The sequence below is a fragment of the Oceanobacillus sp. FSL W7-1293 genome (assembly GCF_037969815.1).
GTDB lineage: Bacteria > Bacillota > Bacilli > Bacillales > Amphibacillaceae > Oceanobacillus > Oceanobacillus oncorhynchi.
This window is the reverse complement of record NZ_CP150212.1, coordinates 3,852,701-3,968,043: the sequence shown is the minus strand read 5'-3', so window position 1 is coordinate 3,968,043 and position 115,343 is coordinate 3,852,701. Positions and strand designations below refer to the sequence as shown.

General features: G+C 40.4%; 99 protein-coding genes and 1 pseudogene (1 of these 100 cut by a window edge). 77 read left to right on the top strand and 23 right to left on the bottom strand.

Going from position 1 to position 115,343, the window contains the following annotated elements; all coding sequences use genetic code 11:
• Positions 1 to 543: the 5' end (the start) of an alanine/glycine:cation symporter family protein gene (locus tag MKY65_RS19365; protein ID WP_339179727.1), read on the bottom strand. It extends 873 nt beyond the left edge of the window; the window shows 543 of its 1,416 coding nt (coding positions 1-543); its start codon is at positions 541 to 543; its stop codon lies off the left edge, out of view.
• 262 nt (positions 544 to 805) lie between these two features.
• Positions 806 to 2,206, bottom strand: coding sequence for a PLP-dependent aminotransferase family protein (locus MKY65_RS19360; RefSeq protein WP_339179725.1), 1,401 nt, complete (start codon positions 2,204 to 2,206; stop codon positions 806 to 808).
• Between the two features lie 116 nt (positions 2,207 to 2,322).
• On the opposite strand from MKY65_RS19360, the gene pdxS reads away from it, so the two are divergent.
• Together pdxS and pdxT are read left to right on the top strand one after the other, a co-directional pair.
• The gene (gene pdxS, locus MKY65_RS19355) at positions 2,323 to 3,213 is read left to right on the top strand and encodes a pyridoxal 5'-phosphate synthase lyase subunit PdxS (protein WP_339179724.1); all 891 of its coding nucleotides are present in this window, start codon (positions 2,323 to 2,325) and stop codon (positions 3,211 to 3,213) included.
• A gap of 24 nt (positions 3,214 to 3,237) precedes the next feature.
• The gene (gene pdxT / locus MKY65_RS19350; RefSeq protein WP_339179721.1) at positions 3,238 to 3,840 is read left to right on the top strand and encodes a pyridoxal 5'-phosphate synthase glutaminase subunit PdxT; all 603 of its coding nucleotides are present in this window, start codon (positions 3,238 to 3,240) and stop codon (positions 3,838 to 3,840) included.
• A 146-nt stretch (positions 3,841 to 3,986) separates the two neighbouring features.
• On the opposite strand, the gene MKY65_RS19345 is transcribed toward pdxT, so the two are convergent.
• Genes MKY65_RS19345 through coaW form a run of 3 tightly spaced genes read right to left on the bottom strand, consistent with a single transcriptional unit; the run spans position 3,987 to position 6,229 of the window.
• Positions 3,987 to 4,253, bottom strand: a complete 267-nt coding sequence (locus tag MKY65_RS19345; protein WP_339179718.1) for a DUF3006 domain-containing protein — start codon at positions 4,251 to 4,253, stop codon at positions 3,987 to 3,989.
• 14 nt (positions 4,254 to 4,267) lie between these two features.
• On the bottom strand, positions 4,268 to 5,407 hold the full coding sequence (locus MKY65_RS19340) for an MBL fold metallo-hydrolase (protein ID WP_339179716.1): 1,140 nt from the start codon (positions 5,405 to 5,407) through the stop codon (positions 4,268 to 4,270).
• 30 nt (positions 5,408 to 5,437) lie between these two features.
• Positions 5,438 to 6,229 (bottom strand): type II pantothenate kinase, encoded by a 792-nt coding sequence (gene coaW, locus MKY65_RS19335; protein ID WP_339179714.1) that lies wholly within the window; start codon positions 6,227 to 6,229, stop codon positions 5,438 to 5,440.
• A 307-nt stretch (positions 6,230 to 6,536) separates the two neighbouring features.
• Between coaW and MKY65_RS19330 the strand changes: the two genes are divergently transcribed.
• From MKY65_RS19330 to MKY65_RS19260, 15 genes are all read left to right on the top strand, one after another.
• Positions 6,537 to 7,160, top strand: a complete 624-nt coding sequence (locus MKY65_RS19330) for a 5-bromo-4-chloroindolyl phosphate hydrolysis family protein (protein ID WP_193065495.1) — start codon at positions 6,537 to 6,539, stop codon at positions 7,158 to 7,160.
• Between the two features lie 12 nt (positions 7,161 to 7,172).
• Positions 7,173 to 8,336: a toxic anion resistance protein gene (locus MKY65_RS19325; protein ID WP_339179713.1), complete on the top strand. Its 1,164-nt coding sequence runs from the start codon at positions 7,173 to 7,175 to the stop codon at positions 8,334 to 8,336.
• A gap of 295 nt (positions 8,337 to 8,631) precedes the next feature.
• Entirely contained in the window at positions 8,632 to 9,450 is an 819-nt protein-coding gene (locus MKY65_RS19320; RefSeq protein ID WP_339179712.1) for a purine-nucleoside phosphorylase, read from the top strand.
• Between the two features lie 1,312 nt (positions 9,451 to 10,762).
• Positions 10,763 to 11,614, top strand: a complete 852-nt coding sequence (locus tag MKY65_RS19315) for a histidine phosphatase family protein (protein ID WP_339179710.1) — start codon at positions 10,763 to 10,765, stop codon at positions 11,612 to 11,614.
• A gap of 24 nt (positions 11,615 to 11,638) precedes the next feature.
• Positions 11,639 to 13,081 carry a 6-phospho-beta-glucosidase gene (locus MKY65_RS19310; RefSeq protein WP_339179708.1) on the top strand — a complete coding sequence of 481 codons (1,443 nt, stop codon included), beginning with the start codon at positions 11,639 to 11,641 and terminating at the stop codon, positions 13,079 to 13,081.
• Positions 13,082 to 13,804: 723 nt separating this feature from the next.
• Positions 13,805 to 14,536 carry a 5-oxoprolinase subunit PxpB gene (gene pxpB / locus MKY65_RS19305; RefSeq protein WP_339179707.1) on the top strand — a complete coding sequence of 244 codons (732 nt, stop codon included), beginning with the start codon at positions 13,805 to 13,807 and terminating at the stop codon, positions 14,534 to 14,536.
• Positions 14,533 to 14,682: a hypothetical protein gene (locus tag MKY65_RS19300; protein WP_175297004.1), complete on the top strand. Its 150-nt coding sequence runs from the start codon at positions 14,533 to 14,535 to the stop codon at positions 14,680 to 14,682. Before pxpB ends, MKY65_RS19300 begins: the two co-directional genes overlap by 4 nt.
• Entirely contained in the window at positions 14,679 to 15,638 is a 960-nt protein-coding gene (locus tag MKY65_RS19295; protein ID WP_339179706.1) for a biotin-dependent carboxyltransferase family protein, read from the top strand. The genes MKY65_RS19300 and MKY65_RS19295 overlap by 4 nt, the downstream gene beginning before the upstream one ends.
• A gap of 82 nt (positions 15,639 to 15,720) precedes the next feature.
• Positions 15,721 to 17,139 carry a hypothetical protein gene (locus MKY65_RS19290; RefSeq protein ID WP_339179704.1) on the top strand — a complete coding sequence of 473 codons (1,419 nt, stop codon included), beginning with the start codon at positions 15,721 to 15,723 and terminating at the stop codon, positions 17,137 to 17,139.
• 243 nt (positions 17,140 to 17,382) lie between these two features.
• Positions 17,383 to 18,540: a thiolase family protein gene (locus MKY65_RS19285; RefSeq protein WP_339179702.1), complete on the top strand. Its 1,158-nt coding sequence runs from the start codon at positions 17,383 to 17,385 to the stop codon at positions 18,538 to 18,540.
• 14 nt (positions 18,541 to 18,554) lie between these two features.
• Complete coding sequence (locus MKY65_RS19280) at positions 18,555 to 20,177, top strand: long-chain fatty acid--CoA ligase (RefSeq protein ID WP_339179700.1); 1,623 nt, start codon at positions 18,555 to 18,557, stop codon at positions 20,175 to 20,177.
• A 69-nt stretch (positions 20,178 to 20,246) separates the two neighbouring features.
• Positions 20,247 to 21,203, top strand: coding sequence for a nitronate monooxygenase (locus MKY65_RS19275; RefSeq protein WP_339179698.1), 957 nt, complete (start codon positions 20,247 to 20,249; stop codon positions 21,201 to 21,203).
• 21 nt (positions 21,204 to 21,224) lie between these two features.
• Positions 21,225 to 22,001 (top strand): enoyl-CoA hydratase/isomerase family protein, encoded by a 777-nt coding sequence (locus MKY65_RS19270; RefSeq protein WP_339179696.1) that lies wholly within the window; start codon positions 21,225 to 21,227, stop codon positions 21,999 to 22,001.
• A 30-nt stretch (positions 22,002 to 22,031) separates the two neighbouring features.
• A complete protein-coding gene (locus MKY65_RS19265) occupies positions 22,032 to 22,976 on the top strand; it encodes an MBL fold metallo-hydrolase (protein ID WP_339179693.1) in 945 nt (314 codons plus the stop codon).
• Positions 22,977 to 23,092: 116 nt separating this feature from the next.
• Positions 23,093 to 23,923, top strand: a complete 831-nt coding sequence (locus tag MKY65_RS19260; RefSeq protein ID WP_339179692.1) for an aldo/keto reductase — start codon at positions 23,093 to 23,095, stop codon at positions 23,921 to 23,923.
• Between the two features lie 74 nt (positions 23,924 to 23,997).
• On the opposite strand, the gene MKY65_RS19255 is transcribed toward MKY65_RS19260, so the two are convergent.
• Both MKY65_RS19255 and MKY65_RS19250 read right to left on the bottom strand, forming a co-directional pair.
• Positions 23,998 to 26,031 (bottom strand): catalase, encoded by a 2,034-nt coding sequence (locus MKY65_RS19255; RefSeq protein WP_339185319.1) that lies wholly within the window; start codon positions 26,029 to 26,031, stop codon positions 23,998 to 24,000.
• A gap of 442 nt (positions 26,032 to 26,473) precedes the next feature.
• The gene (locus MKY65_RS19250; RefSeq protein WP_339179690.1) at positions 26,474 to 27,274 is read right to left on the bottom strand and encodes a Cof-type HAD-IIB family hydrolase; all 801 of its coding nucleotides are present in this window, start codon (positions 27,272 to 27,274) and stop codon (positions 26,474 to 26,476) included.
• Positions 27,275 to 27,443: 169 nt separating this feature from the next.
• Here MKY65_RS19250 and MKY65_RS19245 point away from each other — a divergent pair, with 169 nt between their 5' ends.
• The 4 genes from MKY65_RS19245 (at position 27,444) to MKY65_RS19230 (ending at position 32,866) form a co-directional block, all read left to right on the top strand.
• The gene (locus MKY65_RS19245; RefSeq protein ID WP_339179688.1) at positions 27,444 to 27,884 is read left to right on the top strand and encodes a hypothetical protein; all 441 of its coding nucleotides are present in this window, start codon (positions 27,444 to 27,446) and stop codon (positions 27,882 to 27,884) included.
• Between the two features lie 154 nt (positions 27,885 to 28,038).
• Positions 28,039 to 29,934, top strand: coding sequence for a PrkA family serine protein kinase (locus MKY65_RS19240; protein ID WP_339179686.1), 1,896 nt, complete (start codon positions 28,039 to 28,041; stop codon positions 29,932 to 29,934).
• A 236-nt stretch (positions 29,935 to 30,170) separates the two neighbouring features.
• Positions 30,171 to 31,337 carry a sporulation protein YhbH gene (gene yhbH, locus MKY65_RS19235; RefSeq protein ID WP_339179685.1) on the top strand — a complete coding sequence of 389 codons (1,167 nt, stop codon included), beginning with the start codon at positions 30,171 to 30,173 and terminating at the stop codon, positions 31,335 to 31,337.
• Between the two features lie 110 nt (positions 31,338 to 31,447).
• On the top strand, positions 31,448 to 32,866 hold the full coding sequence (locus tag MKY65_RS19230) for a SpoVR family protein (protein ID WP_339185318.1): 1,419 nt from the start codon (positions 31,448 to 31,450) through the stop codon (positions 32,864 to 32,866).
• Positions 32,867 to 33,015: 149 nt separating this feature from the next.
• Here the strand turns inward: MKY65_RS19230 and MKY65_RS19225 are convergent, their stop codons facing one another.
• Genes MKY65_RS19225 through MKY65_RS19215 form a run of 3 tightly spaced genes read right to left on the bottom strand, consistent with a single transcriptional unit; the run spans position 33,016 to position 35,998 of the window.
• The gene (locus tag MKY65_RS19225; protein ID WP_339179682.1) at positions 33,016 to 33,465 is read right to left on the bottom strand and encodes a tripartite tricarboxylate transporter TctB family protein; all 450 of its coding nucleotides are present in this window, start codon (positions 33,463 to 33,465) and stop codon (positions 33,016 to 33,018) included.
• A gap of 36 nt (positions 33,466 to 33,501) precedes the next feature.
• Positions 33,502 to 35,007 (bottom strand): tripartite tricarboxylate transporter permease, encoded by a 1,506-nt coding sequence (locus MKY65_RS19220; RefSeq protein WP_339179679.1) that lies wholly within the window; start codon positions 35,005 to 35,007, stop codon positions 33,502 to 33,504.
• A 16-nt stretch (positions 35,008 to 35,023) separates the two neighbouring features.
• Entirely contained in the window at positions 35,024 to 35,998 is a 975-nt protein-coding gene (locus MKY65_RS19215; RefSeq protein WP_339179678.1) for a tripartite tricarboxylate transporter substrate binding protein, read from the bottom strand.
• 269 nt (positions 35,999 to 36,267) lie between these two features.
• Between MKY65_RS19215 and MKY65_RS19210 the strand changes: the two genes are divergently transcribed.
• From MKY65_RS19210 to MKY65_RS19155, 12 genes are all read left to right on the top strand, one after another.
• Positions 36,268 to 36,969, top strand: a complete 702-nt coding sequence (locus tag MKY65_RS19210; protein ID WP_339179675.1) for a FadR/GntR family transcriptional regulator — start codon at positions 36,268 to 36,270, stop codon at positions 36,967 to 36,969.
• A gap of 188 nt (positions 36,970 to 37,157) precedes the next feature.
• Positions 37,158 to 37,826, top strand: coding sequence for a PAS domain-containing protein (locus MKY65_RS19205; protein WP_339179674.1), 669 nt, complete (start codon positions 37,158 to 37,160; stop codon positions 37,824 to 37,826).
• A gap of 258 nt (positions 37,827 to 38,084) precedes the next feature.
• Complete coding sequence (locus MKY65_RS19200; RefSeq protein ID WP_339179671.1) at positions 38,085 to 38,465, top strand: RidA family protein; 381 nt, start codon at positions 38,085 to 38,087, stop codon at positions 38,463 to 38,465.
• A 267-nt stretch (positions 38,466 to 38,732) separates the two neighbouring features.
• Positions 38,733 to 39,737: a LacI family DNA-binding transcriptional regulator gene (locus tag MKY65_RS19195; RefSeq protein WP_339179669.1), complete on the top strand. Its 1,005-nt coding sequence runs from the start codon at positions 38,733 to 38,735 to the stop codon at positions 39,735 to 39,737.
• Positions 39,738 to 39,949: 212 nt separating this feature from the next.
• Positions 39,950 to 41,260, top strand: a complete 1,311-nt coding sequence (locus tag MKY65_RS19190) for an MFS transporter (RefSeq protein WP_339179666.1) — start codon at positions 39,950 to 39,952, stop codon at positions 41,258 to 41,260.
• 126 nt (positions 41,261 to 41,386) lie between these two features.
• The gene (locus MKY65_RS19185) at positions 41,387 to 42,811 is read left to right on the top strand and encodes an NAD-dependent succinate-semialdehyde dehydrogenase (RefSeq protein ID WP_339185316.1); all 1,425 of its coding nucleotides are present in this window, start codon (positions 41,387 to 41,389) and stop codon (positions 42,809 to 42,811) included.
• A gap of 203 nt (positions 42,812 to 43,014) precedes the next feature.
• Positions 43,015 to 43,863, top strand: a complete 849-nt coding sequence (locus MKY65_RS19180; protein ID WP_339179664.1) for an NAD(P)-dependent oxidoreductase — start codon at positions 43,015 to 43,017, stop codon at positions 43,861 to 43,863.
• A 92-nt stretch (positions 43,864 to 43,955) separates the two neighbouring features.
• Positions 43,956 to 44,906, top strand: coding sequence for a hydroxyacid dehydrogenase (locus MKY65_RS19175; RefSeq protein ID WP_339179662.1), 951 nt, complete (start codon positions 43,956 to 43,958; stop codon positions 44,904 to 44,906).
• A 58-nt stretch (positions 44,907 to 44,964) separates the two neighbouring features.
• Positions 44,965 to 46,206, top strand: a complete 1,242-nt coding sequence (locus MKY65_RS19170; protein WP_339179659.1) for a threonine synthase — start codon at positions 44,965 to 44,967, stop codon at positions 46,204 to 46,206.
• Between the two features lie 55 nt (positions 46,207 to 46,261).
• Positions 46,262 to 47,401, top strand: a complete 1,140-nt coding sequence (locus MKY65_RS19165; RefSeq protein ID WP_339179657.1) for a putative sulfate exporter family transporter — start codon at positions 46,262 to 46,264, stop codon at positions 47,399 to 47,401.
• A gap of 34 nt (positions 47,402 to 47,435) precedes the next feature.
• On the top strand, positions 47,436 to 48,620 hold the full coding sequence (locus MKY65_RS19160; RefSeq protein WP_339179655.1) for a pyridoxal phosphate-dependent aminotransferase: 1,185 nt from the start codon (positions 47,436 to 47,438) through the stop codon (positions 48,618 to 48,620).
• Positions 48,621 to 48,830: 210 nt separating this feature from the next.
• Positions 48,831 to 49,397, top strand: coding sequence for a GNAT family protein (locus tag MKY65_RS19155; protein ID WP_339179653.1), 567 nt, complete (start codon positions 48,831 to 48,833; stop codon positions 49,395 to 49,397).
• Between the two features lie 42 nt (positions 49,398 to 49,439).
• Here the strand turns inward: MKY65_RS19155 and MKY65_RS19150 are convergent, their stop codons facing one another.
• Together MKY65_RS19150 and MKY65_RS19145 are read right to left on the bottom strand one after the other, a co-directional pair.
• On the bottom strand, positions 49,440 to 49,640 hold the full coding sequence (locus MKY65_RS19150; protein ID WP_339179649.1) for a hypothetical protein: 201 nt from the start codon (positions 49,638 to 49,640) through the stop codon (positions 49,440 to 49,442).
• A 76-nt stretch (positions 49,641 to 49,716) separates the two neighbouring features.
• Positions 49,717 to 50,721: a GTPase gene (locus MKY65_RS19145; RefSeq protein WP_339179647.1), complete on the bottom strand. Its 1,005-nt coding sequence runs from the start codon at positions 50,719 to 50,721 to the stop codon at positions 49,717 to 49,719.
• A 211-nt stretch (positions 50,722 to 50,932) separates the two neighbouring features.
• On the opposite strand from MKY65_RS19145, the gene MKY65_RS19140 reads away from it, so the two are divergent.
• Together MKY65_RS19140 and MKY65_RS19135 are read left to right on the top strand one after the other, a co-directional pair.
• Positions 50,933 to 52,513 (top strand): acyl--CoA ligase, encoded by a 1,581-nt coding sequence (locus tag MKY65_RS19140; RefSeq protein ID WP_339179646.1) that lies wholly within the window; start codon positions 50,933 to 50,935, stop codon positions 52,511 to 52,513.
• A gap of 10 nt (positions 52,514 to 52,523) precedes the next feature.
• Positions 52,524 to 53,465, top strand: coding sequence for a dipeptidase (locus tag MKY65_RS19135; RefSeq protein WP_339179645.1), 942 nt, complete (start codon positions 52,524 to 52,526; stop codon positions 53,463 to 53,465).
• A gap of 71 nt (positions 53,466 to 53,536) precedes the next feature.
• Here MKY65_RS19135 and MKY65_RS19130 read toward each other — a convergent pair whose 3' ends face one another.
• The gene (locus MKY65_RS19130; RefSeq protein WP_339179643.1) at positions 53,537 to 54,403 is read right to left on the bottom strand and encodes a YitT family protein; all 867 of its coding nucleotides are present in this window, start codon (positions 54,401 to 54,403) and stop codon (positions 53,537 to 53,539) included.
• A gap of 81 nt (positions 54,404 to 54,484) precedes the next feature.
• Entirely contained in the window at positions 54,485 to 54,946 is a 462-nt protein-coding gene (locus MKY65_RS19125; RefSeq protein ID WP_042530003.1) for an SRPBCC family protein, read from the bottom strand.
• A 170-nt stretch (positions 54,947 to 55,116) separates the two neighbouring features.
• On the opposite strand from MKY65_RS19125, the gene MKY65_RS19120 reads away from it, so the two are divergent.
• Positions 55,117 to 55,317, top strand: coding sequence for an alpha/beta-type small acid-soluble spore protein (locus MKY65_RS19120; protein ID WP_042530005.1), 201 nt, complete (start codon positions 55,117 to 55,119; stop codon positions 55,315 to 55,317).
• A gap of 184 nt (positions 55,318 to 55,501) precedes the next feature.
• The gene (locus MKY65_RS19115; RefSeq protein ID WP_339179640.1) at positions 55,502 to 56,419 is read left to right on the top strand and encodes an aldo/keto reductase; all 918 of its coding nucleotides are present in this window, start codon (positions 55,502 to 55,504) and stop codon (positions 56,417 to 56,419) included.
• A 251-nt stretch (positions 56,420 to 56,670) separates the two neighbouring features.
• Here the strand turns inward: MKY65_RS19115 and MKY65_RS19110 are convergent, their stop codons facing one another.
• On the bottom strand, positions 56,671 to 57,765 hold the full coding sequence (locus MKY65_RS19110) for a branched-chain amino acid aminotransferase (protein ID WP_042530013.1): 1,095 nt from the start codon (positions 57,763 to 57,765) through the stop codon (positions 56,671 to 56,673).
• Positions 57,766 to 57,904: 139 nt separating this feature from the next.
• Between MKY65_RS19110 and MKY65_RS19105 the strand changes: the two genes are divergently transcribed.
• The gene (locus MKY65_RS19105) at positions 57,905 to 58,687 is read left to right on the top strand and encodes an HAD family hydrolase (RefSeq protein WP_339179637.1); all 783 of its coding nucleotides are present in this window, start codon (positions 57,905 to 57,907) and stop codon (positions 58,685 to 58,687) included.
• A 98-nt stretch (positions 58,688 to 58,785) separates the two neighbouring features.
• Here the strand turns inward: MKY65_RS19105 and serA are convergent, their stop codons facing one another.
• Together serA and MKY65_RS19095 are read right to left on the bottom strand one after the other, a co-directional pair.
• Positions 58,786 to 60,372 (bottom strand): phosphoglycerate dehydrogenase, encoded by a 1,587-nt coding sequence (serA, locus tag MKY65_RS19100; RefSeq protein WP_339179635.1) that lies wholly within the window; start codon positions 60,370 to 60,372, stop codon positions 58,786 to 58,788.
• A 3-nt stretch (positions 60,373 to 60,375) separates the two neighbouring features.
• On the bottom strand, positions 60,376 to 61,533 hold the full coding sequence (locus MKY65_RS19095; RefSeq protein ID WP_339179633.1) for an alanine--glyoxylate aminotransferase family protein: 1,158 nt from the start codon (positions 61,531 to 61,533) through the stop codon (positions 60,376 to 60,378).
• Positions 61,534 to 62,034: 501 nt separating this feature from the next.
• Between MKY65_RS19095 and ilvD the strand changes: the two genes are divergently transcribed.
• From ilvD to MKY65_RS19020, 15 genes and pseudogenes are all read left to right on the top strand, one after another.
• Entirely contained in the window at positions 62,035 to 63,720 is a 1,686-nt protein-coding gene (gene ilvD / locus MKY65_RS19090) for a dihydroxy-acid dehydratase (protein WP_339179631.1), read from the top strand.
• 1,363 nt (positions 63,721 to 65,083) lie between these two features.
• Positions 65,084 to 66,805: a biosynthetic-type acetolactate synthase large subunit gene (gene ilvB, locus MKY65_RS19085; RefSeq protein WP_339179628.1), complete on the top strand. Its 1,722-nt coding sequence runs from the start codon at positions 65,084 to 65,086 to the stop codon at positions 66,803 to 66,805.
• 1 nt (position 66,806) lies between these two features.
• Positions 66,807 to 67,334, top strand: a complete 528-nt coding sequence (ilvN, locus tag MKY65_RS19080; RefSeq protein WP_339179626.1) for an acetolactate synthase small subunit — start codon at positions 66,807 to 66,809, stop codon at positions 67,332 to 67,334.
• On the top strand, positions 67,334 to 68,416 hold the full coding sequence (gene ilvC / locus MKY65_RS19075) for a ketol-acid reductoisomerase (protein ID WP_339185315.1): 1,083 nt from the start codon (positions 67,334 to 67,336) through the stop codon (positions 68,414 to 68,416). The genes ilvN and ilvC overlap by 1 nt, the downstream gene beginning before the upstream one ends.
• Positions 68,391 to 68,474, top strand: a pseudogene (locus MKY65_RS19070) (hypothetical protein); the annotation flags it as partial. The gene ilvC and the pseudogene MKY65_RS19070, both read left to right, overlap by 26 nt.
• A 343-nt stretch (positions 68,475 to 68,817) precedes the next feature.
• Positions 68,818 to 69,924: a 3-isopropylmalate dehydrogenase gene (leuB, locus tag MKY65_RS19065; protein WP_339179623.1), complete on the top strand. Its 1,107-nt coding sequence runs from the start codon at positions 68,818 to 68,820 to the stop codon at positions 69,922 to 69,924.
• A gap of 51 nt (positions 69,925 to 69,975) precedes the next feature.
• The gene (gene leuC, locus MKY65_RS19060) at positions 69,976 to 71,382 is read left to right on the top strand and encodes a 3-isopropylmalate dehydratase large subunit (protein WP_339179620.1); all 1,407 of its coding nucleotides are present in this window, start codon (positions 69,976 to 69,978) and stop codon (positions 71,380 to 71,382) included.
• 12 nt (positions 71,383 to 71,394) lie between these two features.
• Positions 71,395 to 71,976, top strand: coding sequence for a 3-isopropylmalate dehydratase small subunit (gene leuD, locus MKY65_RS19055; RefSeq protein WP_339185313.1), 582 nt, complete (start codon positions 71,395 to 71,397; stop codon positions 71,974 to 71,976).
• A 77-nt stretch (positions 71,977 to 72,053) separates the two neighbouring features.
• Positions 72,054 to 73,070 (top strand): threonine ammonia-lyase, encoded by a 1,017-nt coding sequence (gene ilvA, locus MKY65_RS19050; RefSeq protein WP_339179617.1) that lies wholly within the window; start codon positions 72,054 to 72,056, stop codon positions 73,068 to 73,070.
• A 993-nt stretch (positions 73,071 to 74,063) separates the two neighbouring features.
• Positions 74,064 to 75,071 carry an ABC transporter ATP-binding protein gene (locus MKY65_RS19045; RefSeq protein ID WP_339179615.1) on the top strand — a complete coding sequence of 336 codons (1,008 nt, stop codon included), beginning with the start codon at positions 74,064 to 74,066 and terminating at the stop codon, positions 75,069 to 75,071.
• Positions 75,058 to 75,990: an ATP-binding cassette domain-containing protein gene (locus tag MKY65_RS19040; protein ID WP_193065373.1), complete on the top strand. Its 933-nt coding sequence runs from the start codon at positions 75,058 to 75,060 to the stop codon at positions 75,988 to 75,990. The genes MKY65_RS19045 and MKY65_RS19040 overlap by 14 nt, the downstream gene beginning before the upstream one ends.
• Positions 75,991 to 75,997: 7 nt before the next feature.
• Positions 75,998 to 76,960, top strand: coding sequence for an oligopeptide ABC transporter permease (opp4B, locus tag MKY65_RS19035; RefSeq protein WP_042530042.1), 963 nt, complete (start codon positions 75,998 to 76,000; stop codon positions 76,958 to 76,960).
• Between the two features lie 30 nt (positions 76,961 to 76,990).
• Positions 76,991 to 77,884, top strand: coding sequence for an ABC transporter permease (locus MKY65_RS19030; RefSeq protein ID WP_339179611.1), 894 nt, complete (start codon positions 76,991 to 76,993; stop codon positions 77,882 to 77,884).
• A 113-nt stretch (positions 77,885 to 77,997) separates the two neighbouring features.
• Positions 77,998 to 79,845: an oligopeptide ABC transporter substrate-binding protein gene (opp4A, locus tag MKY65_RS19025; RefSeq protein WP_339179609.1), complete on the top strand. Its 1,848-nt coding sequence runs from the start codon at positions 77,998 to 78,000 to the stop codon at positions 79,843 to 79,845.
• A 379-nt stretch (positions 79,846 to 80,224) separates the two neighbouring features.
• Positions 80,225 to 81,664 carry a transposase gene (locus MKY65_RS19020; protein ID WP_339179606.1) on the top strand — a complete coding sequence of 480 codons (1,440 nt, stop codon included), beginning with the start codon at positions 80,225 to 80,227 and terminating at the stop codon, positions 81,662 to 81,664.
• A gap of 207 nt (positions 81,665 to 81,871) precedes the next feature.
• On the opposite strand, the gene MKY65_RS19015 is transcribed toward MKY65_RS19020, so the two are convergent.
• On the bottom strand, positions 81,872 to 82,117 hold the full coding sequence (locus tag MKY65_RS19015) for a hypothetical protein (protein ID WP_339179604.1): 246 nt from the start codon (positions 82,115 to 82,117) through the stop codon (positions 81,872 to 81,874).
• A 138-nt stretch (positions 82,118 to 82,255) separates the two neighbouring features.
• Here MKY65_RS19015 and rpiA point away from each other — a divergent pair, with 138 nt between their 5' ends.
• The 12 genes from rpiA (at position 82,256) to MKY65_RS18955 (ending at position 96,653) form a co-directional block, all read left to right on the top strand.
• Positions 82,256 to 82,936 carry a ribose-5-phosphate isomerase RpiA gene (rpiA, locus tag MKY65_RS19010; protein WP_339185311.1) on the top strand — a complete coding sequence of 227 codons (681 nt, stop codon included), beginning with the start codon at positions 82,256 to 82,258 and terminating at the stop codon, positions 82,934 to 82,936.
• 569 nt (positions 82,937 to 83,505) lie between these two features.
• Positions 83,506 to 85,350, top strand: coding sequence for an asparagine synthase (glutamine-hydrolyzing) (gene asnB / locus MKY65_RS19005; protein WP_339179602.1), 1,845 nt, complete (start codon positions 83,506 to 83,508; stop codon positions 85,348 to 85,350).
• A gap of 217 nt (positions 85,351 to 85,567) precedes the next feature.
• Positions 85,568 to 86,836: a M20/M25/M40 family metallo-hydrolase gene (locus tag MKY65_RS19000; protein ID WP_339179600.1), complete on the top strand. Its 1,269-nt coding sequence runs from the start codon at positions 85,568 to 85,570 to the stop codon at positions 86,834 to 86,836.
• A gap of 77 nt (positions 86,837 to 86,913) precedes the next feature.
• Positions 86,914 to 87,705, top strand: coding sequence for a DUF3100 domain-containing protein (locus MKY65_RS18995; RefSeq protein ID WP_339179597.1), 792 nt, complete (start codon positions 86,914 to 86,916; stop codon positions 87,703 to 87,705).
• On the top strand, positions 87,702 to 88,187 hold the full coding sequence (locus tag MKY65_RS18990) for a hypothetical protein (RefSeq protein ID WP_339179594.1): 486 nt from the start codon (positions 87,702 to 87,704) through the stop codon (positions 88,185 to 88,187). The genes MKY65_RS18995 and MKY65_RS18990 overlap by 4 nt, the downstream gene beginning before the upstream one ends.
• Before the next feature lie 206 nt (positions 88,188 to 88,393).
• Positions 88,394 to 90,004 (top strand): gamma-glutamyltransferase family protein, encoded by a 1,611-nt coding sequence (locus MKY65_RS18985; protein WP_339179591.1) that lies wholly within the window; start codon positions 88,394 to 88,396, stop codon positions 90,002 to 90,004.
• Positions 90,005 to 90,044: 40 nt separating this feature from the next.
• Entirely contained in the window at positions 90,045 to 90,608 is a 564-nt protein-coding gene (locus tag MKY65_RS18980; protein ID WP_339179590.1) for a chromate transporter, read from the top strand.
• On the top strand, positions 90,605 to 91,132 hold the full coding sequence (locus MKY65_RS18975; RefSeq protein WP_193065510.1) for a chromate transporter: 528 nt from the start codon (positions 90,605 to 90,607) through the stop codon (positions 91,130 to 91,132). Before MKY65_RS18980 ends, MKY65_RS18975 begins: the two co-directional genes overlap by 4 nt.
• A 279-nt stretch (positions 91,133 to 91,411) precedes the next feature.
• Positions 91,412 to 92,842: a PTS mannitol transporter subunit IICB gene (locus MKY65_RS18970; RefSeq protein ID WP_339179589.1), complete on the top strand. Its 1,431-nt coding sequence runs from the start codon at positions 91,412 to 91,414 to the stop codon at positions 92,840 to 92,842.
• Positions 92,843 to 92,920: 78 nt separating this feature from the next.
• A complete protein-coding gene (locus tag MKY65_RS18965) occupies positions 92,921 to 95,014 on the top strand; it encodes a BglG family transcription antiterminator (RefSeq protein WP_339179588.1) in 2,094 nt (697 codons plus the stop codon).
• 50 nt (positions 95,015 to 95,064) lie between these two features.
• Positions 95,065 to 95,505, top strand: a complete 441-nt coding sequence (locus MKY65_RS18960) for a PTS sugar transporter subunit IIA (RefSeq protein ID WP_339179586.1) — start codon at positions 95,065 to 95,067, stop codon at positions 95,503 to 95,505.
• Positions 95,505 to 96,653, top strand: coding sequence for a mannitol-1-phosphate 5-dehydrogenase (locus MKY65_RS18955; protein ID WP_339179584.1), 1,149 nt, complete (start codon positions 95,505 to 95,507; stop codon positions 96,651 to 96,653). The genes MKY65_RS18960 and MKY65_RS18955 overlap by 1 nt, the downstream gene beginning before the upstream one ends.
• A gap of 62 nt (positions 96,654 to 96,715) precedes the next feature.
• On the opposite strand, the gene MKY65_RS18950 is transcribed toward MKY65_RS18955, so the two are convergent.
• The 3 genes from MKY65_RS18950 to MKY65_RS18940 all read right to left on the bottom strand — a co-directional run bounded on the left by MKY65_RS18950 (position 96,716) and on the right by MKY65_RS18940 (position 99,844).
• Positions 96,716 to 97,501 carry an HAD family hydrolase gene (locus tag MKY65_RS18950; protein ID WP_339179581.1) on the bottom strand — a complete coding sequence of 262 codons (786 nt, stop codon included), beginning with the start codon at positions 97,499 to 97,501 and terminating at the stop codon, positions 96,716 to 96,718.
• A 112-nt stretch (positions 97,502 to 97,613) separates the two neighbouring features.
• The gene (locus MKY65_RS18945; RefSeq protein ID WP_339179579.1) at positions 97,614 to 99,311 is read right to left on the bottom strand and encodes a M3 family oligoendopeptidase; all 1,698 of its coding nucleotides are present in this window, start codon (positions 99,309 to 99,311) and stop codon (positions 97,614 to 97,616) included.
• A gap of 305 nt (positions 99,312 to 99,616) precedes the next feature.
• Positions 99,617 to 99,844: a hypothetical protein gene (locus MKY65_RS18940; RefSeq protein ID WP_339179577.1), complete on the bottom strand. Its 228-nt coding sequence runs from the start codon at positions 99,842 to 99,844 to the stop codon at positions 99,617 to 99,619.
• Between the two features lie 158 nt (positions 99,845 to 100,002).
• Between MKY65_RS18940 and argJ the strand changes: the two genes are divergently transcribed.
• Together argJ and MKY65_RS18930 are read left to right on the top strand one after the other, a co-directional pair.
• Positions 100,003 to 101,193, top strand: coding sequence for a bifunctional glutamate N-acetyltransferase/amino-acid acetyltransferase ArgJ (gene argJ / locus MKY65_RS18935; RefSeq protein WP_339179574.1), 1,191 nt, complete (start codon positions 100,003 to 100,005; stop codon positions 101,191 to 101,193).
• A gap of 105 nt (positions 101,194 to 101,298) precedes the next feature.
• Positions 101,299 to 101,583, top strand: a complete 285-nt coding sequence (locus MKY65_RS18930) for a hypothetical protein (protein ID WP_289584424.1) — start codon at positions 101,299 to 101,301, stop codon at positions 101,581 to 101,583.
• Positions 101,584 to 101,640: 57 nt separating this feature from the next.
• Here the strand turns inward: MKY65_RS18930 and MKY65_RS18925 are convergent, their stop codons facing one another.
• Positions 101,641 to 102,501: a S1-like domain-containing RNA-binding protein gene (locus tag MKY65_RS18925; RefSeq protein WP_289584423.1), complete on the bottom strand. Its 861-nt coding sequence runs from the start codon at positions 102,499 to 102,501 to the stop codon at positions 101,641 to 101,643.
• Positions 102,502 to 103,034: 533 nt separating this feature from the next.
• Between MKY65_RS18925 and MKY65_RS18920 the strand changes: the two genes are divergently transcribed.
• From MKY65_RS18920 to MKY65_RS18885, 8 genes are all read left to right on the top strand, one after another.
• Positions 103,035 to 103,931, top strand: a complete 897-nt coding sequence (locus tag MKY65_RS18920; RefSeq protein WP_339179567.1) for an AEC family transporter — start codon at positions 103,035 to 103,037, stop codon at positions 103,929 to 103,931.
• Between the two features lie 359 nt (positions 103,932 to 104,290).
• The gene (locus MKY65_RS18915; RefSeq protein ID WP_339179565.1) at positions 104,291 to 105,175 is read left to right on the top strand and encodes a MurR/RpiR family transcriptional regulator; all 885 of its coding nucleotides are present in this window, start codon (positions 104,291 to 104,293) and stop codon (positions 105,173 to 105,175) included.
• 43 nt (positions 105,176 to 105,218) lie between these two features.
• Entirely contained in the window at positions 105,219 to 105,776 is a 558-nt protein-coding gene (locus MKY65_RS18910; protein ID WP_339179564.1) for a GNAT family N-acetyltransferase, read from the top strand.
• A 12-nt stretch (positions 105,777 to 105,788) separates the two neighbouring features.
• Complete coding sequence (locus MKY65_RS18905; RefSeq protein ID WP_339179561.1) at positions 105,789 to 106,445, top strand: HAD-IA family hydrolase; 657 nt, start codon at positions 105,789 to 105,791, stop codon at positions 106,443 to 106,445.
• 48 nt (positions 106,446 to 106,493) lie between these two features.
• On the top strand, positions 106,494 to 107,162 hold the full coding sequence (locus MKY65_RS18900; RefSeq protein ID WP_339179559.1) for an N-acetylmannosamine-6-phosphate 2-epimerase: 669 nt from the start codon (positions 106,494 to 106,496) through the stop codon (positions 107,160 to 107,162).
• The gene (locus MKY65_RS18895) at positions 107,159 to 108,043 is read left to right on the top strand and encodes an ROK family protein (protein ID WP_339179556.1); all 885 of its coding nucleotides are present in this window, start codon (positions 107,159 to 107,161) and stop codon (positions 108,041 to 108,043) included. The genes MKY65_RS18900 and MKY65_RS18895 overlap by 4 nt, the downstream gene beginning before the upstream one ends.
• Positions 108,044 to 108,077: 34 nt before the next feature.
• Entirely contained in the window at positions 108,078 to 109,082 is a 1,005-nt protein-coding gene (locus MKY65_RS18890; RefSeq protein ID WP_256705006.1) for a Gfo/Idh/MocA family oxidoreductase, read from the top strand.
• Between the two features lie 33 nt (positions 109,083 to 109,115).
• Positions 109,116 to 110,996: a PTS mannitol transporter subunit IICBA gene (locus MKY65_RS18885; protein WP_339179553.1), complete on the top strand. Its 1,881-nt coding sequence runs from the start codon at positions 109,116 to 109,118 to the stop codon at positions 110,994 to 110,996.
• 153 nt (positions 110,997 to 111,149) lie between these two features.
• Here the strand turns inward: MKY65_RS18885 and ytaF are convergent, their stop codons facing one another.
• Positions 111,150 to 111,782: a sporulation membrane protein YtaF gene (ytaF, locus tag MKY65_RS18880; RefSeq protein WP_339179551.1), complete on the bottom strand. Its 633-nt coding sequence runs from the start codon at positions 111,780 to 111,782 to the stop codon at positions 111,150 to 111,152.
• Positions 111,783 to 112,042: 260 nt separating this feature from the next.
• Here ytaF and MKY65_RS18875 point away from each other — a divergent pair, with 260 nt between their 5' ends.
• Entirely contained in the window at positions 112,043 to 114,208 is a 2,166-nt protein-coding gene (locus tag MKY65_RS18875) for a DNA topoisomerase III (protein ID WP_339179549.1), read from the top strand.
• Between the two features lie 209 nt (positions 114,209 to 114,417).
• Complete coding sequence (locus MKY65_RS18870) at positions 114,418 to 115,278, top strand: transcription antiterminator (RefSeq protein WP_339179546.1); 861 nt, start codon at positions 114,418 to 114,420, stop codon at positions 115,276 to 115,278.
• The last annotated feature ends 65 nt before the right edge of the window (positions 115,279 to 115,343 follow it).

Here is a 115,343-nt window from a genome sequence, read left to right as displayed (position 1 = left end):
GACGTTAAATTGTGAATCAAATGCGATACTGATTGTATTTGACTGTACAGAACTAAATACAAATCCATACGTAAATGTAATCATAACTGCAAAGGTGATGCCCAGCCAGCGCTTATTCATTCCCTTTTCCATATAATAAGCGGGACCGCCGCGGAATTGGTTATTATCTTTTTCTTTGTATAATTGCGCTAACGTACTTTCGACAAAACCGGATGCTGCACCAATAAGGGCGATAATCCACATCCAAAATAAAGCGCCAGGCCCTCCTAAAGCTACAGCTGTAGCAACACCTGCCATATTACCAGTCCCTACCCGGGAAGCAGCACTGATTGCAAATGCTTGGAAAGAGCTGGTCCCTTTCGTTCCAGATGCATCATAGGAACGTTTATCAAATACAGTCCGAAACATTTCCGGCAGTAAACGAAATTGGACAAATTTAGTTCTGAAAGTGAAATAAAGACCTAATCCGATTAATGCAAAAATCAGGATATATGTCCATATAAAATCATTAAAATGATTTAACATCGTATATATGAAATCCATTAATATCTTCCTTTCTTATTGAGAAATGCTTCTTTACGCTGTGTGGTGACATTTCAAAATTGGGTGTAAAATAACAAGGAATGAAAATATATGCCGATAGGATTAGAAGAAGATAATATATTATAGCATAGATTTATTATAATTCCATTAATTTTTAAAAAGGGCAGGAAATGTATGCGTTACAGAGAGACTTTCTAAGAAATTGAAAATAACAGCTGCATACCCATAGCAGTTAAAATGTCTATGGATAAGCAGCATCATTTTATCCAGACTGAAAAATAGCGATAAGATGTTGCACGGCTCTTTCGATGTCACCTTCTTTTAGTCCTGCAAAGCCAATAACAAATTGTGGATGAGAGACAACAGCATTTTTAGAGGCGTAATAAGAAATAGGATATAGTTTGATTCTTTGCTGTCTGGCTCTTCTCATTATCTCCTCTTCTGTCAGTCCGTTTCGTACTTCGCAAACAATGTGCAATCCAGACTGTTCGCCCAGCAGTTGAATAGCAGGCTTATAAGCTTCAAAAAGCTGATGGACCAGTTCAAATTTCTTTCTATATATTTTCCGCATTCGATTCAAATGCTTTTCAAAATAACCCTCCTGAATAAAATGCGCCAGTACATGCTGATCCATTCGCGAAACGGTAGAATGGTGAAAAGTAAGCCTGTTCCGATACTGCTCCAGTAATGCTTTTGGTAGAATCATATAGCTAATCCGCAGGGAAGGAATCAATGATTTGGAAAACGAACCAAGGTAGATAACCCGGTCATTGAAATCCATTTTTTTCATAGGAGGTATCGTTTTCCCTGTATAACGAAACTCACTGTCATAATCATCTTCTATAATATACCGGTCCGCTGTTTCATTTGCCCACTGTAACAGCTGATTGCGCCGGTTGATGGAGGTCACTGTTCCATATGGAAAATGGTTGGACGGAGTGACATAGATGTAATCAGGCTCTAAGAGACGGACGGCTTCAATGGACACGCCTTCTTCATTCATATCTAAGGCTCGTCCTAAAAAGCCGAAATGGGTAATCAATTTCATCATCAACTGATAACCTGGGTCCTCCACGCCGAATATAGTCGTTCCGGCAAGCAGGGAAAGCAGCTGCTGCATTAAAACTTCAATACCTGCTCCGACGACAATTGTGTCCGGATCACAGTCGATTCCCCGTGCGTGATATACATAGTGGGCAATAGCTTCGCGCAGCTCTTTATCGCCTTGGGCATCACCAAGCAGCAGTAAATCATGATGGGATTCATCAATGACGTGCCGGTTTAGCTTTCTCCATGCCGAAAAGGGAAATGCCTCCGTATCAATTTTATTGGGAGAAAAATCAAATAAAACGGATGGTTCTTTCTCCGCATCAGAAATCTCCTTTTTATCTGAATGCTCTACAAATTCTAAATCGCCATGTGCCAGTACATAGAATCCCTTTCTGGGCTGTGATGCGATATAACCTTCCGCAACAAGCTGTTCAAAAGCAGTTTCCACTGTATTCTGGCTTACTTCCAAATGATTAGCGAGCTTTCGTTTAGAAGGCAGTTTTTGACCATAGGGAAGCCGCTCCTGTACAATTTCCTGTTTAATAAACTCGTAAAGCTGTTCGTATAAAGGGGTATTGTTTGTTTTTTCTAAATGAACAGATAATAAATCCATTTTCTCTCTCCTTTGAAAAACTGACCTCATTAAATGATGCAAAATTGGCACTTTCATTCATATCATATTATTTTTATAATAATAAAAAATCAATCAAAAATCTAGGAGGAAATAAAATGGCAGATCGAGTAACAGGTACAGAGCGTGTAAAAAGAGGAATGGCGCAAATGCAAAAAGGCGGCGTCATTATGGATGTTGTTAATAAAGAACAGGCAAAAATAGCGGAAGAAGCGGGCGCTGTTGCTGTCATGGCCTTGGAGAAAGTCCCGTCTGATATTCGTGCTGCCGGCGGGGTAGCGAGAATGGCAGATGTCAGTATTGTAGAAGAAGTGATGGAAGCCGTATCCATTCCAGTTATGGCAAAGGTGCGTATCGGTCATATTGTTGAAGCACGTGTTTTAGAATCCCTTGGTGTGGATTATATTGATGAGAGTGAAGTACTGACACCAGCGGATGATTTATTCCATTTGGATAAAAAGCCGTTCACTGTCCCATTTGTATGCGGATGCCGTGATCTAGGAGAAGCAGCCCGCCGGATTGGAGAAGGTGCGTCGATGCTTCGTACAAAAGGAGAGCCTGGAACAGGAAATATTGTGGAAGCTGTACGCCATTTACGCGAAGTGCAATCACAGGTAAGAAGAATTGTACATATGAACGAAGATGAGCTGATGACAGAAGCTAAAAATCTTGGAGCACCGTTTGAAGTGCTGCTGCAGGTGAAGGAAACAAGCAGACTGCCAGTGGTAAACTTTGCTGCAGGCGGAGTGGCAACTCCGGCAGATGCTGCATTGATGATGGAGCTTGGAGCAGACGGGGTCTTTGTCGGATCTGGCATTTTTAAATCAAAAAATCCGGAAAAATTCGCACGTTCTATTGTCGAAGCAACAACGTATTATCAAGACTATCAAAAAATTGGCGAGCTTTCTAAAGACTTGGGAGAAGCAATGAAGGGTATCGATATGAAAACGTTAAGAGCAGAGGATCGAATGCAGGATCGCAGTTTCTAAGTCGCTGAAAGGGGAGCGGGTACGATGAGTGAACAAACATATCGAATCGGAATCCTTGGCATGCAGGGAGCGACAGAAGAGCATGCGAGTCATCTGCAACAAGCAGGACATGAGCCGATTCTGATCAAAAATAAAGAGCTGCTTGAAACGGTGGATGCTTTAATTATTCCGGGAGGGGAAAGCACAGCCATTTGGCGCTTGATGAAGAAAAATAATCTTGTAGAAGCTGTACAGCAATTTGCCCAATCCAAGAAGCCGGTTTTTGGAACCTGTGCCGGCCTCGTTTTGCTTGGTAAGGGTCAGGTAGATGCAGAGCAGAGTCTGCATTTAGGTCTGATGGATGTGCAGGTCAAACGGAATGGTTTTGGAAGACAGCGGGACAGCTTTGAAGCAAATCTGGATGTGAACGGAATAAAGGAGCCGTATCCAGCTGTATTTATACGTGCCCCATATATTGAATCGGCAGGAGAGAATGTGGAAGTTTTAGCTGCCTATGATGATAAAATTGTGGCTGCAAGAGAAGAAAATTTAATTGTAGCGGCTTTTCATCCGGAGCTGACTGATGATAATCGATTCCTGGAATTATTCCTTTCGATGGTGGGGCAGCAGCCGGTATTAACGGTATAATAAAAAGTTTTGCATGTTTTTATGATAAATCATAGAAAAAGAGCTGATACGTGAACCAGCTCTTTTTCGCGTTTCAAAGAGAATGATGCAGCAAGTTTTTCTTACCATTAATAAAGTCTCTTGGATGGAAAGAAAAAGGAGGTAAACTATTTCTTTTTTTTCAGTTTACTATTCTTTTTTCGATTTAATAGAGCTTCCCGCAGGTCACTGGACACTTGTTTTTTCTTCTGATCAGTTTCCGGATCGAGTTGGATTATTGGATTATGCTTTCCTGCGGATTCTTCTACAATTACCGCTGATTTCACTTTACAGTCACTCGGAAGCTCCTTCTTTGGAACAAGTAATTCCCGATTCTCCGCTTCCACTAAAATAACGGCCGATTCGCCTTCAAACCGATCGATAATTCCTTTCATGCTATTTCCCTCCTTTAAAAGTCACAAATCAGACCCTCGGCTTCCATATCTGCGATTCTGCTCGGACCGATTCCGTCAATTTCCTCCAGCTCCTCGAATGTATCGAACGGGCGTTTATCCATTATTTGATTGGCACGTTCGTCACCGATATGAATAATCCCGGTTAATTCCTCTTGAGATGCGTTATTGATATTAATACAGCTGCTATCCTTGTTTTCCTCGTTTGAGGCAGAAGTATCTTCGGAAGCATCCTGATTCTCCTCCTCGGCTGCATCCGGTTTGGAAACAGTAATATCCTCGCCCATCTCGGTTTCAATCGAATAGGATGATCCATCTGTCGTGACAACAATGCTTCCATCTACATCCGTTCCGTACCACTCAATGTTTTCCTCATCTAATAAATCAATAACCTTTGTACTCGGATGACCGTATGAATTGTCTTCTCCAGCGCTATAAATGGCAGCCTGCGGATCGACAGCATCTAAAAAGGCGGGATCAGTGGATGTATTGGAGCCATGGTGCCCTAAATGTAAGAAGGTGCTGTTAAGCGAAGAAGCTTCTATCATTTCCTTTTCTTCCTTCACTCCGGCATCTCCAGTCAAAACAAAGGAAACCTGATCATAGGCTAAACGAATACTGACCGACTCTTCATTCGCTTTTCCGGAAATGTCCTCAGGGTACAGCACTTCCAAGTCAATCGGGCCAAGTTCATACTCCTCGCCGGTCCGCGGTTCATGATAATTGATATCCTGAGATAGGATTTTTTCCATCGCAGTCTGGTATGTATTGGAGGTGCTTTCATTTCCGGACATCCAAACTTCATCGACAGCAAAATGATCCAGGACTTTGGAAAGCTGACCGATATGATCTGCATCCGGATGGCTGATAATGACAAGATCAATTGCTGTGATTCCCTGTGCCTCTAAGTAAGGAACCACTTCATTACCCTGCCAGTCCCCCGTATCAAACAGGATTGCCGTTTCCTCCTCTCCGTCGTCGAAAGTGAATAAGGTGGAATCGCCTTGCCCGACATCGATAAAATGTGCTTGAAAATCTCCGTCCACGCTATTTGATTGTGCAGCTGTATCTGTGTCTGCGTTACAGCCTGCCAATGCAAAGATAATTATAAAGCTGAAATAAATAATGTTTTTCAAAATGAATTCTCCTTGTTCCTGTTATTCTTTTTATTCATCGTAATATAATGCACCGACAGCACCGGCATGGCCTCCTTTTTCTAAAAAGGTTAAATTGTAATCAAACATACTTTCAAAAGAGCCTATCACTTGCTTTAAAAGCGGGTTTCCGGTCAATGCACCGCCGATCATGACGATTTCTTTTGTAGCTAATGAGTTTGACGTTAAGCTGGAAAGCAGTACAATCGTCTCGCCAATAAGCTGGGTTAATGCGGCCAGCTGGTCCTCAGCTGAAACGGATTGATCCAGCTGATCTTTTCCAAAATTAGCAGCGGTCAAAGAAGCCTCGACAGGCGAATAGCTGGATTGATAAATATCTGAGACCATCAAATCACTGCTGGTCCTGTCTCCTTTAGAGGCCAGATCTACCAGCGAATGATAATCAGAAGTACCCGCAATAATTGCTCCGAGGCCTGTAAACAACCCGCCGCCGACTCCTGTTCCTGATAAGCGTTTCTGTTTGTGGAAAAAAGAAGTTCCTGTGCCGATATTCACTAAAAGATAATCCGTATCCGGAAGCTTTTTTTCTTCCGATAATAAGTACTTTGTTCCCTCTATTACACATGTGAATTCCTTAAAAATAGAAATAGATTGGTTGTCGGCTTTAATCTGTTCAGCTCTTCCGCCTGTTACCTGAAGCGCTGCTTCCGGTGCAGTCATCTTCAACCAGGAAATGACCTCATGGGTTTGCTTGGCAGGAAAAGTTTTTAATCGAAGCCTGCCTCCCTCTTCATAGGCAATTTTTATTAAAGATCCGCCTGCATCAATACCAATTCGTTTCATTAAAAATCCCTCCATGAATGTAAGTCTGCTAATTTCGGTTCGGCAAATATAAGAACATTCATTCTTATATTATCATATTTTTTAATATAAAGATAAATTAAACAGGGGTCTCTTTAAGAGGAAGAAGAGAAAGCTGCTGTTAAAGATTTCTTACTGCAGGTGAGATATGAGAAAATAATTTATGTAACGGGTTTTAAATAAAAAGAAATTGAAACTTTTAAAAGCCTCGTTCGTAATAGTATAATAAGAGTAAGAGTATAGACGATTATACTTAGGATAGAATGATTAATCACGTAGGAGTGAGCATATGCGGGCAATTATGCAATTTTTAATGCAGAGCTTTGTTGGTGCTGTCAGCCTGACAGCTATATGGCTTGTTAGCTTTTTTATATATGGACAGACTGTCCTGTTGACCAGTCTTTTTGCTGCAATTGGGGGCGTATTGACCTATGCAGCCACAAAACAGATTATGGATTATCGATTTGTTAAAAGTCAGGGATTGACTAAAAAAGAATATAAATTTATTGATGCCAATTTAAAAGAGGCAAGAGGAAAAATCACACGTATGCAGAAAGCTTTATTCAAAGTAAGGTCTTTCCAGCATGCGCGGGAGAATTTAACGATTGTAAGAACGGCTCAAAAAATATATAACAACGCAAGAAAAGAACCGGTACGATTCTATCAGGCAGAGCGTTTCTTCTATAATCATTTAGACTCGCTTGTCGAATTATCAGAGCGTTATGCGTATCTTTCCAGCCAGCCTTCTCCATCTATCGAGATGCAAAAATCATTAAAGGAAACCAGGCAGACGCTTACCGCCTTTAGCCCCACGATTAAAAAGGATCTGCAAGTGATGCTGAGGGATGATCTAGAAACATTGGATTTTGAGCTGGATGTAGCCAAGAAGACGCTGCGCCGATCTAAAAAATAAGGAGGATTCTACATGACTGCAAAAGACCAAACTAATGATTCTATAAATGATTTATTAAATGACCCGTTTGGAGAAAGAACAGAGGTTTCAACGAATATTTCCGAACAAAATATGGAAAGCTCGGAGGCGCCAAGACTGGTTGACAGACTTCCCGGCGAGCATCGTAAAAAAGCAGAGCAGTTAAAGCAGCAAATCGATACAACCAACCAACAGTCTTTAGTGAAATATGGTGTAGAGGCACAAGCAAAATTACATCAATTTTCACATGAGATGCTGGAGCATGTTCAAAAGCAGGATGTTAGCCAAATTGGTTCGATTCTAAATGAGCTGATGAAAAAGCTGGAGGATATTGACCCTTCTGAACTGCAGGAGGAGAAAACAGGCTTCTTATCACGTTTGTTTGGAAAACTGTCGAAATCTGTGAATGAGGTATTATCCCGTTATCAAAAGACAAGCTCCCAGATTGATCGTATCAGTGTGCGTCTGGACCGAAATAAAGATTTACTCTTGTCGGACAATGAAATGCTTGATAAATTATTTTCTACCAACCGGGATTATTACGATGCTTTAAATATTTATATTGCTGCCGGCGAATTAAAGGTGGAGGAAATCAATAATGAGATTATCCCGCAGCTTCGCCAAAAAGCAGAAACAAGCGGAAGTCAGATGGATGTTCAGGAAGTAAATGATATGCTTCAATTTGTGGACCGGCTGGAAAAACGGACGCATGATCTCCGGTTAAGCCGTCAAATTACAATGCAAAGTGCTCCGCAGATCCGTCTTATCCAAAATACGAATCAGGCACTTGTCGAAAAAATACAATCCTCTGTTTTAACTGCGATTCCACTATGGAAAAATCAGGTGGCCATTGCCTTGACCCTATTAAGACAGCGTCATGCGATGGAAGCACAGAAACAGGTATCGCAAACAACAAACGATTTATTATTAAAAAATGCGGATATGCTGAAAGAGAATACGGTGGAGACAGCCAAGGAAAATGAACGAGGCCTTGTCGATATTGATACATTGAAGCAGACGCAGGAAAAATTAATGTCTACCATCGAAGAAACACTGCAAATTCAATCAGATGGACGTAAAAAGCGTAATGAGGCAGAAAAAGAATTAATCGGCATGGAAGAGGAATTAAAAAATAAAATGCTGGAATTTAAAGAATAAAGACAGAAAACCAGGTGAAACGCCTGGTTTTTTTATTTGGATGGCAGAAAAGGATTATGTATGATGGCGGTATTTTTGTTAAGTTGACGCAGTCCACGTCTTGTACCAAGCGCTTTTGGTTTCCAATTGACACCTTATTTTTAATCGCTTAATATAGATTACTGCACTGACAAATTGATTTTATATCGAACTGTAAGATAAGATAGAAGTGTACATCGTTTAAAAACACTGGCGCTTTTTATAGACAGCCATTGAGAAGCTAAAAAATAAAGCTACTTTAAGGAGGAAATCATAAATGCATCAGACACAGCAAATAAAAGAAGCAAGAGAGTTTATTCAAAGTAAAACAGATATGACCCCGGAAATCGGTATTATTCTTGGTTCTGGACTAGGCGGCTTGGCAGATGAATTAGAAGACGCAGTTGTCGTTCCGTATGAAGAAATCCCGCATTTTACTAAATCCGCAGCTGTTGGACATGCCAATCAGCTTGTTATCGGTACATTGCATGGCAAGCGTATTGTAGCGATGAAAGGGCGTTACCATTATTATGAAGGCTATTCCTTGGATGAAGTGACTTTTCCAGTACGTGTTATACAGGCGCTTGGTGCGGATAAGCTGATTGTTACCAACGCAAGCGGAGCAGTAAATAAAGATTTTAACCCTGGCGATTTAATGCTGATTACAGATCATATTAACTTAGTTGGAACGAATCCATTAATTGGCCCAAATAATGATGACCTGGGAACTCGTTTTCCAGATTCTTCGCAAATATATAATCGTGAACTTCGCGATTTGGCTAAAAATATTGCCAAAGAAAATCAGATTAATTTGCAGGAGGGTGTATATACCTGGTGGAGCGGACCGGCTTATGAAACACCGGCAGAAATTCGCATGATTCGCGTGCTTGGAGGAGATGCAGCCGGCATGTCCACCGTTCCTGAAGCACTTGTTGCCGTCCATGGCGGAATGAAGGTATTAGGTATTTCCTGCTTAACTAATATGGCAAGCGGTATTTTAGACCAGCCGCTGAGTCATGATGAAGTGATTGAGGTTGCTGCACAATCGCGCAGTAAATTTGTGAAACTCGTGAAAGAAGTCATTCATCAGATATAAGCACAGCAGTCATATGGTATAACGGAGACTTCATTCAGCACCAAGGTGCAGGATGAAGTTTCTTTTTAAAGAATAAGAAAGTATATAAAAAATGTTGAATATAGCCGCTACAATGAGTTTCATTAAGGGAGTAATCTTCAATGTTGTCAGGTTAATGCGACCGCTGCGACGGGTTATGGTGGGGTGAGTAATCGCAACCCCAGAAAAACACTACGCTTTCCATGGGCCCCGAGCTCATCTCCTTTAAAGAAGACTTGCTGATTGGCAAGCCGTCAGGCGCAGACAGAAGCAAAGTCGCACTTATGCCCCGAGGGTAGAAAAATAGAAGTTCGCTATTTTTCTGCGGGGTCTTCACCCTGGGACTGGGACTGCGATTACTCGTCCCATCGAAGAGCTTTTGCGATTATTCGCCCCACCGAAGACCATTGCGCTTTCCCATAGGAGTCTACGTGTTTTTTCTCCGCTAAATAGGTTTTATTACTATCTGTATAAAATTAATAAAATTCATTAACCTGTCAACATTATTGCGATTACTCGCCCCATCAAACCCGTCGCTAGAATTTGCGTTATTTCCTTGTGAAAAAGCAAATAAAACATAATTCTTCTTAGATGGGAGCGGAGGGAAGTCGACTCCTGCGGGAAAAGCAACAGGTAGACCTGAGCAGGAAGCGGTTTTCTTCCGAGGAGACTGAAGCGTTGCCCGCGGAAAGCGACTTCCTGGGTGCGATTACTCGCCCCATCGAAAACCGTCGCAGCGGACATCTCTTCGGCGAGAACACTGATGTTTTAAAGACCAAGCGGTATTCTTGATTTTTCTTAGTCATTGATTTTGAAAGCGTTCTTATATATAATGAAGGTGATAAAGGATTGTTACTGTGAGGCAGGCAAAACCTGAATGAGTTAAACGGCATAGAGTGCGCTCTATCTGTTTAACTCATTCAGGTTTTCTTTTTTGAAAGAAGAATAAGCATAGCTGACATTTGAAAAATACCGGCTGCATGACATTTCTTTTGGTATAGAGGGCCGTCATAAATAGGGAAATGGAACCGTTGACATATTTTATTTTTTATTCTAACCTAAATATAGATTGAATATTGGCAAAATGGAATGTTACCTTATTGGGCATAACCTGGATTGTTTTGAATGCACGTGAAGTGTGTTCAAAATAATTCAGGTTTTTTATTTCGAAAAAGGCTGAGGAGGTGGAAGGGAAATGTAGCAGGAGCATGGCGTATAACAGTATCAATATTACAGTTGGGCAAAAAGTGACTTATAGAATAAAAAAATAAATCTATTTTGGAGGAAAAGAGACATGAAAAAGATATGGGGAATCATGGCAGCACTATGTTTTGTATTCGTATTGGCAGCTTGCAGCAGTTCCCAAGCAGAGGAAAATAATGATGGAGATGCAGAGGGAAATGAAGAGGAAGTCGTAGAAGCAGAATCAAATGATGAATTAACCATTTACATTGTCCGTCACGGGAAAACGATGTTAAATACAACGGATCGTGTGCAGGGATGGTCAGATGCGGTGTTAACACCAGCAGGTGAAGAAATTGTTACGCAAGCAGGAATTGGTTTAAAAGATATCGATTTCCAAAGTGCTTACAGCAGTGACAGTGGAAGGGCTATTCAAACAGCAGAAATCATCATGGAAGAAAATGAAACATCTTCGGAGCTCGATTTGCATACAGATGAACGTTTTCGTGAATTTAATTTTGGAACATATGAAGGCGATTTAAATGAAACCATGTGGCAGGATATTGCAGATTTACAAGGAATTACACTGGAGGAATTTTTAGAAAATCTCGAACCAGAAATGTTTTCAAACAGTGTAGCGGAGCTAGATGAAGGAAGAGATGAAGAGGGGCTTAATTGGCCGGCGGAGGATTATGATGCCATTACAGCACGGCTGACAGAAGGCCTGGATGAGTTAGTAGAAGCAGAACAAGGACATGAGGGATCTGGAAATGTTTTACTTGTCTCTCACGGATTAAGTATATCTGCTTTGCTGGATACGTATTTTGATGATTATGAGGTGCCAGAAGGCGGTCTTGATAATGCAAGTGTATCTGTTATAACGTATCAGAACGGAGAGTTTCAGCTAGATTCTGTCAATGATATGAGTTATGTTGAAGAAGGACAAAAGCAAGAGGAAGAATAATAATGACTCAAGGAGGAGAGTAACATGACAAAAGCTTTTCCAGAAGGATTTTTATGGGGCGGCGCAACAGCAGCCAATCAATTAGAGGGTGGATTTCACGAAGGAAATAAAGGATTAAATATAGCCGATGTGCTGCCTGGCGGAAAAGAAAGATTACAGGTGTTGCGTAATCCGGGATTTCAGTTTGAAATAGAAGAGGGAAAAAGCTATCCGAATCATGAAGCAATTGATTTCTATCATCGTTACAAAGAGGATATTGCGTTATTTGCAGAGATGGGCTTTAAAGCATTCCGTTTATCCATTGCCTGGTCACGGATTTTCCCGAATGGCGATGAATTGGAGCCGAATGAGGAAGGGTTGGCTTTCTATGATAAGGTCATTGATGAACTGTTAAAATATGATATCGAGCCGGTCGTCACCATTTCGCATTATGAAATGCCTCTGCATTTAGTGAAGGAATATGGGGGCTGGAGAAATCGGGAGGCTATTACTTTCTTTGAACGATATACGGAAGCTATTTTCACCCGTTATCAGGGAAAGGTGAAGTACTGGATGACCTTTAATGAAATCAACAGTGGATTAATGATGCCAATCATGGGGTTAGGGTTTGCGATTAAAAAAGAGGAAGATCGTTATCAACCGACATTCCAGGCATTCCATCATCAATTTGTTGCGAGCGCGAAAGCAGTGAAACGATGCCATGAAATCATGCCGGAAGCCCAGATTGGATGTATGATTATTTACGCTCCATTCTATGTCTATGACAGCAATCCGGAAAATGTCATGGATGCATTGGAGAAGGATGAACGCTTTAATTATTTTTGTACAGATGTACAAGTAAGAGGAGAATATCCAGCTTATATCCAGCGCTATTTCCGGGAGCATAACATTGAATTGGAGATAGAGGATGGCGACTTGGATATTATCAAAGAAGGAACGGTTGATTACATCAGCTTCAGCTATTACATGTCTAAAACGGAAAAGAAAGCAGATGGGAATGGCGAGGAAGCAGATGGAAATATTCTGCTTGGCGGTGTTAAAAATCCATTTTTAAAAGCTAGTGATTGGGGCTGGGAAATTGACCCGATCGGTTTACGCATCTCCCTCAACCGGCTGTACAGCAGATACCAGATGCCATTATTTATTGTAGAAAATGGATTGGGCGCCTATGACAAAGTGGAAGAGGACGGTTCGATTCAAGATGATTATCGTATCGACTACCTGCGGGAGCATATGAAACAAATGCTGGAAGCTGTAGAAGATGGTGTGGATTTAATGGGATATACGAGCTGGGGATGCATTGACCTAGTAAGTGCCTCCACCGGGGAGATGTCGAAACGCTATGGTTTTATCTATGTGGACAAGCATGATGACGGAAGCGGCACACTGGAACGAAAACGCAAAAAATCATTTTATTGGTATAAGGATACCATCGCTGCTAATGGTGCAAACTTAGCCAGCGAGTAAAAGAAATTATTTTAAAAAAACATAGGAAAAGCGGCTTTACTTTCATTGTTTGAATGTAGAGCCGCTTTTTTTCTGCGGGTCTTCACACTGGGACTGGGATTACCAATGTTGTCAGGTTAACGCGACCGCTACGGAAAAACACTACGCTTTCCATGGGCTTGCGCTCAGCCTCCTCGAAAAAAGAAGACCACTTTTTTCTGCGGGGTCTTCACACTGGGACTGCGATTACTCGCCCCACCGAAGACCATTGCGCTTTCCCATAGGAGTCTACGTGTTTTTCCTCCGCTAGATAGGTTTTATTACTATCTGTATCAAAATTAATAAAATTCATTAACCTGACAACATTGAGACCTGCGATTACTCGGTCTATTAAAACCGTTGCTGCGGTTACTCGCCCCACCGAAAACCATTGCGATTACTCGTCCCATCAAAAACCGTCGCTAGAATCAGCTTCATTTCTTTGTAAGAAAGCAAATAAAACATAATTCTTCTTAGATGGGACCGGAGGGAAGTCGACTCCTGCGGGAAAAGCAACAGGTGAAGACTCCGCAGAAAGCGACTTCCCATAGCGGACATCTCCTTGGCAAGAACACAATGTTTTAAAGAACAAGCGGTATTTTTGCTTTTTTGGATTTTGCGTGTTCAAATCATTCGTTTCTGCTAAAAAATAGGTGTACAATATGAATACAGAAAGTTCAGAACAAAAAAGGCAGGTGATAAATCATGTATCCTATTCAACTATACGGAGACCGCGGTGTACGAATTCCCTTTGGCAATGCCATTGACAGACAAGTAAATAACGCAGTGCATCGCTTTGGCGCTCTCTTAGAAAAATATCCAATACAGGGAGTATCGGAATGGATTCTTGCATATACTGCCATCACGATTTATTATAACCCGAGTGAAATCACTTATAGAGAGCTTGAAAAAAAGCTTATCCATTTACAAAAAATAATGGAGGAAACAGCTCCTCCTGCAGCCAGAAAGATTACGATTCCAGTATGCTATGACAAGGAGGTTGCCTTAGATATGGAAGATGTTGCTGCCCGCTCTAAACTTTCCATTCAAGAAGTGATTCGTCTGCATACGGAGCCGCTTTATTATGTGTATATGATGGGCTTTATGCCCGGCTTTCCTTATTTAGGCGGTTTATCTGAAAAGCTTGCCGTACCAAGGCTGGATAATCCAAGAAAAATGGTGGAGCAGGGGGCAGTAGGTATTGCGGATAAACAGACAGGGATTTACCCGCTGGAATCCCCTGGAGGCTGGAGAATTATCGGCAAAACTCCTGTACGTCTTTATGATGCGAAGGGGGAGAAAAAAATCCTTATCCAATCCGGAGATCTGCTCCAGTTTGAAGCAATTGATCTGCAAACCTATTATAAAATAGAAGAAGCAGTAGAAAACGGAAGCTACCAGCCTCAGATAAACCAAGAAAAGGAGGAGCAATCATGAATTTGCATATCGTTTTGAATGGGAACCCAAAAAAGAGCTTTGGCGCAATGAATGAATTTGCGGCACGCTGCAGGAGTCAGTGCAGACATGTGAAATCGCATGGTGCTCTGTATTCGAAGGTAGTTACGGCAGGTGATTCACGTTGAAAGAAATCTTGGAAGTCATGAAACCTGGATTATCGACCAGTATCCAGGACACTGGAAGGATTGGCTATCAAAAATACGGTATTCCGACGGCAGGAGCAATGGACACCTTTGCCCATCGCATTGCAAATCTGCTCGTCGGCAATCCGGAGGAAGCAGCAACGTTGGAAATCATGTTGATGGGCCCCCGATTGAAGTTTTTACAGGATGCGGTCATTGCTGTCGGCGGCGCAGATTTGTCAGCAGCTGTTGACGGAGAGCCTGTCTGTCCATGGAAATCCTTCCGCGTTTATACAGGGCAGATTCTGTCATTTGGCAAGCCGGTTCATGGAACCTATGCTTATCTGGCAGTAAGCGGCGGATTTTATGCCGAAACAGTAATGGGGAGCAAGTCTACCTATGCGCAAGCCAATCTTGGCGGGATAGAGGGAAGAATCTTGCAAAAAGGAGACCGCCTATCTGCAGAGGATAGAAAACTGAAATCTGTCCGGGCAGGAAGGTATTTAAAAAAGATAGATATACCAAATTATGAACAGCACCGTCCAATCCGAGTCATTGCCGGACCGGATATAACTGCTTTTTCAGACGCAACCTATCAGCAATTTTTTCAGGAAAGCTACCGTATTACCGAACAGTCCAATCGTATGGGCTATCGTTTAGAAGGGAAGGCTTTGTCTCATGTGGATAAAGCGGACATTCTCTCGGATGCTGTGCTTCCAGGGACGATTCAGGTGCCGGCAAATGGTCAGCCAATCGTGCTTTTAGCGGACCGGCAGACAACAGGAGGATACGCACGTATTGCTACGGTCATCACCGCAGATATTCCTCAGCTGGTGCAAAAAAAGATTGGGACAGAGGTCCGGTTTTTATCAGTTCCTTTAGAAAGAGCCCAGGCAGATTATCTGGCACAGCAGCGTTATTTTAAAATACTTCGGGAAGCTGTCCGGTCAGGGGAGTGATTGCTGATTTGGAGGGAGCTTTAATACAAGGTGATTCCATGGTAAAGTAAAGAGAACACGAACGTATAGGAGCTAGTCAATAATGAGTAAACAATTCGTCAGTCCGGCGTTAGTCATTTGTATCATTGGTTTTACGATGGTCCATTTTATCACGTATTTTTTTCAGGTTAATCTGCTGTTAACGCTGTTAGTATGGTTTGGGTTTGGAATTATTTTCTTTGGAACATTATTTTACGGGCCGCTGCATTTGAAAATGCCATTAGGCTTGTTCTTAACAGGAGTAATTATCTTTCTATCTGTAGACACCTCTTTTCTTTCGGGAATGCGGGAAGGGCTTTTGCAGATGCGGAATATGGTCGGATTATTAGTTATCATCCCTATGGTCAGCTGGGTATTGCGGGAAGAAGCATTTTTAGAATCTGCCATCAGCTATGCGCATGATTTTGTGGATACGAGTAAGAAATTTTATTTTGGGATGGTTTCCTTTACACAAGTTATCGCTTATTTCCTCTTATTTGGTGCAATTCCTATGCTGTATCAATTTGTATCGATGATCTTAAAGGATGAAAAGGGCGAGGCGTGGGAGCGATATAAAGGGACAGCGATTCTGCGCGGGTTTGCGTTATCGGTACTGTGGGTGGTCAGTATTCCGAGCTTTGCCTATGTGGTGGAAGCAATGGAGGCTTCTTTATGGAAATCAATTCTGCAAGGGCTGGGAGTAGCTGCATTAGGAACCATCGTTGCGATTTTGTTCTTCCCGCTGGAGAATAAAAAGTATCATGTTAACTTTACAAGAGGCCTCCAGCATGAAATTGATGAGATTATGCAGCATACGAGAAATAAACGGGAGACAAAGCGGATCGTCCGTGAATTTATGATTCTCTTTCTCTCTCTTTTCGGTTCCATCTTTATCCTGAGCGCTTGGGTGAACATGGAATTGCTTGTCCTGATCCCTTTAACCATCCTCGTATGGATACTTAGCTATTATCTAGTGAAGAAGCGTTTATATAAATTAACACATATTGCAGCACTTTATGTAAAAGAAGAGATGGCGGGCAAGTCGTATCAGCTATGCGTGATGGTTGGGGCAGGAATGCTGATTGCAGGATTGACTAAAACAGGCTTTGCCGGCTGGGTTGTCGACAGTCTCTATGCCTTAGAAGCAGTCGCTCCATTTATCAATCTATTATACCTGCTGCCGTTTATGGTAATTATCTTAGGCTTTGCCGGTCTCGGTCCGTTGACAGTAATGGTATTGGTAGCTGGTATTTTGCAGACTATCCACCTGCCGTATCCTCCAGAGCTGATTGTGCTTTCAGTGACGCTGGGAAGCTCAATATCAATTTTATTATCACCGGTGATTATGCCAATCATTGTCTTAAGCGGCTCCAATGGTTTGAGCGGCTTTAAAAATGGTTTTCAGTTTAACGGTGTGTTTGCTGTGGTGCTATATGCTTTGGTGATGACATATATTCAATTAATGGCATATATGGCCGGATAATGTTTATACAGCAGGGAATGATTGGGGAAATGGGCTCAGGAGGCAATCCCCTGCTTGCTTCCCTCTTGACATTCATTTTTGAACAACATAAAATGAATGTTGAAAGCGTTTACTTTATTTGGGTGATTTCCATTTTTATTGAATCACTGATAAGGAATATTGATAGGGGTCACCGGAAATCGATTTGCTGTGGATGATAATAATAGATTCATATCCTTTCCAAATGAAAAAGGAGGAGTATCGATGCGGGATGCGGTGATTGTAGAGGCAGTACGTACACCTATTGGTAAACGAAATGGTTTTTTGAGTGAGATAAGGGCAGAAGAATTAGCCGCAGCGCCTTTAAAGGAATTAGTTAAACGAACTAATCTGGATACAGCGGCCATTGACGATGTTATTATGGGATGCGTCACGCAGACAGGAGAACAGGCAGTGGATGTGGCAAGGCAGGCTGCGCTTATTGCCGGCTATCCGGTCAGTGTTCCTGGAACAACGATTGACCGTCAATGCGGATCGAGTCAGCAGGCCATTCATTTTGCTGCACAGGCCATCTTGAGCGGGGATATGGATATTGTGGTAGCAGCCGGGGTGGAAAGTATGTCCCGTGTGCCAATGGGGACCAACCAGCAGGGGGTAAAGTGGAATCGTGCTTTACTAGATAAGTATGAGATGGTGCATCAAGGTGCAGCCGCTGCCCATATTGCTGAAAAATGGGGTATTTCCAGACAAAAAATGAATGATTATTCATTCAAAAGTCATCAGCGTGCGATAAAAGCCCAGGAAAAAGGCTTTTTTCGACAACAAATGCTGCCCATTTCCGTCAAGCGTGCGGATGGAACCACAGCTCAATTTTATCAAGATGAAGGGCCGAGAAAAGACACCTCGATGGAGAAACTGAATGCATTGCCTGATTTATTTGTAAAAGAGAGCGGAATTACAGCGGGAAATGCCAGTCAGATGAGTGACGGGGCAGCAGCACTTTTAATCATGTCTGCTGATAAAGCCAAAGAGCTTGGCTTCACTCCGCGTTTTCGTATTCTCGCCCGCAGTGTGATTGGTTCGGATCCGACAGAGATGCTGTCAGGTCCAATCGAAGCTACTAAAAAGGTTCTTAAAAAAGCTGGTTTATCGATGGAAGATATCGATGTTTTTGAAGTGAATGAAGCCTTTGCATCCATTCCTTTAATGTGGATGAAGGAATTAGGGGCAGATGAAGAAAAAGTCAATATCGACGGGGGAGCTATTGCCTTAGGGCATCCTTTAGGTGCAAGCGGAGCCAGATTGATGGTAACGATGATGCATACCATGGAGCGGCTCGAAGCACGTTTTGGTCTGCAGACGATGTGTGAAGGACTGGGAATGGCTAATGCGACAATTTTGGAACGATGGACAGGGGAATAGGGAGGAATTTTAAAATGATGCAAACCCAATTAAATTTAACGACAATGGTGAAGCATGCGGAGAAATATTTTGCTGATAAAACAGTTATTTCGCGTACACTGAGCGGAGTCCATACCATTCCGTACAGTAAAATAACCGAACGGATTCACCGGCTGGCAGGTGCTTTAAAAAGCTTAGGCGTGGGAAAAGGGGACAGAGTCGGCACAATAGCCTGGAACCATCACCGTCATTTGGAGGCTTACTTTGCGATTCCAACGATGGGAGCCGTACTGCATACAATCAATATCCGTGTTTCGCCAGACGATTTAGCCTATATTATCAATCATGCAGAGGATAAAGTGTTATTGGTGGATGAGGATTTATTTCCATTGATCGAGCGCGTGAAAGACCAAATTACGGATGTAGAAAAAATTATTGTAATGACGGATAAAGAGGAGCTGCCGGAAACAAACCTTACAAATATAGCATCCTATGAATCCTTGCTTGAAGAGGCAGACCCAGACACAGAACTCGATGATGCTATCGATGAAAATGCAGTCGCCGGTCTATGTTATACCTCTGGAACAACGGGCAGGCCAAAGGGTGTCGCTTATTCTCACCGCGGGATTTATTTACATAGCCTGGCTCTGGGATTAAAGGACACCGTAGGATTATCAGAGGAAGATATTGCGATGCCTATTGTTCCGATGTTTCATGTAAATGCGTGGGGGATGCCATTTGCTGCATTATGGTTTGGAACAACCCAGGTGTTGCCGGGGCCGATGCCGACACCGCAGATTTTAGCAGAACTGATTGAGGATTATAAAGTGACGATGGCAGCCGGCGTGCCAACGATTTGGATGGGCTTTCTACAGGCGCTGGAGCAGGGAAATTACGATACAAGCAGTCTGCGCTGTATTCTTTGCGGCGGATCAGCTGCTCCAAAAGGGATGATTCGCACATTTGAATCAACCTATCACATTCCTTTTGTCCATGCATATGGAATGACAGAAACCTCTCCGATTGTGACATTGGCCCGTTTAAAAAGCTATCAGCAGGAGCTGGATGAAGAGGAGCGTCTGGAATTACGCTCCCGTCAAGGCATGGTCGTGCCCGGAATTGAAATTAGAGGAATCAATGAACATGGCGATATCCCTCATGATGGAAACACAATAGGCGAATTGCTTGTCAGAGGACCGTGGATCGCCGATGCATATTATAAAAATGATCGCAGTGATGAATCCTTCCGGGACGGCTGGCTTCATACAGGCGATGTGGTCAATATTGATGAAGAGGGCTCCGTGAAAATCGTGGACCGTACCAAGGATATGATCAAAAGCGGCGGGGAGTGGATTTCTTCGGTCGATATCGAAAATGCGTTAATGGCACATGAGGCCGTATTTGAAGCCTCAGTTATTGCGGTTCCGGATCCAAAGTGGCAGGAGCGTCCGGTAGCATGCGTGGTATTAAAAGAGGGGAAAACATTAACGGAGGAAGAAGTGAAGCAATTTTTAACACCGCAATTTGCAAAGTACTGGATTCCAGACCGCGTCCTATTTATGGAAGAAATCCCAAAAACATCGGTAGGGAAATTCTTAAAACGGGCATTGCGGGATCAAGTGGAAGAAATGCTTTCCTTATCTGATTCTTCTTCATAATATCAAATTTTTCAACAGGAAGCGCGGAGGGGCGCTTCCGTGTTTTCTAATGGAAAAGGAGCTGGTTAAATGCAATTGACAGATATAAAGAAAAAAATGGAGCTGCCGGTTATCATGGCCCCGATGTTTTTAATTTCTAACCCAAACATGGTTGTCGGGGCATGTGAAGCAGGGATTATTGGAACATTTCCGGCTCTGAATGCACGCACGAAGGATGTTTTAGACAGCTGGATGGCTGAAATCAATGAGAGATTACAGGAAAAAGAAGCAGCAAATCCAGATACAGCGATTGCGCCCTGGGGCGTCAACTTTATCAGTCACTCCTCCAACAAACGATTTTACGAGGATTTGGAGCTGATCGAGAAGCATCAGCCGCCAATCGTTATTACTTCGTTAGGAGATCCATCTCCGGTTGTAAAGATTGTTCATAGCTATGGAGGACTTGTTTTATCCGATGTGGTGAATGTGAAATTTGCAAGAAAGGCATTGGAAAAGGGCAGTGACGGGTTGATTTTAGTAGCTAGCGGGGCTGGCGGGCATGCTGGAACGTTAAATCCTTTTGCTTTTATGGATGAAGTACGCAGCTTTTTTGATGGACCTGTTGCTTTAGCAGGCACCATTACAAAAGGAGAGCAAATATTGGCCGCAGAGCTTTTAGGAGCTGATTTTGCTTATATTGGCACCCATTTTATAGCGACAGCGGAAAGCGGGGCAGCCGCTGCTTACCAGGAATCGATTATTCAATCTGCGGCTGCTGATATTATTTATACGCCTGCGTTCAGCGGGATACCTGCTAATTACTTAATCCCCAGTATTGTCAAAGCTGGATTGGATCCAGAGAACTTACCGGAAAAGGCCGGACTTGATTTTAAAAAGCTGTCTGACTCCTCAGCTAAAGCGTGGAAGGATATTTGGGGCGCTGGGCAGGGAGTTGGCGGAACAACAAAAATACAAACGCTGCAGGGAGCCGTAGATGAATTAAAAACAGCATATACACAAGCGAAAAAAGAACACCAGCTGACTTGATTTAAAAAGGGAGAGAAAGCAATGACAGAAGCAGTGAAATACGAAAAGAAAGATGCGATTGCTTTGATAAAGATGAACCGGCCGGAGAAACGCAATGCTCTGTCGATTGAAATGGCGAGAGGCCTGGTGAAAGCGCTGAAGGATGCAGAAAAAGATTCGGATATCAAAGCTGTCATCATCAGCGGAGAGGGAAAAATATTTTCAGCCGGCGGCGATTTGGAAGTGCTTCATACACTGGATAACAGCGCGAAAATAATGGAATATATGAAGCAGGCATTAGAGATTATTCAGACGATACGGGAGCTTGATAAATATGTTATCAGCGCAGTCCATGGCTTTGCCGCAGGAGCAGGCTTCAGTATTGCTGTTGCAGCAGACTTTGTTGTAGCTAAAAAGGATGCAGCCTTTCTATGCAGCTTTACCGATGTAGGCATTATACCGGATTTAGGCTTAGTAAAAAAACTGACAGATAACCTGCCAAGTGCCGTAGCGAAGGAATGGATATCTTCAGGAAGACCTGTTTCAGCAGAAGAAGCATACCAGCGCGGCATTGTTAATCGCGTAACAGAGGAGGAGGTTGTGGAAGCAGCCATCGATTTTGCCGGTTTTATTGTTAACGGGCCGCCGCTTGCCAACAAATTTGTAAAGCATATGGTAAACCACGCGGATGAGTGGAGCTGCGGTACAAATGATTTGCAGGAAACGGCTATCCAGACCTTATTGCTGCAGACAGAGGATAATAAAGAAGGAATCCAATCATTTTTTGACAAAAGAAAACCGAGCTTTAAAGGAAAATAAAAGCGGATTGCATAGAAGGAAGTGACGCCGATGTTAGATAAATTAGGAATAAAGCGGATTACTTTAGCATTGCCGTTCCGCTTAAACCATGTTCATTGCTTCATCGCGGAGGAAGCGGACGGCTATAAGATTTTAGATACAGGTCTGCATAATGCAGCTGCAGAGAAAATATGGGAAAAGGAAATAGAAGGGAAACAAATTACGGACATTATTGTTTCCCATTATCACCCGGACCATTTTGGTTATGCAGGAAAACTGCAGGAACGAACCAATGCGCGCGTGTGGATGTCTGAAATTGATTTACAGGCGGCGCTGCAGGCCTGGGAGCAGCCCTTTTTAGAAAAGTTATGGGAGAATTATTATCGGGCGGGCATTCCCGAGGAGATAAGCAAGGCTTTGACGCAGAATACCGCCGCATTTGCACCATTAGTAACCCCTTATCCAAATGTGGAAAACATTTTAAAGGAAGGGGAAACGATTCAATTTGGGAAATATGCCTATGAGATTATACATACACCAGGTCATTCAGACGGTTTAGTCACCTTCTATAATCAGGAAAATAATGTGCTGCTGTCAACGGATCATGTTCTTCCGAGGATTACTCCGAATATTTCCTATTTGTTTCACGGTGACCCAAACCCGTTAGAAAATTATTTGAATTCCTTGGAGAAAATCAAGAAACTCGACATCGAATGGGTCATCCCGTCCCATGGTGACCCGTTCCCCAATGCATCCAAGCGAATTCAAGAAATAGAGGCCCATCATAAAGAAAGGTTGAGCAGTCTGAAGGAAATGCTGAAAACCGGCTTAACGGTCTACGAAACAATGGAAAAGCTGTTTCCAAAAAAGCTGGCAGTCCATGATACGCGGTTTGCGGTAGGTGAAACGGTCGCCCATTTAGAATATTTACGTCTGGCTGGAGAGTGCGAGCGCGAGTTGGCAGACGGTGTGTATATTTATCACGTGAGAAGCTAGCAGGCGATGTCGCCCATTTTAGAGCGGCAGCATTGTCTGCTAGTTCCTTTTTCTTTCTTTTCCGTGATTAATTGTTATAAGATGATAGAAAAGATAGGAAAGGATGGATGTCTGATATGAGTAATCACCTGCAGGATACAGTCACATTAAATAATGGCGTAGATATGCCTGCGTTTGGACTGGGAGTCTATAAAGTAGAAGAAGGGCAGACAGCAGTGGACGCAGTGAAAACTGCGCTGGAGCATGGTTATCGCAGTATTGATACCGCTTCTTTTTATCAGAATGAAATCAGTGTCGGGCAGGGTATCAAGAAGTCTGGCGTACCGAGAAAAGATATTTTTCTGACGTCAAAAGTGTGGAATGATGAGCAAGGCTATGACTCTACATTAGAAGCGTTTGAAAGAAGTCTTGAAAAATTAGATACCGATTATTTGGACCTTTACTTGATTCATTGGCCTGTAAAAGAAACGTTTATAAATACGTGGAAGGCAATGGAAAAGCTTTATCATGATGGGCGTGTCCGTGCCATCGGTGTGAGTAATTTTCATGTTCAGCATTTAGAACGGCTTTTAGCAGAAGCAGAGGTTGTTCCGGCAGTTGATCAAGTGGAATTTCATCCGCATCTGACGCAGGAAGGCTTGCGTGCTTTTTGTGAAAGACATGGCATTCAGCTGGAAGCTTGGTCTCCGCTAAAACGGGGAGAGCTGCTAAATCATCCAACGCTTGTTACGATTGGAGAGAAATACGGGAAGAATGCGGCGCAGATCATCTTAAGATGGGATGTCCAGCATCAAGTTGTTACCATTCCAAAATCAATCACTCCGGAACGCATCATTTCCAATGCGGATATATTTGATTTTGAATTAACGGGTGAGGAAATGAAACAGATCGATGCGTTGAATGAAAATAGCCGCTCTGGTTCCAATCCAGACGAATATGATAACTAATTCCCGGGCTTTTATCAGGGAGAACTGTAAAAAAATGCACTGCGCTGAAAAAATTCTGCGCAGCGCATTTTTTCTTATCGATCCCAAAAACGCTGTTTTGCCATTGCATTGACAAAGGCTTTATAGAAGCCGTCGGTCGGGGCTCTGCTTGTCAAGACGCCGGGGCGGTTTTGAAGATGAATTTCTTCTATCCACTTTGCTCCCTCATCAATACCGCCAATAGGCTTATAATGGTTAAACTGATCCACAATAAATTGATTCGTCATAAAATGAAAATCCCTGGTAGCGTATGGTCCGCCGATAACAAATAAACCATCGTATAGAAGCGGCGAACCGGTTAGAAATGTATCATCAACGGAAATCGTATCTCCGTCTGTTCCTTTCAATGTTCCGAGCCTTCTGCTTACAAAAACAGGCTCTAATCCTGCTTTTTCCCACGACGCCATCGCATTTTTTAAAGCATTACTGTCATATTGTTCGTCAATAATCACCCCGACCTTTAACGTATCCGCTCGAAATACTGTGTTTTGCATACTTAAAGCCGGCGAGGAAGCGATCACATCGGATTCTGGAATAGCTTCCGGCGGAGCAGGTACGCCAACCTCCTCGGCAACCGAAACAGCCAGCGGCCTGCTGATATGGGCAATCAGACGAACCGCGCGCTCCCGGACTTCCGGCTTTTTCACTTTTCCAAGCTCGAAACTGAATGCCTGCAGGATATGGCTTCTTTCCACCTCACTCATGCTGTTCCAAAAAAGTCGTCCTTGAGAAAAATGATCCTCAAAACTGGGTGCTGTCTGACGTACCTTTTTTCCTTCGACCAGAGAAGGATAGGTGACAAATCCGCCTTTATCGCCCGGCACAGGGGAAGGTGTATTATTCGCCAGATAATTTTGATGGTAGGCAACCTGTCCTTTATCAATCACATAACGTGCTGCACCATCACGATGATTATTATGCGCTGTGTGGATAGGGCGATTAATTGGGATTTGTTTGAAATTAGTGCCCACACGGTAAAATTGTGTATCTGCATAAGAGAACAGTCTGCCTTGCAGAAGCGGATCATTTGTAAAATCGATTCCGCGAACAATATTTCCCGGATGAAGCGCAACCTGTTCTGTCTCTGCAAATACATTCTCGACATTTTTGTTTAAAGTCATTTTCCCGATTTTCTTCAGGGGAATAAGCTCCTCCGGCCACAGCTTAGTAGAATCCAGAATATCGAAGTCAAAATCAAACTCCTGGTCCTCTCGAATCACTTGAATCCCAAGCTCGTATTCCGGGAAATTTCCTTTTTGGATATTTTCCCATAGGTCTCGCCGATGAAAATCTGGATCAGCACCGCCAATTTTCTGTGCTTCGTCCCAAATCAGAGAATGAACGCCTAAAACTGGCTGCCAGTGGAATTTACAAAAATGCGAGACACCTTCTTTATTGACGAGTCGGAATGTATGCACACCAAAGCCCTGCATGGTTCGAAAACTGCGGGGGATAGTGCGGTCGGACATAATCCACATCATCATAGCGGCAGATTCTTCATTCCTGCCGATAAAATCCCAAAATGTGTCATGCGCTGTCTGGCCCTGAGGGATTTCATTGTTTGGTTCTGGTTTTAGCGCGTGAATCAAATCGGGAAATTTAATGCCATCCTGAATAAAAAAGATTGGGATATTATTGCCGACTAAATCAAAGTTCCCTTCCTCCGTATAAAATTTGGTGGCAAATCCGCGCACATCCCGGAGCGTTTCATTAGCACCTCTGGAACCGGCAACTTGCGAAAAACGGACAAACACAGGTGTTTTTCTGCCCGCATCTTGTAAGAAATGTGCTTCTGTTAAATCGGATTGTGATTCATAGCATTTAAACACACCATGCGCTCCATAGCCGCGTGCATGAACATTTCTTTCCGGGATCCGTTCTCTATCAAAATGGGAGAGTTTTTCCCGGTATATAAAATCCTCCAATAACTGCGGACCGCGGTCTCCAGCACTTAGTGTGTTTTCATCATCCGAAATTTTAACCGATTCATCTGTTGTCATTAGTTTTCCTTCATTATCCCTATAAAATTTCTCCAGCTGTCTGATTTTTTTATTTTTTTCCGGTTCCAGGTTATTGTGGTCTGTCATGTCTTATCCTCCCTTTAAATGAATTTTTTTCACAGTAATAAGAGGATATTCGCTGGAAGAGGGAAATATGACCAGATGGGAGAAGGAAGGCGATTTGGTGTCGTTATAGCTTTTAAATAATTGGTTTGATTTATCAGGTTAATATAGTATTCTTAAAATAAGACAGACATGAGAGAGGGGAAAGGCATATGGGCTGGATAAATCTTGTCATGTTTATTATATTGGCAGTATTGGGATTGTGGGGGCTGATTTCCCGAGGGAAATGGCTGGAGGACGAATCAAAGAAAAATAAAAAATCTTAATATTTACAGATTTATCCTTGTTAACATTGTCTTGCCTGATAACAGATAAAAAAAGAGCCGTCCCCCGCGGGGATAGGCTCTTTTTTCCGTTGTAAAGGGAATGATGATGTTTGGCTGAATGCTTAGTCTTTCGGAAGCAGACCATGATGCTGTAATGCGTATAAAATGCCATCGTCACTTACATCCTTCGTAACAAATGCGGCTGCTTCCTTCACTTCCGGCAGGGCATTTCCCATGGCGACACTGTTAGGAACGAGCTGAAGCATTTCTATATCATTTAAACCGTCTCCGAAGGCGTATTGTCTTTCTGCCGGGAAATCGAGATACTCCAGCAGCTTTTTAATACCTAATGCTTTTGATCCGCCCTTTGGAAGGACATCTAATGATTTTGGATGCCAGCGGACAAAATCTAAGTTTGTGAATGTATCCTGATAAATCTTTTCCTCGCCTTCTGTGTTGAAAAGGAGGCTCTGATAAATGTCACTTTGCTGAGCCGTATTATGCTCTTCCTGTTCTGGATAAGCATCTACCTTTAATGTTGCAATGCTTTCTTCTATATATGGATGATCATTTGGAACGTTGGTTGTCATTTTTTTATCGTTCATATAGACAACAGGATGGTTATTTTTTAAAGCAAATGCGGTTAATTCCTCTAACGTCTCTGGGTTGATTGTATTTGCATAGACAACCTCCCCGCGACACACAACATACTGCCCGTTATAGCTTATGTACGTGTCAATACCTAATTCGTCGCGTAAATCATCAAATAAGAATTTTGCCCGGCCTGTTGCGATGGCAACCTCATGACCAAGTTCCTTCAGCTTGAAAATGGCTTTTTTCGTTGATTCAGGCAGGGTTCTTTCCTCTTCTGTCAATAATGTTCCATCAATATCAAAAAACAGAATACTTTTATCTGGTACCATTTAATCCCTCATTTCACCTTCATTATACGCTTCCTATTATGATGGAACTGCTGTATAGATTCAACTGTTGACCATTATAATAAACAAATTTATCTCTTATGATTATATTTCACAAATATATGTAAATCGCTTACAATAAAGATAGATGAGAAATAAGGAGTTAATTCATATGAAACGTCTGGTATTACTAATGATGATATGTATTCCTTTGTTCCTGGCAGGCTGTTTAAGTCCGAATAGCGCCCGGGTAGTCAATGATATGTATCAAGCTGCGATTATGGAGGAAGAAGAAAATGTAGCTTCCTACTTTTCAGAGGAGTATTTAAAAGAACATCCAATTGATGAATTAACGAGTGAATTAGCTGAAGATGCACGGACCATGTACGGTGTCAATATGATGAATATCACGCATATCCGCGAGAAAGAGCTGCAGGACAATTACATCGAATCGGCTGGGCTATCCGATAATCCGGATTTATCTGTTGTTACCGCACAGACAGACGAGCGGGAGGTAATGGTCTGGATGGTGGAGCGGGGGAGTGCCCAGTATACGATAATTCAAGGGGAAAGGTATGACTTTGATACATATAATGAAAATGTTCTTGAGTAAAAACACGGCGGGGCGCCGTGTTTTTTTTATTGGGCTTTCGAATATCCGCTTAAAAACGAACTCAGAATGTTTTTCTAAAATATTTCCATAGAGCATGTTTTACACTTCCACTGCATAGGATATAGAAATCGTTGTAAGATGGAGGGAGCCTGCGATGGATATTTTAAACAAAGTAAAAAACGATAGAGAAGCAGAAAAACAGCTGGTATGGGAAGGCACGTTTGCGGAATACTTAGAGCTGGTGAAAGAAAACCCGACAATCGCACAGACTGCACATTCCCGGGTATATAATATGATCAAAAGTGCAGGGGTCACGGAGAGAGATAACCATAAAATGTATGAGTTTTTTGGGTCAGCTATTTTTGGCCTGGAATCAGCAATTGAAAGCTTAGTAGAAGAGTATTTTCATCCGGCAGCAAGAAGGCTGGACGTCAGAAAACGAATTTTGCTGTTAATGGGACCGGTCAGCGGCGGGAAATCGACTATTGTCAGTTTGCTGAAGCGCGGTTTGGAGCAGTATTCACGTACCGATGAAGGGGCTGTGTATGCAATTAAGAATTGCCCAATGCATGAAGACCCTTTACACTTAATCCCACAGCATTTGCGGGAGGACTTCCATGAAGAATACGGTATTCGAATCGAGGGCAGCTTGTCCCCGCTGAATACCATGCGTTTAGAAAAGGAATATGGCGGCAGGATTGAAGATGTTAAGATACAGCGAATCTTTTTCTCAGAGGATAAAAGGGTAGGAATCGGGACATTTAGCCCGTCCGATCCGAAATCCCAGGATATTGCCGATTTAACCGGAAGCATCGATTTTTCCACGATTGCTGAGTTTGGGTCTGAATCCGATCCGCGTGCTTACCGGTTCGACGGGGAGTTAAATAAAGCCAACCGCGGAATGATGGAGTTTCAGGAGATTCTAAAAAGTGATGAAAAATTCTTGTGGCATCTGCTTTCACTGACACAGGAAGGAAATTTTAAAGCCGGAAGATTTGCGTTGATATCCGCAGATGAGCTGATTATAGCGCATACGAACGAATCAGAATATAAATCATTTATTTCTAATAAAAAGAATGAGGCACTTCATTCCAGAATGATTGTGATGCCGATTCCATACAACTTAAAGGTCAGTGAAGAGGAACGAATCTATAAGAAAATGATTCAGGAAAGTGATATTGCGGATGTACATGTGGCTCCTCATGCTTTACGGGCAGCGGCGATATTCTCCATTTTGACCCGATTGAAAGAATCGAAAAAACAGGGGATCGATGTCGTGAAGAAGATGCGGCTCTATGACGGGGAAAGTGTGGAAGGATATAATCAGATTGATATAGAGGAACTTTCAAATGAGTATACGGATGAGGGAATGGCAGGAATCGATCCGCGCTATGTCATCAACCGTATTTCCTCTACGATTATCCGTAAAGAAATCCCTTCTATCAATGCGCTGGATGTATTACGCTCGCTGAAAGAAGGGTTAAATCAGCATCCGTCTATTTCCAAGGATGATCTGGATAAATATTTAAATTATATTTCGATTGCACGGAAAGAATATGATGAGATTGCGAAAAAAGAAGTGCAGAAAGCATTTGTTTATTCGTATGAAGAATCAGCGAAGACCTTAATGGATAACTATCTTGATAATGTCGAGGCATATTGTAACCAGAATAAATTACGTGATCCGCTCACTGGAGAAGAAATGAATCCAGATGAAAAGCTGATGCGTTCCATTGAGGAGCAGATTGGCATCTCGGAAAATGCGAAAAAAGGCTTCCGGGAAGAAATCTTAATCCGTTTATCTGCTTATGCGCGTAAAGGAAAACGATTTGATTATCAATCACATGAGCGTTTGCGTGAAGCGATTCAAAAGAAACTATTTGCTGATTTGAAGGATGTTGTGAAAATTACAACCTCATCGAAAACACCGAATGAATCGCAGCTGAAGAAAATCAATGAGGTAATTGCCCGTCTGATTGATGAGCATGGGTATAATTCAGTGTCTGCAAATGAACTGCTGCGTTATGTAGGAAGTTTACTGAATCGATAAAGCATTGTTTATATTTATTCCATCTTAGAAAAATGAAAAGTGGTATCCAGACGAACATGGATACCACTTTTTAAGTTACCTGATAAAAGAAATAAGCTTTTCTAAAACTCAAATTCTTTTAATCCGTCTGCAATAACTTATCCCCTCTTGCATACAATAGATAAAGCATGTTTCTAAAACTGTTTGTACCGTAAACTGATGATTGGAAACAATTCAAATATAAGGAGAGGATTCGAGTGTCCAATGAGCAAGAGCATAATTTCGTCGTCTCCCAAGAAAACTGGTCTCTCCATCGAAAGGGTTATCAGGATCAGCAGCGCCATAATGAGAAAATAAAAGATGCCATCAAGAAAAACCTGCCTGACCTGGTCAGTGAAGAAAACATCATTATGTCCAATGGCAAGGATGTAGTGAAAATCCCGATTCGTTCGCTGGATGAATATAAAATCAGATATAACTATGAAAAATCAAAGCATGTAGGGCAAGGAAATGGAGATTCAGAGGTTGGAGATGTCGTCGCACGCGCGCCTGGAGACGGGCAGCAGGCAGGAGCAGGGAATGGCAAGAAAGCCGGGGATAAGCCGGGACAGGATTATTATGAATCGGAAGTATCCATTGCAGAGATAGAAGATGCATTATTCCGAGAATTAGAGCTTCCTAATCTGCAGGAAAAAGAAAAATCAGAGATTATTACGGAAAAAGTCGAATTTAATGATGTACGCAAAAAAGGATTAATGGGAAATGTAGATAAGAAACGAACGATATTAACCGCATTAAAACGGAATGCCCGGGAAGGAAAGGCACAAATTACGCCCATTTATAACGATGATCTCCGTTTCAAAACCTGGAATGAAGTCATCCGGCACGATTCCAAAGCGGTTGTCCTGGCGATGATGGATACAAGTGCTTCGATGGGTGCATTTGAGAAGTATATTGCCCGCAGTTTCTTTTTCTGGATGAACCGGTTTTTGAAAACAAAATATGAAAGTGTTGAATTTGAATTTATAGCACACCATACTGAAGCAAAAGTGGTGACAGAAGAGGCCTTTTTCTCAAAAGGAGAGAGCGGCGGAACGATTTGTTCATCCGCTTATTATAAAGCCCTGGAGGTCATTGAAGAAAAATATCCCCCGTCCCGCTATAATATTTATCCTTTTCATTTTTCAGACGGAGAGAATATTAGCTCGGATAACAAGACATGCATTGAGTTAGTCCATCAGCTGATGGAGAAATCGAATATGTTTGGTTATGGAGAAGTCAATGGCTATAACCGCTATTCTACGTTGATGAATGCTTATAAAACGATTGACCATCCGAAGTTTAAGCACTATGTGTTAAAGGAAAAAGCGGATGTCTATCATGCGATGAAAAGCTTTTTTCAAAAGGCAGCAGAACGTGTATAGAAAATAAAACGAACAGCTCAAAGAAATATACTAATCTTTGAGCTGTTTTATAGGAATGGCAAGATTTCATTCAGAGGACATAGACTAGTAGTAGCTGAATAAAGGGAGGAATCTACTTGAGCGAAACAAAGGAGTTAACAAAAGCTATCGAAGAAATTACGGAGGTAGCCAAAGGGTTTGGTCTGGATTTTTATCCGATGCGCTATGAGGTTTGTCCGGCGGATATTATTTATACATTTGGCGCGTATGGGATGCCGACACGTTTTACCCATTGGAGCTTTGGAAAGCAATTTCATAAGATGAAGCTGCAATATGATTTAGGCCTGAGCCAAATTTATGAGCTGGTAATCAATTCGGATCCTTGTTATGCCTTTTTATTAAATACGAACAGCCTGATTCAAAATAAGCTGATTATTGCCCACGTCCTGGCGCATTGTGATTTCTTTAAAAATAATGTCCGGTTTGCGAATACGCGCAAGGATATGGTGGAGAGTATGACAGCAACAGCGGAGCGTATCGCCCATTATGAAATGGTTCATGGCAAAGAAGAGGTGGAGAGCTTTTTAGATGCAATTTTATCGATTCAGGAGCATATTGATCCTTCGATTGTCCGGTTTAAACTGCCACCCAAAGCAGCGGATAATACAATGGAGGAGGACACTCATAAAAAACGCGGTGAGTACGATGATTTGTGGAGTTTAGATCAGCGCGGCAAAAGCTCACAGACGAAAAAGGTAAAAAGACAAAAGAAAATTCCCCCCTCTCCAGAAAAGGACTTATTATTATTTATTGAAGAATACAGCAGGGAGCTGGAGGATTGGCAGCGTGATGTATTAACGATGATGCGCGAGGAAATGCTTTATTTCTGGCCACAGTTAGAGACGAAGGTAATGAATGAAGGCTGGGCATCCTATTGGCATCAGCGCATTATGCGGGAATTAGATTTAACCTCCTCGGAAACGTTAGAATATGCAAAATTGAATGCCGGCGTCGTGCAGCCGTCCCGGACATCCATTAATCCATATTATTTAGGAATAAAAATCTTTGAAGATATTGAGGAGCGTTATAATAACCCAACGGAAGAAATGATAAGAAATGGATGTGAACCGAATAAAGGAAGAGATAAAATCTTTGAAGTAAGGGAGATGGAATCTGATATTTCCTTTATCCGCAACTATTTAACGAAGGAATTGGTCGCAAAAGAGGATATGTATCTTTTTGAAAAAAAAGGGAGAGATTATCGGATTACAGAAAAGGATTATGTAGAAGTACGCGATCAGCTTGTTTCCCAGCGTGTAAACGGCGGTTTTCCATATATTACGGTAGAAAACGGAGACTATCTTCGTAATGGAGAGCTCTATCTGCGCCATGGATTTGAAGGTATTGAGCTGGATATTAAATATTTGGAGCATGTTTTACCATATGTCTATCAATTATGGGGAAGAGCCGTTCATTTAGAAACAATCATTGAAGGAAAAGAAACACTGTATACGTATGATGGGAAAGAGATGCATAAGCAGCGGATTTGAAAAGGGTGAAGGCTGGTCAGATAGTTGACCAGCCTTTTATTTATTGCTTTGTAACTGGCTGCAGTACTGCTGCAATTAATAGGGGAATGAACAATCTAAATGAGAGTTGCGTTAATGTAAGCTAATTGCGTTCAGAGAATGGAACTTCATTAGAATAACATTCCAGATGGAAGATAGACGAGTAAGCCATAGCGGAAAATAACATAAAATACAGTAGTTGTTATGACTGCACCGCTAATTGATTTGAGCAGACGAATCGATGCTTTCGTCTCACTCTTTTGCAAATACCAAGTCATGAAACCAAGATATAGAAGGCTGCTGATAAAAAAGCCGATGAGCCAAATAAGGACGACATACAGAATAAGCGCAATTGCAGTAACAACTGTCCGAGTTGTAAAAATAATTCCCTCGGAATCCTTTTGTTTTGACTTACCAGCAATTGTTTGTATCAGCAGAATAATAGATAAAATTAACATCGTAATTAAAATAAAGAGTGGGAAGCCGATACTTAGTCTGTTCATAGACGATACGGTCGTTAAGCAAATAATACTCAACAATATAAACGTAATCGGGGTAGTCAGATCTTTGGATATTTTCATAAAATAACACCCACTTTACTAAATACTAGTTTTTGTCTACGCATTAGTACTGCGTTTCGTAACTAACTTCGTTATCAAAGGACTGAATAATGAAAGAAAACAGAGCGTCATGATACCGACGGTTAATGGTCTGGAGAAAAACAATGATAATAGTCCAGGAAACCCTTCGCTTATTAGATAAGCTTGTATAATTCCTTTTTCAGCAATTGGACCCAGTATAATACCGAGTACAATAGGAGCTGGAGAAAAACCACGTTCTGACATCATATAGGCAGCTAAACCAAAAAGAGCCAAAACGATAATATCCATGAAATTATTACGAATGGCAAAAGCGCCAATCATGGTTAAAAATACAATTGTAGGCACTAAATAATAAATAGGGATTTGAATGATTTTTCCAATATACTTTGATCCGAAAATAGCAAAGATGAGCATTAGAATATTTGCAATAATAAATCCGCCAATAAAGGTGTAGATAAGTGTAGCGTTAGAGGTAAATAAATTTGGCCCCGGCTGTATTCCTTGAATAAGCAGTGCGCCAATAAGAACAGCAGAGGGAGGGCCACCAGGAATACCCAGAGATAGCAGTGGAACAAGTGAGCCGCCTACTTCAGCATTGTTTGCAGTTTCAGAAGCAGCTACCCCTCGTTCGTCCCCTTTTCCAAATAGTTTATTTTGTTTAGAAAAACGAACTGCAGCGTCATAGGATAATAAACTAGCAACATTTCCGCCGGCGCCTGGTATCAATCCGACAGTAATACCGATAAGTGCAGAGCGCAGTAATAGTATAGGCCGCATTATCATTGATTTAAAAACTGTAAAAATATGAGCTTTTTCACTTTTAATTTTACTCATTTCTTCTTTTTCAGAATCCATTCCTTTAATCATGCGCATGACTTGAGGGATACAGAAAAAAGCAATAAGCAGTACAATAATTTCTAAACCACCTTGTAATGAGGAAGAGCCAAATGTAAAACGCGAGGAGCCTCCAAGGATAGAGATGCCAACTGTACTAAGCAGCAGTCCAAAACTTGCGCCAAGAGCCCCTTTTAACAGCGAACCCTGAGATAGAGTAGCTACAAGGGTGAGACCAAGTACAGCAATCCAGAAAAACTCAGAAGGTCCAAATTGCAGGGCAACACGTGCTAACAACGGACTTAAAAATAAGAGAGCTATACCTCCAAAGACCCCGCCAATCCCTGAACCGATAGAAGCAGTGATAAGTGCTTGTTCCGCCTTCCCTTTTTGAGCCATCGGATAGCCGTCAAAGGCTGTTGCAATGGAGGACGGTGTTCCCGGCGTATTGATTAAAATGGCGGCAATACAGCCTCCGAATATAGCACCGACATAAATCCCGCCAAGGGTGACGAGAGCAACATCTGGTGCCATGGAAAACGTAAATGGCAGCATAACTGCTAGAGCCATGGTAGCAGTTAATCCTGGAAGTGACCCGATAATTATCCCGCCAAGTACGCCAATCATTAGATAAAAAAAAGTCATTGGCGCAAATAGTGCAGCAAGAACTTCTGATATGATATCCATAAAGATTCGCTCCTCTCTAAGGGAGTTCCCTCATCATTTTTAAAGTTTCTTCTAGTTCTACCCGTTTTTGATCAATAAAAGCCTGGCTTTCATCCGCACCCATTTCCAGTGGTTCAAACCCTTCGCGAATCATTTCTTCTTGGATTTCGGGATCGGAAAGTATTTCAAGAAATGCGGTTTCTAATCGTTCAATTTCTTCGCGACTCGTACCGGGGGGCACAGCTACACCTCGTTCAATGCTGGCTGTAATATCTAACCCTAATTCTTGAAATGTAGGCACATCAGGCAAAGGTTCAAATCGTTCTTCTGAACCAATAGCCAAAATGTTGAAGTCATCTTGATAACTAAGTAAATCGGGTGAATTGGCAAGAACAGCAGTGGTTGTTCCGCTTAAAACGCTTTGAATAGTTTCGGATGAACCAAGAGATGGAACCGAGATAAGATCCACATTGGCTTTCGATTCTAGTTCTAACGCTAGTAAGTGCGAACCGGAGTATGAACCAGTCACAGAGACAGTTACAGACTCATTTTGCGCCTGTTCAATAAATTGTTCCATTGTTTCAATGCCACTGTCCTTGCTGACCGCTATTCCAATGGGCGTTCGCTGAAATAATACAACAGGTTCAATTTCATCAGTTTCATATCCAGTATCGTCATTTGTTAAGGGCTGTAAAATGATATGTGGTATATTAATACCTGCGAAAAAATGTCCGTCTGGAGGCTGGTTCACAAGCTCTGTCCAGCCAATAGCACCTCCAGCACCGTCTTTGTACATAATCGCAACGCTTTCATTCAAACTATTTTCTAAATAGGGAAGCTGCCGTCTAGCGTCTACATCAGATTGTCCTCCAGGCATAAATGGAATACTGTAAGTAAGCATGCGGTTTGGAAAAGTATCCCCGGCATCTTCATCCTCGTTCGGACTATTACAGGCACTAATGCAGATAAAAGGCACCATTATAAATAAAATAATCAACCAATGTTTATTCACCTAACCCCTCCTTGTAAGCGATTACAATATTTAGGTTAAATGACCCAACCAATGTAAGTACCATTAAATCATAATAGAGAATAAAAAGTCAATCATAATTCAAATTAATATGAAAATTAAATCTATAAAATTAATTTAGAAATTTATTGACGTGTTTTCGTTACTCTGTTTTAATTAGTTTATATTTGCTGGGTCATTAGTCTGACAGATATAATAGTTAAAGGAGACTCGGATGCTTGCTGTATCTTGTGTAGAAGGGATGTGAGCAAATGAAACCATCATTTAAAGAAAAGAAAGGTATATCAGAAAAAGTTGCTGATTATATTAAAGAACAAATTCGGTTAGGAGTTTATCCAGAGGGAGATAAAATTCCAAGTGAACGTGATATGGCAATTTCACTTGATGTGAGCCGTAATACAGTCAGGGAAGCATATAAAATTTTAGAAGCATATGGTTATTTAAAGGCAGAGCATGGCAGAGGAGTCTTTATCGCTTCGGAAGCAGAGCAGATAAGAAAAATGACCGATGCGTTTTTTGTGTCGGGTGATCAAATTAATGATCTCTATGCAGTAAGACTGGTGCTGGAGGAAGCGGTTGTTGAATGGGCGGTTTTAAATGGTACAGATGAACAAATTGCTGCATTGGATTCTATTGTCAATGATGCAATCGCGGCTGTAAAAGATGATAGCAATTCAGCAGATGTAGCAAATTATGATCTCCGTTTTCATCTCTGTTTAGCTGAAATGTCTAAAAATGAGGTTGCTAACCGTATCATGCATCACTTAATCGATTTATTAGCAAAAGCCCGGACGCAATCAATGCAAATCCCTAAAAGAGCTGAACAATCTGTTCAAGAGCATAGCGTTATCGTAGAAGCTATAAAAAATCGCGATGTAGATGGTGCAAAAAAGGCAATGAGACATCATATTGAAAGTATTGATAAGTCAGTTAGAGAAAAAAAGAAAACATAATCGCGGCACATATGTTATTATTTGTGCCGATTTTATATCCTAACTTGAACAGTTACTCTATTGTAAACAATATTTCTGAGAAATTGTATTAAATTCAGGAAGCATAGAAGTTGGAACGTCATCGATTTTACGAATTGTTAAATTTAATGTGATGATATAAAATATTCAGAATTTGGTATTGGGTGGTAATGATGGAGAAAAATAAAGTTACTTTTACAGAAAATGATAGACTTATTCTAAAATCATATAAAACTATGATTGAAGGTTTAGCTGATTATTTAGGGAGCGGTTATGAATTTGTCCTTCATAGCTTAGAAAATTTAAATGAGTCTGTCGTTCAAATAATAAATGGACATCATACGGGCAGGAAAGTAGGCGCTCCGGTAACGGATTTAGCATTATCTATGCTTACAGAACTGGAACAAGAGGAAGACAGTGGACATATTTCCTATAATACAACTAATAAAAAAGGAGAACCTTTAAAAGCAATAACCATTGTAATAAAAGGAGAGGATAATAAAAATATTGGTCTGTTATGTATTAATTTTTATTTAAATACACCATTATCAGATATAATTTCAAATTTGAGTAATTCTAAGGAGCATAATGTAGGGAATACATACGCTAAAGAGAGCTTTGTTGATAATGTCGACGAGTTAATTTTTCAAGCCGTAAGTCAGATTCAAAAAGAAGTTGAAATGGATGAAAGTGTACCTCACTTATTAAAAAACAAAATTATCGTATCAAAACTGTATAAACAAGGTGTTTTTCAATTTAAAGATGCTGTGGTAAAAATTGCTGAGATATTAGGCATCTCAAAAAATACAGTTTATATGCATTTAAGATCAATTAATTAGCTGACTAAAAAATTTTACAATATAAGGAGACAACTAAATAATAGTATGAACTTTTATTTTATATTTTTCTTTAAACCCACTGCTAACCTAGATGGGTTTAAATTTTGCATAAATTAAACGTTAAAAAAATGTGTTGACTAAAATATATTTCACTGATATTATGAAATGCATCAACTATATTTTATTTATTATCAACTGAAAAGACGAAATATTAATTATTCAGAGAATAATTAAAATAAATGAAAGGTGGTTAAGCTCATGGAAACGATTCGTACAAATGAAGCACCGGAAGCAATTGGACCTTATTCTCAAGCAAAAGAATTGAATGGAATAATTTATATGTCAGGTCAAATTCCTTTAAGTCCCTCTGACGGTCATGTTGTAGGAACTAGCATAAAAAAACAGACGGAACAAGTTATAAAAAATATTAATGGTGTACTTGAAGCTGCAGGATTATCTTTTAAAGATGTTGTTAAGACTACGTGTTTTTTAGCAAGTATGGACGACTTTGCAGAATTTAATGAAGTTTATGGAGAATATTTTGTTTCTAAACCTGCACGCTCCTGTGTTGCTGTGAAACAGTTGCCAAAGGAGGTTTTAGTAGAGATAGAAGTAATTGCATCTAAGAAACAATTATGAATGGAAGCTTTTCAAGAGCATTGTAAATAATAAAATAGAATTAAGCAAATAATGTTTGTGATTTATGTAAAGTTATTTTAAGAAGTACTATAAAAGGGGAAATTTTTTCTTGACATTGTAAGCGCTTTCTAATAATGTGTATTTAAATTACTAATTTGACCTATTGTTATCTCTTCAAAATGTATACGTATACATTTTGAAGAGATAACAAATTATAATTAATGTATACGTATACATTATTTGATTAATAGGAGGGCACGGATAGAAATGGTTTCTTCATTAGATGTTGCAAAATTTGCTGGTGTTTCACAAGCAACTGTATCAAGAGTATTAAATAATTCGCCTAAAGTAACTGAAAAAACAAAGAAGAAAGTTTATGCTGCGATTAAAGAATTAGGATATTATCCGAATTTAATTGCAAGAAGTCTTGTTACAAATGAAAACCGGACAATTGCTTTAATTTCAGGAGCAATAAATAATGATTTCTATGTAGAGACTACGGAATCTATTGTTAATAAAACAAATGAATTGGGATACAGAGTAATTGTATTTTTTGCAGAAGAAAATCAACCTGTAAATATTTTAGATTCTATTAAAGGAAGTAATGTTTCAGGAATACTTTTATCTTCAATATTTTTAGAGGATTCTCTTTTAGAGGAGTTAGAAAAGTCAGGAATACCATATATCTTTTTTAACCGAAGACCGACTAAAGGGGGGAATTATGTAGTCTTGGACAATAAAAAGGCATCATTCCTTAATGCAGAACACCTCATTAAACTTGGTCATACAAGAATAGCTTATATATCGAATGAATTTAGTAATATCTCAACTTTGTATGAAAGAAAATTAGGCTTTGATAAAGCGATGAGAAAATACAATTTGAATAATGATAAATATATAAGAATTATTGAGGGTACTGAGGAGGATTTAGAACTGACGATAGAAGAGTTATTAAATATGAAAACTCCACCTACATCAATAATCTGTACTACGGATCATATGGCTATGATTGTTATGAATTACCTGATTTCAAAAGGACTACGAATACCTGAAGATATTAGTCTTACTGGTTTTGATAATAATAAAATTACAGCTCACCAAGCAATTCAATTAACTACAGTATCACACAAAGAAAAATATAATATCGGTCGAATTGCTGCAGAAAAGTTATTTGAGATGATTGAAAATCCAACAAGAGAAAACCAAAATAATATTCAAATTGTTCTTGAACCAAAGCTTTTTAAGAGAAGTACTGCTGGAAAGAGTATATAAGCTTTATACAAATTATAAAATCAAAATACTTTGTTACATTTTAAAGTAATAAGAAGCCGAATGAAGCATATGTATTATTTTTAAATTTGTTGGGATGAAAAAAGTAACAAAGAAGCGGGCTAAAAAATATTCTATGAATAATTAGTAACTTATATAGTTGATTGCAATTTCTCTGTTTGAAGCAATTTCAAAAAAATATAAGGGGTAAAACTATGAAAAATAATTCTATGAAAAAAGTTGCAAGTGCAAGTTTCTTAGGTGCTTTTCTTGAATGGTATGACTTCTTTCTTTATGGTACAGCCTCTGCAATCGTTTTTAACCAACTTTTTTTTCCAAGTTTTGATCCGGTTGTTGGAACGATAGCGGCATTCGGTTCGTTAGCTAGTGGTTATTTAATCAGACCCATTGGTGGAATAGTCTTTGGACATTTTGGAGATAAAATAGGGCGAAAAAAAATTCTTGCGATTACGATGATATTAATGGGGGGAGCAACATTTTTAATAGGCCTTCTTCCAACTTATGCAACTATCGGTATATGGGCTCCAATCTTGCTAATATCACTTCGTATGGTACAAGGTTTTGCTTTGGGCGGGGAATATGGCGGTGCTGCACTATTATTAATTGAATATGCCCCAAGAAAAACTCGTGGCTTTTGGGGTGGTTTTTTACAATCAGCAACACCTTTAGGATCACTTGCTGCCACAGGTATATTTGCAATCATGGCTAGTATGCCAGAGAGCTTCTTTTTATCAATTGGCTGGAGAATTCCATTCTTAATCAGTATTGCACTTACACTGGTAGGACTATTTATTCGATTTAGTATAGAGGAGACACCAGCATTTAAAGAAGTTAAAGAAAGTGGTGCAGAAGAAAAATTTCCTTTACTTGAACTTTTTAGAACTTACTCTAAAAGTGTGTGGATAGCTATAGGAGCTAGGATGGCTGAAGGTATAAGTTTTAATATATTCAATGTATTTGTCATAACATATGTCACTACACAGGTTGGGTTACCAAATAGTATAGCTCTTATAGGTGTATCCATATCTTCCGCAGTAGCTATGTTGGTTTCTCCAATTTTGGGAAAACTATCCGATCGAATTGGAAGAAAGAAAGTTTATTTGATAGGAGCTATTTGGTTTACTGTATTTGCATTCCCTTTCTTTGCTTTGTTGGATACAGGAATTGTTTTTGTAGTTTATATAGCAATTGCTTTAGGATATGCTTTAGGAACGACTCCTATGTTCAGTATTCAATCTGTATTTTTTACTGAAATGTTTGGTACACGAGTTAGATATAGCGGACTTTCGTTTGTCTACCAGCTAGCTGGGATTGTAGCTGGAGTCACCCCACTTGTTGCAACATCGTTATTGCTATTGAACGATGGAAATCCATTATATATAATTCTTTATATTATGGGGATGGGAATCATAACTGTGGTCTCTGTATTCTTTACAAAGGAAACATATAAAACGGATGTTTCTGAACAAGAAAAGGCTGCAATGGAAGAAGTAAATGTAAAATAAAGCTGATAAAATATCTGGTTAGGTGTTAAAAAATCATAGTAAATTATAGTTTGTAAAAACAGAATAATCTTACAATTTTATATTTAAAAGTAATCAAAAATAATGGGAGGATGATTTACAGTGAGTATGAAAAAAATGTTTATAAACGGTATTTGGAGTGAAGCAATATCAGGTGAGAAATACAAAGTGAAAAACCCGGCAACAGGAAAAATAATTTATGAAGTAGCATATGGCGATGAACAAGATGCAAATAAAGCAATTGAGGCTGCAAATGAAGTGTTTGCAACCTGGTCTGCAAAAAGTGTGAATGAACGTTCCAAGTATTTATATAAACTCTACCAAATAATGCTAGAAGAAAAAGAGAGCCTTGCAGAGGCTATTACACTTGAAATGGGGAAGCCAATTAATGAATCACGTGGTGAAGTGAATATAGCTGCTGAATATGTTTTATGGTACGCAGAAGAAGCTAGAAGATTATACGGTGAAATTATTCCAGCATCAACAACGAATAAACGTCTACATGTGCTAAAACAACCTGTAGGTCCAGTTGCTGCAATTACGCCTTGGAATTTCCCTGTTTCAATGCTCACTAGAAAATTGGCTCCAGCGTTAGCTGCAGGGTGTACTGTAGTGTTAAAGCCAGCAAGTTATACTCCAAATAGTGCAGTAAAGCTATTTGAATGTATTGAAAAAGCTGAATTTCCAAAAGGAGTGGCTAACTTGATTATGGGAAGATCGAGTCGTATCGGCGGTGCCTTCACAAACAATAAGTTGATTAAGAAGATTACTTTTACTGGTTCAACAGATGTCGGAAAACAACTGATGGAGGCGGCAAGTAAACAAGTGAAGCGCGTATCAATGGAACTTGGCGGTCACGCACCGTTTATTGTATTTGAAGATGCAGATCTTGAAAAGGCAGCAGAAGGAGTAATCATAAGTAAATACAGAAACGCTGGTCAAACTTGTATTTGCTTAAATCGTTTATATGTTCACCGTTCCATTAAAGAAAAATTTGAAAAAATCTTAAAAGAAAAAGTAGAACAGTTAGTCATAGGGGATGGGATAGAGGAAGCTACGGAAGTTGGCCCATTAATTGATGAAAGTGCTTATGAAAAAGTAACATATCATGTGAAAGATGCGTTAGATAAGGGGGCGGTTCTTGTTACTGGTGGCGAGCTTGAAAAAGAAGGAACGTTATTTTATAAACCGACTGTATTAACACACGTAACAAATGAGATGGTAATTACAAATGAAGAAACCTTTGGTCCGGTCTGCCCCATTTACGAATTTGATACGGAAGAGGAAGCAATTCAAAAAGCAAATGATTCTATCTATGGTCTTGCTGCTTATTACTATACAAGAGATCTCGGAAAAGCACTGCGTGTTGGTGAAAGATTAGATTACGGAATAATTGGTGTTAATGATGCTGTACCTACAACAGTTCAAGCCCCATTCGGAGGTATGAAGGAAAGTGGAACTGGTCGTGAAGGCGGTCGTCAGGGGATAGAAGGATTTTTAGAAGATAAATTTTTATCAATAGATATTGAGTAATTACACTGCATTTACCAATCAGTTTTTAAATAATTAACAAAAAAATATATATTTAAAATAATTGATTTATTTTAAAGAGTATGATTTAATGGAAATATCATTAATGGTTGGGTCACTGAACCATTAATGATATGAATTTCCTCTAAACTGAATTACTTTGCTATATTAAAATATGTAAAAATAAATTTATGGAGGAATAATATATGAAAATCGGATTTATTGGATTAGGAAAAATGGGTGGGGGCTTAGCGCGAAATTTAATCTTAACTGGAAATGACGTTAAATTATATGACATAAATGAAGATGCAGTAGCTGCTATTCTAAAAAACGGCGGAGCTAAGGCTTCCTCTTTGGATGACCTTACTGATAGTGTTGATGTTTTATTTACTAGTTTACCTCTGCCAATCCATTTGACAAAAATGCTAATTGAAGACGGAGTATTAGAGAAGATGAAAAAAGATTCAGTTGTCGTTGATGTAAGTACAATCAATCCGCAAACAGCAACGAAAATCAAGAATGAAGCAAATAAATTTGGAGTACAATTTCTTGCTTGTCCATTAGGGAAAGGACCAAAACAGGCTTATGAAGGAACACTTCCAATTTTTGCAGGAGGAGATGAGTCTACTTATAAGCGTTTAGAAAAGATTTTAAATCAAATTGGTGAACCCTATTACTTAGGGGATGTAGAACAATCAACTGCGTTTAAATTAATTAGCAATATGATTGGTATGACCAATTTACTTGTTATGTCAGAAGGGTTAAAATTGGGATTTGATGCTGGTATAGACCCCGAACAGTTAAAGCAGCTCCTACATGATACTGGGGCGGATTCAGCTCAACTAAATTTAAGAGGACCATTAGTGCTTGATAATAATTATGATCCAATGTTTTCAGTGAATCTTGCATTGAAAGATGTCGGTCTAGGGCTAGAAATGGCAAAAGCAAGCAATAATAAAACGGAATTAAGCCAGATTACATTAAATTATTTAGAAGAAGCCAGCAAACAGGGGTATGGTGATAAAGATTGTGCTGCCATATTTAAAGTCTATTAGTTTGTAATTTTTCCTGATAAAAAATAATTTTATGTTTATAAAGAGATAGAAAGAAGTACTCTATTTAATTTTTTAGACAAGGAGGTTTTCGTTTGAGAATTCTTATAACAGAACTAATTTGGGATCAGGGAATCGAGAGGTTAGAGCAAGAAGGATATTCCATTGATTATGATAAAGAGCTGGGGAGAGACAGAGAAAAACTATTATCGATTATTTCAAATTATGACGGGTTAATTGTTCGAAATGAAACAAAGGTAGATTCCGAACTGTTGGATAAAGGCACCAATTTAAAAGTGATAGGTCGATTAGGAGTAGGCCTGGATAATATTGATTTAAATACAGCACGTAATAAAAAAATACCAGTAATTGCAGCTAAGCATGCTAATGCAACTTCTGTTTCGGAGTATGTTCTCAGTGCAATGCTGGATGCTTATAGGAATATTTCAGTAGCGGCTCTGGATGTTCAGGAAGGAAACTGGGCACGAAAAAAGTTTACTGGGGTTGAATTAAGCGGGAAAACATTAGGGTTATATGGGTTGGGTGAAATAGCACATCGAGTTGCTAAAAGAGCCAATGCATTTGGAATGAATGTAGTTGGATACGACCCGTTTATCACACCATATGAGCATATTATTTCAGAAACAGGTGTTAAACGGGTGAGCGCTTTTGAAGATTTAATTACAATGTCAGATTTTATTTCCATTCATGTCCCTTTGACGAAGGAAACGGAGAATATATTCAATCTAGAAGCATTTTCAAAGATGAAGGAAAGCGCATACATCATTAATACAGCACGAGGAGGGATAGTAAATGAAGCTGATTTATGCAAAGCTGTGGATTTCAAAGAAATAGCAGGAGCGTATTTGGATGTTTTGGAGACAGAGCCTGTTCAGCCAGATTCTTTACTACTAAATATAGATTCTATTCATCTAACGCCGCATATTGCCGGCCTGACAGAGGAATCACAGCTGAGAACTTCTTTACTTGTAGCGGAGGAAGTATCGAATATCTTAAAAGGAAAGCGATCACTCTGCAGCGTATGATTCATCCGTTCAAAATGCGTGTTATATTTACAAAATTTAAATAAAGGTGGAATAGCAGATGAATTATAGTTACGTTTCACATTTATATTGTCCGAAGTGTTCCAAAAAATATGAAGCTGATGTAGTCCAGAATTTATGTGATTGCGGATCGCCGTTACTGGTAGAATATGATTTGGATTCATTAAAAAAGGATTGGAAAAAGTCAGACCTGAACGGAAGAGAAAATAATCTGTGGCGTTATCATGAATTGCTGCCAGTAAAAGATAAAAACAATGTTGTTTCCATGGGGGAAGGAATGACGCCTCTTATTGAAATGCAGGCAATTGGAAATGATATGGAGATCGAAAATTTGTATATGAAGGACGAAGGAATTATTCCTACGGGGACTTTTAAAGCGCGTGGCGCTGCTGTAGGGATTTCTAAAGCAAAAGAATTAGGCGTCAAAGAACTGGCTATGCCCACGAATGGAAATGCTGGAGCATCCTGGTCATTATTTGCCGCAAGAGCGGGGATTTCCTCTACTATCGTCATGCCGATAGATGCACCTAAAATTACAAGAAATGAGTGCGCTGTCTCCGGAGCGAATTTGTATTTAGTAAACGGATTGATTAGTGACGCCGGGAAAATTGTTGGAGAAGCAGTAAAGGAACACGGCTTATACGATGTCTCTACTTTAAAGGAGCCCTATCGTATTGAAGGTAAGAAGACAATGGGGCTTGAGATTGTAGAACAGTTCAATTGGGAGATACCTGATGTGATACTTTATCCTACAGGCGGTGGAGTTGGATTGATCGGCATTTATAAAGCGTTAAAAGAATTACAAGCACTTGGCTGGATTGACGAAGAGAAAATGCCGCGGCTTGTAGCTGTTCAATCTGAAGGCTGTGCGCCGATTGTAAAAGCATGGGAGAAAGGGAAAAAAGAATCGGAATTCTGGAATGAATCGGAAACCATTGCTTTTGGGATTAACGTGCCTAAAGCATTAGGTGATTTCTTGGTACTCAATGCAGTATATGAAACAAATGGTTGTGCAGTATCTATTAGTGATGAAGCTGTTTTAGAAGAACAAAAGCTGCTCTCACAAAAAGAAGGAACCTTTGTATGTCCAGAAGGAGCCGCAGCTTTTTATGCAGCACGCCAGTTACGAAAGAATGGCTGGATAACAGAAGAAGAGAAAGTAGTTGTACTAAATACAGGTGCCGGAATTAAGTACCCAAATACAGTGGAGGTAGATGTTCAGGTATTAGAAAAAAATGAATCGATACAACCAGCTAATGATAGAACTGCAAAGAAACTTTAACTATATAAGTTGAATGATTTAATCATTGGGTCTGTACGGATTAGGAGAAGATCACATGAGAATAAAAGATGTATTCAATCAAGTGAAAATATTAACTCCTGGAATACTAATCTGTTTTATAGTAATGATAATTGGAGTATATCTTGCAGAGTTAATCGGCATTTTATTGGTGAAAGCTGATTTGCTCCCTGCAGGAAGTGCCAGTCCAATATCTGGGATATTTGTTGCGATTTTAATAGGGGTAATTATTCGTAACTTTATTGGTTTGCATCAGGTATTTATGGATGGAGTTAAATTTTCATTAACGTATGCACTGAAAGCAGGAATCATTTTACTTGGTTTACGCCTTAGTTTAGTAGAGGCATTGAAGTTGGGAGCCTGGGGCCTGCCGCTTATTATTCTATGTATATCTTGCGGGTTGTTTATTACACTTTATTTTACAAATAAAATGAATCAATCGAAGCGGTTAGGAGCTTTAATAGCCGGCGGAACAGGAATATGCGGGGTAACTGCAATTATGGCTATATCACCTGTAATCAAAGCAAAAGACAATGAAATTTCTTATGCTGTTGCGAATATAACCATTTTTGGTTTAGTTGGTATGCTATTTTATCCATATTTAGCAAATGTATTTTTTAGTGATAGTCCAATCAAAGCTGGTTTATTGCTTGGTACTGCTATACATGATACGGCTCAAGTAACTGGCGCATCACTTATTTATAGTCAGATGTACGATATGGAAACGGTTATCGATGTCGCTACCGTAACCAAGTTAACTAGGAATTTATTTATAATTGCTGTTATCCCTTTGCTATCTTTCTTATTTTTTAAAGGAAGCGATAAAGCGGAGAATCAGGTATTACCTAAATGGTATAAACTAATCCCGCTGTTTGTTATTGGTTTTTTATTTCTTTCTTTGATTCGAACAGTGGGGGATGTGACCCTGAATGACTCTGGTGCAGCTTTTGGGATATTTCAGGCAGCAAATTGGGAAAGCTTTTATAACTTTTGGAGTTCGCTTGGAACGACTTATTTTCTTGGAACAGCAATGGCAGGTGTAGGGTTATCAACAGACTTTAAAATGTTCAAAGGGCTGGGGATGAAACCTTTATATATTGGTTTAATTGCTGCGATAGCTGTCGGAATGGTAAGTCTTTTACTTATATCAATCTTTGGGGATTTAATTGTTATTTAATGAAAATATAATTGGTTGAAAGGTTGATTTTATCATGAAGTTATCAAATAGAGTAAATTCGTTGACACAATCTTCAACGATAGCAGTTTCATCAAGAGCAAAAGAATTAAAAAATGCTGGGCAGGATGTGATTGCTTTGGGGTTTGGGGAGCCTGATTTTAATACACCCCAACATATATTGGATGCTGCCAAAAAAGCAATGGATGATGGATTTACAAAGTATACACCATCTGGAGGGGTCCCTGAATTAAAGCATGCTATTATTAAGAAGTTTAAAAGAGATCAAAATTTAACTTATACAACGGGGCAAGTAATTGTTACTGCCGGAGCGAAATATGCGCTTTATGCACTTTTTCAGTCAATTTTAAATGATGGCGATGAAGTTATTATTCCTGCGCCATATTGGGTCAGCTACCCGGAACAAGTAAAACTGTCAGGCGGTGTACCTGTCTATATCGCAGCTTTAGAAGCGAATGACTTTAAAATTACAAGTGAACAGCTGGAGAAGGCAATCACCCCAAAAACGAAGATGTTAATTATCAATACACCCAGCAATCCGACAGGCATGATGTACAGTAAAGAGGAATTAGAAGAAATTGGCCAGGTTTGTTTAAAGCATGATATTGTCATTGTTTCTGATGAAATATATGAACAGTTGATTTATACAACGGATCAGCATGTATCCATTGCTTCTTTATCAGAGGAATTGAAAAATCAAACCGTTATCATCAATGGGGTGAGCAAATCATACGCTATGACAGGCTGGCGTATAGGATATGCAGCTGGACCTGAAGCAATCATTAAAGCAATGGTAAATTTAGCTTCTCATGTGACCTCGAATCCGACATCTATTTCTCAATATGCAGCAATCGAGGCATACGAGAATCATCGAGAAAATGTAATTCCGAAAATGAAGGAGATTTTTTCCGAACGGTTACAGGTTTTTTATGACTTATTAGTTGATATACCAGGAATTACTTGCGTAAAGCCAAAAGGGGCATTTTATTTGTTTCCCAACGTAAAAGCAGCAGCAACAACAGGTGGTTTTCATTCTGTTGATGATTGGGTAAAGGCGTTATTAGAAGAAGAAAAGGTAGCGCTTGTACCAGGATCTGGGTTCGGAGCTCCGGATTATGTGCGGTTATCCTACGCTGCTTCTGCAGAATTATTAGAAGAAGCTGCTAAAAGAATAAAACGTTTTGTATTAAATACGACATGACCTATGCTGATATTTTCATTACTCCGTTTCGTTTAAATTACTTCGTTGTTTGTTGTATTGGACATCGGAAAAGCTTCTTTTTTTAATAAATTATATTTTAGAGGATAGTTGGAAATACGGGCTGGCTTGTGTATAATAATATTAATTTTCACATAAAAATAAGTGGGTGTTTATGGACGATTTTCTGTAAATGGAGAAGGAGGAGAAGCAATGCAAGAGAGCCCGTTTATTCCGTTTCCTGTGCTAGAAACCGATCGGCTGTGTTTAAGAGAAATGAGAAAAGACGATTTGCAGGATATTTATGACTATGCTTCCAAGCCTGAATTGACAACATTTTTGACTTGGGAAGCCCATAGAACTTTGGAAGATACAGAAGCGTTTATCAATTTATTAATTGAACAGTATGAAAAAGGAAAAGGAGGGGCTTGGGCAATTGTTTGGAAGGAGAATAGCCGGGTTATAGGCACCATGGACCTGGTCTGGAACCCAAAACAATATTCTGCCGAACTTGCTTATGCTCTCTCTTTGGATTATTGGCGGAAAGGAATTGGAACAGAAGCGGCAAAGGCTGTTCTTACTTTTGGATTTGAGAAATTAAAATTGGAACGAATTCAAGCAAGATGCCACCCAGATAATATGGCTTCCTACAAATTAATGGAGAAATCTGGTATGACTTATGAGGGAACGTTAAGAAAATCAATGCAGCGAAAAGGAAATCAGGAGGATGCAAAGATATATTCCATTTTAAAAGATGAATTTAAAGCGTTAAATATATAGTTTATAAAAGTAGACGGGAACGATTATTCAGCAAGTTAACTGTTAATCCTTCCCGTCTACTTCCTTTTCTTTATTCTTTTTATACAATAACGATATTTCGAAAAAGGCAACACTTGTAAAAATACTAAATCCTAGCACAATCAAGACAATTCCTGTCGATATAGCATCAACAAACCAGATGATTGGTATTAATAGGAGGACTACTACGCAAGCTTCTAAATAATTCTTTTTTCTTTGCGTCATAAGAACGCTCCAATCCAGATAGGTTTATCACAATGTAACCGGAAGTAAAATCCCTACGGAATGAAGTTTCGTCTGTTTATTCCTTCTCCTCCTGTTTCCCCCTTTTATAAAAATAACTATAAAGAGACTTCAGCGTCTCTGCATTCAATTCAATATTATTTTCATAAGCATATTTCACTGCATATCCCATTGCCAGTGTCATTCCGCCTGCAACACTGCCGCCAATAACAGAACCTGCCCCTGGGACAAATTTGGATACCTGGCGGAAGATGGTTTTGCCAATATTTCCGGTAATGGTCGCAATTGTCAGTTCCTTCGCTTTCTTCTTGGATAATGGTTGTTCATACAATGTTGCGAGTCTGATCATTAATCCAACTTGAATTCCGGTTAAAGGAATAAAATCAGAACCGGGAAGAGGAGCCGCTCCTACAGCAGTTGCTGAACCAGAAGCTGCTAAAATCCATTTGTTCGCCGTCGATGATTTTTCCTTAATAAGCCTAGCGAATTGAATTTCCTTCTCTTTTTTTTTCAGAATTTCTAGTATCTCATTCCGTAATTTATCAATATTCTCGCCAGTCCGGGATGAAATCGGGATAACCGGATAGCGTTTTGACGTATGCTCCTTCACATATTGAACAAGTGCCGGAATATCATCTGCAGCATCAATTTTATTTAAAACAAAAACAATCTGTTTATTCTCTTTTTTGATGGTTTCAAATGATTTTCTTTCTCCTTCCGAAAAAACTGTTCCCGCAGCATTTAGGAAAAATAAAATGACATCTGCTTCGCGATAAAAACGAAAGGTTTCTTCCGAATTTGTATGGTTGATATCATCAAGACCGGGTGTATCTGCGAAAATAATTTTGTCCCGGTACACATATTTATCAATACCGACCGTTTCTCCAGGACGTGCACCTACTTTGGCAACATTATCACCAATAAGCCGATTAATGGTGGATGATTTTCCAGTGTTGATATCCCCAATCATTGCAAAAATAATATCTTTATCCAGCTGTTTATTTATTTTTTTGGTTTCCTCATTATAAGCTTTATCGAAATCTTTCTCATTAAATGCTGACATCAACAACACTCCCTTCTGTTACTATTCCCTTTTACTTATTATCATACACCATTAATTGCAGAGGGATATAATTTTAGCTGCCTAAAGGCGGCAAGAAAGGAATTTGAATTCTATTTTCCTATCAGAAAATTTAAATCCTTTTGAACTTGTTCTTATTTCTTGATATAATGACTAACATATAGTACGAGGTACTAATATGAGGAGGAATAAAATGAAAAAATCAGATTTGATTGCACCGGCGTTATATAATATTACTTCTGAATTTGAAAAATATGCTGCAGATGAAGGAAGAAAAGCGGTTATTTTAGAAGAAGAAAATGGAGATATAAAAGAAATAACTTATACGAATCTGATAAAGAATGCAAATAAGGCAGGGAATATCCTGTTAAATCACGGCTTAAAACGTGGAGATAAAATAATGATTATGCTTCCGCGCTGTATCGAAGCGTATGAACTATATATTGCAGCTTTAAAAACAGGAATGATTATTATACCAAGCTCTGAAATGCTGCGGACCAAGGATTTGCAATTTCGTATCTCACATGGCGAAATTGATGCAGTAGTTGCGACAGAAGCATGCGTGGATGAGTTTAAAAGAGTAGTAGAGTATGAACAGCTTGCCAAATTTAGTGTAGGAAAAGAGATAGAAGACTGGGTATCGATTGATAAAGAAAAAGCACAAGCTTCTGATCAGTTAGAAACGGTAGAAACATCAAGAGACGATATTGCCATTTTATCCTATACATCAGGAACAACAGGGAATCCAAAGGCAGTTATTCATTCTCACGGCTGGGGATTTGCACATATGTCCTCTGCTCCTCGTTATTGGCTCAGTATTCAAGATGGCGATACGGTTTGGGCAACTGCTGCACCCGGATGGCAGAAATGGGTATGGAGTCCATTTTTATCCATTATGGGAATGGGAGCAACAGCGTTTGTCTATTCAGGCAGATTCGATGCAGCAAAATATTTGGAGCTGCTGGAAAAGCATCAGGTTAATGTGCTTTGCTGTACACCGACAGAGTACCGTTTAATGGCGAAGCTTTCTAATTTAGATGATTATAATTTGAATGCACTGCATAGCACAGTTTCTGCCGGAGAACCTTTAAACCGTGAAGTGATTGATAAATTCAGACATCATTTTGATGTGACAGTCAGAGATGGATACGGGCAGACAGAAAGTACCCTGCTGCTCGGATTCTTAAAAGGAATGGAAGTACGTCCGGGTTCAATGGGAAAACCAACCCCGGGAAATGATGTTGTTATTATCGATGAAGACGGCGAGCTGGTGAAAACTGGTGAAGTAGGAGATATTGCCATTCCGCTTGATACAGCTGCTTTGTTTAAAGGGTATTATAAAGACGAGGAAAAAACGAAAAGAACCCAGCGCGGAGATTATTATGTTACCGGAGATCAGGCAAGCATGGATGAGGACGGCTATTTCTGGTTTGAAGGAAGAAGCGATGATATTATTATCAGCTCCGGCTATACGATTGGACCCTTTGAAGTGGAGGATACGCTCGTAAAACATCCGGATGTTAAAGAATGTGCGGTTGTTGCCAGTCCAGATCCGGTAAGGGGCAATGTTGTAAAGGCATTTGTTATTTTACAAGATAATATTATTGGAAATAGCGAAGTTGTTGCAACCCTGCAGAGCTATGTGAAGCATGAAATCGCACCATATAAGTACCCGCGGAAGATTGAGTTTGTTTCTGAGCTGCCGAAAACCTCCTCCGGTAAAATACGTCGTGTGGAGTTAAGACAGAAAGAATATAATAATTCTTTTAAGTGAGGGAGACAGCATGAAGGTAATCGATACGCATTGTGACGCATTACTTAAATTACAGACAGCCCGTCTAGGGCAAAAACAGCTTGATTTTCGAAATGCGCCGGAGATAGAAACAAATTTGCAGCGGTTAGAAGCAGGAAATGTTGCTGTTCAGTTTTTTGCGATTTTTGTAGACACGGAAAATGTTGCTACGACAGATCAATGGAAGTATGCGCAAGAGCAGGCTGCCATTTTTCATGAAGAAATTGTGGGAAAGAATGAGAAGGTAAGGTTTATCCGAAACTGGAAGGATATTCGATCACTGGCCCCGGATGAAATTGGCGCCGTATTGACGTTAGAAGGGGCAGAAGCAATTGGCAATGATCTTGAAAAACTAAAGACGCTTTACCAAATGGGAGTGAAATCTGTTGGATTGACATGGAATCCGGCAAATCTATGTGCTGATGGCGCTGAAGAACCCAGGGGAGCCGGACTTACCAGATTAGGCAAGGAGGCAGTCCAGTTAAATAATGCGAATGAAGTTTTGACGGATGTATCCCATCTTTCAGTTCAAGCTTTTTGGGATGTGATGGAGCTGGCTGATTATCCAATTGCTTCGCATTCGAACGCCAGGGCAATTTGTGACCATCCAAGAAACCTATACGATGATCAGTTGAAAGCATTGATTGATAAAAAAGCGCCTATTCATTTTGCACTTTACCCTGTCTTTTTGAAAAAAGGGGCAGAGACAGCAACGGTTGCTGACCTGTTGGAGCATATTGATCATGTCTGTGCTCTTGGCGGAGAGAAGAATATTGGTTTTGGATCGGACTTTGACGGCATCCGCTCCTATATAGACCATATTCCAGACGCCTCAGGCTATACGTATTTGCTGAATGAACTGCAAAAACATTATTCAGAGGAGCAGGTCAAAGGCTTTGCTTATCAAAATATAATGAATATGCTGCCGGGCTAGAAGAATCCATCTATAAATAGATAGCAAAAGAGCCAGAATATCCAGATATTCTGGCTCTTTTCATACCTGATTTAAAATTTTTGCCCATCGTATTTATCGAGTGAGAAGCCTCTCCCGAGAATTTCGGATGCACTGATGAAAATAGTGAAAGCGTCAGGTGTTTCTTCCTGTAATAATCTCTTCAGCTTAACTGCTTCTGCCTGCTGTGCAACCACCAATATCATGGTTTTATCCAGTTTCGAATAGCCGCCGACAGAACGAATTTTCGTAAGACCGCGGTCAATACCGTTCTGAATAAGCTGCTGTACTTTTTCTTCCTCCTCCGTGATAATCATCACCAGCTTCGTTGCGGATGTCCGTAATTGGACAACATCGATCGCTTTACCGCTGATATAAATTGCCATTAATGCAAACAGCGTCAGCTCGAAGCTGAATACAAAAATCGAAGTAATGACAACAAGTCCATCCACGATAAATTGTGAATAGCCGCTGGAAATACCAGTGAATTTCTTCACAATTTGGGCAATAGCTGCTGTACCGCCCGTAGAGCCATTTCCTTTATATACAATCCCTAATCCCGCACCAAGAATAAGTCCGCCGTAAAGTGCGCTCAGAAATGGATTGGTCACTGTAATCGGAATATCCGCTGATAAAAAAATGACAAATGGAACCCAAAACGTTCCAATCAATGTTTTTAGGCTGAAATCCTTCCCTAAAGTAATCCATCCAATAATAAAAATAGGGATATTAATGATAAATTGGCTGAGAGCTGGATTAATCGTATATAATTCAAATAATATTGTGCTGATTCCGGACAAACCTCCAGCAGCTAATCGTGCTGGCAGGAAGAAAATATTATAGGATAGTCCGACAATGGTTGCTCCAATAATAATATAGGCATATTGCTTCCATGCATGCGATTGTTTTGCGTTAACCATGTGCTATGTTCCTTTCCCAACAATGATAATTAGACCTATATAAATGTATCACTGTTGAGAATAAGAGTAAACAGCATAGCTTTAAAGTGGTAAAGCAACAGAATCAGCTTCTGTCAGAGGCTTTGCAATTCGCTGGACAAACTTTTCCAACAAGCCGGGAAGGAGAGAGCCAATCAATGGTGCGCTTATTTTTCCTGTTAAACCTTTTAATTCAAGCTCTAATAGACAGGTCAGTGTGGAGGAACGGGAAGAAAGCTGGGAAAGCTCAAAACAGCCGCTTCCTAAACAACGGTCTTCTGAATCACGAACCCGAAATTGAACGGTAGACGGAGATGTTATTTCTATGATTTTGACATAGAGCTTTACATCCTTAGTAATGGAGCCTGCTTTTCCATGAAGCTCCCAAATCGAGTCTGTCGGGGAAATGTTCTTATGTGTTTGATAACCGGGCACCTGCTTCGCCCAATTAGACCAATCTTCTAAATAACGCCATACGTCTGATTGAGGCAGGTTCATATCCATACTGTAATCTGCTTTTAACATCAAGTAGTTCCTCCTTAAAAATGCTTTCAGCTTTTTTAAATCACCTTGATATACATATGTGCGATTTTAAGCACTTATGCTAAAACTTCTTGTATAGTTTATAACGTTCTGCACAAGATAAGAGCAAGCAAGTATGATACTTGCTTTTGAATAAAAGAGGAGGGTCTCTGGTGGCTGACAAACGAAGAAATGCGTTGTTAGTACCGCAAGCAGAACGTGCAGTGAATCAGATGAAAGAGGAAATCGCTGATGAAATGCATGTGAATTTAGGAGCTGACACGACTGCTCGTGAAAACGGTGCGGTCGGCGGTGAGATGGTTAAACGAATGATTCAAATGGCTGAGGGCAGCATTGCGAATCGGAAAAAATAACCTGACTTTCAGCTTGAAAAATTACCCGCTCTAATGTTCTAATTAGAAAAACCTGTAGTGAGAAACTCCTTCTCACTACAGGTTTTTCTTCCATCCTCCCATCAAGAAAAAAGTAAAACAAGCTCGGATTATTATCGGGAATGTCGAAGCTTGTGATAAAATAGAAAGCAGGGAGGGAATTATTATGAAGCGTATACAATTGGGAAACAGCGAATTATCTGTTCCAGTCATTTCTTTAGGATGTATGGTGATGCAGCAAAGTACGAAAGAGCAAGCGAATAAAGTGATTCATAATGCATTGGATCATGGAATCGATTTTTTTGACCATGCAGATATCTACGGAAAAGGAAAGTCTGAATCGGTATTTGCGGATGCGATTAATATGAGCCCCGCTATTCGCGAAAAAATGATAATTCAGTCGAAAGCAGGCATCCGTAACGGATTTTATGATTCTTCCAAGGAATATTTGATTTCATCTGTTGAAGAAAGCTTAAAGCGTTTGAAGACAGATTACTTAGATGTATTTCTGATTCACCGTCCGGACGCGCTGATGGAGCCGGAAGAAGTGGCAGAAGCATTTTCAGAGTTAGAAAAAAGCGGGAAAGTCCGGCATTTTGGGGTAAGTAACTTCCGGCCGCGTCAAATCGAGTTATTAAAAAAATATGTGGAGCAGGATCTCGTGGCTAATCAGTTGCAGTTAAGTGTTACAAATTCCGGTATGATTGATCAGGGATTATATGCAAATACGGCCTTTGATCAGGCAAAGGATTTAGATGGCGGAGTAATTGATTACAGCCAGATAAATAATATGACAATTCAGGCCTGGTCCCCGCTTCGTTACGGTTTCTTCGGCGGGTTTATTATGGATCGGGATGCTTATCCGAAATTAAATAAAGAGCTGGACAGGCTTGGAGAAAAATATGGTGTTGCCCGTGAGACGATAGCAATAGCATGGATTTTGCGTCATCCTGCTAATATTCAAACAATTATTGGGACGATGACTCCAAAACGTTTGTCGGAAATGGTAAAAGCAGCGGATATCACGCTGACGAGAGAAGAATGGTATCAATTATGGCAATCTGCAGGTAATAAATTACTGTAAAGAAAGCTCTAAAAATGTATACAGCATCAGATAATTATTGATTATCACGGAGAATCGTCCGTAAAACTCCCGCCTCAAAATAAAGAGTGAAAATAAATTTATTTAGGCGGGAGATAACGGACGCTAACTCCCTGAATCACTTAGGCTAATTCAGCGGGAGAGAAGCAAAAACTCCCACTGAATGAAGTTTCGTTTTATATTATGAAACTAAAAAACCAGGCTGGATATTTTTCCAGCCTGGTTTTTTAGTATTAATGCTTCACAGGGCTTTCGGTTTCAATATTTTGCATCCAGTTAAAGGGATCTTCCATATGGCCATATTGAATACCTGTAATCGTATCGTAGACTTTTTTCGAGATATCTCCTGTTTTTCCATCGTTGATAATCAGTTGTTTATCTCCCCATTTTAATTCGCCGATCGGAGAGATAACTGCAGCTGTACCAGAACCGAATGCTTCTTCTAATTCTCCTCTTTGGTAAGCTTCATACAATTCTTCGATAGAAATGCGTTTTTCAACTACCGGGATATCCCAGTGCTGTAACAGCTCGATGACGCTGGAACGTGTAATTCCGGAAAGGATGCTGCCGTTCAGTTTAGGTGTGATTACTTCACCGTTGATTTTGAAGAAAACATTCATGCTTCCAACTTCTTCAATATATTTCTTTTCTACACCGTCCAGCCAGAGAACCTGCGTATAACCGGTTTGAGCAACCAGCTCCTGTGCTTTTAAGCTTGCAGCATAGTTTCCTCCTGTTTTCGCTTCGCCGGTACCGCCTTTTACAGTACGTACGTATTCATCTTCTACTGCAATTTTAACCGGGTTGATGCCTTCTTTATAGTAAGCCCCTACCGGTGATAAAATGACGATGAATTTGTAACGTGTAGATGCAGATACGCCGATATAAGTTTCTGTTGAAATAATAAACGGGCGAATATATAGCGATGTACCTTCTGTATGAGGGACCCAATCACGATCAATTGAAACCAGTTGTTTAATGGCTTTTAAAGCAAATTCTTCGTCAATCGGAGGGATACATAAACGATCATTTGATCTGTTTAAACGTTCCATGTTTTTCTCTGGACGAAATAACTCAATGCTTCCGTTATCCGTACGATAGGCTTTTAAACCTTCAAAAACAGATTGTGCATAGTGGAATACCATTGCAGAAGGTTCAATTTGTAGTGGTTGATATGGTACAATGCTCGCATTATGCCACCCTAATGGTTCTGAATAATCCATCACAAACATATGGTCTGTGAAAATCTTCCCAAAGCTTAATTGATCATCCTGTGGCTTTTCTTTTTTTGTCTCACAACGCTGCACGCGAATAGTTTGTTCTTCCATATCAAAAGTCTCCTTGCCATTGATTAAATTTCTATATATCATAAGACATATCAAAGATTTTAGCAAGACTAAATTTTAAATTAATTTATTAAATTATGATTACGAGTATGATTAAAATGGAAAAGTGAGGAAATGAATAATGAAAAAAATGGTATTATTTGATTTGGACGATACAATCTTATGGGACAAAAAAAGTGTACAGGATGCTTTTGATTTAACATGTCGGCTGGCGGAAAAGGAAGCAGGTACTAATCCGGTTGAATTGGAAAAAAATGTTCGTACCAGGGCAAGAGAATTATATGCTTCTTACCCGACCTATGCCTATACACAAAAAATTGGCATCAATCCATTTGAAGGTCTGTGGGCAACGTTTGAGGACCCGGGGGAGGAATTCCGAAAGCTGCGGGAAATCGCTCCTGTATATCAGGAGAAAGCCTGGCTGGAGGGGTTAAAAGATACTGGTACGGATCAGCCGGAGCTTGCTAAAAAATTGGCGGAGGCTTTCAGAGCATACCGGATAGAGAGTCCGCATTTATTTGAGGATGCCCTGTCTGTTCTTGCAGAGCTTGGAAAGGATTATCGCCTTGCTTTGCTTACAAATGGTTCGCCAAGTCTCCAAAACCTTAAATTAGAGATTTCACCTGAATTACCTCCGTATTTCGAGGAAATTTTTATCTCTGGAGATATCGGAACAGGAAAACCAGATCCGGAGATATTTCATCATGTTTTACAGCATCTCGCTATTGATCCGGAAGAGGCAGTCATGGTCGGTGATAATTTAAATACAGATATTATTGGAGCTAATCGGACAGGTATTGATTCTGTCTGGTTGAATCGATTTGATGCAGAAAATAAGACGGACATCGAGCCGGTCTATGAAATCAAATCACTTACAGAATTAAAAAATATCCTGCAATCTTAAATTGGGTGAATAGCCAATCTCTTATTATAACGTGTTTTATCCATAAAAAAAGCCGTTTGAACACAGCTTCGCGCCATGTTCAAACGGCTTTTTACGTTTTACAAATCAATCGCAGTAACAGATTTAATCTCGTCTAATAATGCAATTTCGGAAAGAGCTTTATCTTCTAAATGACGATCGATGGTCAGCAGCATAATGGCATTTCCGCCTACGTCTGAACGATCCACCTGCATGGTAGCAATGTTGATATTATGCTCTGCAAATGCACTTCCCATGCGTCCGATAACACCAGGCTGGTCAATATGCTGGATAACAACCATATGCCCTTCCGGTGTCGCATCCACCTGATAGCCATCAACACGGACAAGGCGTGCTCCCAGGCCGTTTAATAGTGTTCCGGCAACTTTTCTGCTTCCGGAAGGTCCGGTTACTTCTATCGTAATCAGATTTGTAAATCCTTTTTGTGCCGATGTTTTGCTTTCGCTGACAGTAATTCCTTTACGGTCCGCCAGGTATAATGCGTTGACATCATTTACACGGCTGCCGAGGAAGCGTTTCAGGATACCTTTCACTGCATTGCGAGTGACCGGGCCTGTTTCAATGTCACTTAATTCGCCGGAGTACGTAATACGAATGTCATTTATGGCTTCATTCGCTAAATCGATAATAAATGTACCCAGTTTTTCCGCTAAATAGAAATAAGGCTCGATTTGATGCATTGCTTCACTAGGGATAGAAGGCATGTTCACTGGATGGCGGACTGCTTTACCTTCTAAGAAGCGGATAACATCATGGCTGACATCGATGGCTACAATTTCTTGCGCTTCGATTGTGCTGGCGCCTAAATGCGGTGTTGCCACAACCTCTGGCAGGGTGAGCAATTTATGTTCTGTAAAAGGCTCCTGCTCAAATACATCCAATGCCGCACCAGCTACTTTTCCAGAAACAATCGCGTCATACAAAGCATCCTCATCAATAATTCCGCCGCGGGCGCAGTTAACGATTTGTACGCCATCCTTCATCAATTCAAAGGCTTCCGCATTAATTAGATGTTTTGTTTCTTTTAACAGCGGTGTATGAACAGTAATGAAATCACCTGCTCGAAGCACTTCTTCTAACGTAGCATTTGTTATTCCCATCCGCTCTGCTTTTTCATCGGTTAAGAATGGATCATAAGCAACTACATTCATGCGCTGTCCTTTGGCGCGTTTCGCTACTTCGGCACCAATTCTTCCCAGTCCTACAACGCCCAGTGTTTTTTGTTTTAATTCCACACCGACAAAACGTTTGCGGTCCCACTGCTTTTGTTTTAAAGCATAGAAAGCCTGCGGGATATTTCTGGACAAGGACATAATCATAGCCACAGTATGCTCAGCAGCAGAATTGGTATTTCCGTTCGGTGCATTTACGACAATAATTCCATTTTCTGTTGCTGCTTCCAAATCAATATTATCTACGCCGACTCCGGCACGTCCGACAATTTTCAAACGGGATGCTTTTTCCAGTAAAGGACGTGTAACCTGTGTCTGACTGCGGACGAGTAAAGCATCGAATTGGTCGATATTTTCTAAGAGCGCTGCTTCATCCCAGCCTGGATTTTTAACAATCTCTATATTTTCGATTTCTCTTAATGGTTTAATTCCTTCGTCACTTAATGGGTCACTGACTAATACACGATATGTCATGAGTTACTTCTCCTCCTGTTGCAAATAAATTTCTTGGGCAGCCTGAACCCCTTTGCCAAGCTGGATATCTTTTCTGATTTTCACAAGACCGATTTCGATTAAGCTGATTGTTTGCAGCACGTCAGCAGGAGAGCAATAGCCCATGTGCCCGACACGGAAAATCGATCCTTTCAGGTGCTGCTGTCCGCCGGCCATGGTTAAATTGAACTGTTCCTTGACTGCAGAACGGAGCGCCTCTGAATCAAAGTCAACCGGCCGGACCGCTGTTACGGTTGGAGAAGCATCTTCATCTGCTGCCAGTAAAGGAATATCCAGTGCTTTAAAAGCGGCTCTTGTCATGTCACGCATGACGATATGCCGACGGTACACGTTTTCCAGGCCTTCCTCTTCCAGCAGATTCAGAACCTGATCGAGTCCAAATAAAAGAGAAAGCGCAGGTGTATACGGTGTAGATACTTTTTCTAAGTTTTTCCGGTAAACGCGCATATCTAAATAGAAGCGCGGCTGCGGATTGTCCTCAATAACCTTCCAGGCACGCTCGCTCGCTGCAATAAACATTAAACCGGCCGGCAGCATAAATGCTTTCTGCGAACCTGTTACATAAATGTCGACACCCCATTCGTCCATGTTAGCTTCCACGCCGCCCAGGCAGGACACACCATCCACAACGAAAAGAGCATCAGAAGATTCATGTACGGTTTTGGCAAGCAGCTCGATTGGATTTAAAATACCGGTAGAGGTTTCACAATATGTAGCAAAGACCACCTTGATTTCCGGATGTGCTTGTAAATATTCTTGAACGGCTTGAGGGTCAATTGTATCTCCCCATTCTACATCAATTCGGTGCAGCTTTAATTGAAAAGCTTCGCATATTTTTGCAAAACGATCACCAAATGCTCCGCTGACGATAACAAGAACATCATCTCCCGGATGTGCAGCGTTGCTGACAGCCATTTCTAATCCTGCTGTCCCGCTCCCGGCAACAGGAATCACATCCTGCTTCGTTCCAAATACAGATTTTAGCTTTGGAAGAATCCGTTCTAGTAATTCTTTCGTTTCTTTCCCGCGGTGGCCGATCATGGTCTGGTTCATTGCACGCCCTACACTAGGAGGGATAGGGCTCGGTCCAGGTATTCTTAGAATGTGCTGATCTTTTAGCATGAATGGTAAGCTCCTTTAAAATGAATTTAATAAATGGAATATCAATAAGTACCAAACTGGTATTATTGGATATGATAGCAACTTTTCAAGAATCCAGTTTTATAAAAAATACAATGTCTTTAAAATGTTTTATTGGCAAACAATGTAACGTTTTTTATAAGGTTAAGATACTTTTGTGAGGTTAAAAACGGATGTTTATCGATATCCAATTAATAACATACGGATATTTTAACATAAAAGTATTTGAAAATGCAGATTCATATGAAAAAGTATTTCTTACCAATATAGCAACCTCAACCGTATTGTCAACATAAAGTTACATATTATGTGGGTACAGCAGAGAAGAGAATTATCCTTAAGGGCAGAAATTAAAAAATAAAAAACCTATTCTCCCCGGCATAGAAATCGCTTTCGAGGATGTTTTAAAAAAAGAAAAAACACTAAATAAATTGAACTATGCGAATATTATACCTATAATAGTCGAAAAAGGAAGGTGTAAAAATGGAGAAAGATTTAAGGATAAAAAGTAAAGCTTTTGACGGCACCATGCGAGCTCCTAATAGGGCGATGCTACGTGCAGTCGGGGTGACCGATGAGGATTTTAAAAAACCGATGGTCGGAGTTGCCAGTACATGGGCAGAGGTAACGCCGTGTAATATCCATTTGAATGATTTAGCTTTAGTTGCTAAAAAAGGAGTAAGAAAAGTTGACGGTGTGCCGTTAATTTTTAACACAATCACCGTATCTGACGGTATTTCTATGGGAACACAGGGAATGCGCTATTCTCTTCCAAGCAGAGATTTGATTGCTGACTCCATTGAAACAGTTGTCGGCGCGGAGAACTTAGACGGTCTTGTTGCGATAGGCGCTTGTGATAAGAATATCCCTGGATGTATGATGGCAATTGCCAATGCAGAGGTTCCGGCAATTTTTGTATATGGCGGAACCATTGCGCCGGGAAACCTTGATGGAAAAGACATTGATATTGTTTCTGTATTTGAAGGTGTCGGCCAGCATAATGCAGGGAAAATCGATGATAAACAGATGAATCGGATTGAATGTCATGCCTGTCCGGGCGCAGGGGCATGCGGCGGGATGTATACCGCAAATACGATGGCTTCTGCAGCAGAAGCAATGGGATTAAGTTTACCGGGAAGCTCTTCTAATCCTGCAGAATCACAGGAAAAACTTGGCGATGTGGAAGCAGCAGGGGAAGCTATCAGAACATTGTTGGAAAAAGAAATCTATCCAAAAGATATAATGACTAAAGAGGCTTTTGAAAATGCGATTACTGTTGTGATGGCATTAGGCGGCTCTACCAATGCTATTCTTCACTTGCTGGCAGTTGCGCATGCAGCAGAAGTGGACTTAACCATAGACGACTTTAACCGTCTTCAGGAAAAAGTGCCGCATCTTGCTGATTTAAAACCAAGCGGGCAATTTGTATTCCAGGACCTTCACAATGTTGGCGGTGTTCAGGCAGTAATGAAAATGCTTTATGAAAATGGCTATCTGCATGGAGACTGTATGACGGTTACTGGAAAAACCATCAAAGAGAATTTAGAGGATGCGCCATCATTAAAAGAAGGTCAAAAAGTAATTATGCCATTAAATGAACCAAAAAGAGAAGATGGACCTTTGATTGTTTTAAAAGGGAATCTTTCTCCAACAGGCGCGGTAGCAAAAGTATCCGGAGTGAAAGTAACAAGACATACTGGTCCCGCTCGTGTATTTGATACTGAAGCAGAAGCAACAAAAGCCGTGATGAATAATGAAATTAAAGACGGCGATGTACTTATTATCCGTTACGTAGGTCCAAAAGGCGCACCAGGGATGCCGGAAATGCTTTCTATTTCCAGTATTCTAGTCGGGAAAGGAATGGGAGAAACCGTAGCATTGCTGACAGATGGACGTTTTTCTGGGGGCACACATGGTTTAGTAGTAGGTCATATCTCTCCGGAAGCACAATCTGGCGGACCAATCGCACTCCTTGAAGAAGGCGACAGTATCACTATCGATTCATCCACGAAAGAAATCTTTGTGGATCTGTCTGATGAAGAATTGGACAAGCGCCGTAAAGCATGGGAAGCGCCGGAATTATATAAAAAAGGTATCTTAGGCAAATACGCACATAATGTAAAATGTTCTTCCAAGGGTGCTGTAACTGACTATTTGAACCGTGATTAAAAAATAAATAGAATTGCACTTAGAGAACCTCAATCAGGTGATACGTTTATTATCTGATTGAGGTTTTTTGTGAGAATAAGAATGTTTATACAAATAGCTGGAAATATAGCCGCTCCAAATCCTGTGAGTCCCGAGCTAAGTCTCCTCGTATTTCTTCTGGGACTGGGACTGCGATTACTCGTCCCACCAAAACCGTCGCTAGAATTAGCTTCATTTCTTTGAAAGAAAGCAAATGAAACATATATCTTCAAAGGTGGGAGCGGAGGGAAGTCGACTCCTGCGGGAAAAGCAACAGGTAGACCTGAGCAGGAAGCGGTTTTCTTCCTACCCGCAGGGCATAAGTGTGACTATGCTTCTGTCTGCGCCTGACGGCTTGCCAATCAGCAAGTCTTCTTTAAAGGAGGCTGAACGTTGCCCGCGGAAAGCGACTTCCTGGGACTGCGATTACTCGCCCCACCGAAAACCGTCGTAGCGGACAACTCTTCGGCGAGAACACCGATGTTTTAAAGGACAAGCGGTGTTTTTTTGGTTTTTCAAGTGTTTAAATGGAGTGAAGAATCTTGATGTTCCGCAGATTAGTCCTAATGGAAGATTCATCTTAAGTGAATTAGTCGAAGCGTCTAGGGTAAAACAGCAGAAAAGCATTTTTCTAGAGAAAATCACCTAAGAAAAGCAAGCTGTAATCTAATTTTAACAAAAATACGATGACAGTACACAACAACGATGTAAACGCATACATAAAATCAGACTAAATAGAATTATTAAAAAAATTACAAAATACTATTGACTATCATACGGAAACAAGATATGATTGTTCGCAATATAAGATATTTCTTAACGAAACATTTTTAAAATATCAAGAAGTTATTTCTTCACCAATATATTGAATACGTTGACGGGAAAAAAGGAAAAGACCATAGCTTTTACAGAGATCTGGGGGTGCTGGAAGCCCAGAATAGCTACTTATTCCGACATCGTCCCTGAGTGTCACATGGAAAGGAATATTCCAATTATATGTGACCAGGTGCATGACAATCTATGTACCTGTTATCAAACATAGCTCTAGCAGCTATTGAGGCAAAGTTTGAAAGAACTTTGTAAAACTGGGTGGTACCGTGAAAAGCAGATCCTTTTCGCCCCATACATGATAGGAAAGCATGTACATGGGGGGAAAAGGGTCTTTTTTAATTATTTTCGTAAAAACCCGAAACCAATCGCATGACAAATAGTTAGTTTAATTGAAAATTTCAGTTTTTTTTAGCAAATAGGAAAATATCAGCGTATTCCATTTGTGTAACAAAATCATTCATCCGAAAGCGTGGTGAATGGCACGTTTTCTAAAAGAAAAAGGAGGGGCATTGTTGTGAAAGTTAATGCAAATCAAGGGGTAGAAGTGAAGAGTAATTTGGTCACAGGGTCTGATTTGTTAGTGCAGGCATTGGAAAAAGCAGGTGTTGAAGTTGTGTTTGGTTACCCGGGAGGTGCTGTTTTACCAATTTATGATGCGCTGCACCGTAACGATACAACCTTCAAGCATGTACTTTCGCGACATGAGCAGGGCTCCATACATGCGGCGGAAGGTTATGCAAGAGTGTCTGGGAAACCAGGTGTTGTTATTGCAACCTCAGGACCGGGAGCAACGAATTTAATTACAGGAATTACGGATGCCATGATGGATTCGATTCCATTAGTTGTATTCACGGGGCAGGTTGCGAAGCAGGTTATTGGAACAGATGCTTTTCAGGAAGCAGATGTCATGGGAATCACGACACCAGTTACAAAGTATAATTACCAGGTAAATGATATCGCGGACTTGCCGAGAATCGTGAACGAGGCATTTCATGTTGCAACAACAGGCAGACCGGGCCCGGTAGTTATTGATATTCCTAAAAGTATTTCCGAAACTGTAACAATCAATGATTACGAGGATGATTTTTATTTGCCGGGCTATCAACCGACAGTTTATCCGAACCCGATGCAAATCTCAAAAGTAACGGATGAGCTGAGCAAAGCAGAAAAGCCGGTCATATTGGCTGGAGCAGGAATTTTAATTGCAGGAGCAACAGAAGAGTTAAAGCAATTTGTCAACAATTGGGAGATTCCAGTTGTCACGACACTGCTGGGACTGGGAAGCTATCCCGGCGGAGATAATCTGTCGCTTGGCATGGGCGGAATGCATGGAACGTATGCAGCAAATAGAGCCATTTATGAAAGTGACTTGCTTATCAATATCGGAGCACGGTTTGATGATCGATTGACTGGAAATCTGCAGCATTTTGCTCCTAATGCAAAAGTAGCTCATATCGATATTGATCCAGCTGAAATAGGGAAAAACGTTGAAACAGCAATCCCAATCGTAGCAGATGCGAAACAGGCGTTGAACGTACTTCTGCAGCAGGAAGTAAACCGCGGAGATTATACAGCCTGGTTAGATAAAATCAAGAAGAATCAAAAAGAATATCCGTTATGGTACAACCGCGAGGATAACCCGATCAGCCCGCAATGGCTAATCGAGCAGGTATATAAAAAGTCGAATGGAGAAGCGGTTGTGACAACCGATGTAGGACAGCATCAAATGTGGGCAGCTCAGTTCTACACCTTCAAGAACCCGGATAATTGGGTGACTTCAGGAGGACTTGGCACGATGGGCTTTGGTTTCCCTGCAGCAATCGGCGCGCAAATCGCCAAGCCGGATAAGATGGTTATCTCTATCGTAGGGGATGGCGGTTTTCAAATGACATTGCAGGAGCTGTCTATCTTGAAAACACAGAATTTGCCAGTAAAAGTGGTTATTCTGAATAATGAAGCACTTGGAATGGTAAGACAGTGGCAGGAAACATTTTATGAAGAACGTTACTCTCATTCCTTATTTTCAGAAAACCCTGATTTTGTGAAACTGGCAGAGAGTTATGGAATCAAAGGAATGCGTGTAGAGGATGAAAAGAATGTTCCAGATGCGCTGGAGGAAGCTTTCTCACATGATGGCCCGGTTGTTATTGACTGCCGGATTGAAAGACAGACATGTGTATACCCGATGATTGCACCAGGCAAAGGAATGCACGAAATGATTGGGGTGACAAAATAAAATGAAACGGATAATCATTGCCACCGTTCAAGATCGCGGCGGGGTTTTAAATCGAATCACTGGCATGCTGCACAGACGCCAGTTCAATATTGAAAGTATTTCTGTCGGCGCTTCGGATGTAAAAGGTATTTCCAAAATGACATTTGTTGTCGAAATTTCGGATAAGCAGAAGCTGGAGCAATTAACGAAGCAGCTGAATAAACAAATTGATGTCATTAAGGTTTTAGATGTCACAGACAAAGCTATTGTGACCAGGGAGCTTGCTTTAGTAAAAGTGGTCGCAAACAATCAGACGAGACCTGAAATTATGACACTGATTACGGCCTTCCGTGCAGACGTCATCGATATCAGTAAAGACAGCCTGATGATACAGGTTACCGGCAAGCCGGAGAAGGTCGATGCGTTGATTGGATTGCTCCGGCCGTATGGCATTAAAGATTTAACAAAAACAGGATTAACAGCATTTCCAAGAGGTTATCAACCTGAACAAGGTTTTAGTGAGCTGAACAATATTTCAGCTCATGGATAATAGATAAAAATAATAATAGACAAAGACGAGAGGGAGATTACATTATGGCAAAAGTATTATACAACAAAGATATCAATCAAGAGGTATTAAGAGATAAGAAAATCGCAATCATTGGTTATGGTTCACAAGGTCATGCACATGCAATGAACTTAAGAGATTCCGGATTCGATGTTATCGTCGGCTTACGTCCAGGAAAGTCACAGCAAAAAGCAGAAGCAGACGGTTTTGAGGTATTTTCAGTAGCAGAAGCAACAGCTCAGGCTGATTTAGTAATGGTATTGCTTCCAGATGAAATGCAGCCAAAAGTATATGAAGAAAGCATCAAGGATAACTTGCAGGAAGGAAATGCATTAGCATTTGCACATGGATTTAATATCCACTTTACACAAATCGTTCCTCCTTCAAATGTAGATGTATTCTTAGCAGCACCAAAAGGACCTGGACATCTAGTACGACGCACGTATGAAGAAGGAGCCGGCGTACCAGGATTATACGGTGTGGAACAAAATTATACTGGGAATGCGACAGAAGTAGCACTTGCTTATTCTTATGGTATTGGCGCAGCAAGAGCAGGCGTATTGGAAACCAGCTTCCAGGAAGAAACAGAAACAGATCTATTCGGAGAACAGGCTGTACTGTGCGGTGGAGCTACTGCACTTGTGAAAGCAGGATTTGAAACATTGACAGAAGCAGGCTATCAGCCGGAAGTAGCATACTTTGAGTGTCTGCATGAATTAAAACTAATCGTTGACCTGCTTTATGAAGGTGGATTAGAAAATATGCGTTATTCTATCTCCGATACAGCACAATGGGGCGACTTCGTATCTGGACCTCGTGTTGTTGATGAAGGAACAAAAGAGCGTATGAAGGATATTCTTTCTGATATCCAAAATGGTACCTTTGCGAAGGGCTGGATTTCTGAAAACCAAACAGGCCGTCCGCAGTTTAACGCAATCAACCGTCGTGAAAATCAACATCAAATTGAAGTTGTTGGAAGAGAGCTGCGTGCTTTAATGCCATTCGTTAAAAAACCAATTAACGATGTTTCGGAAAAAAATGAAAAAGCACAAGCTCAAAATTAAGTTCTTTGATACGACTCTTAAAGATGGTGAGCATTCACCAGGAGTTAATTTAAACTAATAATCTAAGCAGCTTGAAAAATAGAAGAGGGATTGAATGGAGGCTGGATTTCCAGCCTCCTTCAATGGAAGTATGAAATCAGCTATTCAGGTTTTCCTTGCAGCCCTGTTTGTATATAGCGTATCAATCAAAAGAAGGCACCTGAGGAAATTGTCGAAACAGGTGTAAACAGGTTTTGATAGGTGAAAGGGAAATTTGGAGATGCCGAATGATTTGCAGGAGATGCGACGTGTTTCGACAAACTTCCATAAATGCATTTGTTCAAGCGGTGAAATGTTACTTTGTTCAAAAGAATACTACTATTAAACAGCTCGTTCACGAGTAAGAAGAAGGAGAAATAATAATGGAAAAGAAAATTGTCCTGTTACCTGGAGATGGAATTGGTAAAGAAATTATGGAGTCAGCAAAAAAGGTACTCGCAGCGATTGAAAGTGAATATCATCATCGGTTTATTCTCCAGGAGTGTGCAATTGGCGGAGATGCTCTTGACCGTTATGGTGTGCCATTGCCAGATGATACACTTCATGCATGTAACGAAGCAGATGCTGTCTTGCTCGGGTCAGTGGGAGGTCCGAAATGGGATAATCAGCCACCGGAATTCAGACCGGAAAAAGGATTACTGGGAATTCGTAAAGGGTTAGGCTTATTTGCAAATCTGCGTCCTGTGAAGACATTCCCGGCCCTGTTACATGCCTCTCCTTTAAAAGAAGAAATCGTCAAAGATTCTGATATGATGATTGTCCGTGAATTGACTGGAGGTTTGTATTTCGGCGAACCTAGTGAACGCAGAAACAATGGAGAAGACGTGGTAGATACACTCGCTTATTCAAGACATGAGATTGAAAGAATCGTAGAAAAGGGTTTTGAATCTGCACAAATCCGCAATAAGCATTTAACTTCTGTTGACAAAGCAAACGTATTAGAATCCAGCCGGGTTTGGAGAGAAATCGTGAATGAAAAAGCAACAGATTATCCAGATGTAAAGGTAGAGCATTTACTGGTAGATGCCGCTGCAATGAAGCTGATTACCAATCCAAGCGGATTTGATGTAGTTGTCACAGAGAATTTATTTGGCGACATTTTAAGCGATGAAGCTTCGGTTCTGACAGGATCACTGGGCATGCTTCCATCAGCAAGTGTCCGCACAGACGGTTTAGGAATGTATGAGCCGGTCCATGGTTCAGCTCCTGATATCGCTGGAAAAGGAATTGCGAATCCAATCGGCATGATTTTATCCACGGCATTAATGCTGGAATACTCCCTGGGGATGCAGGAAGAAGCGAAAGCAATCGAATCCGCGGTGATGGATTGCCTGGAGCAGGGCTATCATACAGCAGATTTAAAAATTAAAGATGGCAAACAAATGAGTACAGATGAAATAACAGAAGCGATTATCGAAAATTTAACGACAAAGTGTATTTCTGATTCAATTTGTAGCTCTTATGTATAAGGAAGTTGAACTATTTTAAAGACGATATGTATCGTTTCGGAGGTGTAGAAATTGGGAAAGGCTTTGACAGCATTTGAAAAAATTTGGAATAAGCATGTTGTAAAAGAAGAGGAAGGAAAGCCGGCTCTTTTATATATCGACCAGCATCTTGTTCATGAGGTAACGTCTCCGCAGGCGTTTGAAGGTTTAAGGCTGAATGGACGAAAGGTAAGGCGTCCGGATTTAACCTTTGCTACAATGGATCACAACGTTCCAACTATTAACAGAGAAAACATGAAGGACGAAATTTCCAAAAAACAAATGGAAGCTCTAAAAAAGAATTGTGCCGATTTTGGCGTGAAGCTGGCGGATATGTATCATCCGGATCAAGGGATTGTCCATATCATTGGGCCGCAGTTAGGTTTAACCCAACCGGGAAAAACCATTGTTTGCGGGGATAGCCATACATCCACACATGGAGCATTTGGAGCATTTGCATTTGGGATTGGAACCAGTGAAGTAGAGCATGTTCTGGCAACACAGACAATCTGGCAAGACAAACCTAAAACATTGAATGTTCAAGTCGTTGGAGATTTAGGCGTTGGAGTGACAGCGAAAGATTTGATTCTGGCGATTATTGCAAAATTCGGCGTTCGTTTTGGAACAGGATATGTAATGGAATACACTGGTGACGCTATTCGTAAATTAACGATGGAAGAAAGAATGACGATTTGTAATATGTCCATTGAAGCTGGCGCACGTGCCGGTTTAATCAGTCCGGATGAAACAACTGTAGAATTCCTTCGCGGTCGTGAAATGGTTCCGGAAGGAGAAGCTTTTGAAGCTTTAGCAGAAGAATGGTTAGCACTGGCTACAGATGAGGGTGCTGAATATGATCATACCGTTACCATCTATGCAGACGAAATTGAACCACAGGTGACGTGGGGAACAAACCCTGGAATGGGCGTGCCAGTCAATGCTTCTACACCGACAATTGCCGACTCAGAGTATCCGGACGAAGTAGAACGTGCTCTGACCTATATGGATTTAGAAGAAAATCAGCCGATCACATCGATTCATGTCGACCATGTCTTTATTGGCTCTTGTACGAATTCCCGATTGAGCGACCTGAAAAAAGCCTCGAAAATTGTCGAAGGCAAGAAGGTAAAAGATGGTATTAAAGCAATCGTGGTACCTGGGTCATTTTTGGTAAAACAGCAGGCAGAGGAAATCGGTCTTGATAAAATCTTTATAGATGCCGGGTTTGAGTGGAGAAATTCAGGCTGCAGTATGTGTCTGGGAATGAATGATGATATTGTCCCTGCTGGCGGCAGATGTGCATCAACGTCAAACCGGAACTTTGAAGGAAGACAAGGAAACGGGGCGCGCACACACTTGGTAAGTCCAGAAATGGCGGCAGCAGCAGCAATTGAAGGGCATTTTGTAGACGTGAGAAAATATGTGGGAGTACCGAGCTAGGAGGAGTAGATGATGGAAGCTTTTAAAGAGCATAAAGGAATTGCTGCTCCGTTAAATCGCAGTAACGTAGATACAGATCAGATTATACCGAAGCAATTTTTAAAACGAATTGAACGCACCGGATTTGGTGAATTTTTATTTTTCCATTGGCGTTTTGACGATGACGGGAACTTACGTGATGATTTTGTTTTAAATCAGCCCAAATATGAAAATGCTACAGTGCTTTTAGCAGGCGATAATTTTGGCTGCGGCTCCTCCCGTGAGCATGCACCATGGGCATTGGAGGATTACGGATTTAAAGTAATCATTGCTCCGGACTTTGCCGATATTTTTTATAATAATTCGTTGAAAAACGGCATATTAGTAATAAAGATGAATGAAGAACAGGTGCAGCAATGGATGAAAAAAGCGGAAGATGGCTTAACCCTGGATGTTGATCTAGAAAATCAGAAAATTACAGATGCAGATGGCACGGTTGTTTCTTTTGATATTCCAGCTTACCATAAGGAAAAGCTTCTTAACGGCTGGGACGATATCGCACTGACGCTTTTAGAAGAAGATGCGATTCAAGCATTTGAAGAAAAACGTGCTTAGAGATGATAAGCAGCTTTAATTATGAGAAAATAGAGAGATAGATAGAAAACTATAATGAATAAGAGGACTGAAGGAGTGTGGATTCACTTGGGGATCGCTTAACTGGTGAAAAAGTATATCAAGCATGGAAGAAATTAAAGCCGATTGTTCATCAAACACCGCTGTTAACATCACATACAACAGATGAATTAGTAGGGAAGCATGTCTATTGTAAGATGGAAAATCAGCAAAAAACGGGTGCATTTAAGTTTCGGGGCGCAAGCTACAAACTGATGCAAATGACAGATGAAGAGCTTGAGAATGGTGTTATTACTGCATCTGCCGGAAACCATGCGCAAGGAGTTGCACATGCCGCTTCTAAATTAGGTGTGAAGGCAACAATATTTATGTCAGAAGGCACACCGCTTGCGAAAGTGAATGCAACCAGAAATTATGGGGCAGATGTTATCCTGACAGGAGAGAGCTTTCAAGAAGCTTATCAGGCCTCACTGGAGCATCAGCTGAAAACTGGCGCAACCTATATTCATCCTTTCGACGATCATGATATTATGGCTGGACAAGGTACTATTGCTATGGAGCTGCTGCGTCAGGAAGACCGCATCGATACGATTTTAGTACCAATTGGCGGCGGCGGTTTAATCAGCGGCATTGCAGTTGCTGCTAAGCATATTAACCGAAATATCAAAATCATTGGTGTACAGGCTGAAGGAGCTGCCGCTATTTATGACAGCTACCGCACCAAACAGGTGAAAAAATGGACGCAGGTGAACACCATTGCAGAAGGCATTGCAGTAAAGGAACCCGGAAAGCATACTTTACCGATCATCCGGGAATATGTGGATGATATTGTCACTGTAACTGATGAACAAATTGCTGCAGCGATTATATATATGCTTGAACGGAATAAAACATTGATGGAAGGAGCTGGAGCAGCCGCTCTGGCAGCCCTATTCGCACATCATCATCAGCTTCGTTCTAGACATTGCGGAGTCATCGTGAGTGGTGGGAACCTCGATATCGGGAACATGCAGCGAATTCAAGAGTTATCCGAAAAGTATAAGCCAAAAAAAGTAAAATCATATGTCGCTTTGTAAAATGAAACTTCATTCTGTGAGGGAGACCTTATGGGATGAAGTTTTTTTGGTGTCATGAAAAATGACAGAAATAATCGTATTGCCTGCAGATAAAATCAAATTTTGTTGCATCTGCTCAGATAGTTCAGGAAAATAGATACTGTATACTCTTTCGAATATCCATTTTTACCCTTAATTGAAAGTATATTTACCTTTCAGTGATTGTTAATATATGTTAAAAGTGACGATATATAGATGATTCTATTTGATAAAACGACACGAAATAAGAAGGAAAAAATTAAAAAAATTATTCCGATTTTTGAAGTAAATTATTGGAATAAGCCCTTGGTTTTAAAGGATTTTAATGACGTAAAGGGAAAATGTAAATCGTTTCCAATTTTATTTTTTGCCAAAACCTATTGATTTTAGGGAGGTTATAAACTATAATTTCAAAGTATATTAAGGTTTGTTTACGATAAGTTTTCGAACTTTAACTTTTTGAAACAAAAATGCAATATTTTAGAAGAGCCAGAGATGAGAGAAAAATAGAATAGATTTTACTGTGTTAAAGCGATAAAATTCTCGTTTATTTACGGACAATTTTCAGAAAAATTTCAACAGTTATACTTTTATCATACTACATAATGTTATACGAGATAAAACAGTCGCTTAATCGGTGCACTAGATTTATATCATAGATGATTGCTGCAGCAATTATAAAACGAAACTTCACTCAGTGGGAGTTAAGTGATTCAGGGAGATAATGGACGGTTCTCCGTGATAATAACAGATATGATTTAGTAGAAGAGCAGAGCTTAGACCAGAAATGTTTGTACGTATCTTTTTAGTTAGGAATTAATTAAAATGAATGAATGTACATGCATTTTTTTATTCAGAAATTACTCAAATTTTTGTCATCTGAGTATTCAACAATCGAAAAGGAAGGGGCTGAGAATTTAAACGGAGAAAAGCATACATCGTAGAGAATACAATTTGAGTAAGGGGGATACAGGTTTGAGTAATGAACTGCTAAAAATAAAAAACCTTAAAACATCTTTTCGGATCGGCGATGAATATTACGCAGCGGTGGATGATGTAACGCTTACGTTGAATAAAAATGAAGTATTGGGGATTGTTGGAGAATCCGGTTCAGGAAAAAGTGCCTTAGCATTTTCAATCATGCGTTTACACACGAGAGCGAAAATAGAGGGAGAAATTTCGTTAAATAATCAAAATATTGTTAAGATGCCAAAATCGAAGCTAAATAAAATACGTGGAGACGAGATGGCGATGATTTTCCAGGATCCGCTGACTGCGTTAAATCCATTGATGCCGATTGGCAGACAAATTGAAGAGAACTTATTTTTGCATAATAAAAAACTGGGGCAGCAGGGCAGAAAGAAACGTACGATTGAATTGCTTAATTTAGTAGGCATTCCAAGGCCAGAGCGAGTTTATGAGCAATTTCCGCATGAATTATCCGGCGGGATGAGACAGCGTGTCATTATAGCAATAGCAATTGCCAATGATCCAGAGCTGTTGATTGCTGATGAGCCGACTACTGCTTTGGATGTGACGATTCAGGCGCAAATTCTTGATTTAATCCAAGAATTAAAACAAAAAATACATGCAGGGATTATTTTGATCACTCATGATTTAGGCGTTGTTGCGGAAATGGCTGACCGGGTGGCGGTTATGTATGCTGGGCAAATTGTAGAAATAGCACCTGTGGATAAGTTGTTTGCTAATCCGCTTCATCCTTATACAAGATCCTTATTAAATTCGGTGCCGACAGAAGGACAGGACAGGCTTCATGTGATTCAAGGTGTTGTGCCGACGTTAAAAAACCTGCCGAGAACAGGCTGTCGTTTTGCAGAGCGTATCCCTTGGGTCGATGCATCTCATCATGAGGAGAACCCAGACTTACATGAAGTGGAACCTGGGCATTTTGTCAGATGTACTTGTTATAAGCATTTTTACTTCCCGGATAATAAGGAGGAACAGGAAAATGGCGTTTCTTGAGGTGAAAGATTTACAAGTATACTTCCCGATTAAGGGTGGAATTTTAAATCGAACAGTTGACCATATACGTGCGGTTGACGGGGTGTCTTTTGAACTGGAGCAAGGGAAGACATATGGATTGGTAGGAGAATCCGGTTCTGGAAAATCAACCACAGGGCGTGCGATTATTGGTTTGGAAGATGTGACCTCTGGACAAGTTTTGTTTAATGGAAAAGACGTTACTGATAAAAAAGCAAAAACCAAAGACTTCCGAAAAGATGTCCAAATGATTTTTCAAGATCCTTATTCTTCGTTAAATCCGAGGAAAAGGGTATTGGACATTGTGGCAGAGCCGCTTCGGAACTATGAAAAATTATCGAAATTAGAAGAGAGGAAACGTGTACAGGAGCTTTTAGATATCGTTAATGTGAGTTCTGACAGTATTTTTAAGTATCCGCATGAATTTTCTGGCGGGCAGAGACAGCGTATCGGAATTGCCAGAGCGATTGCTTTAAAACCGAAACTGATTATTGCAGATGAACCTGTGTCTGCTTTGGATGTTTCTGTACAGGCGCAGGTGCTTAATTTTCTTCAGGAAATCCAGAAAGAATTGAATCTAACCTATCTCTTTATCAGCCATGATTTGGGAGTGGTAAAGCATATGTGTGACAATATCTCAATCATGTATAAAGGAAGGTATGTGGAACAGGGCAGCACAAAAGACATCTTTGAAAACCCACAGCACATTTATACAAAACGGTTAATTGCAGCTATTCCCGATATTGATCCTAAAAATCGTGAGAGGCAATTTAAATTCCGGCAAGAAATAGCAAAAGAATATCGTGAGTCTTATGATAGGTATTTTGACGGTAACGGGCTGGCTTTCGGTCTTCAGTCTATTTCTAGCACTCATAAAGTTGCTTTGCCAGAGAAAGGTTGATTCGTCTATGTGGAAATTTATTGTTAGAAGGCTATTAATTACATTTCCCCAAATTGTATTTTTAAGTGTACTTGTATTTATTATGGCACAGCTTATGCCTGGGGATGCACTCACCGGTCTGATTGATCCGACGATTACACAGGAAGCTTTGGAAATTCAGCGTGAGCGGTTAGGGCTTAATAATCCATGGTATATCCAATATGCAGATTGGGTTACTGGCCTGGTACAGGGAGATTTAGGACAGTCCTATCGATTTAAAACGGATGTAACAGCGGTCATTTCTGAGCGATTAAATAATACAGTCCTGTTATCTGTTGTTGCACTTGTATTTACATATTTAATTGCCATCCCGCTTGGACTTATCAGCGGGCGTTATAATGATTCGCCTTTGGACTCAGCAATTACAGGCTACACCTACCTTGGTTTTGCTACACCTATTTTTATATTCGCTTTAGTTATTCTTTGGATTTTTGGGTACCAGCTGGGATGGTTTCCGACAAGTGGCAGTGTGGCTCCTGGAATGCAACCCGGGACAATGGAATATTACCTGAGTAAATTAAATCATTCACTTTTACCAGGAATATCCATCGCATTGATTTCTGTTGTCGGCACGGTGCAATATTTAAGAAGTGAAATTGTTGATACAAAGCAAAAGGATTTTATTATTACAGCAAGAGCAAAGGGAGCTTCTGAAAACCGTGTTTATAACAGACATATTTTCCGGAACTCAGTCCTGCCGATTGCAGCTTTCTTTGGCTGGGAAATCACATCTTTAATTACAGGTACTGTGTTTGTCGAGAGGATTTTCGGTTATCCAGGGATGGGGCTTTTATTCTTAGAATCAATCGGGCAGCGTGATTTTAGTGTTGTGACAGCACTTACCTTATTATTCGGTATTGCCAGCATCTTAGGTGCTTTATTATCGGATATTATCTTAGGTATGGTAGATCCGAGGATCCGTATTAAATAGAATTTTGACAGACACTGAGGTGAATAATATATGGAAGCTAATACGGCTAAAATTGCTGAACAAAAGAGTCCTTCTTCCCTTAATATCTTATTAAGAGAGTTGGTTCGGGATAAACTGGCTTTGGTTTCACTGATTTTCTTAATTTTAATTACCGCTTTTGTATTTGGAATTTCTTTATTTCTAGATCGAGCAGAAATTGTGACGGTAGACTTATTTGCTATTAATGAACCGCCTTCTGACCAATTTATATTAGGAACAGATTATGGCGGACGTGATGTATTTGGCCAATTAATTATTGGCACACGTAATTCTTTGGCAATTGGGTTTTTAGTAACATTTATAAGCGGTGTATTCGGAATCGCTTTTGGTGTTGTCTCTGGTTATTTTGGAGGGCACATCGATAATTTCATGATGCGTATTATCGACTTCTTTATGGTATTGCCATTTCTAATGATTATTATTGTTTTTGTAACGATGACACCGAGTTATGATATCTTCACTTTCGCTGTCATTATGGCAGCCTTTAACTGGATGGGAATAGCAAGATTAATCCGCTCCAAAGCATTGCAGGAGAAAGAGCTTGATTATGCACAAGCATCGAAAACATTAGGCTCTTCTAACTTTAGCATTATTTTTAAACAGGTTTTACCCAACATTACATCGTTAATTATCGTAACGATGACGTTAAATTTAGCGCAAAATATTGGGATAGAGTCTGGATTATCCTTTCTAGGATTTGGTTTTCCAGAGGATACGCCGAGTTTAGGAACATTATTAGCTTATGCAACAAATCCGCAAACATTGGAATTTCGCTGGTGGATATGGGTGCCGGCTGCAGTATTGATTCTATTATTGATGCTAAGTGTACGTAATGTCGGAGAAGCATTGCGGCGTGCGGCAGATGCAAGACAGCGGAGAGGTTAGAAATTTATTTTGTTACTTACATCAATTGCCTACAGCAGCTTGGTGTTTAGTATATATTGCCGGTAGTCCTTGCCGGCGTAAAAGAAATATAATTAAAAGGGAGGTTTACAAGGATGAGTAAAGCAAAATTTAGCAAGCTTTTATTTGCAATGATGTTGGTTCTACTTCTTGTACTTGCAGCCTGCAGCGGCGGTTCTGATGATGCTGAGGGTGACGGAGGCGAAGACAGCGGAGATAGCGGTTCAGAAGAAAATAATGATTCAGGAGAAGCTGATGGTGAGATATATGATATAGCTGATTTTAGTCCTACTAAAGAAGGGGAGCCAATGGATGGCGGAGAGTTGAATTTTGGACTTGTATCAGATACCGTTTTTGCTGGAACCTTGAATTTTAATTTTTATTCAGACGTATATGATTCGGAAGTAATTGATTGGTTCGATGAGGCGCTTTTAGAAGTTGACGATACGTTCACTTATACTCAAGAGGGTGCAGCTCAATTTGAGGTCAATGAGGAAGGAAATGAATTTACTTTTACAATTCGTGATGAAGTTAATTGGCATGATGGCGAACCAGTAACTGCAGAGGATTGGGCATTTGCCATTGAAGTTATAGCTGACCCAGATTATGACGGTCCGCGTTACGGGGATGTTGTAAACCTCGTCGGTGCAGAAGAATATCATGATGGGGAAGCAGACAGTATTGAAGGATTAGAGATTATTGACGACAAAACGTTGAAAATGACCTTTAAGCAAGCAACACCTTCCTTACTTTCAGGCGGAATATGGTCTTATGCGTTACCAAAACATATCTTTGAAGATATTCCAGTAGCAGATATGTCTTCTTCTGATGCGGTACGTGAAAACCCGATTGGGATTGGCCCGTTTAAAGTGGAATCTATCACTCCAGGTGAGTCTGTAACCTATACAAAAAATGAAGATTATTGGAGAGGCGAGCCTTCTTTAGATAAAGTAACACTAAAAGTAATTGCTCCTCAAACTGTCGTACAGGCCTTGGAAACTGGAGAAGTAGATATGGTGGATTCTTTCCCTACAGATCAATATCCAGATGTAGTAGATTCGTTAACAAATGTAGATTTCTTAGGAAGACTCGACAGATCTTATTCATATGTCGGTTTTAAAATGGGAACCTGGGATGATGAGAATGGAAAAGTAGATATGGATTTAGAAAATTCAAAAGTCGGCGATGTCGAATTACGCCGGGCAATGTGGTATGCAGTAGATAATGATGCTGTAGGAGAACGCTTTTATAATGGATTACGTTGGAATGCAACCACATTAATGCCTTCTTTCTATGAAATTTATCATGATGATTCTATTGAAACGCCAACTTATGACCCGGATATGGCAAATCAAATTTTAGATGAAGCCGGCTATGAAGATGTAGACGGAGATGGTATCCGTGAAAATCCAGACGGAGAAGAGCTAGTGCTTAATTATGCAACGATGGAGGGTGGAGACACCGCAGAACCTTTAGCAAATTATTATATCCAATCATGGGAACAAGTTGGAATTAAGGTAGAAAAAATTGATGGACGTTTATTAGAATTTAATGATTTCTATGATCGAATTGGACAGCAGGGTAATGATGATCCAGACATTGATGTTTATTCAGCTGCTTGGTCAGTAGGAACGGATGTTGACCCGACAGGCTTATGGGGACCAAATGTAATATATAATTTCACTCGCTGGGAGGATGAAGAAAATACACGTCTTCTAGAAGAAGGAGTTTCTCCAGAAGCGATGGATCTAGAATATCGACAAGAAGTGTATAGTGAGTGGCAAGAATATATGGTAGAACAAGTGCCTGTATTCCCAACGGTTTACCGTGCTGAATTAGCTCCGGTTAACGAACGCGTAGTAAATTGGGATATTCGACAAGAAGGACAGGAAATACTTCGTTATGAAGTTGGTGTGACTCAGGACGAACCAGTATTGCCTTAATAGAATGACTGGGAAAGACCCGCAGCCTGCGGGTCTTTTCTTTTGGAGGTATTCTTTGTTATGAATCTTTATTTATGACACTTTTGATCCTGTGTCACAAAAATCTCAGACGGAGGCTGTTTGTTTCATTGATAGAGGTGCTAAAACGTATATTTCTAAATGTACAAGAAAACACGGGCTGCTACGTGTTTTGTCTATTTCAAGTATCGTTTTACGTTTTCTATCATTTCAGCCAAGAGGACTCCTTCCTCAAAAATTCGATGAAATTTTAGATGGGAGGTGAATTGGCGGTTTTAGCTTTTTTCGCTAGAATTTTTATTCCCTTTATAGTAAAATAAGTTATAGAACACTTGTTCGATATGGAGGGGGTGGAAAGTAAATGGCGAATTACCAAACGATGCAAATATGGGTAAAAAAGAATCACCGTATGTACGGATATTTCAAAGAAATGTGCCAAAATGCAAAAAATATGCACAACACAACCAATTTTTATATCCGGCAAGTTTTTACAGCTTTCACGCAGGAAAAAGCGTTGCAGCCGCTTCAAGAAGAAGTGTTAGACGCTATCCAAAAACATATGCCAATAATCAACGATAACCAATTCGTTGTTTATCAAAAGAAGGTCGTAAAAGAACATTCCAAACCCGCCCAAGAACGAAAAGAAATCAAGTGTCATTTATTCAAAGAACCTTCCAGAGAAAATCCGTATGTTGGTTACAATTTTTTGGATGCTCTTTTTAAACCCATGGCACAAGAAGATTATCGCTCTCTACCCACGCAATCGAGTCAAGGGGTTATGAAAACGGTGTTCCAAAATTGGAAAGCATTTTATGGCAGTTTACGAGAATATAAAACGAACCCTTCCAAGTTTAAAGCAAGACCAAAAATTCCAGGATATCGTCGTAAGAAAGAAAAAGAAGTTCTTTTTTCAAACCAAGATTGTGTCATAAAAGAGAATAAGTTTTTGAAATTTCCTAAAACGAAGGAACGTTTAAACATCGGTAAATTAGGGTTTACGGAAGGTAAACTGAAGCAAGTCCGCATCATCCCAAAGTATGGTCAATACGTGGTAGAGCTTGTTTTTCAAATTCAAGCAGAACAAGAAATGAAAGCATCGAAAAAACGGTACATGTCCGTTGATTTAGGAATGGATAACCTTGCAACCATTGTCACAAACACAGGACGAAAGCCTGTTGTAGTGAAGGGCCAAAATATCAAATCCATCAATCAACGCTACAACCAATTGAAAGCGCATTACCTCGGAATTCTTAGACAGAGTAAAGACACCAATGAAGGTCAGTTTACGTCGAAACGATTGGAGAAAATCAACTACAAACGCTTTAATCAAATCAAAGATTTATTTCATAAAGCGAGTTACCGAATCGAAAAAATAGCCCTGGAAGAGGATATTGATACCATCATTATTGGGCAAAATAAAGCGTGGAAACAACATGCCAAAATGGGGAAACGAAACAACCAATCGTTTACAACCATTCCGCATCGTCTTTTGATGCAAATGATCAAATACAAAGCCCAGAGACATGGAATCAAAGTTATTGTGACAGAAGAATCCTACACATCGAAAGCGAGCTTCCTTGATCAGGATGAAATCCCTGTTTACGGTGAAAAGACTTCCAAAAAAGCTTTTTCAGGTAAGCGAATAAAACGCGGGCTGTATCAGTCCAAGCATGGAGTTATGGTGAATGCCGATGTCAATGGAGCCGGAAATATTATGAGGAAAGTCTTTCGGGAAGCATTTGAAGAACCCTTCGCTTGCGTTGAGATGCTGCTTCGACCGGCAGCAATCATTCTTAAATAAAAGTAGTCCCAAAGGCAGGACCAATGGGATAGCGGGGTTGGGTGTTTTTAGTACACCAACGTGTCAACTCCACTGGCGGTTAATCGTCATAAAAGTCGATACCCCAGAAACCCCCACTTCAAATTTCAGTAGAAATTGAGTGGCGGGAGTATTCATTGTTTCAAATTCATCGATATGGTCCATCATGGTTTCTAAAGTGCTTATTTCTTATTTGTGTATCTTTTGCTTTATATCCTCTGAAGGTGGAGCTACGAATTTTGTGATTAATCGAATAGCAGTATTAGTTAGTGCTGTTTTTCCTTCCGTTTTGCCTTCATTCCGAAAAATCTCTGCTAAACTCATTGCCAGTTCACTCCCTTCTCGATAAGTGTTCCCTATATGGTGGATTATATAATAATAATGCTTCCTTGTAAGTTGACGGTTGATGCGGGAGCCATCATCATTGTTTGCCATTAAATTCACTCAAATCACATATTTGATTATTTCTAAAACCTCTCATTTGCGCTATAATGGATACGGATACATAATGAGTAATTTACAAGCGTCAGATCATCTCGGATATTAAGAATCTTCATTCAGGAGGCAAATATGATGAATACACAGGAGCAATTAAAAAAAGCAGTTGGCGAAAAAGCGGCGACCTTCGTGAAGGATGGAATGAAAGTCGGTTTAGGATCAGGTTCCACAGTATATTGGCTTGTTCGCGCTTTAGGTGAAAGAATTGAGCAGGAAGGCATTCAAATAGAAGGAATTCCATCTTCTATTCAGACCGGTGCATGGGCAAAGGAATTCGGCGTTCCTCTGACTAATTTTGCGGAAACAAAGGAATTGGATGTAACCATTGACGGCTCAGATGAAGTGGATCCGGATTTTCAATTAATCAAGGGCGGCGGTGCAGCGTTATTTAGAGAGAAAATCATTGCGCAGGCTGCCGAGAAGTTAATTATTATCGTGGACGAGTCAAAAATGGTTGACCATTTAGGAGCGTATGCTTTGCCGGTAGAAATTCTGCCATTTGCCTGGGAACGTACAGCTCATGAAATAGAGAAGCTTGACTGTGTGCCGGTGCTTCGTTTGAAGGATGGGGAGCCGCTTGTCACTGATAATGGAAATTATATTGTAGACTGTCCATTTGAAAGGATAGAGGACCCAGCTGACTTAGACTGGAAAATACAGGCAATTGCAGGCGTGGTGGAAACAGGTCTGTTCATTGATATGGCGGATACTGTCATCATCGGAAGCTCAGAGGGTGTAAAGATAAAAGATAAATAAATTTGCAAATGAAGAATCATCGTGAAGATGGTCTTTTTATGCAGGTAAGAAAATGTATAAAAAATGCTGAATATAGCCGCTTCAACGGGTTTCATGGGGTGAGTAATCGCAACCCCAGAAATACACTCCGCTTTCCGTGGGCTTGAGCTCAGCCTCCTTTAAAGAAGACTTGTTGATTGGCAAGCCGTCAGGCGCAGACAGAAGCATAGTCGCACTTATGCCCCGCGGGTAGAAAAAAGAAGGTCACTTTTTTTCTGCGGGGTCTTCACTCTGCGCATTCCCACAGGAGTCTCCGTGTATTTCTTCCGAGGAGGCTGAACGTTGCCCGCGGAAAGCGACATCCCGCAGCGGACATCTCTTTGGCAAGAATGCCGAGGTTTTAAAGGCCAAGTAATGTTCTTGGTCTTTCTTTTGGCGAAAAGTATGAAACGAAACTTTAAGATCATCCCCTAATACCTTCATAACAATCCATTTTTCTAACCAAACATTCCTCTGGTTATGCACGAACTTGGCCGGCATAGCATAGGCTAATGTGGAGCTGGAGACATTGCCAGAGAGGATGAGGCCATTTGTGTGGAATTACCGGATTCATTAGCTGGGATAAACGTGCGAGGGACGAGAGAGGCACATTAGAAAAGATGGCAGCTACATTGTCTTTGCGCGGTCCAGATGCAACGGATTATTGGCTGGATGGTCATGTAGGATTTGGCCATACCCGTCTTTCTGTTATTGATTTAGAGGGCGGCAGACAGCCGATGACCAAAGAGGCGGAACATAAGCAATACGTTATTTGTTATAACGGAGAGCTTTATAATACAGAGGAATTACGGAAAAGCCTGATGCAGCGCGGATATACATTTACGACATCCTCGGATACAGAGGTCCTGTTAACAAGTTATATGGAATGGAAGGAAGACTGTGTGGACCACTTAAACGGTATTTTTGCGTTTGCTATTTGGGATAATGCGGCGGAGAAGCTGTTTATTGCACGTGACCGTTTAGGGGTAAAGCCGTTTTTTTACAGTGAAAAAGGAAAGACATTTGTGTTCGGTTCCGAAATAAAAGCGCTCCTTGCGCATCCGCAGGTAACAACAAAAATTGATCGTACTGGGCTCTCGGAGGTCTTTGGTTTGGGGCCTTCCAGAACACCGGGGCATGGGTTGTTTAAAGATGTCAATGAATTAAGAGCCGGGCATGCGATGACTGTTTCGAGAGAAGGAATAAAGGTCTGGCGTTATTGGAATTTAGAAAGTAAAGAGCATAAGGATTCCTTAGAAGAGACAGCAGAAAAAGTACGGACGCTGTTTATCGATTCCGTTCAAAGGCAGCTTGTAGCAGATGTGCCTGTGGCTATCTTCCTGTCAGGCGGTTTAGATTCCAGTGCAATTACAGCCATAGCGGCAAATCAATACAAAGAAAAAGGACTGGGCGCTTTATCAACCTTCTCCCTCGATTACCAAGGTAATAAAAAGCATTTTCAGGCGAGTAAGTTTCAGCCTTCCAGTGATCAGCAATGGATTGAAAAAATGGTAGAAGCTTTCTCAACCGATCATCATGAAGAAGTGATTACCGGGATAGAGCTTGCTTCCCTGCTGAAAGAAGCGGTCGAGGTGAGAGACCAGCCGGGGCAGGCAGATATTGATTCCTCCTTATTATGGTGCTGCCGGCAGATGAAGAAGCATACAACCGTGGCGTTGTCAGGGGAATGTGCAGATGAAATATTCGGCGGGTACCCTTGGTTCCATGACCCGACAGCAGCAGGAGACAGCTTTCCGTGGATCCGGTCTTTAGATGGAAGAGTTGAATTATTGCATGATGATTGGCAGAGCAAATTACAAATTGCAGATTATGTGCAGGACAGATATCAAACGACAATAGATGAAACACCCCGTTTAGACGGAGAAAGCAAGGTAGATGCAAGGCGCAGGGAATTGTTTTATTTAAATATGCAGTGGTTTATGTCCCAGCTTCTGGACAGAAAAGATCGAATGAGCATGGGAGCAGGTTTGGAAGTGCGTGTTCCATATGCTGATCATCATCTTGTGGAATATGTCTGGAATATTCCCTGGGAAATGAAAATGGCGAACGGCAGGGAGAAAGGGATCTTACGAAAGGCGATGGAAGGCGTTCTGCCGCAAGAGGTGCTTTACCGGAAGAAGAGCCCTTATCCAAGGACATTTCAGCCGGAATATACGGAGCAGGTGTCGCAGTGGATGCGGAAGATTTTAACCGACTCCGAAGCAAGGATCTTTGAGTTTTTGAAGAAGGATAAGGTAGAGAAAATTGTAGAAAGCACTGGAAAAGAGTTCAAGGACCCATGGTATGGTCAGTTAATGAGAGGGCCGCAATTAATTGCTCATCTCTGTCAGATTGATTATTGGTTACGGAAATATGATATTGAAGTTAGTGAATAGGCTATTCGGCTGATACAACAAAAAAAGCACAGGAAGCAGACGTTTTATGACACCTCTGTTTCCTATGCTTTTTCTTTTTTGGAAGCATGTACCATGATGTTCAAAATAATATCAAAAAAGTGTGAAAAAGCTGTATTGACGTGAAATTTGTCGAATGATAAGATATTATCATGCTTTAACACTTTAACATGTTGAAAAGGGGCGTTCAGAATCCATTATGTTTTTTAAAGAGCAATATCAGCTGATAAAAGACGTGGCAGAGGATATTTATTACCATCCGGAATTAGGCTATAAAGAAGAGCGGACAAAAGAGAATATCATCCGCTTTTTAAAGGAAGTTGATCCCAATGTGGACATCGAGCATTTCAGTACGACAGGATTCAAGACGACATTAGGGCCCAAAGAAGGGGATACACATATTGCGTTTATTGCTGAACTGGATGCAGTGTATGCACCATCACATATGTACGCTGATAAAGAGACCGGAGCGGCTCATAACTGCGGACATTATACGCAGGTAGCTATCGCACTGGCAATCTATCGTTATTACGTGAAAACAAATGCCAGCAAGAACTGGAAAAATAAAATAAGTTTTATCTTTGTCCCAGCAGAAGAGTATTTAGATTTGGCTTATCGTGATGCATTGATTGAACAGGGAACAATCAGGCATTATGGCGGCAAGCCGGAATTGATGAAGCTGGGTGTTTTTGATGATATCGATTTAGCTATTTGCGTACATGCCATTGGCGGCGAGTTTGATAACCGGACAGTGAATGTGAATTGCGATTTAGCTGGTTTTCTTTATAAAAAGTATACCTTTAAAGGAAAAGCAACGCATGCCGGCTTTGATCCGTTTTCCAGCAAGAATGCCTACAGCATGTCCACGGTTTTCAATACTGCAGTTGGTCTAATGAGACAGCAGCTGGATGAGAAGGAGCATGTTCGTATTAATCCTATTGTGATGGGGTCCGATATGTCGACCAATGTGGTTCCGAATGAAATCACAGTTGGCACCGATCTCCGGACAAAAACCGTGGATTATTTAAAAGAAGCAGCAGCCAAATTGGATGATGCAGCCAAAGGAAGCGCGATTGCCCTGCAGGGGGACGTGAGAACACATACACAAATGGGATATCTTCCTTTTGTTCAGAACAGATACCTTTCCACCTTTGTACAAGCTGTTTTTGATAATTTTTCGGAAATTGATGAAATCGATAACGAGAGCTTTATTAGTGCAGCAGGAGATATTGGGGATTTATCGTATATAATTCCATGTATCCAAATCGGCTACAGCGGCTTTACGGGAACAATTCACGGTGATGATTTCATTGATGTAGACCCGGAATTTATTTATAGCATTTTTCCGGAATTTGTTGCGGAAGTATTAGAGAATATAGATGAAAATGTGGACAAGGAAAAATTGTATAAACGTTCTTATTCGGAATATCTTTCGGTGATTAATCAGATTGTGGATGGTTCCAACTAGTTGCGTTTAAAAGGATGTTCAAAAAGCCTAATAAAAGGGGCTTTTTGAACACGTACTTTAAGAATTGGGGAATAGATATGGTGAAAAATTTTGTTTATTTTGTATTGTTTGTCCTGGCAGTTATTGCGACGGCTGAGTTGATTGGTATTCAATCGTTTACGGTTGGTTCCATGACCATCTCGATGCTTCCGTTAGTATTTGCAATTGCGATTGCAATGATTCTGGGGATGCCATTCTTGCGAAAAGGAATTTTGAAAAAGATTTACAGCAAGAAGAATGTTGATTTTGCAAGTAAATATTTAATTTTTATTATGCTTCCATTAATGGCCCGGTACGGGTCCGATGTTGCTCCGCAGATCAGAGAGATTCTGCAGGTCGGCTGGGTGTTTATCATTCAGGAGATTGGTAATCTGGGAACTGTTCTTTTCGGGCTGCCGATTGCTATATTGATAGGCTTGCGTCGTGAAGCAATTGGGGCAACATTAGGAATAGGAAGAGAAGGGGAGCTCGCGTATATTTCCGAAAAGTATACGCTTGAATCGCCGGAAGGGCGGGGAGTTATCTCGCTTTATGTGATTGGTACGTTATTCGGGACGATGTTCTTTAGTATTTTTGCGCCGGTTTTACTTGATTTCGGTATTCGTGTCGAAGCACTTGCAATGGCATCTGGAGTAGGTTCAGGAAGTATGATGAGTGCTGCATCTGCCACATTGGTAGCAAGGGTTCCTGAATTGGAAAATACCATTTTAGCCTATGCTTCCGCCAGTCAGCTGTTAACCAGTTTTATAGGTACGTTTACGATGGTATTCCTTGCCGCACCATTGCAGCAGGTTGTATATAAGTTCTTAGTTAGAGGTGACAAAAAATGAGCCCGACCATGCGCCGTTATATCCGATATGCACTCGTACTTTTATTAAGTGTAGCATTAATCTTATTTGCACAAGAAATCAAGCTGATAAAAAATCCAGATTCGACACCAATTACATCCATGACCTTTGTCGGGTTAGGAATCCTTTGGTTATTTTCATTTATGGGTGTAATTATTGCTGATCTTATGAAATTGGTTCCGATCAAAGTCATCCGTGATTTTCCTATCTTAGGCTGGGTATCAATTACGTCTTTAACGATGTGCCTGATTTCAGATTTTTTTGTGGAAGCAATTCAGTCTGTAGACTTTCTTGCGATTACGACACCGATTCTGACTGTTGCCGGGATTTCCGTAGCTAACCGGCTTGTTGATTTGCGGAGAACCTCCTGGAAAATTGCGATTGTTGCTGTCTTTGTATTTGCAGGAACGTATCTGTGCAGTGCCTTATTAGCACAGCTTGGACTTTTTTTCGCAGGTAATTAAATTTGATTTGAAAAGACTTTTCCTATAAACAGCAGGAAAAGTCTTTTTTTTAGATGGATAGATTAGCAAGAACGCTTACAGATTCCAGAACAAGTATGATAGACTTGAAGGTAGTAAAGTCTATCATACTCCATGTTTTTTTGATGGAATATCCGGTTTTCTTTGCCGGTCAGACGATAATAAACAGCCCTTGAAAGGATGAGCAGATGGAGCAGATACATCAAAAATTTAATCCTTATGCAATTGCAAGAGAATCCGTATACGCAAAAAAAGGGATGGTTGCGACGAGCCAGCCTTTGGCAGCAGAAGCGGGGTTAGGAATTTTGAAAAAAGGCGGCAATGCCATTGATGCTGCGATTGCGACAGCGGCCTGTTTAACGGTGGTAGAGCCGACATCCAATGGAATTGGCGGAGATGCGTTTGCCCTTGTATGGACAAAAGGGGAGCTGCATGGTTTGAATGGCAGCGGAAGGTCTCCTGAACATATTTCCATAGAAGCAGTCAAAGAAAAAGGATATGATGCGATTCCTCCATTTGGGTGGATACCTGTAACGGTGCCTGGTGTGCCTAAAGCATGGGCGGAATTATCCAGACGCTTTGGCAAATTGTCCTTAAAAGAAACGCTGCAGCCGGCTATTGAATATGCACGGGAAGGCTTTCCGGTATCGCCGATATTAGCACGCTTCTGGAAGAAATCCTATCAAATGTATCAAAAGGAAGAAGGCTATGATTTTGCTGCCTGGTTTGAAACTTTTGCACCCGACGGCAGAGCTCCTAAAGTGGGGGAAATCTGGAAATCAGCTGATCATGCAGCGACGTTAGAAGCGATTGCAGAGACGGATGCAGCTTCTTTTTATGAAGGAGAGCTGGCTGATAAAATTGCCCGGGCCTCAGAGGAAGCTGGCGGCTTTTTAACAAAGACGGATTTAGAAAAGCATGAAACAGAATGGGTAACTCCGATAAAGGTCAATTACCGGGGGCATGATATTTGGGAGATTCCTCCGAACGGGCAGGGAATCATTGCACTGAAGGCGTTGAATATTTTAAAGGGCTATTCGATGACAGCCAAGGAATCGGTAGATACATATCATAAGCAAATGGAAGCGATGAAGCTGGCATTTGAAGACGGGAAGCGGCATATTACCGAGGAAATCCAAATGCGCTATACAACGAAGCAGCTCTTGAGTGAGGAATACGCGGCTTCGAGAAGGGCATTGATTGGCGAGGAAGCGATCCTTCCTAATGCAGGCGATCCTGCTGGCAGCGGAACGGTTTATTTAGCAACAGCAGATGAAGAAGGGAATATGGTTTCCTTTATCCAGAGTAATTATAAGGGCTTTGGTTCAGGAGTAGTGATTCCCGGAACAGGGATTGCGATGCAAAATCGAGGATGGGATTTCTCTATGGATGAGACGCACGTCAATGTGCTGGCAGGCGGGAAAAGAACCTATCATACGATTATTCCCGGTTTTATTACAAAGAACAATGAAGCAATTGGCCCATTCGGCGTGATGGGCGGGTTTATGCAGCCGCAGGGACATGTTCAGGTTGTGATGAATACGATTGATTTTGGACTTCATCCGCAGGCTGCTTTGGATGCACCGAGATGGCAATGGTTGAAAGAGAAAAGGATAGAGGTAGAGCATCGATTTCCGTATACGATTGCTCAAGAATTGCGTCAAAAAGGACATGATATACACATACAGCTGGAGCCGAACAGCTTCGGACGCGGGCAAATCATCTGGCGCAACCCGGAAACCGGCGTGCTCTCTGGAGGAACCGAGTCCAGAGCAGACGGGCATATCGCTGTATGGTAGTACAAGCTTGAAAATGTGATAAAGAAGGATTGTTATATTCATGAAAAAGCAATGGGATATTTTTATCGCTTTCTTCCGAATAGGAATGCTGGGCTTCGGCGGCGGGCCGGCCTCGATCCCGCTTATGCGGAAGGAAGCTGTCGAGAAGTATAAATGGCTGGATGAGGACGAATTTACTGATATGTTATCCATCAGCAATACCCTGCCTGGACCGATAGCCACCAAGCTGGCAGGCTATATCGGCTATCGTGTCTCCGGCTGGATTGGTATGCTGAATGCGTTGGTTGCTTCTGTGATTCCAACGGTTTTATTAGTTATTATTTTATTAAGAACGCTATCAGAGGTCCGCGAATTTGATTGGGTGAAGGGCATGACTGCAGCGGTGGTAGCTGTTGTCGGGATGATGATGGCCGTTCTGACGTGGCAGTTTCTTCATAAAGCGGGAAAAGGTCTCGGCTGGATACGTGCGATTATCATGATTGCGGTGATATTTGTAGTGCTAAATTACCTGCATATTCATCCGGGTATTGTGATTGGATTTCTCTTAATTATCGCTTTTGCTCTTCCGGTGAAAAAGAAGGAGAAAGAAGGTGAACGCTCATGATTTTATGGGATATTTTTGTTGCTTTCTTTATTCCGGGGATCATCGGCTATGGAGGCGGTCCTGCTTCGATAACCCTGGTCGAAAATGAGGTCGTGCGTAATTATGGCTGGATGTCTGTGCAAGAATTTGGAGAGGTGCTGGCCTTTGCCAATTCACTGCCCGGACCGATAGCCACCAAAATGGCAGGATACGTCGGCTATGAATTAGGCGGTGTGGCAGGCTCCATTGTCGGAATCTTTGCCACAGTTGCCCCTTCGTTGATTTTAATGATTTTACTGGGTGGCATTTTACTCAAATATAAAAAATCAGAACGCGTCCATCGGCTGACGGTATTTGTCCAGCCGGTTATTGCAGTGCTGCTGGGTGTGATTGCCTGGAATTTCTGGACGGAAGCATATATCAGTATTGGTCTGCTGCAAACAGCCATTATTGTTGTTATCAGTTTTTATCTGATAGAAATAAAACAGGTGCATCCGGCGTTTATTATTGCTGGAGCTATGTTATATGGCGGCTTTTTCTTGTGAAATTGCTTGGTCAAAAAAATGAAGAACATGATAATTTGTTGAGGCTTAACAGAGACATTTTGTTGGAAAGGATATATCTTACCTGTCTGGCAGATGTCTCTTTTTTTCCATTTAACGCTATATCGCATCTCTTTTCCTATCCAAGCATGACAACCTTCTAATATTATTTTGGCAACAAACACGTGACAAAGTTGCATTTTGATTAGGTTGTTTTCCCTTGATGACACGGCATAAAATAAAGATAAGAAATGAATTCAAAAGGGAAAGGAGTTTAACAATATGTCAACACAAAACGGTGGATTACGTGCAAAAGTACAAAAATTTGGAAGTAACCTCAGTGGAATGATTATGCCGAACATCGGTGCTTTTATTGCTTGGGGGTTAATTACAGCTTTATTTATTCCGGATGGCTGGATTCCAAATGAAACGATGGCTAGCTTAGTTGATCCAATGATTAAATATTTATTGCCATTATTGATTGGTTTCACAGGCGGACGTATGGTCTATGATTTCCGTGGAGGAGTTGTAGGTGCCATTGCGACAATGGGGGTTATTGTCGGAGCAGAACAGCCAATGTTCCTTGGAGCGATGGTAATGGGCCCGTTAGCCGGTTATCTGATGAAGAAAGTGGATGATCTATTTCAGGCAAAAATTCGCCAGGGCTTTGAAATGTTATATAATAATTTCTCATCTGGTATTTTAGCCGCTATCCTTGCGATGATTGCTGTAGCTGGAATTGGACCAATCGTTTCCGGCTTAACAAATGCTTTAGGAAGAGGTGTTGAAGCTATTGTCAGTGCGGGTTTATTACCGTTAACCAGTATTATTCTCGAACCTGCCAAGACACTATTTTTAAATAATGCGATTAACCACGGTATTCTGACACCGCTTGGATCAGAACAGTCATTAGAAACAGGAAAATCTATTCTGTTCCTTCTTGAAGCGAATCCTGGACCTGGTCTAGGAATATTACTTGCTTTTGCTTTCTTTGGAAAAGGCGTATCCAAAGCATCTGCGCCAGGGGCAGCAATTATTCAATTCTTAGGTGGTATTCATGAAATTTATTTCCCTTATATCTTAATGAAGCCTACGTTAATTATTGCAGCCATTTTTGGTGGTATGTCAGGAATATTTACACTTCAATTATTTGATGCAGGGTTGAGAGCTGCTGCTTCACCAGGAAGTATTTTCGCTGTTATATTCATGACACCTGCTAACAGTTATGTGGGAGTTATCTTAAGTGTTATTATAGCAACTGCCGTTTCCTTTGGTATCGCTTCCCTTATCCTGAAGACTTCAAAAGGCGGGGAAGAGGATCTTACCGCTTCTACTGAAAAAATGGAAGCAATGAAAGGAAAGAAAAGCAGTGTCAGCAGTTCTCTGACAGGGGAAAAGGAAGAAGCGGATATCGAAACACCTGTGAAGGACTCAACAGAAGTGAATAAAATTATTTTTGCATGTGATGCCGGAATGGGCTCAAGTGCAATGGGAGCTTCCTTATTAAAGAATAAATTCAAGAAAAACGATATTGCCATCGATGTAACCAATAAAGCAATAAATGAAATCCCGGATGATGCGGATATTATCATTACGCAAAAAACACTGACAGACAGGGCGAAAGCAAAACGTCCGGATGCAGAGCATATTTCTGTCGATAATTTCTTAAACAGTCCGCGCTACGATGAATTGGTCGAACGGTTAAAGGATTGATGTGTTCTGTGCAGTTATAATAAAGTAATAGCCTTCTCTATTAAGGGAAGGCTATCTGCGGAAGGGAGGTGAATGGCAATGTATCTTACTAGTCGTGAACGAAATATCCTGTCTTTTTTACTATCGGATGAAGAAGAAAAAACAGTAAAACAAGTAGCGGATAAACTGAACGTCAGTACCAGAACCATTCACCGTGAACTAAAGAAATTAGAGGATGTATTAGCAGCTTATCAACTGACTTTTTATAAAAAGGCAGGTTCTGGAATTACGATTAACGGAAAGTTGCAGAAGAAGCAGCAATTAAAAGAACAGGTCGCACTGCTGGACGGGGTCGAATTATCGGAAGAAGAAAGACAATCTATTTTATTAAATACTTTAATTCAGGTTCATGAGCCGATTAAATTATTTACCCTTTCCAGTGAATTGAATGTGACGATCGCTACAATTTCTCAGGATTTGGATAACATTGAGAAGCGTATCCAGACTTTTGATTTAGAGCTTGTCCGGAAAAAAGGATATGGCGTAGAAATTCAAGGGGATGAAGTGAAAAAACGGGCTGTATTAAGTAATTTAATCTCCCGTCATATTGATCTATTTGAATTTGTGGAGAAAATCAAAGCAAAAAATAAGGAAGAAAAAGCAAAGGGTGAAACGATTTCTGACCGGTTATTAGGTCTCGTTGACCCGCTGAAATTAGAAAAAATAGAAGAGCAGGTGCAGGCAATCGGCAGGGAGCTTCCTTATCATTTGGCGGACAGTGCGTATGTCGGGCTGGTTGTTCATTTGGCGCTTGCGATTGAAAGACTGCAAAAAGGAGATACCATCCATTTTGATGAGGGGTATAAACAGGAGATTCAGGGGAAGCAGGAATACCACATTGCAGCTAAATTAATTGAAAAACTGGAGACTGCTTTTTCCATCGAGATTCCGGAGAACGAGATTGGCTATATTACGATGCATTTAATGGGAGCAAAGCTTAGAGAAAATCAATCCTATTTGCTGGAAGAGGCCAGTATGGATCTGGCACATCGGGTGAAGGAGCTCATTCGCAAAGCAGGAGAAGAGCTGCAGATTGATTTATCGGCAAATAACCGCTTTTTAAACGATTTAACCACGCATTTAAAGCCAGCTATCTATCGAATGAAACAGCAGATGAATATTCATAATCCGATGCTGGCAGAAATCAAACGGGATTATATGGAGCTTTTCGAAATAATTGAAGCATGTACTGCATCTGTCTTTCCGGAGTTGCAGATTCCGGAAGAAGAAATTGCTTATATTGTCCTGCATTTTGCAGCGACACTTCTGCAGACCGAGGAGCGTCAAGATGTACGTGTTCTGGTTATTTGTTCCACAGGGATTGGGACATCAAAAATGCTGGCCACCAAATTAGAACGTAAATTTCCAGAAATAGAGCTGGCCAGGCACCAATCCATTTTTGATTTAAAGCAAGAGGAGCTTTTAGAATATGATGTCATTGTTTCGACCGTTCTTTTAGAAAATTTGAATCAAAGCTATGTGCATATTTCACCGATGCTGACAGAGGACGAGGCTGCCAAAGTGAAGACAGCCATCCGAAAAGCAGCATTAACACGGCCTTCATCATCAGTGAAAACAAATAAGATGATGGAAGGAGATTTTCTAGTAAACCTTCAAGAAATGCATCGTTATTCAGACATCATTTTACAGGTGTTAAACCGGTTTAAATTATTTCATCTGAAAGAAGGGAAGCGGCCTTTCTTGGCATCTATTTGTCTTCAATTACAGCAGCACGGCCTGATTGAAAATCAAAGAATCCTGTTTGAAAAATTGACCAAGAGAGAAGCTCAGGGAGGTTTAGGGATTCCTGATTCTAAGCTTGCTTTATTTCATACCAGATCGGATACGATTAACGGGCCGGGATTCTATGTTTTTCAATTGCCTAAAAAGGAAGAAGTAGAGGCAATGGACGGAACAAAGATGGATGTATCCCGTATTTTGATTATGCTTGCTCCGGAAGCTGTGCATCCGGAAGCATTAGATATTTTAAGCTTTATCAGCGGTTTGATTATTCAGGATGATGCCTATCTGCAGCTGCTTCAGGAAGCAGAGGAAAAAGAAATTAAGCAAGCTTTGACAAAGCAGTTTCAATTATTTATTCAGGAAAAGTTTTACCAAGAGGAAAACCGTTAATTAAGATAAGTAGTTACCTTATCCAAGTTTTAAAAAAGGAGTGCATATCCATGACAAAAGAAATTTTAAGCGCAGAGAATATTGAATTAGGTGTACAGCTCGCATCCAAGGAGGAAGCGGTTCGTTACGTTGGCGGCATTTTATTAAATAACGGCTATGTAAAAGAAAACTATATTGATAAGATGCTGGAGCGTGAAGCGATCGCAACGACATTTATGGGAAATGCATTAGCTATTCCGCACGGTACAGAAGATGCGAAAAAAGAAGTTTTAGCAACTGGACTGTCAGTTGTCACGGTTCCAGACGGCGTTGATTTTGGCGATGGAAATATCGTAAAACTGTTGATTGGTATTGCGGGAAAAGGAGATGAGCATTTAGAAATATTATCGCAGATTGCTATTATCTGCTCAGAAGAAGAGAATGTGGAGAAATTGACGCAGGCAGCTTCTAAGGAGGAAATTATAGCAACCCTTAATGAGGTGAATGACTAATGAAGGCGGTTCACTTCGGTGCAGGAAATATCGGCAGGGGCTTTATTGGACTTTTACTGGATCAGTCAGGGTACGAGGTTACCTTTGTAGATGTTAACGAAGCGATTATCTCAAGCATTAATCAAAACAAATCATATCAGGTTCATTTTGCAGATGAAGCAAGTGATGCGGTTACTGTAGAACATATTTCTGGCATTAACAGTATAGAGGATCCGAAGGCTGTGACGAATGCTATCATCGATGCGGATATCGTTACAACCGCTGTCGGGCCGAATATTTTGCCTGTCATCGCAAAAGCGATTGCCAAAGGACTTGTGGAAAGAATCGATATTCGCCGCGAGCCGCTTGCCATCATTGCCTGCGAAAATATGATTGGCGGGAGTACGTTATTAAAGGAATATGTTTATCAGGAAATCAGTGAAACAGATCAGGAAGGCTTTGACGATTTATTTGGTTTTCCAGATGCGGCAGTGGATAGAATTGTACCGAATCAAACAAATGCGAATTTGCTGGATGTTCGTGTGGAGCCTTATTATGAATGGGTCGTGGAGAAGACATTTATCCAAGGCGAGCTACCTGATATAAAAGGAATCACCTACGTTGAAGAGCTTGGGCCCTATATTGAGCGGAAGCTGTTTACTGTTAATACCGGGCATGCCGCGACAGCTTATTTGGGAAGTTATCATGGATATGAAACCATTGACGGAGCGCTGCAGGATAAAGCGGTGACGGATACCTTAAACGGTGTGTTACAGGAGACTGGCCAGGCTTTAATAGAGGCCTATGGATTTGATGCCAAAGCACATGGAGCCTATATTCAAAAAATCATCGGCCGATTCCAAAATCCGCATATTTCTGATGAAGTAACCCGTGTGGGCAGAGGGCCGGTTCGCAAGCTTGGGCCGAAAGACCGCTTTGTACGGCCGGCAAGTATGTATTTGGAATTTACATCTGCTGCGCCGGCATATTTAGCCAAAGCGATGGCAGCTGCTTTACGGTTTCAAAATAAAAGCGATGAAGAAGCAGTGAAGCTTCAAAGAATGATTCAAAAAAATGGGCCGGCAGCAGCTTTTGCAGAGGTGAGCGGGTTAGAACAGAATCATCCGATTACGGAAGCGGTCATGCTGGAGTATGAGAAGCTGCGCTAAATGATATATTAGCTAGATAGAAAAAGCATGGAAATACAGCCTTTCCATGCTTTTTCGTTAATCTATTTCACCAGCCCAAGCTTTTTCAACCCATTAAAAATACCTGAATCTGTCACCGATGTTGTTTGAAAGTCCGCATATTCCACTAATCTGGAATCGGCATTTCCCATAGCAATGCCTGTGCCGACAAACTGAAGCATTTCTTTATCATTCATTCCGTCTCCAAAAGCAATTACCTCAGAAGGAGAGATATTCAGATGCTCCAGCATGTGCTTAATAGCGATTCCTTTATTAACAGAAGTCCGAAGCACATCATAGGATTCACTCGCATGAGGTACGTTTACCTTGGAGAGGTGATAATCCTCGGTGATTTCAAAGTCCTTTACCTGCTCTTCTGTCACATTAATTGCGGAAGCAGAAACAATTTTATCTGAGACATCCGGTGTGAAGATTTTATTTTGATGCAGCTGGAATACGTTATTGAAATCCTCCACATACGGATTCGTTAGAGAAGTGAAGTAGTTATTTTCGGTTGTGTAGAGCACCAGCTCACTTTCACTTTGACCGGCAATGGATACCATTTTTTCTACATCCTCTTGTTTCATCGGTGCGTTAAAAATAACATCACCTTGATGAAGCGCGTAGGCGCCGTTATAGGTAACCGTGGAAGTAATCTCAAAATTAGAGGCTAAATTTTGGATATCCACAAACGGTCTGCCTGTGCATAAAAACACATCCAACCCAGCAGATTTTACTTGCCGGATTGCTTCTTGCGTGGATGGCGTGTAGGTGTGGTCCGGCTGCAGGATGGTTCCGTCAATATCTAAAAATAATGCGCGATAAGTCATTGTAATCTCCTTTTCTCCTTAAAACTACTCCTATTTTATCATAATGTCAGGGCAAAACCCAGCAGACAAAAAAAGAGAGAAGCCTTCTTTATCAGCTTCTCACCTAAATGTGTTATAGCGCCTGATCGTCAACCTGATCAAGCCAATTTTCAATAAAATCAACCGCTGCTTCGACCGTTCCTTCTTCAAAAGGAGACGCTAAACCGGCAGATTGAACAAGCTCTAAAAATGGCCTGGAGCCGCCGAGTTTGCACAGGTCCAGATAGTCCTGCCATGCTGTTTCCCGATTTTCCTGTGATTTCTTTAAAAATTGAAAGGCGCAGATTTGTGCAAGCGTATAATCGATATAATAAAACGGGTCCTCATAGATATGCCCCTGCTTCTGCCAGAAAGCACCTGATTCTAAGCTTTCTATTCCATCGTAATCGCGATGCGGCAGGTATTTCTTTTCCAGATTGCGCCAAGCCTGATTACGCTCCTCTGGTGTCCAGTCCGGATTTTCATAAACAAGATGCTGGAATTCATCTACTGCAACGCCATATGGCAGAAATTGAATTGCGTCAGAGAGATGTGCATACTTATATTTGTCCACATCCTCTTGAAAGAAATTTTCCATCCATGGATATGTGAAAAATTCCATACTCATCGAGTGTATTTCGGCGGACTCGCTTGTCGGAAAATAATATTCTGGTACCGAAAAATGGCGGCTGGAATAAGCCTGAAAAGCATGTCCTGCTTCATGCGTTAAGACATCGATATCTCCAGAGGTTCCATTAAAATTAGAGAAAATAAACGGAGACTGATAATCTTCAATATACGTGCAATATCCGCCGCTTTCCTTGCCTTTCTTTGCCTCTAAATCCAGCAGCTCGCGGTCCAGCATAAACTGAAAGAATGCGCTGGTTTCATCTGATAATTCATCATACATTTGCTTGCCATTTTCAATAATCCAATCCGGATTGCCCTTCGGAACGGCATTTCCAGAAGCGAAAACAAAGGCTTCATCATAGAATTTCAAGGAATCTACACCAATGCGTTTAGCCTGCTTTTCATAAAGCTTTGTAGCAATCGGTACAATGACTTCCTCCACTTGTTTGCGGTAACGCTGGACCATTTCTGCGTTATAATCAACACGCTGCATGCGAAGATAGCCAACATCAACAAAGTTTTTAAACCTTAGCTTTTCCGCAATTTGTTGACGTGTTTTCACTAAATCGTCATAGAGACGATCCAGCTTTTCTTTATTCTCTGCAAAAAAGCTCTGTCTGGCCTCCAGTGCTTCCTTTCGGGTTTGGCGGTCCGGGTCCTCTGCAAATGGGCCGAGCTGGGCCAGCGTATACGACTTACCCCGGAATTCAATGTCTGCAGATGCAATTAATTTGGAGTAAGCAGATGTCAGCTTATTTTCTGTCTGCAGCAGTGGAATGATTTCTTTCGAGAAAGCCTTGATTTCGCATTCCGCCAAATCAAATAATTGGGAACCATACTTATCTCGAAGCTGGGCTTCATAAGGAGATTTCAGGAGTTCTTTATAAAAAGCGGTAGATAATTCCTGAATTTCCGGAAGATGCGCATCAAAAAAATCCCGTTCCTCGTGATAAAATGCATCGCGGGTATCGATGGAAGCACGGATGAATACAAGATTATACATGGTTGAAAGGTGATTTCGGATCGCGTTAATGGTATCAATAACAGCAATTGCCTGCTCCATGGAAGCAGCGTTTTGGAATTGCTCCAGCTTTTGATAAAAATCCTCTTTCACTTTCGGGAGATCTGGTCGTTCATAGGCGTAATTTGCGAACGTTTGCATGTTTCCTCCTCCTTGTGTTCATGTCATAGAAATATATACCAATTATAAGTATACCTCCATTTATGGGAATTGTATTCTATTTTTGCACTTTAAGTATAAAGAATTAAAGGAATAAAGTATAAATGCAGTGCTTTTGATGGGGCGAGTAATCGCAGCAACGGTTTTAATAGACCGAGTAATCGCAGGTCTCAATGTTGTCAGGTTAATGCGACCGCTGCGGAAAAACAAGGAAAGTGTAGCGTTTTTCTGAAGTGGCAGCTATTAATATTAACTCAACTTTCGTACCTAAGAATAAGCATATATTGCTATTCCAGGGTGAACATGTTCTCCATTACTTTGCTTGCATTTTGGTGAAATATCCGGACTTTTTGGAATTGATGATGGTGCATAGCTCCGCTCCGGCCAACCACTCCGCTTTCCGACGTACAAATGTTTTCGATGGGACGAGTAACCGCAGTCCCAGTCCCAACTAAGGCATTCGTGAATGCCAAGTTTTCTTTAGAAGAAAAAGTGCTATCTTGCGTTTCCTGCATGTTACCTTCTATTTATTCGAATAATTTCAAAATACATATTGCATATTTAATCATTTTAGTGCATATTTATTATATGTTATTTCTCATCAAAAAGTTTCTTACGATAATTGTAGATTAGTATATTTCATGATATTAAATAAAAGGGGCAGTACATAAAAATGAAAAATTTACTGAAAGATAAGGAATATATTTTAGAAAATATGCCCAAAGGTTTTTATACTTGTTCAAAAAGCCTGGGAATCAAGGATGAAACGCTGGATTTCACGGTTATATTATCAACAGAGCCGGCAAATGCGGCTGCCATGTTCACACAAAGCCGATTTTGCGGAGCGCCTATTCCTATTGGAAAGCAAAATGTTGCGAATGGAAAATTACAATGCTTTGCAATCAATAGTAAAAATGCCAATGTAGCGACTGGAGAAGAAGGCATAAAAAATGTGATTGAGCTAAATGAATTAATTGCGGCGGAATTAGACATCGCTCCAGGGGATATTTTACCTTCATCAACAGGAGTGATAGGGTACCAGCTGCCAATGGACAAGATGCGGGCTGGCATAAAAAATCTTAAAAATAATATGGTGGAAGGCGGATTAGATAAATCGGCGGAAGCAATAATGACAACAGATACTTATCCCAAGTTAAAAATGTGCAAGATTGGTGATGCTACCCTGGTTGGAATGGCGAAGGGCTCCGGAATGATCGAGCCGAATATGGCTACGATGCTTTCTTATTTTGTTACAGATGCAGCTATTTCTGCAGATGAGCTGGAGAAATTATTGAAGGAAGCGGTCAATCAATCATTTAATATGGTCAGTATTGATACGGACACGAGTACAAGCGATACGGTAGCAATCATGGCAAACGGAGCTGCTGGAAAGGTGGATTTACAAGCATTCAAAGAAGCACTGACGGCAATGAGTATCGGTCTGGCTAAAGAAATTGCCCGTGACGGAGAAGGAGCGACCAAGCTGGTGGAGGTAACTGTAAATGAAGCTGCCAGTTTTCAGCAAGCGAAGAAGATAGGGAAAAGCATTGTTAACTCACCGCTTGTGAAAACGGCTATTTTTGGAGAAGACGCCAATTGGGGGCGTATCGCCATGGCAATCGGAAAATGTGAAGATGAAATAGAGGTAGATTTGGAAAAGATAGCAATTTATTTTGGAGATACCTTAATTTATCAAGGAAAACCGATTGGCGATAAGGAGAACCTGGACCAAATTCAATCCTATCTGGAGAATCCGGAAATAAAGATAACGGTGTCTCTAGCGCTGGGGACAGAACAAGCTACTGTCTGGGGATGCGATTTGTCTTATGATTATGTACGAATTAATGGCGAATATACAACCTGATACCTTTTCAATATTCCTCCCTGTGCAGATGAGATGAATATTGACTTTCTTATTCTTCAATTGTAGACTAAAAGTAGTGTAATTAATTAATGGCGGGGTGAGGAAATGGTAGAAGCAGTTATCACATTTGGAGCTATTTTAACAGCGATTACAGCACTTATCAGTATTTTTCTCGTTAGAATGACTTCCAAAGAATCCCATGCTGGTTATTATCCAAATCTATTCTTGGCACTTGTGGGAATTTTATTGATTCTTGTAGCATCAATCGCACCAAAAGTTGATTTTGCAGGAGCTGGATTTGGCGGAATTGGAATTGCTTGTATGTTTGCGGGAGCAATTGGATTCATTATATCAGCAGTTCTGGACGCTTACAAAAGTGTAGAAGCATAAAAATAAAAGCAATGTCTGTTCGAAAAAGCAGACATTGCTTTTATTTTTATGACTGGATTATTCCACTTTAATGATTTGTTCATTTTCCTGTTTGATTTGTCCCCGCTTTAATAATGTTCCTACTGCACGTTTAAAAGCAGATTTACTGATTTGAAATGTGGCCCGGATTTCTTCGGGATCGCTTTTATCATGAAAAGGGATGGCGCCGTTATTCGCTTCCAGATGCTTTAAAATCGCATCTGCATCATCGGATAAACTATCCTGCTTCAGCGGGCGGAGAGAGACATTAATGGATCCGTCTTCTTTCACGGCAATCACTCTTCCTTCAACTACTTGTCCGACGCGAGGTTCCATTTTTCGCTCTGTTCGATGGATAAAACCGCGGTAGCCTTCACTGGTGATGATCGCTGCCCCTTCTTTATTCGTATAATAAACAGTGCCGATAACCGTCTGCTGGTTCAGCTGTTCCGGTGCGGCAAAGACATTATTCGCAATAATATTTTCAGATGCAGGTACTCCCAACAGGCGTCCTTTTTTATCAAGCTGCAGCGTGATATATAAACGATCTCCGGAACGCGGCCAGCTTTCCTGGAATAAAGGCAGGGAGTCTTTGGAAACAAGAATATCCTTCGAGGTGCCGATGTTGACGAAAACACCTAAACGGGGAAGAACACCCACAACCTCCGCCCAATCATATAATCCAAGCGTGACAGAGGGTAAATATGTAGTGGCATTTACCTGTTCTTTTTTATTTACATAGAGGAAGACATCAACAGATTGGTCCAGCTCTAAGACGGATTGTGCTTCGTTATGATGAAGCAGCACTTCTTCTCCATAAGCAGATAAAACATATCCAGTATCTATTTTTCGTAAAACGGTCATGGCTATAATGGAACCGATTGGCAAGTCTGTCGGCATATTAGATGCTCCTTTCAAAAATATGTGAAATTTGGAAAAGGGATACTCTCTTTAAAGAGTACCCCTTTATGATTAAAGTAACACGTGATATCAAAATTAATTTTAAGTTGGAACATAAAATTCAGGAGAAATTAAATTCATTCCTAAATCATATGATTCGTTTATTTGTCCTGACTCAGTTAGATTTGCTGAGCCATCTATCCGTATAACGCTTACGGAATGTCCGCGGTAAATATTCTAAAATCATCTTTTCTAACTTAAGCAATGCAGCCCCAAACCTTCTGCTGCATCCTTGCGGCCCCTTAGCCGCGCCAGTGTGAATAAGCATTTACAAAAAGCTTCACAGAATGCCAAATCACAACTGTTACTTCTTAACTTTACTAGTATGTACGTTTTCTTTTGATTTGTCAACTTTTTTTAGTGTGTGAGGTTTTTTGAAGGGAATTTACAGCTGATGACAGTTTGGCATAAAAATATAGTTGACGCCATATGATACACTTGAATTAATTGAAAAAAAGCGTGGAGATGTACATATGTTATTATTTATTGAAGTTATTTTACCGATTATGGCTGTTTTTGCAACTGGATTTATCCTGCAGCGTATCCGTGTGTTGGATGTGCGGTCGGTGTCTGCTGTCTGTTTATATATCCTGTCACCAGCGCTGGTATTTGTCACGTTGTATGATGCAGAATTTGATTCTGGATTTTTAGTGATTCTCATTTATATGTTTGCCTTATTTTATGTCATGGTATTTATTAATAAAATGCTGGCAAAAATCTTTGGCTGGGACGGCAATAAAGAGAGTGCAGCCATTCTTTCAACTGGCTTTATGAACTCGGGGAATTATGGTCTGCCGGTAGTTTTATATAGTATCGGCAATGCAGCAGTGCCTTATGCCATTTTTATCATGGTAGTTCAGTCCCTGCAGAATAATTTTTTTGGCATTTACTATGCATCCAGAAGTACGAGCGGGATGCGGAGAGCATTTATGAACATCCTAAAAATGCCGACAACCTATGCGGCGATATTAGCCTTTTTCTTTTCGCTGCAATCTATTACAATACCAGATTATATCCATTCTACAATCGAAATGGTCGGAGACGCCGCTATTCCTGTGATGATGATTATGCTCGGTATGCAGCTGGGATCATTAACGGCATTAAAGATAGATTGGCAGGTTGTGCTTTCTTCCGTTACCTTAAAAATGATTGCCGCACCAATTCTGGCAGCCATCTTTGTCTGGCTTGTGCCGATGGATCCGTTGATCGGGACGGTATTGATTATTATTTCTGCCATGCCGACAGCTGCAACAACTACAATGTATGCCATTGAATTTGATACAGAGCCGGAGCTTGTATCAACGATTACGTTTATCTCGACGGTAGTCAGTATTGTTACGATTACGATTCTATTAAATATAGTTGCTTAGAAATAAGAGTAAACATGTTTGTTGATTTAATTTAAAAAATGATTTTGCTTTATAAAAAGGATAGTGTCTGACTGATTTTAATTGAGTTAGACACTATCCTTTCTTATTTATCTAGTAAAAAGGCTGTTTTAATAAAAGAAATGAACTAAAAAAGAGAAAAAATCCATTTTATTTTTAAAAAATGGTGGAAATATTCATTTTAATTGTTATAATAATTTTATAACTTATCAATCAACATATATTCCTTTTTCTCATTGTGAATATTTCGATATACTATATAACCAAGGGGATAATAATAAAAGTATACTTCATAAGTATTGTATCGTTTGGAGGATATCGAAAAAGGAGAGGATACGAAATTGAATAAACAGAAAGAATTTCATAATGAAGTTCAATTTATAGCTAAAATATCAAGCTATCAGAATGCATTTACAAAATCGGAAAAAAAAGTATCAGATTTTGTACAGGCAAATATGGAATCAACCATATATATGACTGTAACGGAATTAGCGGAACGTATTGGCGTGGGAGAAACAACAGTTTTACGTTTTTGCAGAAAAATGGGGTTTAAAGGGTACCAATCTTTTAAAATGGCTGTTACAAAAGAAGTTGCGAAGTCTTCCCATGATGTTTTTGATGAAGCCAAAAAAGAAGAGTTTAATGAAGCAGATGAGGTACAGTTTATCGTTCAAAAAACACTGGCTAATAATGTTCAGTCTTTAAAAGAGACAGCGAGTATCCTCGATATCAAGGAATTAGAAAAAGCCATTCAGTATATTATCACAAGTAAACGAATCGTCTTTTATGGGGTGGGGGTATCCGGGAATACAGCTGCAGATGCCAGAGATAAATTTATTCGAATTGGACAATCCACCGAAGCATTTGTTGACTCTCATATTCAAGCAATGTCTGCAACAACACTAACAGAGGAAGATATGGCAATAGGCATTTCTGTAAGCGGTAGCACAAAGGATACCGTCGATGCTTTAAAGATTGCTAAGGAAAAAGGAGCAAAAATTTTATCCATTACTCATTTTACTCGTTCACCAATTACGAAATTATCAGACGTTGTTCTATTAACTGGTGGAAGAGAAACTGCCCTCCAAGGCGGATCGATGTCTGCAAAAATTGCACAATTATTTGTGATTGATATATTGTGTAATGGTGTTGCCGGAAAATTAAAAGATGAAGCACTTCAATTTAAAGAAGCGACAGCAAAAGCGGTAGCTGATAAAGCTTATTAATGAAATGGTAATATATACTAAATGGAGAAAGAGGCTGAAAAAAATGAAACATATTCCGTTGAATATGCTGAGAAAAAATCTGTCAGATATTCCTCAGTTTTCTTTGCCAGATGGATATAGCATCCGCTTCTATGAAAAAGGTGATGAACGTCATTGGGCAAAAATTGAAACAAGCGTCGATGAATTTAAGGACGAAGCAGCAGCACTAGCGTACTTTGAGAAGGAATTTGGTCTGTTTACAGATGAAATGACAAAGCGTTGCCTGTTTGTTGAAAATGAAGATGGAGAAGAAATAGCGACAACTACTGCCTGGCATGGTGATTTAAGAGGGGATGGAGAAATCAGTGGAAGAATTCACTGGGTAGGCGTTACACCAGCATATCAAGGTAAAAAACTCGCGAAGCCTTTAATGACAGCAGCAATGAACACCTTGGCTGAATACCATTCTAAAGCATATCTCACAACACAAACAACAAGTTTCCAAGCAATTAATATGTATTTAAATTACGGTTTTGAACCATATCTTATGGAACCGACTTGTGAGGAAGGCTGGAGATTAATGGAGCAAAAACTGGAACGAAAAATTTTAAAACGTTATTAAAGGAGGAAGACAATGATTAAGGCAGCTATTTTTGATTTCGACGGCCTCATTCTAGATACAGAAACTGCTTGGTTCGATGCTTATAGAGAGGTTCTTCATAATCAATTTCAATTTGATTTACCACTTGAAGAATTTGTGAAATGTGTTGGTTCAGATGATACTGTGCTTTTCTCTTATCTGCAGAAAGAATTAGACTACCAGTTGAATACAGGATCTATTCGTAACGAAGCTCGAAAACTTCATAGTCAATATGTGAGTGATGCAAAAGCGAGAGAAGGTGTGGTAGATTATCTGAGAGATGCAAAAAATGAAGGTTTAACGGTCTCCCTAGCAACGAGTTCAACAACCAAATGGGCAACAACACATTTAACAAATTTAAACTTGCTTTCTTATTTTGATTTTTTGGTAACTCAGGATATGGTAAAAAGAGTGAAACCAGCGCCGGACATATTTTTAAAAACACTTGAAAAATTAGATTTAGAAGCACACGAGGCAGTGGTTTTTGAGGATTCCTTAAATGGTTTAGTTGCTGCACAGGAGGTAAAACTTCCTACAGTAATTATACCGAATCCAGTTACTGCTGCATTACCTTTTGAAAATTATCATTTAAAATTAAATTCGATGACTGATATGTCGTTACATGAAATTTTAAAATCATTAAATAAATAAATTTGAAAATTATATTGCATGCAAATGGAAAGAAGGTTAGGTGGAGAGATGTTAAAGGATTTGGAAGGTGGATTAGTTGTATCCTGCCAAGCTTTAGAAGGTGAGCCAATGCATGGCTCATCTCATATGGCTTCGATGGCTCTGGCAGCAGAACAGGGAGGAGCAGCAGGAATTCGTGCAAATGGACCAGAAGACATTCAGGCAATTAAGGTAAAAGTTGATCTACCGGTTATTGGTATTTTAAAAAAGCAATATCCTGGTTTTCAAGCTTTTATAACAAGTACAAAAGAAGATGCAAAATTAGTTGCAGAAGCTGGTGCCGATATTATAGCTATTGATGCAACGAACGGCAAAAGAAAAGAAGACTTGCCAAAATTAATTGAATATATAAAAAAAGATCTAAATAAACTGGTGATGGCAGATGTGGCAACGCTTCAGGAAGGGGTTCAAGCAGAGTCTCTGGGATGTGATATGGTAGGTACAACGTTATCTGGATATACAAAAGATACAAAAGGGAGACCTAGACCAGATTTTTGCTTGATGGAAAGTTTGGTGGATACATTGAAGGTACCTGTGATTGCAGAAGGAAATATTGATACACCGGAAAAAGCTAAAAAAGCAATGGATATCGGTGTAGCATTTGTCGTAGTAGGTGCAGCAATTACCAGGCCGCAGTTGATCACGAGAAAATTTGCAGAAAGGCTGAAAAGAAAATGAGAAATGCAATAGGGATAGATATTGGCGGCACAAAAATAGCGATGGGTTTAGTTCAAGAAAATGGAATATTATTAAAAAAGGAGGAATTTACCACCTTGAAAAAAGAAAAAGGTGAGAAAATCCTTCGTGTGATAACAGATAGAATCCCTTCCTTCTATGACGAAAATACAACAGGTATTGGCATTGGATCGGCTGGGCAGATTGGACATTCCGGCAAGGTACTTTCAGCGACAGATACGTTCAGTGATTGGCAGGGCCTGCCGATTCAAACTTGGTTAGAAAATGAAACAGGATACCGGGTTGCTGTTGTTAACGATGTGCAGGCAATGGGGTTAGGAGAACAGTATTTTGGAGCAGGCAGAGATGTAAAGAATTTTCTTTGTGTAGCGATAGGAACTGGAATTGGCGGAGCGATTATAGCAGATGGACAACTCCTGCGTGGACATGCTGGAGCTGCAGGCGAAGTTGGACATATGGTTCTATATCCAAACGGCCGGGAATGTCCATGCGGAAATAAAGGCTGCTTTGAAGCGTATGCTTCCGGAACAGCGTTAGAAGCAATGTATGCAGAAAATTTTAAGGAGGTGAAGAAAGGACAGGAAATTTTTGCAGAGGCTTTAGGTGATAATGAGAATGCAGCTTTCATCATCAATCAATATATAGAAAATTTAGCTATTGGAATGACATCGTTGACAAATATTTTTAATCCGGAAAAAATCATTCTGGGGGGCGGGGTATCCGGCTCATTAGTACCATTCATCACAGATATACGACAGCAGGTTCGCAGTCAAGTAAATAAAATCAATAAAGATGTAGAGATTGAATTATCAATGCTTGGCGGAGATGCCATGATAATAGGTGCAGCAAGTTTAGTATTTTAATTGGAACTATCAAATATAAAGGAGATGTTTTGTGTTGAATAAATTAAATGTAGCTGTAATCGGTATGGGAGTAATGGGGCAATCACATGCAAGGATTTATTCGGAGCTTCCTCATGTGAATTTAGTAGCAGTCCACGATATTAATCAGGAGCATGCAGAAAATTTGGCTGAACAATTTCGGACAACGGCTGTTCATAGTTTAGAAGAATTGTTGAAAGATGAGAATGTGCATGCAGTCAGTATTTGTACATCAGATGATCAGCATTTTGATGTTGCCTGTAAAGCTTGTAACTTTCATAAACATATTCTGATTGAAAAACCATTGGCTGATAATGTAGCGGATGCTCAAGGGATTATTGATAAAGTGAAAGAAACTGGTGTGAAAATGATGGTCGGTCACACATTGCGCTGGGATCCGAGATATTACAATGCGAAACAGGCGGTGGCAGCAGGGAAAATCGGCGAACCTGTCCATCTTCATTCCCGGCGTAACAATTCCTATCAGAATGGAAGAAGATTAAAAGGAAGAACATCTGTCGTCATGTTTTTAGGTGTTCATGATTTAGAAGCTATTGAATGGATTACCGAAGATAAGATTGTGGAAGTTTCTGCAGTTGAAGTAAGAAAGCGCTTAAAAGAATTTAATGTTGCAGATGCTATTATAACAACATTAAAATTTGAATCTGGAACAATTGGCAGCTATGAGACGAGCTGGGTTTTACCGGATAATCATGTAGAACTGGATGCCAAGCTTGATATTATCGGAACGGACGGTGTTATCAATATTGATATTCTCGACCAGTCTATCCGGGTATTTGAAAAAGGTAATAAGATTACGTTCCCGGACACCATGTATGGAGTGGATTTATATGGGACACAGACTGGAATCATGAAGGAAGAGCTAAGTTCTTTTGTAGATAGCGTTCTGAATGATAAAGAATTTCCTATTCTAGTAGAAGAGGCCTTAAGAGCAGTTAAAATTGTCAGAAGTATTGAAAAATCACTTGAAACTGGTCAGCCAGTGAAAGTAGATCAATAAAAAAGCTGATCATAACAAAAGGGGTTGTAACGAATGAGCGGGCAAAAGAAGAGTATTCGTTCAAGGATTCAAACGTATGGCAGTAATTTAAGCAGTATGATTATACCTAATCTTGGAGCTTTTATCGCATGGGGAATCTTAACAGCGATTGCTGTACCGACACAACTGGAGCTTTTTACTAATTTTATCAGTCCAATGCTAAATTATCTGCTTCCATTACTGATTGGTTTTACCGGTGGACGTATCCTCCATGATTTTCGCGGAGGGGTCGTAGGTGCTGTTGCAACAATGGGAGTCATTGTTGCAGCAGATATACCAATGTTTATTGGGGCAATGATTATGGGACCGCTAGGCGGATTAGCAATTAAAAAGTTTGATCAGCTCTTTGAAGGTAAAATCAAGTCGGGGTTTGAATTATTGGTTAATAATTTTTCAGCTGGAATTATCGGAGCAATACTAGCATTATTTGGTTCAATCGCTATTGGTCCATTTGTGAATGCGCTTACCAGGTTGTTAGGAGCAGGAGTAGACTTTTTAGTAAGCCACGGTCTTCTTCCGCTTGTCAGTATTTTTATTGAGCCGGCAAAAGTAATGTTTCTTAACAATGCAATCAATCAAGGTATCTTAAATCCAATCGCAAGTAGTCAGATAGAAGAAACTGGTAAGTCTGTGCTATATTTACTCGAAGCCAACCCTGGTCCAGGTCTAGGTATATTGCTGGCATTTATGCTTTTTGGTAAAGGAGCAACGAAAGCATCAGCTTATGGCGCTGGAATTATCCATTTTATTGGCGGAATCCATGAGATTTATTTCCCGTATGTATTAATGAAGCCAACACTGATTATTGCTGCTATTTTAGGGGGAATGACAGGTATATTTACGTTAACAATGTTTGATGCTGGCTTAGTGAGTGTAGCCTCTCCGGGAAGTATTATCTCTATCTTATTAATGACGGCTACGGACAGTTATATCGGTGTTATTTTAAGTGTTCTGTTTGCTACTGCAGTATCTTTTGCTATTGCATCGGTTATTCTTAAGTTTGATAAAAAAGTCGATAGTGAAGATTTGGTAGAAGCAAGTAAAAAAATGGAAGCGATCAAAGGGAAGAAGAGCAGTGTTGTTTCTGGCTTGAATAATTCAAACCAGACAGAAAATAATGAAACAATCGATTTTGGAAATGTAAAGCATATTATATTTGCTTGTGACGCAGGTCTTGGGTCAAGTGCAATGGGGGCTTCATTGGTTAAAAAGAAACTGAAGGATGCAGGGTACGAGGAGATTACTGTTAAAAATATTGCTATCAGCAATTTGCCGACTGAGGCAGATATTATGTTTACACATAAAGAGCTTACAGACCGTGCGAAAAAGAAGCAGCCAGATGTTTATCATGTATCTATTGATAACTTCTTAAACAGTCCATCCTATGATGAAGTTGTAGAACATATTAAAGCTGCCCGAAGCTTAGACAGAGAGAAAAAAGTTGATAAACTATTGACAGAAGAAAATATAAAACTGTCTGGTGAAGCGAAGAATAAAGAGCAGGCGATAGCCGAAGCCGGCAGAATCCTTGTGGAACAAGGTTGCGTTTCTGAAGAATATGTTGAGAAAATGTTTGAAAGAGAAAAAAGCGTATCAACCTATATGGGAAACCTCTTAGCTATTCCTCATGGTACAGATGATGCGAAAGAAGCAGTTTACCAATCTGGTTTAGCAATCGTAGTTTATGAAAATTCGATAGATTGGGACGGAAATGAAGTGAGGTTAGTTATTGGCATTGCTGGAAAAGGAAATGAGCACTTGGAGATATTGTCTTCTATTGCTACTAGCTGCTCTGAATTAGAAAATGTAGAGCAATTGATTAATATAAAAAATAAGAAGGATGTTATAGCATTTTTTTCAGAAACAGAAGATTAATCTTTAAGTATAATATAAAATCACCGTATCGAATTTATATTTTAAAATACATTCGATACGGTGATTTTGTCTGTAACCCTTAAATTGGACTTTGAATTAATTAGACAGCTTTAGAAAAGTTTAATGGGCAAGGCAGGATAACAGATACTTAAGTTAGACATTGAAAATATTCCAGCACCCCAGCGTAATCAGAAATACAGATGGTAAAAAAGATAAACGCTGTAAGGCAGGTATTCTCCATAAATAACTTCCGAACATGATTCCGCTAAATAAAAACAATCCACTCATGCCGGCTGTTAATAACGCGGTAATCAGCGGGGAGTATCCAAGCATCGCAGCGCCGATTCCGGCACCAAATGCATCGAGAGCTAAAGCGAAACCTAATAGAATGGATTCGTTAATAGAGATAATACCTGACTTATCTAAATCGGCTTCTTTTGGACGAGTGAGCACAGTTTTCATATTTTCAAATTTAACATTGGAAGAAGCGTGATCTCCATTTTTGGCTGCTTCCGTTTCTCGTGAGCGAAACATGGAAATAAGGGAGAAGAAGCCTAAAAAGATAAGAATCCCTCCGCCAAGCATGCTGGCTCCCTGAGGAGAAATAAAGGAACGTAAGAAATCGCCTACCTCCATCGATAGAAAGACAATCAATCCGGAGCAGAACATAATAACAAATAAAGAGAGAAGAGGCACTTTGATTTGCCGCATCCCATAGGTTATTCCTACACTAAATCCATCCAGACTTACCGCAATAACGAGTAAAAGCATACCTGTATATATCATACGTAACATCCTCTTTCTAATAGTGCATGCTCAAAAAAAATCAACTAAAGCGTTCATTGCTTATCATCCTGGAATTTTTGAACATCCTCTAATAAGTAGAAGTAAAAGCTTCAAAAAAGAGTATGAAGCCATGTCATTCCTGTAATTTTTGTGTATGATATTCTATGTTTTTGGGTGCAATGTGTGCCTTGGATGAACGTATTAGAAGGAAATATGTTAAAGTAGTAACAGACTAGAATTCGATAAAATGAGGGATAGATATGAGTAAGACAGTGGTATTAGCAGAAAAGCCGTCTGTAGGCAGAGATATAGCAAGAGTCCTCGGATGTAACAAAAAAGGAAATGGCTATCAAGAGGGAAAACAGTATATTGTGACATGGGCGCTGGGACATTTAGTTACCTTGGCAGATCCCGAAACGTATGACCCTAAATATAAAACATGGAATATGGAAGATTTACCGATGCTTCCGGATCATTTGAAATTAGTGGTCATGAAGAAAACGGGCAAGCAATTTCAAGCGGTGAAGCAGCAAATGTCACGTCAGGATGTAGGAGACATTGTGATTGCAACTGATGCCGGAAGAGAGGGAGAGCTCGTTGCCAGATGGATTATTGAAAAAGCGCGTGTTAAGAAGCCTGTGCAGCGTCTATGGATCAGCTCGGTTACGGATAAAGCAATCAAGGATGGCTTCCGGAATTTAAAGCCTGGAAATCAGTATTGGAATTTGTATCAATCTGCCGTAGCGCGTTCGGAAGCGGATTGGTATGTCGGATTAAATGCAACAAGAGCTTTAACCACCAAGCATAATGCTTCCTTATCCAGCGGCCGCGTCCAGACGCCGACACTGGAAATGATTGCGATGCGTGAACAGGAAATCAATCAATTCAAGCCAAAAACCTATTATCAGCTGCAGGGAAAAACAAAAGGCGGGTTTGCCGTTACGTGGAAGGACAAAAAGAATCAGTCCCGTATTTTCTCGAAAGAAGCAGCAGATAAATTAAAAGCAAAGGTATCGAAGGAAAAAGCGTTTATTCAGCATGTGGATAAAAAGCATAAGAAAAAACATGCGCCAACCTTATATGACTTAACGGATCTACAGAGGGAGGCCAACCGGATTTATCAATTTTCTGGAAAACAAACCTTATCTGTACTGCAGAAATTATATGAACAGCACAAGCTTGTCACCTATCCGCGAACCGATTCAAGGCATCTGTCAACGGATATGGTCTCTACATTAAAAGAACGTGTAAGGGCGTGCGGCGTGGATGAATATGCGAAAGCTGCGAATAAAATTTTAAAAGAAGATTTACGCACTGGCAAAGCTATTGTAGATAACAGCAAGGTAACCGATCACCATGCGATTATCCCGACAGAAGAAACAGTGGATTATAGCGCGCTGTCTAACCAGGAGCGGAAAATTTATCAGCTTATTGTCCAACGTTTCTTAGGAGCACTTTCCAAGCCGTATGAATATGAACAGACAAGTATTACGGTAGAAGCTGCCGGAGAAATCTTTGAAGCAAAAGGAAACAGAGTTGTTGCTTTAGGCTGGAAGGAAATTTACCAGCATCAAGCAGACGATGAAGAAGAGATTCGTTCCAATGTCCCTCAAGTAACAAAAGGAGAGGAAATGGCGCTCAGCTTTACTATCAAAGAAGGGCAGACAACACCGCCAGAACGATTTACAGAGGGGAGCCTCCTGCAGGCTATGGAAAACCCGACGAAATTTATGGAAACGAAAAAACAAGAGCTTGTGAAAACAATGAAGCAGACTGGCGGTATTGGAACGGTTGCTACACGTGCGGATATTATTGAAAAGCTGTTCAATAATCAATATATGGATCTGAAAGGAAAGTATATTTATCTGACGTCCACCGGCAGACAGCTCTTAGAATTAGCGCCAGAAAAGCTCCGTTCTCCTATTTTAACGGCAGAATGGGAACAAAAATTAGCACAGATCGCAGAAGGCAAGCTGAAAAAGGATGTCTTTTTAAAGGAAATTAAGACATATACCAAACAGGCAGTCCAAGAAATAAAAGCAAGTGAGGAAAAGTTCAAGCACGATAATATGACAGGGACAAAATGCCCGAAATGCGGCAAGCTGATGCTGGAAGTAAAAAATAAGCACGGGAAACGGCTCGTCTGTCAGGACCGCAGCTGCGGCGGGAAAAAGAATATCGCAAAATATACGAATGCCCGCTGTCCTAATTGCCATAAACGCCTAGAGCTCCGCGGTGAGGGAGAAGGTCAGATGTTTACGTGCTCCTGCGGTCACCGTGAAAAACTGTCCACCTTCCAAGCAAGAAAAGAAAAGGAAAAGAATCAGAAGGTATCTAAAAAAGATGTCAACAAGTATATGAAAAAGCAGGATGATTTTAAAAATAATGCACTTGCAGATGCGCTTGCGAAATTAAAAGATAAATAAGGAAGTGAAGTCCCCGCATGAAAAACGGGGGCTTTTCTGATGGGAAAGTAAAATGCAGAAAGAAGGGAAGCAGGAAATCTGACGAAGCAGCAGTAACATCTGCCTGAGTAAAAAGACCGTATTTCCTGAAAAATCCATAATTTGCAGTTTGATTTAAGTGTTATATAATAGGAAGAAGAGACGGCTAAAATGTAGAAGGGATGATTGATATGGATGCCTTTTCTGTAATCAAATCACTCAATAACAATGTTCTTATTGCCGAAGATACGAATCAAAATGAAGTTATCCTTATCGGGAAGGGCATCGGATTTGCTAAAAAGAAGCGAGATCTCATTGAATCCAAAACCGTGGAGAAGCTGTTTGTTCTTCGGGATAGAGAGGAACAGGAAAATTATAAAAAAATTATTGATAATATCGATGAAAAAACACTGCAGAGTATTGTGGATTCGATAGAAATAATCAAAAAACGCATCAATACATTCACGGATGAGCATACGCTGGTTGCATTGACCGATCATATTATTTTCGCGATTGCCCGTTTGCAGCAGGGGTTAGAAATACGTAATCCATTTTTAGCAGAGACGAAGGTGCTCTATCCATTTGAATATGAAATTGCCTCCGAAATTGTAGAATATATGAATCAATTTTTACCAGTCCATTTGCCGGAGGGAGAGATTGGTTTTGTCGCATTACACGTTCATAGTGCAATGGAGGGAACAGCACTAAATGAAATCAACCGGTATTCGCAGCTTGTTTCTAATTTAATTAAGATAATCGAGGATCAGCTCTATATAACACTAGACAGAGACAGTATGGATTATGTCCGTTTTGTCAGACATCTCCGGTATACGATAGAACGAGTTTTAAATGGGGACAAGGTAGAGGAGCCGCGAAAAATGGCAGACCTGTTAAAAGAAGAATATCCCGTGTTCTATAATTTGTCCTGGAAGCTGATTAAAATTATGCAGCAGACGTTAAAGAAACCTGTTTTTGATGCGGAATCAGTCTATTTGACGATTCATTTGCAGCGGCTGCATGAAAACATCCAGCTAAAATCAAAAACGAATTAAATTTCGCACTGATAGTCTCTGCCCGTAAAGTACTATTTATTGGTCTTTGTGCACATCCTCTTATA

Excerpts from the sequence above, each read along its gene's own strand:
- MKY65_RS18940 (WP_339179577.1), bottom strand. The coding sequence starts at position 99,844 with ATGCAGGAAACGCAAGATAGCACTTTTTCTTCTAAAGAAAACTTGGCA.
- ilvN (WP_339179626.1), top strand. The coding sequence starts at position 66,807 with ATGAAACGGATAATCATTGCCACCGTTCAAGATCGCGGCGGGGTTTTA.
- MKY65_RS19145 (WP_339179647.1), bottom strand. The coding sequence starts at position 50,721 with ATGTCAGCATTTAATGAGAAAGATTTCGATAAAGCTTATAATGAGGAA.
- MKY65_RS18995 (WP_339179597.1), top strand. The coding sequence starts at position 86,914 with ATGGTGAAAAATTTTGTTTATTTTGTATTGTTTGTCCTGGCAGTTATT.
- MKY65_RS18905 (WP_339179561.1), top strand. The coding sequence starts at position 105,789 with ATGATTAAGGCAGCTATTTTTGATTTCGACGGCCTCATTCTAGATACA.
- MKY65_RS19015 (WP_339179604.1), bottom strand. The coding sequence starts at position 82,117 with ATGGCAAACAATGATGATGGCTCCCGCATCAACCGTCAACTTACAAGG.
- MKY65_RS18875 (WP_339179549.1), top strand. The coding sequence starts at position 112,043 with ATGAGTAAGACAGTGGTATTAGCAGAAAAGCCGTCTGTAGGCAGAGAT.
- MKY65_RS19000 (WP_339179600.1), top strand. The coding sequence starts at position 85,568 with ATGTTTTTTAAAGAGCAATATCAGCTGATAAAAGACGTGGCAGAGGAT.
- MKY65_RS19220 (WP_339179679.1), bottom strand. The coding sequence starts at position 35,007 with ATGGATATCATATCAGAAGTTCTTGCTGCACTATTTGCGCCAATGACT.
- MKY65_RS19315 (WP_339179710.1), top strand. The coding sequence starts at position 10,763 with ATGAAAAAGATATGGGGAATCATGGCAGCACTATGTTTTGTATTCGTA.
- pdxS (WP_339179724.1), top strand. The coding sequence starts at position 2,323 with ATGGCAGATCGAGTAACAGGTACAGAGCGTGTAAAAAGAGGAATGGCG.
- MKY65_RS18955 (WP_339179584.1), top strand. The coding sequence starts at position 95,505 with ATGAAGGCGGTTCACTTCGGTGCAGGAAATATCGGCAGGGGCTTTATT.
- MKY65_RS18945 (WP_339179579.1), bottom strand. The coding sequence starts at position 99,311 with ATGCAAACGTTCGCAAATTACGCCTATGAACGACCAGATCTCCCGAAA.
- MKY65_RS18925 (WP_289584423.1), bottom strand. The coding sequence starts at position 102,501 with ATGCCGACAGACTTGCCAATCGGTTCCATTATAGCCATGACCGTTTTA.
- MKY65_RS19290 (WP_339179704.1), top strand. The coding sequence starts at position 15,721 with ATGAGTAAACAATTCGTCAGTCCGGCGTTAGTCATTTGTATCATTGGT.
- pxpB (WP_339179707.1), top strand. The coding sequence starts at position 13,805 with ATGTATCCTATTCAACTATACGGAGACCGCGGTGTACGAATTCCCTTT.
- MKY65_RS18980 (WP_339179590.1), top strand. The coding sequence starts at position 90,045 with ATGAAAAAGCAATGGGATATTTTTATCGCTTTCTTCCGAATAGGAATG.
- MKY65_RS18930 (WP_289584424.1), top strand. The coding sequence starts at position 101,299 with ATGGTAGAAGCAGTTATCACATTTGGAGCTATTTTAACAGCGATTACA.
- MKY65_RS19155 (WP_339179653.1), top strand. The coding sequence starts at position 48,831 with ATGCAAGAGAGCCCGTTTATTCCGTTTCCTGTGCTAGAAACCGATCGG.
- MKY65_RS19190 (WP_339179666.1), top strand. The coding sequence starts at position 39,950 with ATGAAAAATAATTCTATGAAAAAAGTTGCAAGTGCAAGTTTCTTAGGT.
- MKY65_RS18900 (WP_339179559.1), top strand. The coding sequence starts at position 106,494 with ATGTTAAAGGATTTGGAAGGTGGATTAGTTGTATCCTGCCAAGCTTTA.
- coaW (WP_339179714.1), bottom strand. The coding sequence starts at position 6,229 with ATGAAACGAATTGGTATTGATGCAGGCGGATCTTTAATAAAAATTGCC.
- opp4A (WP_339179609.1), top strand. The coding sequence starts at position 77,998 with ATGAGTAAAGCAAAATTTAGCAAGCTTTTATTTGCAATGATGTTGGTT.
- MKY65_RS19360 (WP_339179725.1), bottom strand. The coding sequence starts at position 2,206 with ATGGATTTATTATCTGTTCATTTAGAAAAAACAAACAATACCCCTTTA.
- MKY65_RS18965 (WP_339179588.1), top strand. The coding sequence starts at position 92,921 with ATGTATCTTACTAGTCGTGAACGAAATATCCTGTCTTTTTTACTATCG.
- MKY65_RS19245 (WP_339179688.1), top strand. The coding sequence starts at position 27,444 with ATGAAACGTCTGGTATTACTAATGATGATATGTATTCCTTTGTTCCTG.
- MKY65_RS18970 (WP_339179589.1), top strand. The coding sequence starts at position 91,412 with ATGTCAACACAAAACGGTGGATTACGTGCAAAAGTACAAAAATTTGGA.
- MKY65_RS19210 (WP_339179675.1), top strand. The coding sequence starts at position 36,268 with ATGAAACCATCATTTAAAGAAAAGAAAGGTATATCAGAAAAAGTTGCT.
- MKY65_RS19240 (WP_339179686.1), top strand. The coding sequence starts at position 28,039 with ATGGATATTTTAAACAAAGTAAAAAACGATAGAGAAGCAGAAAAACAG.
- pdxT (WP_339179721.1), top strand. The coding sequence starts at position 3,238 with ATGAGTGAACAAACATATCGAATCGGAATCCTTGGCATGCAGGGAGCG.
- MKY65_RS19205 (WP_339179674.1), top strand. The coding sequence starts at position 37,158 with ATGATGGAGAAAAATAAAGTTACTTTTACAGAAAATGATAGACTTATT.
- MKY65_RS18885 (WP_339179553.1), top strand. The coding sequence starts at position 109,116 with ATGAGCGGGCAAAAGAAGAGTATTCGTTCAAGGATTCAAACGTATGGC.
- MKY65_RS19310 (WP_339179708.1), top strand. The coding sequence starts at position 11,639 with ATGACAAAAGCTTTTCCAGAAGGATTTTTATGGGGCGGCGCAACAGCA.
- MKY65_RS19270 (WP_339179696.1), top strand. The coding sequence starts at position 21,225 with ATGACAGAAGCAGTGAAATACGAAAAGAAAGATGCGATTGCTTTGATA.
- MKY65_RS19135 (WP_339179645.1), top strand. The coding sequence starts at position 52,524 with ATGAAGGTAATCGATACGCATTGTGACGCATTACTTAAATTACAGACA.
- MKY65_RS19110 (WP_042530013.1), bottom strand. The coding sequence starts at position 57,765 with ATGGAAGAACAAACTATTCGCGTGCAGCGTTGTGAGACAAAAAAAGAA.
- ytaF (WP_339179551.1), bottom strand. The coding sequence starts at position 111,782 with ATGATATATACAGGTATGCTTTTACTCGTTATTGCGGTAAGTCTGGAT.
- MKY65_RS18950 (WP_339179581.1), bottom strand. The coding sequence starts at position 97,501 with ATGACTTATCGCGCATTATTTTTAGATATTGACGGAACCATCCTGCAG.
- MKY65_RS19280 (WP_339179700.1), top strand. The coding sequence starts at position 18,555 with ATGATGCAAACCCAATTAAATTTAACGACAATGGTGAAGCATGCGGAG.
- MKY65_RS19260 (WP_339179692.1), top strand. The coding sequence starts at position 23,093 with ATGAGTAATCACCTGCAGGATACAGTCACATTAAATAATGGCGTAGAT.
- leuD (WP_339185313.1), top strand. The coding sequence starts at position 71,395 with ATGGAAGCTTTTAAAGAGCATAAAGGAATTGCTGCTCCGTTAAATCGC.
- leuB (WP_339179623.1), top strand. The coding sequence starts at position 68,818 with ATGGAAAAGAAAATTGTCCTGTTACCTGGAGATGGAATTGGTAAAGAA.
- argJ (WP_339179574.1), top strand. The coding sequence starts at position 100,003 with ATGAAAAATTTACTGAAAGATAAGGAATATATTTTAGAAAATATGCCC.
- MKY65_RS19250 (WP_339179690.1), bottom strand. The coding sequence starts at position 27,274 with ATGGTACCAGATAAAAGTATTCTGTTTTTTGATATTGATGGAACATTA.
- MKY65_RS19160 (WP_339179655.1), top strand. The coding sequence starts at position 47,436 with ATGAAGTTATCAAATAGAGTAAATTCGTTGACACAATCTTCAACGATA.
- MKY65_RS19140 (WP_339179646.1), top strand. The coding sequence starts at position 50,933 with ATGAAAAAATCAGATTTGATTGCACCGGCGTTATATAATATTACTTCT.
- MKY65_RS19115 (WP_339179640.1), top strand. The coding sequence starts at position 55,502 with ATGAAGCGTATACAATTGGGAAACAGCGAATTATCTGTTCCAGTCATT.
- MKY65_RS19165 (WP_339179657.1), top strand. The coding sequence starts at position 46,262 with ATGAGAATAAAAGATGTATTCAATCAAGTGAAAATATTAACTCCTGGA.
- MKY65_RS18960 (WP_339179586.1), top strand. The coding sequence starts at position 95,065 with ATGACAAAAGAAATTTTAAGCGCAGAGAATATTGAATTAGGTGTACAG.
- MKY65_RS19095 (WP_339179633.1), bottom strand. The coding sequence starts at position 61,533 with ATGCTAAAAGATCAGCACATTCTAAGAATACCTGGACCGAGCCCTATC.
- MKY65_RS19180 (WP_339179664.1), top strand. The coding sequence starts at position 43,015 with ATGAAAATCGGATTTATTGGATTAGGAAAAATGGGTGGGGGCTTAGCG.
- MKY65_RS19170 (WP_339179659.1), top strand. The coding sequence starts at position 44,965 with ATGAATTATAGTTACGTTTCACATTTATATTGTCCGAAGTGTTCCAAA.
- MKY65_RS18990 (WP_339179594.1), top strand. The coding sequence starts at position 87,702 with ATGAGCCCGACCATGCGCCGTTATATCCGATATGCACTCGTACTTTTA.
- MKY65_RS19150 (WP_339179649.1), bottom strand. The coding sequence starts at position 49,640 with ATGACGCAAAGAAAAAAGAATTATTTAGAAGCTTGCGTAGTAGTCCTC.
- MKY65_RS18975 (WP_193065510.1), top strand. The coding sequence starts at position 90,605 with ATGATTTTATGGGATATTTTTGTTGCTTTCTTTATTCCGGGGATCATC.
- MKY65_RS19325 (WP_339179713.1), top strand. The coding sequence starts at position 7,173 with ATGACTGCAAAAGACCAAACTAATGATTCTATAAATGATTTATTAAAT.
- MKY65_RS19020 (WP_339179606.1), top strand. The coding sequence starts at position 80,225 with ATGGCGAATTACCAAACGATGCAAATATGGGTAAAAAAGAATCACCGT.
- MKY65_RS19225 (WP_339179682.1), bottom strand. The coding sequence starts at position 33,465 with ATGAAAATATCCAAAGATCTGACTACCCCGATTACGTTTATATTGTTG.
- MKY65_RS19285 (WP_339179702.1), top strand. The coding sequence starts at position 17,383 with ATGCGGGATGCGGTGATTGTAGAGGCAGTACGTACACCTATTGGTAAA.
- serA (WP_339179635.1), bottom strand. The coding sequence starts at position 60,372 with ATGACATATCGTGTATTAGTCAGTGACCCATTAAGTGACGAAGGAATT.
- MKY65_RS18895 (WP_339179556.1), top strand. The coding sequence starts at position 107,159 with ATGAGAAATGCAATAGGGATAGATATTGGCGGCACAAAAATAGCGATG.
- ilvD (WP_339179631.1), top strand. The coding sequence starts at position 62,035 with ATGGAGAAAGATTTAAGGATAAAAAGTAAAGCTTTTGACGGCACCATG.
- MKY65_RS18870 (WP_339179546.1), top strand. The coding sequence starts at position 114,418 with ATGGATGCCTTTTCTGTAATCAAATCACTCAATAACAATGTTCTTATT.
- MKY65_RS19030 (WP_339179611.1), top strand. The coding sequence starts at position 76,991 with ATGGAAGCTAATACGGCTAAAATTGCTGAACAAAAGAGTCCTTCTTCC.
- MKY65_RS18985 (WP_339179591.1), top strand. The coding sequence starts at position 88,394 with ATGGAGCAGATACATCAAAAATTTAATCCTTATGCAATTGCAAGAGAA.
- MKY65_RS19195 (WP_339179669.1), top strand. The coding sequence starts at position 38,733 with ATGGTTTCTTCATTAGATGTTGCAAAATTTGCTGGTGTTTCACAAGCA.
- MKY65_RS19130 (WP_339179643.1), bottom strand. The coding sequence starts at position 54,403 with ATGGTTAACGCAAAACAATCGCATGCATGGAAGCAATATGCCTATATT.
- MKY65_RS19300 (WP_175297004.1), top strand. The coding sequence starts at position 14,533 with ATGAATTTGCATATCGTTTTGAATGGGAACCCAAAAAAGAGCTTTGGC.
- MKY65_RS19040 (WP_193065373.1), top strand. The coding sequence starts at position 75,058 with ATGGCGTTTCTTGAGGTGAAAGATTTACAAGTATACTTCCCGATTAAG.
- MKY65_RS18910 (WP_339179564.1), top strand. The coding sequence starts at position 105,219 with ATGAAACATATTCCGTTGAATATGCTGAGAAAAAATCTGTCAGATATT.
- MKY65_RS19200 (WP_339179671.1), top strand. The coding sequence starts at position 38,085 with ATGGAAACGATTCGTACAAATGAAGCACCGGAAGCAATTGGACCTTAT.
- MKY65_RS19265 (WP_339179693.1), top strand. The coding sequence starts at position 22,032 with ATGTTAGATAAATTAGGAATAAAGCGGATTACTTTAGCATTGCCGTTC.
- MKY65_RS19125 (WP_042530003.1), bottom strand. The coding sequence starts at position 54,946 with ATGTTAAAAGCAGATTACAGTATGGATATGAACCTGCCTCAATCAGAC.
- MKY65_RS19105 (WP_339179637.1), top strand. The coding sequence starts at position 57,905 with ATGAAAAAAATGGTATTATTTGATTTGGACGATACAATCTTATGGGAC.
- opp4B (WP_042530042.1), top strand. The coding sequence starts at position 75,998 with ATGTGGAAATTTATTGTTAGAAGGCTATTAATTACATTTCCCCAAATT.
- MKY65_RS19320 (WP_339179712.1), top strand. The coding sequence starts at position 8,632 with ATGCATCAGACACAGCAAATAAAAGAAGCAAGAGAGTTTATTCAAAGT.
- MKY65_RS19330 (WP_193065495.1), top strand. The coding sequence starts at position 6,537 with ATGCGGGCAATTATGCAATTTTTAATGCAGAGCTTTGTTGGTGCTGTC.
- MKY65_RS19345 (WP_339179718.1), bottom strand. The coding sequence starts at position 4,253 with ATGAAAGGAATTATCGATCGGTTTGAAGGCGAATCGGCCGTTATTTTA.
- rpiA (WP_339185311.1), top strand. The coding sequence starts at position 82,256 with ATGAATACACAGGAGCAATTAAAAAAAGCAGTTGGCGAAAAAGCGGCG.
- MKY65_RS19275 (WP_339179698.1), top strand. The coding sequence starts at position 20,247 with ATGCAATTGACAGATATAAAGAAAAAAATGGAGCTGCCGGTTATCATG.
- MKY65_RS18920 (WP_339179567.1), top strand. The coding sequence starts at position 103,035 with ATGTTATTATTTATTGAAGTTATTTTACCGATTATGGCTGTTTTTGCA.
- MKY65_RS19185 (WP_339185316.1), top strand. The coding sequence starts at position 41,387 with ATGAAAAAAATGTTTATAAACGGTATTTGGAGTGAAGCAATATCAGGT.